General features: G+C 60.5%; 97 protein-coding genes and 3 pseudogenes (2 of these 100 only partly in view). 53 read left to right on the top strand and 47 right to left on the bottom strand.

Annotated features, from left to right (window positions below; genetic code table 11):
- The 3 genes from hisA to CKW32_RS23730 all read left to right on the top strand — a co-directional run.
- Positions 1–200: the 3' end of a 1-(5-phosphoribosyl)-5-[(5-phosphoribosylamino)methylideneamino]imidazole-4-carboxamide isomerase gene (gene hisA / locus CKW32_RS23740; protein WP_003187784.1), read on the top strand. Its footprint begins 538 nt before the window's first position; the window shows 200 of its 738 coding nt (coding positions 539–738); its start codon lies beyond the left edge, outside the window; it ends in the stop codon at positions 198–200.
- A 9-nt stretch (positions 201–209) separates the two neighbouring features.
- Positions 210–980, top strand: coding sequence for an imidazole glycerol phosphate synthase subunit HisF (gene hisF, locus CKW32_RS23735; RefSeq protein WP_003171107.1), 771 nt, complete (start codon positions 210–212; stop codon positions 978–980).
- A 66-nt stretch (positions 981–1,046) separates the two neighbouring features.
- Complete coding sequence (locus CKW32_RS23730) at positions 1,047–1,802, top strand: ABC transporter substrate-binding protein (protein ID WP_032890125.1); 756 nt, start codon at positions 1,047–1,049, stop codon at positions 1,800–1,802.
- 61 nt (positions 1,803–1,863) lie between these two features.
- Here the strand turns inward: CKW32_RS23730 and CKW32_RS23725 are convergent, their stop codons facing one another.
- From CKW32_RS23725 to gpmI, 4 genes are all read right to left on the bottom strand, one after another.
- The gene (locus CKW32_RS23725; RefSeq protein ID WP_095186154.1) at positions 1,864–2,637 is read right to left on the bottom strand and encodes a divergent polysaccharide deacetylase family protein; all 774 of its coding nucleotides are present in this window, start codon (positions 2,635–2,637) and stop codon (positions 1,864–1,866) included.
- A 1-nt stretch (position 2,638) separates the two neighbouring features.
- Positions 2,639–3,955, bottom strand: a complete 1,317-nt coding sequence (locus CKW32_RS23720) for a S41 family peptidase (RefSeq protein WP_027605074.1) — start codon at positions 3,953–3,955, stop codon at positions 2,639–2,641.
- A gap of 30 nt (positions 3,956–3,985) precedes the next feature.
- Complete coding sequence (locus CKW32_RS23715) at positions 3,986–5,281, bottom strand: murein hydrolase activator EnvC (RefSeq protein WP_095186153.1); 1,296 nt, start codon at positions 5,279–5,281, stop codon at positions 3,986–3,988.
- Between the two features lie 256 nt (positions 5,282–5,537).
- A complete protein-coding gene (gene gpmI, locus CKW32_RS23710; RefSeq protein ID WP_095186152.1) occupies positions 5,538–7,064 on the bottom strand; it encodes a 2,3-bisphosphoglycerate-independent phosphoglycerate mutase in 1,527 nt (508 codons plus the stop codon).
- A gap of 151 nt (positions 7,065–7,215) precedes the next feature.
- Between gpmI and CKW32_RS23705 the strand changes: the two genes are divergently transcribed.
- Genes CKW32_RS23705 through secB form a run of 3 tightly spaced genes read left to right on the top strand, consistent with a single transcriptional unit; the run spans position 7,216 to position 8,407 of the window.
- Positions 7,216–7,629: a rhodanese-like domain-containing protein gene (locus CKW32_RS23705; RefSeq protein ID WP_032890134.1), complete on the top strand. Its 414-nt coding sequence runs from the start codon at positions 7,216–7,218 to the stop codon at positions 7,627–7,629.
- A 1-nt stretch (position 7,630) separates the two neighbouring features.
- Positions 7,631–7,885: a glutaredoxin 3 gene (gene grxC, locus CKW32_RS23700; RefSeq protein WP_032890136.1), complete on the top strand. Its 255-nt coding sequence runs from the start codon at positions 7,631–7,633 to the stop codon at positions 7,883–7,885.
- A gap of 42 nt (positions 7,886–7,927) precedes the next feature.
- Positions 7,928–8,407, top strand: a complete 480-nt coding sequence (secB, locus tag CKW32_RS23695) for a protein-export chaperone SecB (RefSeq protein WP_090401027.1) — start codon at positions 7,928–7,930, stop codon at positions 8,405–8,407.
- Between the two features lie 127 nt (positions 8,408–8,534).
- On the opposite strand, the gene CKW32_RS23690 is transcribed toward secB, so the two are convergent.
- Positions 8,535–8,990, bottom strand: coding sequence for a tRNA (cytidine(34)-2'-O)-methyltransferase (locus tag CKW32_RS23690; RefSeq protein ID WP_010563141.1), 456 nt, complete (start codon positions 8,988–8,990; stop codon positions 8,535–8,537).
- On the opposite strand from CKW32_RS23690, the gene CKW32_RS23685 reads away from it, so the two are divergent.
- The gene (locus CKW32_RS23685; RefSeq protein ID WP_095186151.1) at positions 8,989–9,429 is read left to right on the top strand and encodes a hypothetical protein; all 441 of its coding nucleotides are present in this window, start codon (positions 8,989–8,991) and stop codon (positions 9,427–9,429) included. The genes CKW32_RS23690 and CKW32_RS23685 overlap by 2 nt on opposite strands.
- A gap of 617 nt (positions 9,430–10,046) precedes the next feature.
- Here CKW32_RS23685 and ntrC read toward each other — a convergent pair.
- The 4 genes from ntrC to glnA all read right to left on the bottom strand — a co-directional run bounded on the left by ntrC (position 10,047) and on the right by glnA (position 15,026).
- Positions 10,047–11,483, bottom strand: coding sequence for a nitrogen regulation protein NR(I) (ntrC, locus tag CKW32_RS23675; RefSeq protein ID WP_032890139.1), 1,437 nt, complete (start codon positions 11,481–11,483; stop codon positions 10,047–10,049).
- A complete protein-coding gene (gene glnL / locus CKW32_RS23670) occupies positions 11,480–12,565 on the bottom strand; it encodes a nitrogen regulation protein NR(II) (RefSeq protein WP_032890142.1) in 1,086 nt (361 codons plus the stop codon). Before glnL ends, ntrC begins: the two co-directional genes overlap by 4 nt.
- Before the next feature lie 311 nt (positions 12,566–12,876).
- Complete coding sequence (locus CKW32_RS23665) at positions 12,877–13,413, bottom strand: chorismate mutase (RefSeq protein ID WP_095186150.1); 537 nt, start codon at positions 13,411–13,413, stop codon at positions 12,877–12,879.
- 206 nt (positions 13,414–13,619) lie between these two features.
- Positions 13,620–15,026 carry a type I glutamate--ammonia ligase gene (glnA, locus tag CKW32_RS23660; protein ID WP_032890148.1) on the bottom strand — a complete coding sequence of 469 codons (1,407 nt, stop codon included), beginning with the start codon at positions 15,024–15,026 and terminating at the stop codon, positions 13,620–13,622.
- A 334-nt stretch (positions 15,027–15,360) separates the two neighbouring features.
- On the opposite strand from glnA, the gene thiI reads away from it, so the two are divergent.
- Together thiI and typA are read left to right on the top strand one after the other, a co-directional pair.
- Positions 15,361–16,815: a tRNA uracil 4-sulfurtransferase ThiI gene (gene thiI / locus CKW32_RS23650; RefSeq protein ID WP_095186149.1), complete on the top strand. Its 1,455-nt coding sequence runs from the start codon at positions 15,361–15,363 to the stop codon at positions 16,813–16,815.
- Positions 16,816–16,954: 139 nt separating this feature from the next.
- On the top strand, positions 16,955–18,775 hold the full coding sequence (typA, locus tag CKW32_RS23645) for a translational GTPase TypA (protein WP_032890153.1): 1,821 nt from the start codon (positions 16,955–16,957) through the stop codon (positions 18,773–18,775).
- 203 nt (positions 18,776–18,978) lie between these two features.
- Here the strand turns inward: typA and CKW32_RS23640 are convergent, their stop codons facing one another.
- A complete protein-coding gene (locus CKW32_RS23640) occupies positions 18,979–19,413 on the bottom strand; it encodes a YkgJ family cysteine cluster protein (protein WP_003187815.1) in 435 nt (144 codons plus the stop codon).
- A 239-nt stretch (positions 19,414–19,652) separates the two neighbouring features.
- On the opposite strand from CKW32_RS23640, the gene CKW32_RS23635 reads away from it, so the two are divergent.
- The 6 genes from CKW32_RS23635 (at position 19,653) to CKW32_RS23610 (ending at position 29,279) form a co-directional block, all read left to right on the top strand.
- Entirely contained in the window at positions 19,653–22,103 is a 2,451-nt protein-coding gene (locus CKW32_RS23635) for a glycogen/starch/alpha-glucan phosphorylase (protein WP_095186148.1), read from the top strand.
- A 157-nt stretch (positions 22,104–22,260) separates the two neighbouring features.
- A complete protein-coding gene (locus CKW32_RS23630; RefSeq protein WP_095186147.1) occupies positions 22,261–25,776 on the top strand; it encodes a DUF2339 domain-containing protein in 3,516 nt (1,171 codons plus the stop codon).
- A complete protein-coding gene (locus CKW32_RS23625) occupies positions 25,776–27,128 on the top strand; it encodes a DUF3999 domain-containing protein (RefSeq protein WP_095186171.1) in 1,353 nt (450 codons plus the stop codon). Before CKW32_RS23630 ends, CKW32_RS23625 begins: the two co-directional genes overlap by 1 nt.
- 109 nt (positions 27,129–27,237) lie before the next feature.
- Positions 27,238–28,248, top strand: coding sequence for a class 1 fructose-bisphosphatase (locus CKW32_RS23620; protein ID WP_003237460.1), 1,011 nt, complete (start codon positions 27,238–27,240; stop codon positions 28,246–28,248).
- A 176-nt stretch (positions 28,249–28,424) separates the two neighbouring features.
- Complete coding sequence (locus CKW32_RS23615) at positions 28,425–28,679, top strand: lipoprotein (protein WP_032890159.1); 255 nt, start codon at positions 28,425–28,427, stop codon at positions 28,677–28,679.
- 30 nt (positions 28,680–28,709) lie between these two features.
- On the top strand, positions 28,710–29,279 hold the full coding sequence (locus CKW32_RS23610) for a lipocalin family protein (protein ID WP_032890161.1): 570 nt from the start codon (positions 28,710–28,712) through the stop codon (positions 29,277–29,279).
- Between the two features lie 114 nt (positions 29,280–29,393).
- Here the strand turns inward: CKW32_RS23610 and CKW32_RS23605 are convergent, their stop codons facing one another.
- Positions 29,394–30,758, bottom strand: a complete 1,365-nt coding sequence (locus CKW32_RS23605) for a formimidoylglutamate deiminase (RefSeq protein ID WP_095186146.1) — start codon at positions 30,756–30,758, stop codon at positions 29,394–29,396.
- Between the two features lie 147 nt (positions 30,759–30,905).
- Between CKW32_RS23605 and hutC the strand changes: the two genes are divergently transcribed.
- The 20 genes from hutC to CKW32_RS23505 all read left to right on the top strand — a co-directional run bounded on the left by hutC (position 30,906) and on the right by CKW32_RS23505 (position 55,572).
- Positions 30,906–31,616: a histidine utilization repressor gene (gene hutC / locus CKW32_RS23600; RefSeq protein ID WP_241089512.1), complete on the top strand. Its 711-nt coding sequence runs from the start codon at positions 30,906–30,908 to the stop codon at positions 31,614–31,616.
- Positions 31,613–32,170 (top strand): HutD family protein, encoded by a 558-nt coding sequence (locus CKW32_RS23595; protein ID WP_032890165.1) that lies wholly within the window; start codon positions 31,613–31,615, stop codon positions 32,168–32,170. Before hutC ends, CKW32_RS23595 begins: the two co-directional genes overlap by 4 nt.
- Before the next feature lie 405 nt (positions 32,171–32,575).
- Positions 32,576–34,246: a urocanate hydratase gene (hutU, locus tag CKW32_RS23590; RefSeq protein ID WP_032890167.1), complete on the top strand. Its 1,671-nt coding sequence runs from the start codon at positions 32,576–32,578 to the stop codon at positions 34,244–34,246.
- A 142-nt stretch (positions 34,247–34,388) separates the two neighbouring features.
- Positions 34,389–35,861, top strand: coding sequence for a cytosine permease (locus CKW32_RS23585; RefSeq protein ID WP_095186145.1), 1,473 nt, complete (start codon positions 34,389–34,391; stop codon positions 35,859–35,861).
- A gap of 68 nt (positions 35,862–35,929) precedes the next feature.
- On the top strand, positions 35,930–36,895 hold the full coding sequence (locus tag CKW32_RS23580; protein WP_032890172.1) for an ABC transporter substrate-binding protein: 966 nt from the start codon (positions 35,930–35,932) through the stop codon (positions 36,893–36,895).
- Positions 36,896–36,966: 71 nt separating this feature from the next.
- Complete coding sequence (locus CKW32_RS23575) at positions 36,967–37,818, top strand: proline/glycine betaine ABC transporter permease (RefSeq protein WP_032890174.1); 852 nt, start codon at positions 36,967–36,969, stop codon at positions 37,816–37,818.
- The gene (locus tag CKW32_RS23570; RefSeq protein WP_050442867.1) at positions 37,815–38,639 is read left to right on the top strand and encodes a glycine betaine/L-proline ABC transporter ATP-binding protein; all 825 of its coding nucleotides are present in this window, start codon (positions 37,815–37,817) and stop codon (positions 38,637–38,639) included. The genes CKW32_RS23575 and CKW32_RS23570 overlap by 4 nt, the downstream gene beginning before the upstream one ends.
- A 141-nt stretch (positions 38,640–38,780) precedes the next feature.
- Positions 38,781–40,289: a histidine ammonia-lyase gene (gene hutH, locus CKW32_RS23565; RefSeq protein WP_095186144.1), complete on the top strand. Its 1,509-nt coding sequence runs from the start codon at positions 38,781–38,783 to the stop codon at positions 40,287–40,289.
- Between the two features lie 45 nt (positions 40,290–40,334).
- Positions 40,335–41,873 (top strand): histidine ammonia-lyase, encoded by a 1,539-nt coding sequence (hutH, locus tag CKW32_RS23560; protein ID WP_095186143.1) that lies wholly within the window; start codon positions 40,335–40,337, stop codon positions 41,871–41,873.
- Positions 41,874–42,088: 215 nt separating this feature from the next.
- Positions 42,089–43,498, top strand: a complete 1,410-nt coding sequence (locus CKW32_RS23555; RefSeq protein WP_095186142.1) for an amino acid permease — start codon at positions 42,089–42,091, stop codon at positions 43,496–43,498.
- A gap of 15 nt (positions 43,499–43,513) precedes the next feature.
- Complete coding sequence (gene hutI, locus CKW32_RS23550; RefSeq protein ID WP_095186141.1) at positions 43,514–44,719, top strand: imidazolonepropionase; 1,206 nt, start codon at positions 43,514–43,516, stop codon at positions 44,717–44,719.
- 11 nt (positions 44,720–44,730) lie between these two features.
- Positions 44,731–45,531, top strand: coding sequence for an N-formylglutamate deformylase (gene hutG, locus CKW32_RS23545; RefSeq protein ID WP_095186140.1), 801 nt, complete (start codon positions 44,731–44,733; stop codon positions 45,529–45,531).
- Between the two features lie 197 nt (positions 45,532–45,728).
- Positions 45,729–46,700 carry a prolyl aminopeptidase gene (pip, locus tag CKW32_RS23540; RefSeq protein WP_032890191.1) on the top strand — a complete coding sequence of 324 codons (972 nt, stop codon included), beginning with the start codon at positions 45,729–45,731 and terminating at the stop codon, positions 46,698–46,700.
- Positions 46,697–47,134 carry a D-aminoacyl-tRNA deacylase gene (gene dtd, locus CKW32_RS23535; RefSeq protein ID WP_095186139.1) on the top strand — a complete coding sequence of 146 codons (438 nt, stop codon included), beginning with the start codon at positions 46,697–46,699 and terminating at the stop codon, positions 47,132–47,134. Before pip ends, dtd begins: the two co-directional genes overlap by 4 nt.
- A gap of 267 nt (positions 47,135–47,401) precedes the next feature.
- Positions 47,402–49,138 (top strand): glucan biosynthesis protein G, encoded by a 1,737-nt coding sequence (locus tag CKW32_RS23530; protein ID WP_032890634.1) that lies wholly within the window; start codon positions 47,402–47,404, stop codon positions 49,136–49,138.
- Positions 49,131–51,701 carry a glucans biosynthesis glucosyltransferase MdoH gene (gene mdoH, locus CKW32_RS23525; RefSeq protein WP_032890196.1) on the top strand — a complete coding sequence of 857 codons (2,571 nt, stop codon included), beginning with the start codon at positions 49,131–49,133 and terminating at the stop codon, positions 51,699–51,701. The genes CKW32_RS23530 and mdoH overlap by 8 nt, the downstream gene beginning before the upstream one ends.
- 184 nt (positions 51,702–51,885) lie before the next feature.
- Positions 51,886–52,686, top strand: a complete 801-nt coding sequence (locus tag CKW32_RS23520; RefSeq protein WP_032890197.1) for a transporter substrate-binding domain-containing protein — start codon at positions 51,886–51,888, stop codon at positions 52,684–52,686.
- A 220-nt stretch (positions 52,687–52,906) separates the two neighbouring features.
- Complete coding sequence (locus CKW32_RS23515; RefSeq protein WP_032890199.1) at positions 52,907–53,704, top strand: transporter substrate-binding domain-containing protein; 798 nt, start codon at positions 52,907–52,909, stop codon at positions 53,702–53,704.
- A 181-nt stretch (positions 53,705–53,885) separates the two neighbouring features.
- A complete protein-coding gene (locus tag CKW32_RS23510; protein ID WP_032890201.1) occupies positions 53,886–54,845 on the top strand; it encodes an amino acid ABC transporter permease in 960 nt (319 codons plus the stop codon).
- Positions 54,838–55,572 (top strand): amino acid ABC transporter ATP-binding protein, encoded by a 735-nt coding sequence (locus CKW32_RS23505; RefSeq protein ID WP_032890203.1) that lies wholly within the window; start codon positions 54,838–54,840, stop codon positions 55,570–55,572. Before CKW32_RS23510 ends, CKW32_RS23505 begins: the two co-directional genes overlap by 8 nt.
- A 26-nt stretch (positions 55,573–55,598) precedes the next feature.
- Here CKW32_RS23505 and CKW32_RS23500 read toward each other — a convergent pair whose 3' ends face one another.
- The 12 genes and pseudogenes from CKW32_RS23500 to ubiE all read right to left on the bottom strand — a co-directional run bounded on the left by CKW32_RS23500 (position 55,599) and on the right by ubiE (position 65,735).
- A complete protein-coding gene (locus tag CKW32_RS23500) occupies positions 55,599–57,506 on the bottom strand; it encodes a methyl-accepting chemotaxis protein (RefSeq protein ID WP_163033285.1) in 1,908 nt (635 codons plus the stop codon).
- A gap of 144 nt (positions 57,507–57,650) precedes the next feature.
- On the bottom strand, positions 57,651–58,364 hold the full coding sequence (locus tag CKW32_RS28935) for a methyl-accepting chemotaxis protein (RefSeq protein ID WP_371854030.1): 714 nt from the start codon (positions 58,362–58,364) through the stop codon (positions 57,651–57,653).
- Between the two features lie 144 nt (positions 58,365–58,508).
- Positions 58,509–59,477 (bottom strand): annotated as a pseudogene (locus tag CKW32_RS28930) (methyl-accepting chemotaxis protein); the annotation flags it as partial.
- 276 nt (positions 59,478–59,753) lie between these two features.
- Positions 59,754–60,461: a 16S rRNA (uracil(1498)-N(3))-methyltransferase gene (locus CKW32_RS23490; protein WP_095186136.1), complete on the bottom strand. Its 708-nt coding sequence runs from the start codon at positions 60,459–60,461 to the stop codon at positions 59,754–59,756.
- Positions 60,458–61,249, bottom strand: coding sequence for a twin-arginine translocase subunit TatC (tatC, locus tag CKW32_RS23485; protein WP_032890209.1), 792 nt, complete (start codon positions 61,247–61,249; stop codon positions 60,458–60,460). The genes CKW32_RS23490 and tatC overlap by 4 nt, the downstream gene beginning before the upstream one ends.
- Positions 61,246–61,656, bottom strand: a complete 411-nt coding sequence (tatB, locus tag CKW32_RS23480) for a Sec-independent protein translocase protein TatB (protein WP_095186135.1) — start codon at positions 61,654–61,656, stop codon at positions 61,246–61,248. The genes tatC and tatB overlap by 4 nt, the downstream gene beginning before the upstream one ends.
- Before the next feature lie 10 nt (positions 61,657–61,666).
- Positions 61,667–61,945, bottom strand: coding sequence for a twin-arginine translocase TatA/TatE family subunit (locus CKW32_RS23475; protein WP_032890214.1), 279 nt, complete (start codon positions 61,943–61,945; stop codon positions 61,667–61,669).
- A 26-nt stretch (positions 61,946–61,971) separates the two neighbouring features.
- On the bottom strand, positions 61,972–62,304 hold the full coding sequence (locus tag CKW32_RS23470) for a phosphoribosyl-ATP diphosphatase (RefSeq protein WP_003209299.1): 333 nt from the start codon (positions 62,302–62,304) through the stop codon (positions 61,972–61,974).
- Between the two features lie 2 nt (positions 62,305–62,306).
- The gene (hisI, locus tag CKW32_RS23465) at positions 62,307–62,699 is read right to left on the bottom strand and encodes a phosphoribosyl-AMP cyclohydrolase (protein WP_032890216.1); all 393 of its coding nucleotides are present in this window, start codon (positions 62,697–62,699) and stop codon (positions 62,307–62,309) included.
- Between the two features lie 41 nt (positions 62,700–62,740).
- A complete protein-coding gene (ubiB, locus tag CKW32_RS23460) occupies positions 62,741–64,345 on the bottom strand; it encodes a ubiquinone biosynthesis regulatory protein kinase UbiB (RefSeq protein WP_032890218.1) in 1,605 nt (534 codons plus the stop codon).
- Positions 64,342–64,965, bottom strand: coding sequence for an SCP2 domain-containing protein (locus CKW32_RS23455; RefSeq protein ID WP_095186134.1), 624 nt, complete (start codon positions 64,963–64,965; stop codon positions 64,342–64,344). Before CKW32_RS23455 ends, ubiB begins: the two co-directional genes overlap by 4 nt.
- Positions 64,965–65,735 (bottom strand): bifunctional demethylmenaquinone methyltransferase/2-methoxy-6-polyprenyl-1,4-benzoquinol methylase UbiE, encoded by a 771-nt coding sequence (gene ubiE, locus CKW32_RS23450; protein ID WP_003171186.1) that lies wholly within the window; start codon positions 65,733–65,735, stop codon positions 64,965–64,967. The genes CKW32_RS23455 and ubiE overlap by 1 nt, the downstream gene beginning before the upstream one ends.
- Before the next feature lie 144 nt (positions 65,736–65,879).
- Between ubiE and CKW32_RS23445 the strand changes: the two genes are divergently transcribed.
- From CKW32_RS23445 to CKW32_RS28740, 4 genes and pseudogenes are all read left to right on the top strand, one after another.
- Positions 65,880–66,155 carry a polyhydroxyalkanoic acid system family protein gene (locus CKW32_RS23445; RefSeq protein WP_053140503.1) on the top strand — a complete coding sequence of 92 codons (276 nt, stop codon included), beginning with the start codon at positions 65,880–65,882 and terminating at the stop codon, positions 66,153–66,155.
- A 104-nt stretch (positions 66,156–66,259) separates the two neighbouring features.
- On the top strand, positions 66,260–66,682 hold the full coding sequence (locus CKW32_RS23440; protein WP_032890224.1) for a phasin family protein: 423 nt from the start codon (positions 66,260–66,262) through the stop codon (positions 66,680–66,682).
- 12 nt (positions 66,683–66,694) lie between these two features.
- Positions 66,695–67,642: a phasin family protein gene (locus CKW32_RS23435; protein WP_095186133.1), complete on the top strand. Its 948-nt coding sequence runs from the start codon at positions 66,695–66,697 to the stop codon at positions 67,640–67,642.
- 477 nt (positions 67,643–68,119) lie between these two features.
- Positions 68,120–68,450, top strand: a pseudogene (locus tag CKW32_RS28740) (LuxR C-terminal-related transcriptional regulator); the annotation flags it as partial.
- A gap of 7 nt (positions 68,451–68,457) precedes the next feature.
- On the opposite strand, the gene CKW32_RS23425 reads toward CKW32_RS28740, so the two are convergent.
- The 10 genes from CKW32_RS23425 to CKW32_RS23380 form a co-directional block, all read right to left on the bottom strand.
- Complete coding sequence (locus CKW32_RS23425; protein WP_032890239.1) at positions 68,458–69,078, bottom strand: TetR/AcrR family transcriptional regulator; 621 nt, start codon at positions 69,076–69,078, stop codon at positions 68,458–68,460.
- Positions 69,079–69,105: 27 nt separating this feature from the next.
- The gene (gene phaC / locus CKW32_RS23420) at positions 69,106–70,788 is read right to left on the bottom strand and encodes a class II poly(R)-hydroxyalkanoic acid synthase (RefSeq protein WP_032890241.1); all 1,683 of its coding nucleotides are present in this window, start codon (positions 70,786–70,788) and stop codon (positions 69,106–69,108) included.
- 88 nt (positions 70,789–70,876) lie between these two features.
- The gene (gene phaZ / locus CKW32_RS23415) at positions 70,877–71,722 is read right to left on the bottom strand and encodes a poly(3-hydroxyalkanoate) depolymerase (RefSeq protein WP_032890243.1); all 846 of its coding nucleotides are present in this window, start codon (positions 71,720–71,722) and stop codon (positions 70,877–70,879) included.
- Positions 71,723–71,866: 144 nt separating this feature from the next.
- Positions 71,867–73,546, bottom strand: coding sequence for a class II poly(R)-hydroxyalkanoic acid synthase (gene phaC, locus CKW32_RS23410; protein ID WP_095186132.1), 1,680 nt, complete (start codon positions 73,544–73,546; stop codon positions 71,867–71,869).
- Positions 73,547–73,795: 249 nt separating this feature from the next.
- A complete protein-coding gene (locus tag CKW32_RS23405; protein WP_095186131.1) occupies positions 73,796–74,173 on the bottom strand; it encodes a gamma-butyrobetaine hydroxylase-like domain-containing protein in 378 nt (125 codons plus the stop codon).
- Between the two features lie 149 nt (positions 74,174–74,322).
- Positions 74,323–75,660: an ATP-dependent protease ATPase subunit HslU gene (hslU, locus tag CKW32_RS23400; protein WP_032890250.1), complete on the bottom strand. Its 1,338-nt coding sequence runs from the start codon at positions 75,658–75,660 to the stop codon at positions 74,323–74,325.
- A gap of 37 nt (positions 75,661–75,697) precedes the next feature.
- Entirely contained in the window at positions 75,698–76,228 is a 531-nt protein-coding gene (hslV, locus tag CKW32_RS23395) for an ATP-dependent protease subunit HslV (protein WP_010563201.1), read from the bottom strand.
- A 258-nt stretch (positions 76,229–76,486) separates the two neighbouring features.
- Positions 76,487–77,188: an SPOR domain-containing protein gene (locus tag CKW32_RS23390; protein ID WP_027605014.1), complete on the bottom strand. Its 702-nt coding sequence runs from the start codon at positions 77,186–77,188 to the stop codon at positions 76,487–76,489.
- Position 77,189: 1 nt separating this feature from the next.
- Positions 77,190–78,926: an arginine--tRNA ligase gene (argS, locus tag CKW32_RS23385; RefSeq protein WP_095186130.1), complete on the bottom strand. Its 1,737-nt coding sequence runs from the start codon at positions 78,924–78,926 to the stop codon at positions 77,190–77,192.
- A gap of 110 nt (positions 78,927–79,036) precedes the next feature.
- Positions 79,037–81,256, bottom strand: a complete 2,220-nt coding sequence (locus CKW32_RS23380) for a primosomal protein N' (RefSeq protein ID WP_095186129.1) — start codon at positions 81,254–81,256, stop codon at positions 79,037–79,039.
- 222 nt (positions 81,257–81,478) lie between these two features.
- Between CKW32_RS23380 and rpmE the strand changes: the two genes are divergently transcribed.
- The 3 genes from rpmE to CKW32_RS23365 all read left to right on the top strand — a co-directional run bounded on the left by rpmE (position 81,479) and on the right by CKW32_RS23365 (position 83,980).
- Positions 81,479–81,709 carry a 50S ribosomal protein L31 gene (gene rpmE, locus CKW32_RS23375; RefSeq protein ID WP_049710411.1) on the top strand — a complete coding sequence of 77 codons (231 nt, stop codon included), beginning with the start codon at positions 81,479–81,481 and terminating at the stop codon, positions 81,707–81,709.
- A gap of 14 nt (positions 81,710–81,723) precedes the next feature.
- Entirely contained in the window at positions 81,724–82,530 is an 807-nt protein-coding gene (locus tag CKW32_RS23370; protein ID WP_095186128.1) for a thermonuclease family protein, read from the top strand.
- 181 nt (positions 82,531–82,711) lie between these two features.
- On the top strand, positions 82,712–83,980 hold the full coding sequence (locus tag CKW32_RS23365; protein ID WP_032890259.1) for a malic enzyme-like NAD(P)-binding protein: 1,269 nt from the start codon (positions 82,712–82,714) through the stop codon (positions 83,978–83,980).
- 211 nt (positions 83,981–84,191) lie between these two features.
- Here the strand turns inward: CKW32_RS23365 and CKW32_RS23360 are convergent, their stop codons facing one another.
- Positions 84,192–86,651, bottom strand: coding sequence for a penicillin-binding protein 1A (locus CKW32_RS23360; RefSeq protein ID WP_371854028.1), 2,460 nt, complete (start codon positions 86,649–86,651; stop codon positions 84,192–84,194).
- Positions 86,652–86,872: 221 nt separating this feature from the next.
- Here CKW32_RS23360 and pilM point away from each other — a divergent pair, with 221 nt between their 5' ends.
- The 10 genes and pseudogenes from pilM to hemE all read left to right on the top strand — a co-directional run bounded on the left by pilM (position 86,873) and on the right by hemE (position 101,321).
- A complete protein-coding gene (gene pilM / locus CKW32_RS23355) occupies positions 86,873–87,529 on the top strand; it encodes a type IV pilus biogenesis protein PilM (protein WP_095186170.1) in 657 nt (218 codons plus the stop codon).
- Positions 87,526–88,077, top strand: a complete 552-nt coding sequence (locus CKW32_RS23350; protein WP_095186126.1) for a PilN domain-containing protein — start codon at positions 87,526–87,528, stop codon at positions 88,075–88,077. The genes pilM and CKW32_RS23350 overlap by 4 nt, the downstream gene beginning before the upstream one ends.
- A complete protein-coding gene (locus tag CKW32_RS23345) occupies positions 88,074–89,045 on the top strand; it encodes a pilus assembly protein PilP (protein ID WP_095186125.1) in 972 nt (323 codons plus the stop codon). Before CKW32_RS23350 ends, CKW32_RS23345 begins: the two co-directional genes overlap by 4 nt.
- Before the next feature lie 138 nt (positions 89,046–89,183).
- Positions 89,184–90,440 (top strand): annotated as a pseudogene (locus CKW32_RS23340) (type IV pilus secretin PilQ); the annotation flags it as partial.
- 4 nt (positions 90,441–90,444) lie between these two features.
- Entirely contained in the window at positions 90,445–90,963 is a 519-nt protein-coding gene (aroK, locus tag CKW32_RS23335) for a shikimate kinase AroK (protein ID WP_010213757.1), read from the top strand.
- 125 nt (positions 90,964–91,088) lie between these two features.
- On the top strand, positions 91,089–92,189 hold the full coding sequence (gene aroB, locus CKW32_RS23330) for a 3-dehydroquinate synthase (protein WP_095186124.1): 1,101 nt from the start codon (positions 91,089–91,091) through the stop codon (positions 92,187–92,189).
- 10 nt (positions 92,190–92,199) lie between these two features.
- Complete coding sequence (locus CKW32_RS23325; protein WP_095186123.1) at positions 92,200–93,762, top strand: SPOR domain-containing protein; 1,563 nt, start codon at positions 92,200–92,202, stop codon at positions 93,760–93,762.
- 353 nt (positions 93,763–94,115) lie between these two features.
- Positions 94,116–98,561 carry a glutamate synthase large subunit gene (gene gltB, locus CKW32_RS23315; RefSeq protein ID WP_095186122.1) on the top strand — a complete coding sequence of 1,482 codons (4,446 nt, stop codon included), beginning with the start codon at positions 94,116–94,118 and terminating at the stop codon, positions 98,559–98,561.
- Positions 98,562–98,593: 32 nt separating this feature from the next.
- Positions 98,594–100,012, top strand: coding sequence for an FAD-dependent oxidoreductase (locus tag CKW32_RS23310; protein WP_003187920.1), 1,419 nt, complete (start codon positions 98,594–98,596; stop codon positions 100,010–100,012).
- A gap of 241 nt (positions 100,013–100,253) precedes the next feature.
- Positions 100,254–101,321 (top strand): uroporphyrinogen decarboxylase, encoded by a 1,068-nt coding sequence (gene hemE / locus CKW32_RS23305; protein WP_095186121.1) that lies wholly within the window; start codon positions 100,254–100,256, stop codon positions 101,319–101,321.
- Positions 101,322–101,485: 164 nt separating this feature from the next.
- Here hemE and CKW32_RS23300 read toward each other — a convergent pair whose 3' ends face one another.
- Positions 101,486–102,694 carry an MFS transporter gene (locus CKW32_RS23300; protein WP_032890295.1) on the bottom strand — a complete coding sequence of 403 codons (1,209 nt, stop codon included), beginning with the start codon at positions 102,692–102,694 and terminating at the stop codon, positions 101,486–101,488.
- A gap of 184 nt (positions 102,695–102,878) precedes the next feature.
- Between CKW32_RS23300 and CKW32_RS23295 the strand changes: the two genes are divergently transcribed.
- On the top strand, positions 102,879–103,772 hold the full coding sequence (locus CKW32_RS23295; RefSeq protein WP_032890297.1) for a LysR family transcriptional regulator: 894 nt from the start codon (positions 102,879–102,881) through the stop codon (positions 103,770–103,772).
- Positions 103,773–104,042: 270 nt separating this feature from the next.
- Here CKW32_RS23295 and CKW32_RS23290 read toward each other — a convergent pair whose 3' ends face one another.
- The 12 genes in view from CKW32_RS23290 to hutH (CKW32_RS23235) are tightly spaced (at most 33 nt apart) and all read right to left on the bottom strand, a layout consistent with a single transcriptional unit that may run on beyond the window.
- Positions 104,043–104,489, bottom strand: coding sequence for a hypothetical protein (locus CKW32_RS23290; RefSeq protein ID WP_032890299.1), 447 nt, complete (start codon positions 104,487–104,489; stop codon positions 104,043–104,045).
- 26 nt (positions 104,490–104,515) lie between these two features.
- Entirely contained in the window at positions 104,516–105,742 is a 1,227-nt protein-coding gene (locus CKW32_RS23285) for a beta-ketoacyl-ACP synthase (RefSeq protein WP_095186120.1), read from the bottom strand.
- Entirely contained in the window at positions 105,742–106,470 is a 729-nt protein-coding gene (gene fabG / locus CKW32_RS23280; protein ID WP_095186119.1) for a 3-oxoacyl-ACP reductase FabG, read from the bottom strand. Before fabG ends, CKW32_RS23285 begins: the two co-directional genes overlap by 1 nt.
- Positions 106,467–106,928: a hotdog family protein gene (locus tag CKW32_RS23275; protein WP_032890304.1), complete on the bottom strand. Its 462-nt coding sequence runs from the start codon at positions 106,926–106,928 to the stop codon at positions 106,467–106,469. The genes fabG and CKW32_RS23275 overlap by 4 nt, the downstream gene beginning before the upstream one ends.
- Positions 106,925–108,091 (bottom strand): beta-ketoacyl-[acyl-carrier-protein] synthase family protein, encoded by a 1,167-nt coding sequence (locus CKW32_RS23270; protein ID WP_095186118.1) that lies wholly within the window; start codon positions 108,089–108,091, stop codon positions 106,925–106,927. Before CKW32_RS23270 ends, CKW32_RS23275 begins: the two co-directional genes overlap by 4 nt.
- Entirely contained in the window at positions 108,088–108,570 is a 483-nt protein-coding gene (locus CKW32_RS23265) for a hypothetical protein (RefSeq protein WP_095186117.1), read from the bottom strand. The genes CKW32_RS23270 and CKW32_RS23265 overlap by 4 nt, the downstream gene beginning before the upstream one ends.
- Entirely contained in the window at positions 108,567–109,301 is a 735-nt protein-coding gene (locus CKW32_RS23260; RefSeq protein WP_032890309.1) for a class I SAM-dependent methyltransferase, read from the bottom strand. The genes CKW32_RS23265 and CKW32_RS23260 overlap by 4 nt, the downstream gene beginning before the upstream one ends.
- Positions 109,298–110,545, bottom strand: coding sequence for an NAD(P)/FAD-dependent oxidoreductase (locus tag CKW32_RS23255; RefSeq protein WP_095186116.1), 1,248 nt, complete (start codon positions 110,543–110,545; stop codon positions 109,298–109,300). Before CKW32_RS23255 ends, CKW32_RS23260 begins: the two co-directional genes overlap by 4 nt.
- Before the next feature lie 33 nt (positions 110,546–110,578).
- Positions 110,579–112,891, bottom strand: coding sequence for an MMPL family transporter (locus tag CKW32_RS23250; RefSeq protein ID WP_095186115.1), 2,313 nt, complete (start codon positions 112,889–112,891; stop codon positions 110,579–110,581).
- Entirely contained in the window at positions 112,881–113,471 is a 591-nt protein-coding gene (locus tag CKW32_RS23245; protein WP_095186114.1) for an outer membrane lipoprotein carrier protein LolA, read from the bottom strand. Before CKW32_RS23245 ends, CKW32_RS23250 begins: the two co-directional genes overlap by 11 nt.
- Positions 113,468–113,893: a thioesterase family protein gene (locus CKW32_RS23240; protein ID WP_032890316.1), complete on the bottom strand. Its 426-nt coding sequence runs from the start codon at positions 113,891–113,893 to the stop codon at positions 113,468–113,470. The genes CKW32_RS23245 and CKW32_RS23240 overlap by 4 nt, the downstream gene beginning before the upstream one ends.
- Positions 113,886–115,343, bottom strand: the 3' portion of a protein-coding gene (gene hutH, locus CKW32_RS23235) for a histidine ammonia-lyase (RefSeq protein WP_095186113.1). It continues 84 nt past the right edge of the window; the window shows 1,458 of its 1,542 coding nt (coding positions 85–1,542); the start codon falls outside the window, past its right edge; the stop codon is at positions 113,886–113,888. The genes CKW32_RS23240 and hutH (CKW32_RS23235) overlap by 8 nt, the downstream gene beginning before the upstream one ends.

The following is a 115,343-nucleotide window of genomic DNA, read 5'->3' as shown; positions in this document are numbered from 1 at the left end:
TACCGTTCACGGCCGCGCTGGCTGCGGCGACGAAGATCCCGGTGATTGCTTCCGGCGGTATTCACAACCTGGGCGATATCAAGTCGCTGTTGGACGCCAAGGCGCCAGGGATCATCGGCGCCATCACCGGCCGCGCGATCTATGAAGGTACTCTGGACGTCGCCGAAGCCCAGGCTTACTGCGATGCCTACAACGGCTGAGGACTGACCATGGCGCTGGCCAAACGCATCATCCCTTGCCTGGACGTCGACAATGGTCGCGTGGTCAAGGGCGTCAAGTTCGAGAACATCCGTGATGCCGGCGATCCGGTGGAAATTGCCCGTCGCTACGATGAGCAAGGTGCCGATGAGATTACTTTTCTCGACATCACCGCCAGCGTTGATGGCCGCGACACCACGCTGCACACCGTCGAGCGCATGGCCAGCCAGGTGTTTATCCCGCTGACCGTGGGCGGCGGCGTGCGCACCGTGCAAGACATCCGCAACCTGCTCAATGCTGGCGCGGACAAGGTCTCGATCAACACCGCAGCGGTGTTCAACCCGGAGTTCGTCGGCGAAGCCGCGCAACATTTCGGCTCGCAATGCATCGTAGTGGCTATCGACGCCAAGAAAGTCTCCGGCCCGGGCGAAACCCCGCGCTGGGAGATCTTCACCCACGGCGGTCGCAAGCCGACTGGCCTGGATGCGGTGGAATGGGCGATGAAGATGGAAGGCCTGGGCGCTGGTGAGATCCTGCTGACCAGCATGGACCAGGACGGTATGAAAAACGGCTTCGACCTGGGCGTGACCCGTGCCATCAGCGACGCGCTGGGCATTCCGGTGATCGCTTCCGGCGGCGTCGGCAACCTGCAGCATCTGGCCGACGGCGTGATCGAAGGCCACGCCAGCGCAGTGCTGGCGGCGAGTATTTTCCACTTTGGCGAATACACCGTTCCTGAGGCCAAGGCCTATATGGCGGCGCGCGGTATCGTCGTTCGTTAAACGTTGCTGGACACCATGGCGGGCGCGCGGCACTCTCTGCGCTTGCCATGGATTCCGGTAGCCTTCATGTTCAAGACCCTCTTACTTGCCCTCGCCAGTTCGTCCCTGTTGTTAGTCGGTTCGGCCCATGCCGAGGAACCGTCCGACGCCTCCCTGGTGTTGCTGACGGAAAACTTCCCGCCGTACAACATGGCGAAAAACGGCAAGAACTTCGCCAAGGAAGAAAACATCGAAGGCATCGCCGTGGATATCGTGCGCGAAACCTTCAAGCGTGCGGGCATTTCCTACAACCTCACCCTGCGTTTTCCTTGGGAGCGAATCTACAAGCTCGCCCTGGAAAAACCCGGCTATGGCGTATTCGTAATGGCACGTTTGCCGGCTCGCGAAGCGCTGTTCAAGTGGGTCGGCCCCATTGGCCCGGATGATTGGGTGCTGCTGGCCAAGTCGGACAGCAAGATCCAGCTTGCCGAACTTGAGCAAGCGCGGCGCTACAAGATCGGCGCCTATAAAGGCGATGCCATCGCCGAGACCCTGGAGAAACAGGGCCTCAACCCGATCGTAGTGCTGCGTGACCAGGACAATGCGCAAAAGCTCGTGGATGGCCAGATCGACTTGTGGGCTACCGGCGACCCGGCCGGGCGTTACCTGGCACGCCAAGTTGGGGTGACCGGGCTCAAGACCGTGCTGCGATTCAACAGCGCCCAGCTCTACCTCGCGTTGAACAAGGATGTGCCGGACGACTTGGTAGCCAAGCTTCAGGCCGCGCTGGACCAGTTGCGTAAAGACGGCGTCGTCGACGAGATCACGGCGAAGTATCTGTAAAAGACCCGAAATTCTGTAGGCGCTGGCTTGCCAGCTCTTACTGGGGATCGTTGCGGAGTTTCTAGCGGTAAACCCCGTCCTTCCCGTGTCCAGCCATGGCTTGATTGCTGCGCACGCTGATCATCAGCTTAATATCAATCCACTCGATGCCCTGTGCCTTGAGCTTGGGCAGCTCGCGCTCCAGCACTGCCAGGGTTTGTGGGTAAGGGTGGCCGATCATCACGGCCGAGCCTTGTTTGTGGGCCAGCTTGATTGCGGTTTGCAACTGTGTGGTGATCGCCGCTTCGGTGCGTTCATCGTCCAGGAACACGTCCCGCGAAACACTCGCCAGACCGATCTTCTGTGCCTCGGCGGCTGCCACGGTCTGCGCGCTGGTACGGCTGTCGACAAAGAACTTGTTGCGCCGCTGCAGCTCGGCCATCAACCAGGCCATTGCCGCAGGTTGAGCCGTCATGCGGCTGCCCATATGGTTGTTGATGCCGGCGGTGTAGGGCACGGCGTCGAACGCGGCGTCCAGGCGTTTGGCGAGTTCTTCGATAGGCAGCTCAGGGTGCCAGGCGAACGGGCCGGTGGCCGGGTCCATGGGCATGTGCAGGATCACGATCTTGCCGGCCTTGTGGGCTTCGCGGGCGAATTCTGCAGCGTGGGGGGTGTCGGGCATGATCGCGGTGGTCACCGGCCCAGGCAGGGCCAGCACGCGGCGATCCCGAGGCAGGTTTTGCCCCAGGTCGTCGATGATCAGTGTCAGATAGGCTTTGTGAGGTTCGCCTGTGGGAGTCGCTTGGGCGACTCCCACCAGGCTGCACAGCAGAGCAAGGATCAGGGCAAATCGCATATCAACGGCTGCGCGTGATGCTCAGCCCCTTGAGCAGGCTCAGCGCCTGAGCCAGTTGATAGTCGTCGTCCTGTGGCATCGGCTTGGCTTTCTTGCTGCTGCCGGTCGGCTGGTCGGCACCGCCGTTGCCATTGCCCAGGTGACCTTGCAGGTCTGCCTCTTTGTAGTACTCGCTGTCGATCTCGTTAGTGATCTTGGCCTTGCGCACTTCGATGTCCGGTACGATGCCCTGGGCCTGGATGGAGCGGCCGTTCGGCGTGTAGTACAGCGCAGTGGTGATCTTCAATGCGCGATCGTTGTTCAGCGGTAACACGGTCTGCACCGAGCCTTTGCCGAAGCTGGTGGTGCCCATCAGCACGCCGCGTTTCTGGTCCTGCAGGGCGCCGGCGACGATTTCCGAAGCCGAGGCGCTGCCGCCGTTGATCAGCACGGCCAGTGGCACGTTCTCGCTGAGGTCGTTGCCGGTGGCCGAGAAGCGCAGCTCGGAGTTGGCGATACGGCCCTTGGTGTAGACGATCAGACCTTTGGTAATGAAGTGGTCGACCACTTCCACCGCCGACTGCAGCACGCCGCCTGGGTTGTTGCGCAGGTCGAGCACGATGCCGCTGAGTTTCTTGCCGTTGTCCTTGCGCAACTTGGCCAGTGCCTTGGCCACTTCGTCGCCGGTCTTGACCTGGAATTGGGTGATGCGGATGTAACCGTAGCCCGACTCCAGCAGCTGACTCTTCACGCTCTTGACCACGATGGTCGCGCGGGTGAGTGTCACGTCGAACGGGTTGCCACCGTCGCGTACCAGGGTCAGGGTGATTTTCTGGCCGATCTTGCCGCGCATCTTGTCCACGGCTTCGGTCATGGTCTGGCCACGGGTCGGCTGGCCGTTGATCTTGACGATAAAGTCACCCGCCTGGATGCCGGCCTTGGACGCCGGGGTGTCGTCGATTGGCGACACCACCTTGATGTTGCCGTCTTCGGCGCCGACTTCAATGCCCAGTCCACCGAATTCACCGCTGGTGCTTTCCTGCAGTTCGGCGAAATCTTCAGGGCCCAGATAGGCGGAGTGCGGGTCGAGGTTGCTGAGCATGCCCTTGATGGCATTCTCCAGCAGAGTCTTGTCGTCTACGGGTTCGACATAGGCTGCCTTGATGCGGTCCATGACCTCGGCAAAGGTGCGCAACTCGTCCAGCGGCAACGGGGCCTTGGTGGTCGCGGCCGTGGCAGCAGGTGCAGCCGGAGCGGCCTGGTCGGCGAAAGCCAGAGGCGCGCCGATCACCAAGGCGATCGTCAGGGCCAGCGAAGTGAGGCGGGACAAATGCAGCATGTCGAACGAACTCCTAATGTAGATGCGGCCCTATCCTTGGGAACGGCACCATTGTGCGGGATCGCTCGGGCGACCCTGCTGACGAATAGCGAAGTACAGCGCCGGGGTGTCCTGGCCACCACTGTTACCGACAGTGGAGATGGATTCACCGGCTTTTACAACATCACCTGCCGACTTGAGTAACGTCTGATTGTGGCCGTAAAGGCTCAAATAGCCATTACCGTGGTCAAGAATCACCAACAAACCGGCGCCCCGCAGCCAATCGGCAAACACCACGCGCCCGCCGTGAACGGCGTGGACCTGGCTGCCGGCGGAGGCGCTGATCATCACCCCATCCCACTTGGCGCGGGTGTCGTCGCCACGGGTTTCACCGAAGCGTGCCAGTAGTCGACCATCAACAGGCCATGGAAGTTTTCCTCGTGCTGAAGCAAAAGGGCCGCCGAAGGACTCGCCGGCACTGGAAACCAACGGGCCAGGCGCTGCATGTGCCGGTTTACGTGGCGCCGGAGCGTCAGTGGTGGCTGCCAGTTCGGCCTCACGCTGGCGCTTTTTTTCGGCTTCCTGCTGGGCGATCAGCGCTTTCTGGCGCGCTTCTTCGGCCTCACGTGCCTGGCGCGCCAGGGTTTCTTCGATGGTCTTGAGCACTTTGGCCAGGTCGGCTTGGTCTTGCTCGCGGGCCTGGAGCTTGGCGTCGCGGGCTTTCACGTCGTCATTGAGCTTGGCCAGGGCCAGCTGGCGCTCCTTGCGGACCTTGTCCAGCTCATCGCGCTGGGTGTCGAGGGCGCTTTTCTGGTCTTCCAACTGCGACTGCTGGTTGGCGATTTCCTGTTCGACGTTGACCAACTGGCGCAGAGTCTCGTTGAAGCTTTTCAATTGCTCCAGGCGGGCTTTGCTCAGGTAGTCGTAGTAGGTCAGGGTGCGCGCGAATTTCTCAGGGTTCTGCTGGTTGAGCAGCAGCTTGAGGTATTCCTGGCGGCCACTCTGGTAGGCGGCGCGGGCCTGGATCGCGATCAGGCGTTGCTGTTCAACGCGTGCGCTCTGGAGTTTTTTTTTCTCAGCGTCGAGTCGCTCCAGTTCCGACTCGCTCTTCTTTAATTCTTTTTGCAGCTCCTGGACTTGCTTCTCTAGCTTGCCCATTTCGGTTTCCGTGCCGCGCAGGTCTTTCTGCACCCCGGATTTTTCTTCCTGGAGCTTGCCGAGCAGTTTTTTCAGCTCGGTAATGTCCTGACGCGTAGCGTCCAACTGTTGTTGGGTTTGTGCGCGCTCATCGGCAAACGCCGGTTGGAGCAGGCAGACAAAAGCAAGGGTAATCAAGGCGCGAAGCATAGAGGCGGGCGACACCAGGGAAAGGGACGGCCTAGTATGCCCGCCAAGCGCTGCAAAAAAAACGCCCAATTGGGGCTGGCGGGCAAGATAGGCGCCGAGTGGCGGTGGTATGGCAAAAAGACATCTTCCAAACACGGGAGATCCAATGTGGGAAGGGTTTGCCCCCGATTGCAGTGTGTCAGCTGAATATGTGTTGGCTGACCCACTGCTATCTGGGGCAAGCCCCCTCCCACACTGTTCAGTGGTGTGGTTGAAATCAAACCAGAATCGAGGTCCCGGTCATCTCCGTTGGCTTCTCCAACCCCATCAGCATCAGCATGGTTGGCGCCACATCCGCCAACACCCCGCCGTCACGCACTTTGAAGTCGCGCTTGCCCACGTAGATGAACGGCACTGGCTCAGTGGTGTGAGCGGTGTGTGCCTGGCCGGTGGACTCGTCGGACATCTGCTCGCAATTGCCGTGGTCGGCCGTGATCAGCGCTTCGCCGCCGACTTTTTCCAGGGCGTCGACGATGCGGCCGACACACAAGTCCAGGCATTCCACGGCCTTGGTCGCGGCTTCCAGGTTGCCGCTGTGGCCAACCATGTCGCCGTTGGCGTAGTTGACCACGATCACGTCGTAACGCTGGTGGTCGATGGCGTCGACGATTTTGTCGGTGACTTCCGGCGCGCTCATTTCCGGCTGCAGGTCGTAGGTGGCGACTTTTGGCGACGGGATCAGGATGCGCTCTTCGCCTGGGAACGGTTCTTCACGGCCGCCGGAGAAGAAGAAGGTCACGTGGGCGTATTTTTCAGTTTCGGCAATGCGCAGTTGGGTCTTGCCGTTTTTCGCCAGGTAATCGCCGAGCACGTTGTCCAGGCTGCCCGGAGCAAAGGCGGCGGGGGCCGGGATGCTCGCGGCGTATTGGGTCAGGCCGACGTAGTGCACTTTTGGCTGGCGGGCTCGTTCGAACTCGCTGAAGCCGTCTTCGACGAACACGCGGCTCAGCTCGCGGGCACGGTCGGCGCGGAAGTTCATGAACACCACGGCGTCGCCGTCTTCGACTTTTACCGGCTCGCCGATGGTGGTGGCCTTGACGAACTCATCGCTTTCGCCACGGGCGTAGGCGGCTTCCAGGCCTTCTTGGGCGGTGGCGGCGTTGAATTCGGCCTGACCGTCGACGATGAGGTTGTAGGCTTGGGACACTCGGTCCCAGCGGTTGTCACGATCCATGGCGAAGTAACGGCCCACGATGCTTGCAATGCGGCCCTTGCCCAGGGCGGCGAATGTGGCGTCCAGGAGCTCGATGGACGATTGCGCGCTTTTTGGAGGAGTGTCGCGACCGTCGAGGAAGGCGTGCAGGTAGATCTTCTCGGCGCCGCGCTTGAAGGCCAGTTCGGCCATGGCAACCAGATGGTCTTGGTGGCTGTGTACACCGCCGTCGGATAATAGGCCCATGAAGTGCACGGCCTTGCCGTCGGCTACTGCTTTATCTACCGCTGCGCAGATGGTCGGGTTCTCGAAGAACTCGCCGTCGCGGATCGCTTTGGTCACTCGTGTGAAGTCTTGATATACCACTCGTCCGGCGCCGAGGTTCATATGGCCGACTTCCGAGTTGCCCATCTGCCCGTCGGGCAGGCCCACGTCCATGCCCGAACCGGAGATCAGGCCGTTGGGGACGCTGGCGGTCAAACGGTCCAGTACAGGCTTCTTGGCCGCGTATACCGCGTTGTCGTGGTGGCTTTCACTGTGTCCGAAGCCATCGAGAATTATCAGGACCAAAGGTTTAGGCGTAGTAGTCATAGATCCTCTCGCGGCGGTAATAAAGGAAGGCAATTGAAAAGGGAGTGGCAGTTTAAAGCGAAGTTCCGACCACGTCACCGCTTTACGGGGGTTGGCCCCCCCTGACGGCTGTGTATACTTACCGCCATTTTAACGCCCTGGAACCTCCTTGATGGTTGATCACCTGATTGCATTTGCCACTGCCCACTATCTGCTCGTGGGTGCCTTCGTCATCCTGCTGGCGCTGCTGATCGCTCACGAATTGAGCCGTGGTGGGCGCAGCCTGAGCACGTCGGAGCTGACCGCGCTGGTCAACAAGGATGAGGCCATTGTGGTGGATATCCGCCCAGCCAAGGAATTCGCTGCCGGCCATATCGTCGGTGCACTGAACATTCCACAGGACAAGCTGATCGCGCGCCTGGCCGAGCTGGAAAAACACAAGGCCAAGACCATCATCCTGGTCGACGCCCAAGGCCAGCACGCTGGCACTCACGCCCGCGAAATGCTCAAGACCGGTTTCACCGCGGCCAAGCTGTCCGGTGGCATCAGCAGCTGGCGCGCCGATAACCTGCCGCTGGTGAAGTGATATGAGCCAGGTTGTCGTCTACTCCAGCGATTATTGCCCTTATTGCATGCGAGCCAAGGCTCTGCTGGATAAGAAGGGCGTTGCATTCGAAGAGATCAAGGTCGACGGCAAGCCCCAGGTGCGCGCCGAAATGGCCCAGAAGGCGGGACGCACGTCTGTGCCGCAGATCTGGATCGGCGCCAAACACATCGGTGGCTGCGACGACCTGTTTGCCCTGGAGCGCGCCGGTAAACTCGATGCGCTGCTGCTCGTCTGACTCCTAAACCCTAAAAGACCCCAAGATCAAGAAGGATCTGCGATGACTGACCAACAGAACACCGAAGCAGCAGAAGCTCAAGGCCCACAGTTCTCGCTGCAGCGTATCTACGTGCGTGACCTGTCGTTCGAAGCGCCGAAAAGCCCGGCCATCTTCCGCCAGGAGTGGACCCCAAGCGTTGCGCTGGACCTGAACACCCGTCAAAAGGCACTGGAAGGCGACTTCCACGAAGTTGTGCTGACCCTGTCGGTCACCGTCAAGAACGGTGAAGAAGTGGCCTTCATTGCTGAAGTGCAACAGGCCGGTATCTTCCTGATCCAGGGCCTGGACGAAGCGTCCATGAGCCACACCCTGGGCGCGTTCTGCCCGAACATCCTGTTCCCGTATGCCCGTGAGACCCTGGACAGCCTGGTCACCCGTGGTTCGTTCCCTGCGCTGATGCTGGCTCCGGTGAACTTCGATGCCCTGTACGCTCAAGAGCTGCAGCGCATGCAACAGGAAGGCACACCGACGGTTCAGTAATCTCGAACCCGACGCAGAACCCAATGTGGGAGGGGGCTTGCTCCCGATAGCGGTGGATCAGTCAGATAGATGTCGACTGACACTCCGCCATCGGGGGCAAGCCCCCTCCCACATTTTGTTTGGTGTGTTATTTGAAACCGAGTTGGCGCCAACCTTCGTACACGGCAACGGCTACGGTGTTGGACAGGTTCAGGCTGCGGCAGCCTTCGCGCATTGGCAGGCGAAGGCGATGCCCATCGGGCAGGGCGTCGAGCACTTCGGCCGGCAGGCCGCGGCTCTCCGGGCCGAACAGGAAGGCATCGCCCTCAGCAAAACTGGCATCATGGAACGGTCGCGAACCCTTGGTGGTGAACGCGAACAAGCGCGGATGCCCCAGGCTTTCCAGGCAGCTGGCCAAGTCGGCGTGGCGCTGGAGCGTGGCGTACTCGTGGTAGTCCAGCCCGGCACGGCGCAGACGCTTGTCGTCCATGTCGAAGCCCAGGGGCTCGATCAAATGCAGGTGGCAGCCACTGTTGGCGCACAGCCTGATAACGTTGCCGGTATTCGGCGGAATTTCTGGTTGAAAAAGGATGACGTGAAACATGCACGGCTCCGAAGGCAAAGATGCGCTGCATTCTACCCCTGAAGAAGACCCAAGACCGAAGCTATTGCCAAGGGTCATGGGCTCGCTGGCGATTGTCGGCTTGATGGTGGGCCTGATGATTGGCCGGCTGACCACAGCGGACCCGGTCGAACTGCAACAGGTAGAGACGACCACGGATGGCGTAGTGGTGTGGTTCAACAGCGAACCCAAGCTGCACGGCGAGCATATCGATGGCACCGTGGCGTTGCTGTTTGATGCCCAAGGCAAGGCCAGCACCGGGCAACTTAAGGTCAACGACAAGGACGTGAACTGGCGCGTGCGCAAGACCGATGGCGGCCTGCTGCTGAACCTGGTCGCGGCTCGGCCGTTGCGCGGGGAGTGGAAGGGAGAAGAGGTCGATGACCGCTGGCGGTTGGAGATCCATCTCCAGGAGCAATAAAAGAGGGAATCCCCGGCCTGCCTGTACCAAGGTCCCCAAAACGGGCTGGGGCTATGGGCGCTGTGCCACATAAGCCCCGGTGTAAAGAAGGGAGTTCCCGGCCTGCCTGTACCAGGGCTCCCAAAACGGGGTGAAGCCATCAAGGCTTCGGTGTTAAAGAGGGAGTCCCCGGCCTGCCTGTACCGAGGTTCCCCAAAGCGGTGTGGAGCGCGACGCGGTTCGCATCAAGCACCCCGGGTGTAAAGAGGGGATTCTCGGCCTGCCTGTACCAAGGTCCCCGAAACTGGGTTGTACTTGGGTTATTGCAGGGCGCGTGCCAGAGTGGCTAAGTTGTGCCAAAAAAATTCTTCAAAAAGCGCAAAGCCCCGGATTGCGGGGCTTTGGTGTTTTCGGAATTCAGCATTCTCTTAACAAAACGGTTGGTTCGGGCGTGGAACGTGTGCGCGATGCTAGAACAGGGTGCATTGAAGCGGTGCACGGTTCTGAGTCCGTGTGGAGGTCTAAATGTGGGAGGGGGCTTGCTCCCGATGGCGGTGTATCAGGCACAGATGTTGTGACTGACCTACTGCTATCGGGAGCAAGCCCCCTCCCACATTAGACCTTAGTGGATTCGAGATTCAGGCGTCGTCGCCCTCATCGTCGTCACCACCGTCCACTTTCATGCCCAGCTCCTTGATCTTGCGCGTCAGGGTATTGCGACCCCAGCCCAGCAACACCGCAGCATCGCGCCGGCGGCCGGCGGTGTGCTTGAGGGCGGTCTCGATCATGATCCGCTCGAACGCTGGTACGGCGCTGTCCAGCAGGTTCGACTGGCCCCGTGCCAGTGCCTGGTCGGCCCATTGACGCAGCGCCTGCTCCCAGTTGGTCACTGGTGCCGAATCCTGCGGCAGGCTCAAAAGCTCCGGCGGCAGGTCGCCGATATGCACTTCGCGCCCGGACGCCATCACCGTGATCCAGCGGCAGGTGTTCTCCAGCTGGCGCACGTTGCCTGGCCATGGCAGGTTCTTCAGGTATTCCTCGGTCTCGCTTTTCAAAAGCTTCGGCTCGACCGCCAGCTCCAGGGCGGCGCGGCTGAGGAAGTGGCGGGCGAGGGTGGGGATATCTTCGCGGCGGTCCGACATGCGGGGGATGTGGATGCGAATCACGTTGAGGCGGTGGAACAAGTCCTCACGGAACTTGCCCGCATGCACCAGGGTTTCCAGGTTCTGGTGAGTCGCGGCGATGATGCGCACATCAACCTTGACCGGTGTGTGACCGCCAACGCGGTAGAACTCGCCGTCCGCCAGTACGCGCAGCAGGCGAGTCTGGGTGTCGGCCGGCATATCGCCGATCTCATCGAGGAACAGCGTGCCACCATCCGCCTGTTCAAAGCGTCCGCGACGCAGGTTGGCGGCGCCGGTGAACGCGCCTTTCTCATGGCCGAACAGCTCGGATTCCATCAAGTCCTTGGGGATCGCTGCCATGTTCAGTGCGATAAACGGCGACGCTGCCCGTGGGCTGTGACGGTGCAGAGCGTGGGCTACCAGCTCTTTACCGGTACCCGACTCGCCGTTGATCAGCACGGTGATGTTGGAGTGGCTCAAGCGCCCGATGGCGCGAAACACTTCCTGCATCGCCGGCGCTTCACCGATGATTTCCGGGGTGCGGGTCAGGGCCGGCGGGGCTTCCTGATTCTGTTGTTCCTGGGCGTGCTGGTTGGCGCGCTTGACCAGCGCCACAGCCTCGTCCACGTCAAACGGCTTGGGCAGGTATTCGAATGCGCCGCCCTGGTAAGACGCGACAGCGCTGTCCAGGTCGGAGTGCGCAGTCATGATGATCACCGGCAGGCGCGGGTGCTGCTCGCGGATGCGTGCCAGCAGGTCCAGGCCACTGGCGCCTGGCATGCGGATGTCAGAAATAATCACGTCGGGCTGCTGGCGTGCCAGGCGGCTCATCACCCCGTCGGCGCTGTCGAAGCTCTGGGTGGTCATGCCTTCCTGTTGCAAGGCTTTCTCAAGGACCCAGCGGATAGAACGGTCGTCATCGACGATCCAGACAGTTTCACTACGGCTCATGTCGATGGGGCTCCTTGTTCCAGAGGCAGAAAGATCGAGAACGTGGTGTGGCCGGGATGGCTCTCACATTCGATCAGACCCTGGTGCTGGCTGATGATGTTCTGGGTGATGGCCAGGCCCAGCCCGGTACCGTCCGGGCGGCCGCTGACCATGGGAAAGAAGATAGTTTCCTGAAGTTCCGCAGGAATGCCTGGGCCGTTGTCGATGATCTCGACCTTGGTCACCAGGCGATGGCGCACGTGGCCGATGGTGAACTGGCGCAGTGCGCGGGTGCGCAGGCTGATGCGGCCCAGGCGCAATTCGTTCTGGCTGCTGATGGCCTGCATGGCGTTGCGCACGATGTTGAGCACCGCTTGGATCATCTGTTCGCGGTCGATCAACACGTCGGGAATGCTCGGGTCGTAGTCGCGCACCAAGGTGATGCAGCCCTGGCTTTCGGCCTCTACCAGATGACAGACGCGCTCAAGTACTTCATGCACGTTGGTCATCGCAAGGGACGGCAGCTTGTTGGAGCCGAGCATGCGGTCCACCAGGTTACGCAGGCGGTCGGCTTCTTCGATGATGACGTTGGTGTAGTCCTTGAGGTTCTCGTCCGGTAACTCGCGGGCCAGCAACTGCGCCGCACCACGGATGCCGCCCAACGGGTTCTTGATCTCATGGGCGAGGCCACGTACCAGCATCTTGCTGGTTTCTTGCTTGGACAACTGCGCTTCTTCTTTGGTGATGCGCAGCAGGCGGTCACGGGGATGTACTTCAAGCAGCAGCAGGGTCGCGCCGTTGCTCAGGATCGGGGTCACAGCGTAGTCGACGGTCAATGTCTGCCCGGTAAGGGCCGTGAGCATCGCTTCACGCTTGGTGAATGGATGCGCCTGCTCCACCGCCTGGCGTAACGAGCTCAAGGCTTCGGCCGACTCGGTGAACAGCTCGCTGATGAACTGCCCATGGCTGCGCTGGCCACTGATGGCCAGAAGCATCTCCGCCGCCGGGTTCATGTACTCAAGACGCAAGTCGTCATTGAGCAGGATGGTCGCGGTGGTCAGGTTGTCGAGTAGCAAACGGTGCAGTGCATCGCTGATGGTCATCAGGACCTCTTTTGGAGCAAGGCGCGGGCTTGAGGCACACGCTGATACAAGGAAAATGCAAAAACCAAACCAAGGCTCCGAAAAGAAGCGCGAAAGCCCTGAAATGGGGGGTTAGGGCCCGAAACTGTGGCGTTCTGCCAGCTTGAACGGGAAGTTTCGAACCAAAATGGTGTTAGTCGTTGGGGTGGGTGCAGGATGTCGCACCAATATAGTGCGGTTTTGTGAAGGTTGTTCAGGAAGTGCCGAAATCATATAAATCAAATGTGGGAGGGGTTGCCCCTCTCCCACATTTTTGGATCGGGGTTACAGTTTTAGTCTTTGTAGATACACAGCTCGGCCGTAGCGCGGATCATCGCCAATTGCCGCAGTGGGTCGTTCAGCGGCTCATGTACCGCTTCGGCCAGCCATTGAGGGCACTGCGGGTCGGTACGTTGTGGAGTGAAGTCCGCCAGTTGTTGCAGCAGGCGTTTTTGCAATTGATCCAGTTGCGGGCGAATCTGCTTTACCAGGTCCGGGCGCGGGTCGTCGGGTGCCTTGCCCTGGAACTGCCAGTCGGACAGGTGGGTGTACTGCACCAGCTTGTTTGCCTCGATCTGCGCCGAGAAAAATTGCTCGGCGGCGGCGGGCTCCAGTTTGTAGCTCGGTGCCTGGGCAATGACGCTGGCGAGCACATCTTGCTCGCGCTTTTTGTCTTCTACCGGTTTTTTGCTGTCCCATTTGCTCAGGGCCACCTGGTCGGCAATGGTCAGGCGTTCGGCGATGCTGTTGAGCAATGGCTCCAGTGTCGGCGGTGCAGCGAATGCACTGGCGCTGGCGAATAACAGAGCGAACACAAGTCGACGTTTCAATACTGATCTCCTTGTGGGAGGGGGCTTGCCCCCGATAGCAGAGTGTCAGTCAGCACCTGTATCAGCTAACCCACCGCTATCGGGAGCAAGCTCCCTCCCACCTTTTTGATTAGGTTTGCAGGTGTGGAACTGTGTAATTCACGGGCAAAAAAAGACCTCCCGAAGGAGGTCTTTTTTGTCACGCCACTTTAAGCAGCGCTACCGGATCAGCAGCTGTAGTACAGCTCGTATTCCAGTGGGTGTACGAAGGTACGAACCTTGATTTCTTCTTCGCTTTTCAGGCCGATGTAAGCGTCGATGAAGTCGTCGCTGAACACGCCGCCTTTGGTCAGGAACGCACGGCCCTTGTCCAGCTCTTCCAGGGCTTCTTTCAGGCTGCCGCACACTTGTGGGATCTCTTTGGCCTCTTCAGGCGGCAGGTCGTACAAGTTTTTGTCGGCAGCGTCGCCAGGGTGGATCTTGTTCTGGATACCGTCCAGGCCGGCCATAACCAGAGCAGCGAAGGCCAGGTAAGGGTTGGCTGCTGGATCCGGGAAGCGAGCTTCGATACGGCGAGCGCGTGGGCTGGAGACGTAAGGAATACGGATCGAAGCGGAACGGTTGCGCGCCGAGTAGGCCAGCATTACCGGAGCTTCGAAACCTGGGACCAGACGCTTGTAGGAGTTGGTCGAAGGGTTGGTGAAGCCGTTCAGGGCCTTACCGTGCTTGATGATGCCGCCGATGAAGTACAGGGCGGTATCGGACAGGCCGGCATAACCTTCGCCAGCGAAAGTGTTCTTGCCATCTTTGGCGATGGACAGGTGAACGTGCATACCCGAACCGTTATCGCCGTACAGAGGCTTAGGCATGAAGGTCGCGGTACGGCCGTAGGCAACGGCAGTGTTGTGTACGCAGTACTTCAGGGTCTGAACTTCGTCAGCCTTGGCAACCAGGGTGTTGAACTTCACACCGATTTCGTTCTGGCCGGCAGTCGCCACTTCGTGGTGGTGAACTTCGATGACCAGGCCCATGTCTTCCATGGCGTTGCACATGGAGGTACGGATTTCGTGGTCGTGGTCGAACGGCGGAACTGGGAAGTAACCACCTTTGATGCCTGGACGGTGGCCATGGTTGCCGCCTTCCACGTCCTGATCGGACATCCACGAACCTTGTTCAGAGTAGATCTTGAACATGGAGCCGGAGATGTCGGACTTGAACTTCACTTGGTCAAAGATGAAGAATTCTGGCTCTGGGCCTACGAATACGGTGTCACCGATACCGGTCGACTTCAGGTATTCCTCGGCACGCTTGGCGATCGCACGTGGGTCGCGGTCGTAGCCTTGCATGGTCGAAGGCTCGATCACGTCGCACACCAGGATCAGGGTGGCTTCTTCGGTGAACGGGTCCAGCACGGCAGTGCTGTCGTCCGGCATCAGGATCATGTCGGAGGCTTCGATGCCTTTCCAGCCAGCGATGGAGGAACCGTCGAACATTTTGCCTTCTTCGAAGAACGCATCATCCAGCGCATCGCGAGCCGGCATGGTCACGTGGTGCTGAGTGCCTTTGGTGTCCGTGAAGCGCAGATCAATCCATTTAACGTCATGATCTTTGATGAGTTGAACCGACTTCGACATAGTGTCCTCCGGGTGGCTTCGGGCTGGGGTAGTGGAGTTAGCCCTTAGAATGTGGGTGATGCCGGCGCGGATAGTCCGCCATGGCAACCTGCCTCACAAGAGAGCAAATTGCATGCCAGTGCGCCAACATGGGTTTTTTGCTCCAAAAACGCCCCTATAAAGGTGCATTGCGACAAAAGCGCGAAATTCGCGCACTGCAATGTGGCGCTGATGCGTGCAAATGCACTGCTTTAGTGCGAGTCGAGTGATGTGCATATTAACTGGTTAAACCTTGAGCGATTTCCGCTATAATCCGCGCCCCCCTTTTTCGGCAGGCCCTGCGCGCGCTGTTTCCATGAAATTAATCGTTAAAGTCTTCCCCGAGATCACCATCAAGAGCCGACCGGTACGGATGCGTTTCATCCGTCAGTTGGCCAAGAACATCCGTGCCGTGCTCCGCGATCTGGACCCGGCTGTGGTGGTGAACGGTGTGTGGGACAACCTCGAACTGGAAACCCGCCTCACCGACGCCAAAGCCTTGAAGGACATGACCGAGCGCCTGAGCTGCATGCCGGGTATCGCGCATTTCCTGCAGGTGGATGAGTACCCGCTGGGCGACTTCGACGACATCACCGAAAAATGCAAACGGCACTTCGGTGACAGCCTTGAAGGCAAGATTTTTTCGGTACGCTGCAAGCGTGCCGGCAAGCACCCATTCAGCTCCATGGACGTCGAGAAATACGTCGGCAGCAAGCTGCGTCGCGAGTGCGGCGCCGCCGGAATTTCCTTAAAAGCGCCACAAATTGAAGTGCGCATGGAAATTCGCGACCAACGGTTGTTTGTGATTCACAGCCAGCACGACAGCATCGGCGGCTACCCGTTGGGCGCCCTGGAACAGACCCTGGTATTGATGTCCGGCGGTTTCGATTCCACGGTCGCGGCCTACCAGATCATGCGCCGCGGCCTGATGAGCCACTTCTGCTTCTTTAATCTGGGTGGGCGTGCACACGAATTGGGCGTGATGGAAGTCGCGCACTTTATCTGGAAGAAGTACGGCAGCTCCCAACGCGTGCTATTTGTGAGCGTACCGTTTGAGGAAGTGCTGGGCGAAATTCTCGGTAAAGTCGATAACAGTCATATGGGCGTAGTATTGAAGCGTATGATGTTGCGCGCTGCGTCTCGGATTGCCGATCAGTTGCAGATCGACGCCCTGGTGACCGGCGAAGCGATTTCCCAGGTTTCCAGCCAGACGCTGCCGAACCTGTCGCTGATCGACTGCGTGACCGAGAAGCTGGTGTTGCGCCCACTGATCGCCAGCCACAAGCAGGACATCATCGATTTGGCAGAAGAAATCGGCACCGCCGACTTCGCCAAGCATATGCCTGAATACTGCGGGGTCATCTCGGTGAATCCCAAGACCCACGCCAAGCGCAACCGCGTGGAGTACGAAGAACAACAGTTTGATATGGCGATTCTGGAGCGTGCGCTTCAGAACGCCAAGCTGGTCCCGATCGATCGTGTTATCGACGAACTGGGCCAGGATGTGCAGATCGAAGAAGTCAGTGAAGCCCTGGCCGGCCAGATTGTTGTCGACATCCGTCACCCGGATGCCGCTGAAGATGAGCCGCTGGAAATTCCTGGCATCGACGTACAAACGCTGCCGTTCTACGCATTGAACGCGCGTTTCAAGGAACTGGATGACAGCCGTCAGTACCTGCTGTATTGCGACAAAGGCGTGATGAGTCGCCTGCATGCCCACCATTTGCTCAGTGAGGGGCATGCCAATGTGCGCGTTTATCGACCGAGCTAAGAGCCCGGGGCTGTTTGCCTGTGGCCTGCGTCACCGGCCCCCCGACTCTGCCGTCAAGCTGTAACGGCAAGGCCTGACTCTACTGTAAATCGCTGCCACGACCTGTCAGCACACCGAATCCTCTGATCGAGATACACAAGTGATCGAAAATCTACGTAACATCGCCATCATTGCTCACGTTGACCATGGTAAAACCACCCTGGTAGACAAACTCCTGCGTCAATCCGGCACCCTGGAGCGCAACGAGCTCAACGACGAGCGCGTGATGGACTCCAACGACCAGGAAAAAGAGCGCGGTATTACCATCCTGGCAAAAAACACCGCTATCAACTGGAACGGCTACCACATCAACATCGTGGACACCCCGGGCCACGCCGACTTCGGCGGTGAAGTTGAACGTGTGATGTCGATGGTTGACTCCGTTCTGCTGCTGGTTGATGCCCAAGACGGCCCTATGCCGCAAACCCGTTTCGTGACCAAGAAGGCTTTCGAAGCCGGCCTGCGTCCGATCGTGTGCATCAACAAGGTTGACCGTCCAGGCGCGCGTCCGGACTGGGTTCTGGACCAGATCTTCGACCTGTTCGACAACCTGGGTGCTACCGAAGAACAGCTGGACTTCAAAGTCGTGTACGCCTCGGCCCTGAACGGCATTGCCGGTCTGGAACACACCGACATGGCTGAAGACATGACCCCGCTGTACCAGTCGATCGTCGACAACGTACCTGCTCCAAAAGTTGACCGTGACGGCCCGTTCCAGATGCAAATCTCGGCACTGGACTACAACAGCTTCCTGGGTGTTATCGGCGTTGGCCGTATCGCTCGTGGTAGCGTCAAGCCGAACACCCCGGTTGTTGCTATCGGCGCCGACGGCAAGAAGCGTAACGGTCGTATCCTGAAGCTGATGGGTCACCACGGTCTGCACCGTATCGACGTTGAAGAAGCTTTCGCTGGCGACATCGTATGCGTGAGCGGTATGGACTCCCTGTTCATCTCCGACACCCTGTGCCAGCCGGACAACGTCGAGGCGATGAAGCCTCTGACCGTTGACGAACCAACCGTTTCCATGACCTTCCAGGTAAACGACTCGCCTTTCTGCGGTAAAGAAGGCAAGTTCGTGACTTCCCGTAACATCAAGGAACGTCTGGACAAAGAGCTGCTGTACAACGTTGCACTGCGCGTTGAAGAAGGCGACTCGGCTGACAAGTTCAAGGTTTCCGGCCGTGGTGAGCTGCACCTCTCGGTACTGATCGAAACCATGCGTCGCGAAGGCTTCGAAATGGGCGTTGGTCGTCCAGAAGTGATCATCCGTCAAGTTGACGGCGTGAAGCAGGAACCGTTCGAAAACGTAACCATCGACACCCCTGAAGAATCCCAGGGCAAGGTCATGGAAGAGATGGGCCTGCGTAAAGGCGACCTGACCAACATGGTGCCGGATGGCAAAGGCCGTGTGCGTCTGGAATACAACATCCCTGCTCGTGGTCTGATCGGTTTCCGTAACCAGTTCCTGACCCTGACCAACGGCGCTGGCATCCTGACCTCGATCTTCGATCGCTACGACACCATGAAGTCCGGCGACATGTCCGGCCGTCAGAACGGTGTTCTGGTATCGGTTGAGACTGGCAAGGCACTGACCTACTCCCTGGAAACCCTCCAGGCGCGTGGCAAGCTGTTCGTTGAACACGGTCAAGAGATCTACAACGGCCAGATCGTTGGTCTGAACAGCCGTGACAACGACATGGGCGTAAACCCAACCAAAGGCAAGAAGCTCGACAACATGCGTGCTTCGGGCAAAGACGAAACCATCGCTCTGGTCCCACCTGTTCGCTTCACTCTGGAACAGGCCCTGGAATTCATCCAGGACGACGAGCTGTGCGAAGTTACGCCTAAGTCGATCCGCCTGCGTAAGAAGATCCTGGACGAAGGCGAGCGTACCCGCGCTGCCAAGAAAGCCAAGAACTGAGTTAACTCAGGCTGAATGAAAAACGCCCCCGGTCGAAAGGCCGGGGGCGTTTTTTTATGCCTGCTGGTTTTGTGGTGGCTGTACCGGCCTCATCGGGGGCAAGCCCCCTCCCACATTTGATCGAGTACAGCCATTTGGAATGCGGTCAGTGTGGGAGGGGGCTTGCCCCCGATAGAGCCCTTGAGCCCCCTGCAAAACCCAGATCAGAACTTGTCGAGGGTCTTGAAATTGGTCTCGCGCACCACTTCCTTCGGCTTGTACGCGCAATACCCCGGCCGCGGTCCGATCTTCGGGTGATTGCGGCAGGTATCCGGGCGCTTGTCATAAATAGTGCAGAAGCGCGTCTTACGATCCAGGTACAGGCAATCGTTGTTGCTCATGCGCTGCAGCGTAAAAATCTCGGATTTGTTGTTGTAGCGCTCGACGATGCCTTCCTTCTGCAACCGCTTGGCGATGTTCTTCGGCGGATCGCCGCGTTCGAACTCATCGACGATGCCAATGCGGATCAGGTCCTTGATCTTCACTTCGACCGGCAGCGTGCAGCAGCTGGACACGCAGCCACCGCACATGTGGGCGGAATATTTCTGCCAGGTCTCAAGACGGTCGAGTTCCGCGGCGGCGATCAGTTGAGGCTTCATCAAGGTTCCAAAAGGTGGGGCTGTATCCGGGCGCGCGATCATACCGGGATTGGTGGTTTTTTGAACAATATTTTGCGTATTTCATCCCGAACGGTGCGATGGGCGAAAGCAGGCACGGCCAATGCATCAAAACCCGCTAAAGGTAAATGCGTTAAAAAACTGCCGAACCAGAGCGTCTACCGTCTGTCAGACCGTCTAGGCTCTAGCAACTCCTTCTATCTCGCCCGAGGTCGCAATTGATGTCTCAGGAACCACTTGCACGAGAAGCAGAGGTAGCCGCATTTCGCGATGCCGTCTTGACCAAACTCACCTACGCGGTGGGCAAGGACCCGGATCACGCCTTCGACCACGACTGGTTCGAAGCCATTGCTCTGGCCGCACGCGACCAGATGGTCGATCACTGGATGGACCACACGCGGCGTATTTACCGCAAGGGCCAGAAGCGTGTGTATTACCTGTCCCTCGAATTCCTCATCGGCCGTTTGCTCTACGACAGTCTGAGTAACCTTGGTGTGTTGGAGATTGCCCGCGAAGCGCTCAGCGAACTTGGCGTCGACCTTGAGCGTATCCGCCTGCTGGAGCCTGACGCGGCGCTCGGCAACGGTGGCCTGGGCCGCCTGGCCGCATGCTTCATGGAAAGCATGTCGACCTTGGGCATTGCCGGTCACGGTTATGGCATCCGTTATGAACATGGCCTGTTCCGCCAGGCGATTGTCGATGGCTGGCAACAGGAGCAGACCGAACGCTGGCTGGATTTCGGCAACCCGTGGGAGTTCGAGCGCGCTGAAGTGATCTACCCGATCGGCTTTGGCGGCAGCGTGGAAACCCTGCCGGACGCCGCCGGCAAGCTGATCCAAGAGTGGACGCCCAGCGAGACCGTGCGCGCCGTGGCCTATGACACGCCGGTGGTCGGTTGGCGCGGTGCAAGCGTCAACACCCTGCGCCTGTGGCGTGCACGGGCGGTGGAAGACTTGCACCTGGAGCGCTTCAACGCCGGTGACCACCTGGGCGCCGTTGCCGAAGTGGCCCGCGCTGAAAGCATCTCCCGGGTGCTTTACCCGGCGGATAGCACCGAAGCAGGGCAGGAGCTGCGCCTGCGTCAGGAATACTTCTTCGTCTCTGCCTCTCTGCAAGACCTGCTGCGCCGCCACAAAAACATGCATGGCTCGGTATTGAGCCTGGGCGAACACGCGGCGATCCAGCTCAACGACACCCACCCGTCCATCGCCGTGGCCGAGTTGATGCGCCAACTGGTGGATTTGCACGACATCGCTTGGGACGCCGCTTGGCAGGTCACGGTCGAAACCTTGTCCTACACCAACCACACCTTGCTGCCCGAGGCGTTGGAAACCTGGCCGGTAGGTCTGATGGAACGCATGTTGCCTCGGCACATGCAGATCATCTACCTGATCAATGCCCAGCACATCGACTCGCTGCGCGCCAAAGGTATCCACGATTTTGACGTGCTGCGCGCTGTGTCGCTGATCGAAGAAGACAATGGTCGCCGCGTGCGCATGGGTAACCTGGCGTTCCTCGGCTCCCACAGCGTCAATGGCGTGTCGGGCTTGCACACCCAACTGATGCGCAGCACGGTGTTCTCCGAACTGCACAAGCTCTACCCAGACCGCATCAACAACAAAACCAACGGCATTACCTTCCGCCGCTGGCTGTACCAGGCCAACCCCAAGCTCACCGAGATGCTGGTGGAAGCCCTGGGTCCGGACATTCTCGACACCATGGAAACCCGCTTGGGCGAATTGGAAACCTTCGCCGAGAAACAGACCTTCCGCAAAGCCTTCGCCGACCAGCGCCTGCACAGTAAGCGTGCACTGGCCGAGATCATCCACGAGCGCCTGGGCATTTCTGTGAACCCGGCGGCGATGTTCGACGTGCAGGTCAAACGTATCCACGAGTACAAGCGCCAACTGCTCAACCTGCTGCACACCGTGGCGCTGTACCAGGCGATCCGTGCCGAGCCGGGCACCGACTGGGTGCCGAGGGTGAAGATCTTCTCCGGCAAGGCGGCGGCCAGTTATCACCAGGCCAAGTTGATCATCAAGTTGACCAACGACATCGCCCGCACCGTCAACAACGATCCGACTGTGCGCGGTTTGCTCAAAGTGGTGTTCCTGCCCAACTACAACGTCAGCCTGGCAGAAAGCATCATCCCGGCGGCGGACTTGTCGGAGCAGATATCCACGGCCGGCTTTGAAGCGTCGGGCACCAGCAACATGAAGTTCGGCCTCAACGGCGCGCTGACCATCGGCACCATGGACGGCGCCAACGTGGAGATGCACGAGCGCGTGGGCGCCGATCACATGTTTATCTTCGGCCTCAGTGCACAGCAGGTGGAAGCCCGAAAACACGCTGGCGAGTTCAACGCCGGGCCTGATATTGCTGCGTCCCATCGCCTCAACGATGTGCTGCAAGCGATCCGTGGCGGGGTGTTCTCGCCGGATGATCCGGGCCGCTATGTGGGCTTGATCGACGGGTTGATCGACTACGACCGCTTCCTGGTGTGTGCCGACTTCGACTCCTACTGGGATGCCCAGGCGCGGGTCGAAGCGCATTGGCATGACTCCAAGGCATGGTGGCGGTCGGCGGTGCTCAATACCGCGCGCATGGGCTGGTTCTCGTCGGACCGGACGATCCGCGAGTACGCCACGGAGATCTGGAAAGCGCTCGACTAAGCACCCTGGATCCAAATATGGGAGGGGGCTTGCTCCCGATAGTGGATGGTCAGTTGACGAATATGTCGACTGACACGCCGCTATCGGGGGCAAGCCCCCTCCCACATTGGTTGCGCGTCGATATACTGAGCGCCGGTTTGCTTAGGGAATATCGACCATGCAATGGATTTTCATGCTGATTGGCCTGGTTGTCGGCTGGACGCTCGATGAGTCGTTCTATGACGCAGGCATCGGCGCACTGCTGGGGTTGGGCATTGGCCAAGCGATTGGCCTGTCGAAGCTTGCGGCCCAGGTGCGACAGCAGGCGCGTCAGTTGGAAACCTCGCAGAAGTCGGTGATCGCCCTCGGCGAGCGGCTGCGGCAATTGGAAGTGCCCGCGCCGGCCAGCCCCGCGGTGGTCGAACCCTCCATCCCTGAACCGACACCCATCACCAAGGCCCCCGAACTGGTTTGGGAGCTGCCGGCCGAATTGGCGCCCGTCGCCATGGTCGCCGAACCAAGCCCTGCATTGCCCGAAGACGCCTGGAAGCCTGCTCCGGCTCCGCGCCCTCCTGAAGAACCTGCTATCCCCCGTGGCCCCAACCTGGTCGAACGTGCCCTCGCTGGTGCACGCAATTGGCTGTTTGGTGGCAACACCGTCCTGCGCGTCGGCGTGGTGCTGTTGTTTCTCGGCCTGGCGTTCCTGCTGCGTTATGCCACCGAAGGCATGGTGGTGCCGATCGAGTTGCGTTACGCCGGTGTGGCTGCTGCCGCTGTCGGCCTGCTGGGCCTGGGCTGGTGGCTGAGACTGCGCAACAGCAACTACGGGCTGATGCTACAAGGCACCGGGATTGCGGTGCTGTACCTGACGGTGTTTGCCGCGATGCGCCTGCATCCGTTGATCGACCCGAGCGCGGCGCTGGGCCTGCTGGTTGCGGTCACGGTGTTCTCGGCGATCCTGGCGGTCACCCAGGACGCATTGGGCCTGGCCTGCGCGGCAGCACTCGGCGGTTTTGCGGCACCGATCCTTACGTCCACCGGTGCCGGTAACCATGTTGCGCTGTTCAGTTATTTTGCCCTGCTCAACGCCGGTATTCTCGCCATCGCCTGGTTCAAGGCCTGGCGCTTGCTCAACCTGATCGGGTTCGTCGGTACCTTCGGCATCGGCTTCGCCTGGGGAATGCGTTCCTACACGCCGGAATTGCTGTGGAGCACCGAGCCATTCCTGATCCTGTTCTTCCTAATGTATCTGGCCATCGGCCTGTTGTTCGCCCGACGCAAATTGCTGGAGCTGGGCGACGCGCCCGAAGGCCGTGATGCGTTGTTGCGCTGGTCGGCTGCCAAGGGTGATTACGTTGACGGCGGCATGCTGTTCGGCCCGCCGCTGGTGGGCTTTGGCTTGCAGTTCGCATTGGTACAGCATATGGAATTCGCCGCGGCGTTCAGTGCGTTGGGCCTGGGCATTATCTACATGGGCCTGGCGCGGTTACTCAGTGGCGGACGCGCGTTGCTGCTGGCGGAAACGTGCCTGGCCCTGGGCGTGATCTTTGCCAGCCTGGCGATTCCTCTGGGCCTTGATGCACGTTGGACGGCTGCGGCGTGGGCGGTGGAAGGCGCCGGGATCTTCTGGCTCGGTTTGCGCCAGCAGCGGCCGTTGGCGCGTGCGTTCGGCTTGTTGCTGCAATTGGGCTCAGCGCTGGCCTTCCTCAGCGAACTGCGCATTGGCGAACACAGCCTGCTCGACGGTGCGCCGCTGGGTGCGTTGTTGCTCGGCGCCGCGTTGCTGTTCAGCTTCGATCAGCTGCGCAAGGCATCGGCGGAGCACGCGGCAGAGTGGGAGCGCAAAGGGCTGCCGGTCCTTGCGTCTCTGGGCTTGAGCTTTTTGTACCTGCTGGCGCCCTTGCTGTTGCTGACCCAAGGCACCGCCATCAGTTGGGCCATCGCCGGTCTGGCGACCCTGTTTATCGGCCTGCGCATTGGCTCGCGCACTTTCCTGTTCACTGCGTTCGCGGTGCAATTGCTGGGTGGCGCGTTATTCCTGGTGCGCTTGCAGGGCGGGGAGGGCGCGGCGGTATTCAATGCGGGCTGGAGTGGTTTGCTCACGGCCTCCCTGATCGGCCTGGCCTTGATTGGCGGCATGCTGCTGGCGGCACGCGACGACATGGTGCGCAGCGATGTGCGGCTGTTACGTGGGTTGTCGGTGGTGCTGCTCGCCGGTCTGGTGTTGATCAATCTGGCGGTGCTGTTCGTGCTGCCATGGGAAAGCGCCAGCGGCGTATGGGCTGCCAGTGGGTTGTTGATCATCTGGCTGAGCTTGTACCTGCAACAACGCGTCAGTTTTGTATTTGGGTTGCTGCTGCAACTGGTCGGCGGTGGTTCGTTCCTGCTGGCGGTGCCGCAATTGCTCGGGCCGTTGACCGGCGAAGGCCTGCGTCCGCTGGCGCACAGTGGTTTCTGGACGCCGATGGTGTTGGGCCTGGCCGCCTTGATCGGCGCCTGGCGCTTGCAACGTGAGCCCCATGCGCCGGTGTTTGCGGTGCTGAAGCTGCAACGCTTGTCCGACCTTTTGCTGGTGTGGGGTGCGGCGTGGTGGACATTGGCGCTGGGCGGCGAAGTGTTGCGCTTTGTTCCGCAAGCGTTGCTTGGTTCTTTCCTGCTGGGGCTTGCCGCAGCGAGCGTGGCGATCTGGGCGTTGCTCGCGGCGCGACTGCGCTGGGCATCCCTGGGTGTGCTGTGCACCTTGCTGATGCCGGCGGCGGGCGTGGCGTTGCTGGTATCTGCCCACAGCTACTATCACCCGGCGGCGCAGTACGGATGGCTGGCCTGGTTGGCGGTGTTTGTGGTGCATTTCATCTCGCTGCGCCGCTTGGCGCCGGTGGTTCCGGCCAGGATGCTGAGTATTGCCCATGTCCTCGGTTGCTGGATGCTGATCGGCGTGCTGGCACTGGAATTGCGCTATGGACTGTTGCGCCTGTCGGCTGAATACAACGCCTGGCGCTGGTTGGGCTGGGCCATCCTGCCAAGCCTGTACCTGGTGCTGGCCGCTGCACCGCGCACCTGGCCGTGGCCAGTGTCGGCGTACCCAAGGGAGTACCGAGTCCTGGCCGCGCTGCCATTGGCTGTGCTGATGCTCGGCTGGTTCTGGCTGGCGAATACCTTCAGCGATGGCACCGCCAATCCGTTGCCTTACGTGCCTCTGCTCAACCCTCTGGAACTGGGCCTGCTCTTAGCGCTGCTGGGTGTTTACCTGTGGTCCCGAAGCGTGGCGCCACAACGCGGGCCGCGTGCCGAATTGGCCGCACAAGGGATCGCGGGTCTCTCGCTGTTTGCGTTCTTCACGGCACTGGTCATGCGCACTGCGCACCACTGGGGCGGCGTGCCGTTCCATCTGGATGCGTTGCTGGAGTCGATGCTGGTGCAAGCCGGCCTGTCGATTGTGTGGACTCTGATCGCCCTCGGCCTGATGATCGGCGGCCACCTGCGCCATCGTCGCGAAGTGTGGTTGATCGGCGCCGCGTTGATTGCGGTGGTGGTGGCCAAACTGTTCTTTGTCGAACTGAGTAACCGTGGCGGCCTGGCGCGGATCGTGTCGTTTATCGGCGTGGGCGGGCTGTTGCTGGTGGTGGGTTATTTCGCACCGCTGCCACCTAAGCGGGCCGAACCTGTGATGGAAACTGAAGGAGCATCCTCTTGATCGGTAAGTTGAGCGTGGCCATGGTGGGCATGTGTGCGGCGCTGGCGGCGTCGGCCCAGGAAGCCCCGGCTGATTTCACCCACCATGTGCCGCTGAGTGTGAGCGGCAATGGCCCCTGGTATCGCCTTGAATTGCCGTTGGCTGTGCAACTCAACGCGCGCCAGGCCGACCTCAGTGACGTTCGCGTGTTTAACGCCGCCGGTGAGCCCCAGGCCTATGCGCTGTCGCGACAATCTTCCCAGCGCACCGAAAGTCGCAACGTCGCTGATGTGAAGTGGTTCCCGCTATACGCCGCCGACACTCAGGAAAGCCTGCCCGGCGTGGTGATGAAAACCACCACCGAAGGCACCCTGGTGGAAATCAAACCGTCTTCTGCCGCCAAGCCCGGTAAGCAGGTATTGCGCGGCTGGGTGCTGGACGCCAGCGCGATCAAGGCACCGTTGCAGCAACTGAGCCTGGACTGGAGCCGTGAGCAAGAGGGCTTCCAGCGTTTCAGCATTGAAGCCAGTGATGACTTGCAGCGTTGGGAGCCTTGGGGCGAGGGGCAGGTGGCACGCTTGTCGTTCGCCGACGAACGGGTCGAACAGCATGACGTCAGCCTGCCAGGACGCTCAGCGCGTTACCTGCGTCTGGTATGGAAGGGGCAGGCGGCGCCGCTGCTGACCTCGGCCAAGCTGGTGAGTGCTACGCGCAGCAGTCTGCCAATGCCGTTGGTGTGGTCGCAGCCATTGGCGGGAACGCGACTCAAGGCTGGGGAGTACAGCTGGCAGTTGCCGACTGGGCTGAGTGTCGAGCGTTTGCGCATTGAGTTGAAGCAGCCCAACACGCTGGCACCGGTGACATTGGCGGGACGCAGCGATGCCAAACAACTGTGGCAGCCATTGAACAATGGCTTGCTGTACCGCCTGACGCAAAACGGCCAGGACGTGGTGCAGGATGAATTGCAGTTGCCGGGTCAGGTCGTGACCGAACTCAAGTTGCAGGTGGACGAGCGCGGTGGCGGTTTGGGCGCTGATGCGCCGGCGCTGCGCTTTGCGGTGCGCGCTACCCAGTTGGTGTTCCTGGCGCGGGGTGAGCCGCCGTTCAGCCTGGCGTTGGGCAATGCGTCGGTGAAAGCCGCAAGCCTGCCACTGTCGACCCTGATCCCCGATTACAGTGCCGAGCGCCTCAATACGCTGGGACAGGCCAAGGTTGTCGGGGACGTTGCGGTCGCGTCGCCGGTGGTCGTAGCCGCTGTGGAGGACGGGCCGAACTGGAAAAAACTCGGACTCTGGGCCGTCTTGCTGCTCGGCGTGGCGGCACTGGGCGCCATGGCCTACAGTTTGCTGCGCAAGCCACCGGCGGCGCGTTAAATAAAGTCCATGAACTCTATTGGGTTTAAATCCTCTGATAGGAGGAAATACGCCCCGACTCGCGTTAAACTGCGCGGGTTTTCAAGCCCCCCATTCTCCGGAGCCTTACATGTCCCGCGTTACCTTGAGTCGCTATTTGATTGAGCAGACCCGCAGCAACAACACGCCTGCCGATCTGCGCTTCCTTATCGAAGTGGTCGCGCGTGCTTGCAAGGAAATCAGCCATGCCGTGTCCAAAGGCGCACTGGGTGGTGTCCTGGGCAGCATGGGCACTGAAAACGTGCAGGGCGAAGTACAGAAGAAGCTCGACGTAATCTCCAACGAGATCCTGCTTGAAGCCAACGAATGGGGCGGTCACCTGGCCGGCATGGCGTCCGAAGAAATGGACAATGCCTACCAGATCCCGGGTAAATACCCGAAAGGTGCCTACCTGCTGGTGTTCGACCCACTGGACGGTTCGTCCAACATCGACATCAACGCACCGGTCGGCACTATCTTCTCCGTGCTGCGCTGCCCGAACGAATACCTGAGCCAGAACGAAGCCCTGAACGAAAAGGCTTTCCTGCAGCCAGGCACCGAGCAGGTCGCTGCCGGTTACGCGATCTACGGTCCACAGACCATGCTGGTGCTGACCCTGGGTGACGGCGTTAAAGGTTTCACCCTGGACCGCGAAATGGGCAGCTTCGTACTGACCCACGAAGACATCACCATTCCTGCGTCCACCCAGGAATTCGCGATCAATATGTCCAACCAGCGTCACTGGGAAGAACCGGTTACCCGCTACGTGGGCGAGTTGATGGCCGGTGAAGAAGGCCCGCTGAAGAAAAACTTCAACATGCGTTGGGTCGCGGCGATGGTAGCCGACGTGCACCGCATCCTGACCCGTGGTGGCTTGTTCATGTACCCACGTGACAGCCGCGAGCCATCCAAGCCGGGCAAACTGCGCCTGATGTATGAAGCCAACCCGATGTCGTTCCTGGTTGAACAAGCGGGCGGCGCGTCCACTGACGGCCACCAGCGCATCCTCGACATCCAGCCGGAAGGCCTGCACCAGCGTGTAGCGGTGTTCCTGGGTTCGAAGGAAGAAGTTGAGCGCGTGACGGCCTATCACAAGAAGTAAGCTGCGGCGATAAGTGATCGGCGTTGTTGTGAGCCGGTTCACCCTTAAAGAAGCCCCGAAACGTTTCAGCGTTTTCGGGGCTTTTTTGTTTTTACTCGTCGGGAACCAGACACCTGTTTTCCCTTCTAAGCTTCTGGCAGATACCCACGCTGCCTTGTCCCTCCAGGAGTTATTCCATGTCGTTACGCCGTCTCGCTTTGCTGGCTTTTTGCGTGCTGTTGGCCGCTTGCAGCAAGATCAACCAGGAAAATTACGCGAAGTTGTCGGCCGGCATGCCGAAGGCCGAGGTGGAGTCGTTGTTGGGTAAGCCGACCGATTGTTCCGGCGCACTGGGCATGTCCAGCTGCACGTGGGGCGATAAAACCAGCTTTATCAGCGTTCAATATGCCGGTGACAAAGTTCTCATGTTTTCCGGGCAAGGCCTGAAGTAAACCGGGGCGAGAGCCTGCGGGAGAAGAAGAATGATGCGTTTTGTTTTGTTTCTTTGTGCCAGCCTGTTTTTGGCGGGCTGTGCCAGCCATTCTGGCGATGATCTGCAACCCAAGACTGCCGGCAGCGTCAACCTCAAGCGTTACCAGGGCACCTGGTATGAGTTGGCCCGATTGCCGATGTACTTTCAGCGCAACTGCGCGCAGTCCGAAGCACGCTACACCTTGTTGCCCGATGGCGACATGTCGGTGTTTAACCGCTGCCTGACCACCGAATGGAAGTGGGAAGAAGCCAAGGGCACCGCCACCCCGCAAGTGCCTGGCAAGACTGACAAGCTCTGGGTGGAATTCAACAACTGGTTCACGTCACTGCTGCCGGGCGTCGCCAAGGGCGATTACTGGGTGCTGTACGTCAGCGATGACTACAAGACCGCCATCGTCGGCAGCCCGAGCCGGCGCTATATGTGGATCCTGTCGCGCACGCCAACGGTCAGTGCCGATACTCGCGAAGACCTGCTGAGCAGGGCGCGACAGCAGGGGTATGACACCACGCGGTTGATCTTCCGGACATCGGATAAGCAGATGGCCAAGACTTCGCAATAACCTGAGAGCCCCTCAATCCAATGTGGGAGGGGGCTTGCCCGCGATAGCGGTGTGTCAGTATCTGATTTGCTGGCTGACGCTCTGCAATCGGGGGTAAGCCCCCTCCCATATGTTTTAACCGAGTAAGTCCCTTAGCACCTGCGTAAATGCCCGGCCGCTTTCTTCTTCGCCTGCATGACGCCCGTCGCGCACCACCCATTTCCCGTTGACCAGCACATCACGCACCTGGCGATCACCGCCGGCAAACAGCCAGCGATTGAGAATGCCATCCTCTGTTGCTGTCGCCAGGTAAGGGTCATTACCGTCCAGCACGATCCAATCCGCACGCTTGCCCACTTCCAGTCGACCAATTGGCTGCCCCAGTGCCTGTGCGCCACCGTCCAGCGCAGCATCGAACAGCGTACGGCCAACCATCGGTTGGTCACTGCGATACAAGCGGTTGCGCCGTTGATCGCGCAGGCGCTGGCCGTATTCCAGCCAGCGCAATTCCTCCACTACGCTCAATGACACATGGCTGTCGGAACCGATGCCCATGCGCCCGCCCTGGGCGAGAAAATCCACTGCCGGGAAAATCCCGTCGCCCAGGTTGGCTTCGGTGGTCAGGCACAATCCGGCAATCGCCCGGCTCGTTGCCATGCGCGTCACTTCTTCCGGGTTGGCGTGAGTCGCGTGCACCAGGCACCAGCGTTCATCCACCTCGACATTGTCATACAGCCATTGCAACGGACGCTTGCCGCTCCAGGCCAGGCAGTCGTCGACTTCTTTTTGTTGTTCGGCAATATGGATATGCACCGGGCACGTCTTGTCGCTGGCGGCCAGGACTTCATTGATTTGTTGTGGCGTAACAGCGCGCAGGGAATGGAAGCACAAGCCCAGTTGCTGCGCCGGTTGCGCCGCGAGGATCGGTTTGAGGCGCGCCTGCAGGTCCAAGTAGTTTTCGGTGCTGTTGATAAACCGTCGCTGGCCTTCGTTGGGCGCCTGCCCGCCAAAACCCGAGTGGGTGTAGAGCACGGGCACCAAGGTCAGGCCAATACCGCTGCTGGCGGCCGCGTGGCTGATCTGCCGCGACAGTTCCGTACGGTCGGCGTACGGCTGGCCGCTGATATCATGATGCACGTAGTGAAATTCGGCCACCGAGGTGTAACCGGCCTTGAGCATCTCGATGTACAGCTGGCGCGCGATCACCTGCAGTTGCTCCGGACTGATCTTGCCGACCATGCGGTACATCAGCTCGCGCCAGGTCCAGAAGCTGTCATTCGGATTGCCGGCGACTTCGGCCAAACCCGCCATGGCGCGTTGGAATGCGTGGGAGTGCAGGTTGGGCATGCCCGCCAATACCGGGCCTTTGAGCCGCTCGGCACCGTCTGCACTGGCATTGGCCGCAATCTGTGTCAGCAGTCCATCGGCGCTGACTTCAAGACGTACATCGTTGGCCCATCCATTAGGCAGCAGTGCGCGTTCGGCAAAAAAAGCGGACATGTTCAGAGCACTCCGGTCGTGTGTTTATTTGTATATACATATACAGACGTTTGCCTGCTCGGTAAACTCCGGCAATCTATGCATCTTTTCCCCCTGCAAGGATTCCCTGTGCCGACTCCGCCCGCCAAGTCTTCACTGGCTGCCCACATGGACGAAAGTCCGGCGCCCTTGTATGCCCGCGTCAAACAGATGATCAGCCAGCAGATCCTCAACGGCAACTGGCCACCCCATTATCGCGTGCCGTCGGAGAGTGAACTGGTCAGCCAACTGGGCTTCAGCCGAATGACCATCAATCGCGCCCTGCGCGAACTCACCGCCGAAGGGTTGCTGGTTCGCATGCAAGGCGTCGGTACTTTTGTCGCCGAGCCCAAAAGCCAGTCGGCGCTGTTTGAAGTGCACAACATTGCTGATGAGATCGCTTCCCGCGGTCATCGGCATACCTGCCAGGTCATCACCCTGGGCGAAGAGGCCGCCGGTTCCGAACGTGCCGTCGCTCTGGAAATGCGCGAAGGCGGGCGGGTGTTCCACTCACTGATCGTGCATTACGAAAACGATATTCCCGTGCAAATCGAAGACCGTTTCGTCAACGCCTTGGTCGCGCCGGAATACCTGCAGCAGGATTTCACCCAGCAAACGCCCTATGCCTATCTCAACCAGGTTGCGCCGCTGACGGAAGGCGAGCATGTCGTGGAAGCGATCCTCGCCGACGCCGACGAGTGCAAGCTGCTGCAAATCGAGCCCACCGAACCGTGCCTGTTGATTCGCCGACGCACCTGGTCCGGACGCCAGCCGGTGACCGCCGCGCGGTTGATCCACCCTGGTTCCCGTCACAGCCTCGAAGGACGCTTCAGTAAATGAGTTTGAAAGTCTGGCGCGCCGCCGATTACGTCCGCATGCCGTGGAAAAACGGCGGTGGCAGTACCGAAGAAATCTCCCGTGATGCCGGCGATGGCCTGGATGGCTTTGGCTGGCGCTTGTCGATTGCCGATATCGCCGAGTCGGGCGGCTTTTCCACCTTCGCCGGTTACCAGCGTGTGATCACGGTAATCAAGGGCGCAGGCATGGTGCTGACCGTGGATGGCGAGGAGCAGCGCGGACTGTTACCGCTGCAACCGTTCGCGTTCAAGGGTGACAGTCAGGTGTCGTGCCGATTGATCACTGGGCCGATTCGCGATTTCAACCTGATTTATTCGCCCGAGCGCTACCACGCGCGGTTGCAGTGGATGGATGGTGTGCAGCGGTTTTTCAGTACGGCGCAGACGGTGCTGGTGTTCAGCGTGGCGGATGAAGTGAAGGTGCTGGACCAGGTACTGGGCCATCACGATTGCCTGCAAGTGGACGGTAACGCTGGCTTGCTGGACATCTCTATCACTGGCCGTAGCTGCATCATCGAACTGACTCAGCGCGGTTAAAAAATGTGGGAGGGGGCTTGCCCCCGATTGCGGTGTGTCAGTACCAGATGGGCTGACTGATCCACCGCTATCGGGGGCAAGCCCCCTCCCGCATTTGTTTCCCGCTGTTGTTGCGATCTGTTTCCAACCCCTGCACCAATTTGTTACCGAATGCCCCAGCGTGGCGCAAAGCCGCGCTGTCGTGACAAGCCTCTCTGGTCGTAAAACTCCCACGTAAGAAATTTCATCGTCCCTCGAAGCCTTAATTTCCAAGGCTCCCACGCGCTTTGCAAAAAAATTCCAACACCTCGCTCAAAAAGTTGGCCGCTTGATTGCATATGCTTGTACATACAAGTAAAGATGTGTGCGTAAGACTCTCCTTCGCACCATCCATGTTCGCGCATCGATCGCCGAGGAGTCCTAGCAGTGACCAAGCCTACAAAATACCGTGACGTCGAAATCCGCGCCGCCCGCGGTAACAAGCTCACCGCCAAAAGCTGGCTGACTGAAGCACCGCTGCGCATGCTGATGAATAACCTCGACCCGCAAGTGGCCGAGAACCCGAAAGAGTTGGTGGTGTACGGCGGCATTGGCCGCGCCGCACGTAATTGGGAGTGCTACGACCAGATCGTCGAGAGCCTCACCAATCTGAACGACGACGAAACCCTGCTGGTGCAATCCGGCAAACCGGTCGGCGTGTTCAAGACCCATAGCAACGCCCCGCGCGTGTTGATCGCCAACTCTAATCTGGTTCCGCACTGGGCCAGTTGGGAACACTTCAACGAACTGGATGCCAAGGGCCTGGCTATGTACGGCCAGATGACTGCCGGCAGCTGGATCTACATCGGCAGCCAGGGCATCGTCCAAGGTACTTACGAAACCTTCGTTGAAGCCGGTCGCCAGCATTACGACAGCAATTTGAAAGGCCGTTGGGTCCTCACCGCCGGTCTCGGCGGCATGGGCGGCGCACAGCCGCTGGCCGCGACATTGGCCGGCGCGTGCTCGCTGAACATCGAGTGCCAGCAGGTCAGCATCGATTTCCGCCTGGCCAGCCGTTATGTCGATGAGCAAGCCACCGACCTCGACGACGCGTTGGCCCGTATCGCCAAATACACGAAAGAAGGCAAAGCCATTTCCATCGCGCTGCTGGGTAACGCGGCTGAGATACTGCCGGAACTGGTCAAGCGCGGTGTGCGCCCGGACATGGTCACCGACCAGACCAGTGCCCATGACCCGCTCAATGGCTACCTGCCCGCCGGCTGGACCTGGGACGAATACCGCGCCCGCGCCAAGACCGAGCCGGCTGCCGTGATCAAGGCCGCCAAGCAGTCCATGGCAGTCCACGTCAAAGCCATGCTGGAATTCCAGAAGCAAGGCATCCCGACCTTCGACTACGGCAATAACATCCGCCAAATGGCACAGGAAGAAGGCGTGGAAAACGCTTTCGACTTCCCAGGTTTCGTTCCGGCGTACATCCGTCCACTGTTCTGCCGTGGCATCGGCCCGTTCCGCTGGGCTGCGCTCTCGGGCGACCCGCAAGATATCTACAAGACCGACGCCAAAGTCAAAGAGCTGATCCCCGACGACGCCCACCTGCATAACTGGTTGGACATGGCTCGCGAACGCATCAGCTTCCAGGGCCTGCCAGCGCGTATCTGCTGGGTCGGTCTGGGCCAGCGCGCCAAGCTCGGCCTGGCATTCAACGAAATGGTGCGCAGCGGCGAGCTGTCGGCGCCGGTGGTGATTGGTCGTGACCACCTCGACTCCGGCTCGGTAGCAAGCCCGAACCGCGAAACAGAATCCATGCAGGACGGTTCCGACGCCGTATCTGACTGGCCGCTGCTCAATGCCTTGCTCAATACCGCCAGCGGTGCGACGTGGGTCTCGCTGCACCACGGTGGCGGCGTCGGCATGGGCTTCTCCCAGCACTCCGGCATGGTGATCGTCTGCGACGGCACCGACGAAGCGGCCGAGCGGATTGCCCGTGTGCTGCACAACGACCCAGCGACAGGGGTGATGCGTCACGCCGATGCGGGTTACCAGATCGCGATCGATTGCGCCAAAGAGCAGGGTCTCAATCTTCCAATGATCAAGTAACCCATGTGGGGCGGGGCTTGCTCCCGATGGCGGTGTATCAGCCAATAGGTCTGGTGACTGACCCACTGCTATCGGGAGCAAGCCCCCTCCCACAGTTGAGCGGCTGCGACCCCCAAAACAATCCATCAGAGGTTGAACACCCATGGCTGCAAATGACGCGCGTGCAAGCACCACCCCGTTGATCGAGAAACGTTCGATCGACTACATCCCGGAAGCGGAAAGACACGGTCGTCTATTGAGCCAATTCACCCTGTGGCTGGGTGCCAACCTGCAAATTACGGCCATTGTCACCGGGGCCTTGGCCGTGGTGCTGGGCGGTGATGTGTTCTGGTCGTTGATCGGTCTGTTGATCGGTCAACTGATCGGCGGCGGCGTCATGGCGTTGCATGCGGCGCAAGGGCCCAAGCTCGGCTTGCCGCAGATGATCTCCAGCCGCGTGCAGTTCGGCGTATATGGCGCGGCCATTCCGATCGTCTTGGTGTGCCTGATGTACCTGGGTTTCACCGCAACCGGTACGGTGCTTTCCGGCCAGGCGCTGGGCCAGTTGTTTGGTGTCAGCAGCAGCGTCGGTATCCTGATCTTCGCCAGCGTCATTGTGCTGGTCACGGTGCTTGGTTATCGGGTGATCCACTTCATAGGGCGCGTTGCCAGCGTCATTGGTGTGATTGCCTTCGTTTACCTGTTCAGTCGCCTGATGGGCCAGGCTGACATTGGCGCATTGCTGCAAATCCGCCATTTCAGCTGGAGCAGTTTCTTGCTCGCGGTGTCCCTCGCCGCCTCCTGGCAGATCGCGTTTGGGCCGTATGTGGCGGACTACTCGCGCTACTTGCCGAGCAGCACGTCGTCGGTGAAAACCTTTCTCGCTGCGGGCGCCGGTTCAGTGATTGGCGCACAAGTGGCGATGATTCTCGGCGTGTTCGCCGCCGCCATGGCCAACGGGCAATTCGCCGGTCATGAAGTGGCCTACATCGTTGGTTTGAGTGGTACGGGCGCCACCGCTGCGCTGCTGTATTTCAGCATCGCGTTCGGCAAGGTCACCATCTCCACACTGAACTCCTACGGCAGCTTCATGTGCATCGCGACCATCATCAGCGGCTTTCGTGGTCGCCTGGAGGTGACGCGTCTGCAGCGTCTGGTGTTCGTGCTGCTTATCGTCGGTACGGCGACCCTGATCGCATTGCTCGGCCAGCATTCGTTCCTCGGTGCGTTCAAGTCTTTCATTCTGTTCTTGCTGGCGTTCTTCACGCCCTGGAGCGCGATCAACCTAGTGGACTACTACTTCATCACCCGCGAGCGCTATGACGTGCCGGCGCTTGCCGATCCAAACGGGCGGTACGGTCGTTGGAACCCTCTGGGTATCAGCGTCTATGTCTTCGGGGTGTTGGTGCAGATGCCGTTCATCGCTACCAAGTTCTACACCGGTCCGCTGGTGAGCGCGCTTGGGGGTGTGGATATCTCCTGGATTATCGGCCTGGTGCTGCCCGCTGCTCTGTATTACCTGTGTGCGAAAAAATGGCACGGCAGCGTGCCCGATCAACTGATTCTGCCGATCGAGCAGGACAGTGTTGTACCCACTAAAAAAAGCGGGGCCAGTCGCGCTGCGGCGCGGGCCTGACAGGACGTGGACAAGGCAGGACGCCTTTTGACTGCCGTAATCCATTTCATGATTGGGAGCGTCACACAATGAAAATGCATAAGACCCTGCTGACCACGTTGTTCTCTGCAGGCTTGCTGGCCAGCGCTGGCGCCCAGGCGGCCGGTTGGTGCGAGTCCGGTAAACCGGTGAAATTCGCCGGGCTGAACTGGGAAAGCGGCATGTTGCTCACCGACATCCTGCAAACCGTGCTGGAAAAAGGCTACGACTGCAAAACCGACAGCCTGCCGGGCAACTCCATCACCATGGAAAACGCCCTGAGCAGTAACGACATTCAAGTGTTCGCCGAAGAATGGGTCGGCCGCAGCGAAGTCTGGAACAAGGCTGAGAAGGCCGGCAAAGTCGTCGGCGTTGGTGCGCCTGTGGTGGGCGCAATCGAAGGCTGGTACGTGCCGCGCTACGTGATCGAAGGCGACGCCAAGCGCAAGCTGGAAGCCAAGGCGCCGGACCTGAAAACCATCGCCGACCTGGCCAAGTACGCCTCGGTGTTCAAGGACCAGGAAGAACCATCCAAGGGCCGCTTCTACAACTGCCCGGCCGGCTGGACCTGCGAGCTGGACAACAGCGAAATGCTGAAAAGCTACGGCCTGGAAAGCACCTACACCAACTTCCGCCCAGGCACCGGCCCGGCGCTGGATGCGGCGGTGCTGTCGAGCTACAAGCGTGGCGAGCCGATCCTGTTCTACTACTGGTCGCCGACGCCGCTGATGGGTCAGGTCGACCTGGTCAAGCTTGAAGAAAAACCTGGTGTGGATAAAACCGTGACCATCAAGGTCGGCCTGTCCAAGACCTTCCACGAACAAGCCCCTGAACTGGTGGCCGTGCTGGAAAAGGTCAACCTGCCCATCGACCTGCTGAACCAGAACCTGGGACGCATGGCCAAGGAGCGCATTGAGTCGCCGAAACTGGCGAAGATCTTCCTCAAGGAACATCCTGAAGTCTGGCACGCCTGGGTGAGCGAAGACGCAGCCAAGAAAATCGACGCGGCCTTGTAGGTCAAGTGTGCACGGCTACCCTGAGGGGTGGCCGGGCGCCCGGCCACAACCCATTGGATCGAGAGCACGCTATGTTTCCTGAGAGTTTTACGTTTTCCATTGCCGACTGGGTTAACGGTTGGGTGGATTCACTGGTCACCAACTACGGCGATGTGTTCCGGCAGATCTCCGACACGCTGCTGTGGGCCATCGTCAACCTGGAAGGCCTGCTGCGCGCCGCCCCTTGGTGGCTGATGCTGGCCATCGTCGGCGGCGTGGCCTGGCACGCTACCCGCAAAGTAGTCACTACGGCGGTGATCGTCGGTTTGCTGTTCTTGGTAGGCGCGGTTGGCCTATGGGACAAGCTGATGCAGACCCTGGCCTTGATGATGGTTGCCACGGTGATTTCGGTGTTGATCGGCATTCCGTTGGGCATCCTCTCGGCGCGCAGTAATCGCCTGCGTTCGGTGTTGATGCCGCTGCTCGACATCATGCAAACCATGCCCAGCTTCGTGTACCTGATCCCGGTGCTGATGCTGTTCGGCCTGGGCAAGGTGCCGGCGATTTTTGCCACGGTGATCTACGCCGCGCCGCCGTTGATTCGCCTCACCGATTTGGGCATCCGCCAAGTGGATGGCGAAGTAATGGAGGCCATCAACGCCTTCGGTGCCAACCGCTGGCAGCAACTGTTTGGCGTGCAACTGCCGTTGGCGCTGCCGAGCATCATGGCCGGCATCAACCAGACCACCATGATGGCGTTGTCGATGGTGGTGATCGCCTCGATGATCGGCGCCCGTGGCTTGGGTGAAGACGTGCTCGTCGGCATCCAGACCCTCAACGTTGGCCGTGGCCTTGAAGCCGGGCTGGCGATCGTGATTCTTGCAGTGGTCATCGACCGCATTACCCAGGCCTATGGCCGCCCACGGCATGAGGCGAGCAAATGACGACTGTGAGCAAAATCGAAGTCAGAAACGTCTTCAAGATCTTTGGCGCGCGTTCCAAGGAAGCGCTGGCGATGATCGGGCAGGGCAAGACCAAGGACCAAGTGTTGGCCGAGACCGGTTGCGTGGTCGGCGTCAACGACCTGTCCCTGAGCATCGGTACTGGTGAGATCTTCGTGATCATGGGCCTGTCGGGTTCCGGTAAATCTACATTGGTGCGTCACTTCAATCGCCTGATCGATCCCACCAGCGGCGCGATCCTTGTGGACGGCGAAGACATCCTGCAACTGGACATGGACGCCCTGCGCCAATTCCGTCGGCACAAGATCAGCATGGTGTTCCAGAGCTTCGGTCTGTTGCCCCACAAGAGCGTGCTCGATAACGTCGCTTACGGCCTCAAGGTGCGTGGCGAAACCAAGCAGGTGTGCGCCGAACGCGCGCTGCACTGGATCGAAACCGTGGGCCTCAAAGGCTACGAAAACAAATACCCGCACCAGCTCTCCGGCGGCATGCGCCAGCGCGTCGGCCTGGCCCGTGCGTTGGCTGCCGACACGGACATCATCCTGATGGACGAAGCCTTCAGCGCCCTTGACCCGTTGATTCGCGCCGAGATGCAGGACCAATTGCTGGAGCTGCAAAAGACCCTGCACAAGACCATCGTCTTCATCACCCACGACCTCGACGAGGCCGTGCGCATTGGTAACCGCATTGCGATCCTCAAGGACGGCAAGTTGATCCAGGTCGGCACACCTCGGGAGATCCTCCATTCACCGGCGGATGAGTACGTGGACCGGTTTGTTCAGCGGCGGGCGGCGGTGGTCTGATCCAGATTCTGTGGTGAGGCTGCTGGCCCTATCGGGAGCAAGTCCCCTCCCACCTTTGAAGATGTTCACCGTTCAACATGTGGGAGGGGGCTTGCCCCCGATGAGGCCGGCAAAGCGGTAGAGAATATGAAGAGGTCAACCATGTCCCAGGCAGCAAAAATCATCATCGCCGACACCCCCCTGCGCTGGCAGGACGTGGTCGCCGTGGCCCGCCACGGCGCGGTGCTGGAACTCTCGGGCCAAGCCTGGGCCCGCATCGACAATGCCCAAGCCATCGTGCAGCGCATCGTCACCAGCGGCGAACGCGCGTATGGCGTGAACACCGGCCTGGGCGCGCTGTGCAACGTGTCGCTTGCGGGCGAGCAACTCAGCCAGCTGTCGCGCAATACCCTGTTGAGTCACGCCTGTGGCGTCGGCCCGGTACTGAGCGATGAGCAGACCCGGGCGATTATCTGCGCCGCGGTCATCAATTACAGTCACGGAAAATCCGGCCTGCATCCGCAGGTCGTACGTTCGTTGCTGTCGCTGCTTAACCACGGCATCACGCCACAGGTGCCGTCCCAAGGTTCGGTGGGTTACCTGACTCACATGGCCCACGTCGGTGTCGCTTTGTTGGGTGTCGGCACGGTGAGTTATCGCGGCCAGATCGTGACGGCGCAGGAAGCCTTGCAGGCAGAAGGTTTGCAGCCCGTGGTACTCGGCGCCAAAGACGGCCTGTGCCTGGTCAACGGCACGCCGTGCATGACCGGTTTGAGCTGCCTGGCCTTGGCCGACGCCCATCACTTGCTGCAGTGGGCCGACGTGATCGGCGCCATGAGTTTCGAAGCCCAGCGCGGCCAGATCGATGCCTTTGATGAAGAAATCATCGCCCTCAAGCCGCACCCCGGCATGCAGCACGTTGGCATCAACCTGCGTGCCTTGCTCGACGGCAGTGAAGTGATCGCCAGCAGCAAAGGCCTCCGCACACAGGACGCCCTGAGCATCCGCTCGATCCCGCAGATCCACGGCGCGGCGCGCGACCAGGTGGAGCACGCCACCCGCCAGATCGAGACTGAACTCAACAGCGCCACTGACAACCCGTTGGTGCTTGGCACGCCGGACGAGTACCGCGTAGTGTCCCAGGCCAATCCGCACGGCCAGTCCGTCGCCCTGGCTGCCGATATGCTCGCCATCGCCATGGCCGAAATCGGCTCGGTTGCCGAACGCCGCCTGGACCGTTTGATCAACCCGCACGTCAGTGGCTTGCCGGCATTCCTGGTGAGCAACCCAGGGGTCAACTCCGGAATGATGATCGTGCAATACGTCGCTGCATCACTGTGCGGGCAAAACCGCCAGCTGGCGCAACCGGCGGTGCTCGATAATTTCGTCACTTCGGGACTGCAGGAAGACCACTTGAGCATGGGCACCAATGCCGCGCTGAAGCTGCATCAACTGCTGGCCAACGTCACCCAGATTCTTGCCATCGAGTACTTGCTGGCGGCCCAGGCCTTTGAATTTTTGAAGGCCCAGCGTTTCGGCGCGGGTACCGACCGCGCTTGGCGATTGTTACGTGAAGTGGTCCCCGCATACGAGCAGGACCGCTGGCTGGCGCCGGACATTGCAGCTGCCGCCAAGCTGCTCAAAGACACCGCATTACCCGATGTGCACTGAACCCTTATTCAACAGAAATATTCGAAAGAACAATTCACAAGGAGTATGAATGTGACTGCGTTAAATCTGATTCCAGGCCAACTGAGCCTTGCCCAACTGCGGGCCATCTACCAGCAGCCGGTGACCCTCAGTCTGGATGACAGCGCTTCAGCCCAGATCGAAGCCAGCGTTGCCTGCGTGGAGCAGATTCTCGCTGAGAACCGCACTGCCTACGGCATCAACACCGGTTTCGGCCTGCTGGCCTCGACCCGTATCGCCAGCGAAGACCTGGAAAACCTCCAGCGTTCCCTGGTGCTGTCCCATGCCGCCGGCGTCGGTGAGCCGATCAGCGATGCGCTGGTGCGGCTGGTCATGGTGCTCAAGGTCAACAGCCTGAGCCGTGGGTTCTCCGGGATTCGTCGGCAAGTGATCGACGCGCTGATCGCGCTGATCAACGCCGAGGTTTACCCGCATATTCCGTTGAAAGGCTCGGTCGGTGCGTCCGGTGACTTGGCGCCGCTGGCCCATATGTCCCTGGTGCTGCTGGGCGAAGGCAAGGCGCGCTACAAAGGTGAATGGCTGGAAGCGACTGACGCGCTGAAAGTCGCCGGCCTCACGCCGCTGACCCTCGCGGCTAAAGAAGGCCTGGCGTTGCTCAACGGTACCCAGGTGTCCACTGCTTATGCCCTGCGCGGCCTGTTCGAAGGCGAAGACCTGTTCGCTGGCGCCCTGGCCTGTGGCGGCCTTACCGTTGAAGCAGTGCTGGGCTCGCGCTCGCCGTTCGACGCGCGTATTCATGCCGCGCGCGGCCAGCGTGGGCAAATCGATTCGGCTGCCGCTTACCGCGACCTGCTCGGCGAAAGCAGCGAGGTCTCCCAGTCGCACCAGAACTGCGACAAAGTGCAAGACCCGTACTCCCTGCGCTGCCAGCCTCAGGTCATGGGCGCGTGCCTGACCCAGTTCCGCCAGGCCGCTGAAGTGCTGGTGGTCGAAGCCAACGCCGTATCGGATAACCCGCTGGTGTTCGCCGCCGAAGGCGATGTGATTTCCGGCGGTAACTTCCACGCCGAACCAGTGGCTATGGCCGCTGACAACATGGCGCTGGCCATCGCCGAAATCGGTTCCCTCAGTGAGCGTCGTATCTCGTTGATGATGGACAAACACATGTCGCAATTGCCGCCGTTCCTGGTGGGCAATGGCGGGGTGAACTCCGGTTTCATGATCGCCCAGGTGACCGCCGCCGCGCTCGCCAGCGAGAACAAGGCGCTGGCCCATCCCCATAGTGTCGACAGCATTCCGACTTCAGCCAACCAGGAAGACCATGTGTCGATGGCACCTGCTGCCGGCAAGCGCCTGTGGGAAATGGCCGAGAACACCCGTGGCATCCTCGCCGTGGAATGGCTGGCCGCGTGCCAGGGTCTGGACTTGCGGGAAGGCCTGAAAACCTCGCCGAAACTGGAAAAAGCCCGTGGCGTCCTGCGCGCCAAAGTGGGGTTCTACGACAAGGATCGCTTCTTCGCCCCGGACATCATCGCCGCGAGCGAACTGCTCGCCAGCCGCTGCCTGAATGACCTGGTGCCGGCGAAGTTGCTGCCGAGCCTGTAAGCGACACTCGCTCTCTGTAGTGAGCGAGCTTGCCCCGCGCTGGGCTCCGTAGCAGCCCCTCCTACAGTCACCGCATTTCTCCAAGTGAAATGCGGTAGCCGGATTTGGGGTTGCTTCGCACAACAGCGCGGGGCAAGCCCGCTCACCACAAAAAAAGTAGTTGTCATGAGCGCGGCTTTTAATTTTCTCAGGATAAAAATAATTAAGGACGAGAAATGCACCAGCAAGAAAAGGGTTTGAAACGTGGCCTAAGTGCCCGACATATTCGCTTCATGGCACTGGGGTCGGCCATCGGCACCGGGCTGTTCTATGGCTCCGCCTCGGCTATCCAGATGGCCGGCCCTGCCGTGCTGCTGGCCTACCTGATCGGCGGCGCCGCGGTTTTCATGGTGATGCGCGCCCTCGGTGAAATGGCCGTGCACAACCCGGTGTCCGGTTCCTTCGGCCAGTACGCCAGCACCTATCTGGGCCCCATGGCCGGGTTTATTCTCGGCTGGACCTACGCGTTTGAAATGATCATCGTCTGCCTCGCCGACGTCACCGCGTTCGGCATCTATATGGGCTTCTGGTTTCCCGACGTCGCGCGCTGGGTCTGGGTGCTCGGCATTGTGTTTCTGATCGGCGGCCTGAACCTGTGCAACGTCAAAGTGTTTGGCGAGATGGAGTTCTGGCTGTCGCTGCTCAAGGTCGGCGCGATTGTCGCGATGATCCTCGGCGGCTTCGGCATCATGCTGTTCGGTATCCATTCGGCGGGCGAGACCCAGGCCAGCGGCCTGAGCAACCTGTGGGCCCACGGCGGCTTTATGCCTAACGATGTTGGCGGCCTGATCGCCTCGTTCGCGGTGGTGATGTTCGCCTTCGGCGGTATCGAAATCATCGGCATTACCGCTGGCGAAGCCAAAGACCCGCAGCGCGTAATTCCCAAGGCGATCAACGCCGTGCCGCTGCGCATCCTATTGTTCTACGTGCTGACCCTGTTTGTGCTGATGGCTATCTACCCATGGCCCCAGATCGGCAGCCAGGGCAGCCCGTTCGTGCAGATATTCAGTAACCTCGGCATAGGCTCGGCGGCGACCATTCTCAATATTGTGGTGATCTCGGCGGCAGTCTCGGCGATCAACAGCGACATCTTCGGTGCCGGGCGCATGATGTACGGCCTCGCCCAGCAAGGGCAGGCGCCCAAGGGTTTTGCCCAGTTGTCCAAACAGGGCGTGCCATGGATGACCGTGGTGGTGATGGGCGCAGCGTTGCTCGGCGGCGTGCTGCTCAACTACCTGATCCCGGAAAACGTGTTCCTGGTGATTGCCTCGATTGCCACCTTCGCCACCGTGTGGGTATGGCTGATGATTCTGTTCACCCAGGTCGCCATGCGTCGCTCGATGACTAAAGAACAGGTCGCTGAGCTGAAATTCCCGGTGCCGTTCTGGCCCTATGCGCCGGCGGCGGCCATCGTATTCATGCTGTTTGTGTTTGGTGTGCTGGGTTACTTCCCGGACACCCAGGCGGCCTTGCTGGTCGGCGCCGTGTGGATCGTGCTGCTGGTCGTTGCCTACCTGCTGTGGGTCAAACCCGCCGCCGGGCATACGGCCAACGTCCAATACGACCCGGCTGTGTCTCATCGATAACTTAGGGAGGCGTTGATGAAAACCCTTTGGCAACACTGCCACGTTGCAACCATGGCTCAAGGTAACTACTCGATCATCGAGGATGCTGCCATGGTCACTGCCGGCTCACTCATCGAGTGGATCGGCCCGCGCAGCCAAGTGCCGACGGCGGACTACGCCCAGGTGCATGACCTGCAAGGCGCGTGGGTCACTCCCGGGCTGATCGACTGCCACACCCACACGGTGTTTGGTGGCAATCGCAGTGGCGAATTCGAGCAGCGCCTTGAGGGCGTTAGCTATGCCGAGATCGCGGCCAAGGGCGGCGGTATCGCCAGCACCGTGCGCGCCACCCGCGCCGCCAGCGAGGATGAACTGTTCGACAGCGCCCGCAAGCGCTTGCGCAGTCTGCTGCGCGACGGCGTGACAACGGTGGAGATCAAATCCGGCTACGGCCTGGACCTGGCCAACGAACGCAAGATGTTGCGCGTGGCCCGGCGTCTCGGCGATGAGCTGCCGGTCAGCGTGCGCGCCACCTGCCTGGCGGCCCATGCGTTACCGCCGGAGTACAAGGACCGCGCCGACGACTACATCGAGCATATCTGCAGCGAGATGCTACCGGCCCTGGCGGCGGAAGGGCTGGTGGACGCTGTGGATGCCTTCTGCGAATACCTGGCGTTTTCCACTGAGCAAGTGGAGCGCGTGTTCAAGGTCGCCCAGCAGTTGGGCCTGCCGGTAAAACTGCACGCCGAGCAACTCTCGTCTTTGCACGGCTCCAGCCTGGCGGCGCGTTATCACGCGTTGTCGGCGGACCACCTGGAATTCATGACCGAAGAAGACGCCATTGCCATGGCTGCATCCGGCACCGTCGCCGTGCTGCTGCCAGGGGCGTTCTACTTCCTGCGCGAAACCCAGTTGCCACCGATGGAGGCCCTGCGCAAACACGGCGTGAAAATCGCCATCGCCAGTGACCTCAACCCCGGCACCTCGCCGGCACTGTCGGTGCGCCTGATGCTCAACATGGCCTGCACTCTGTTCCGCATGACCCCGGAAGAGGCCCTGGCCGGCGTCACGCAACATGCGGCCACCGCATTGGGCATGGGCGCTACCCATGGCTCACTGGAAGTGGGCAAAGTGGCGGATTTTGTAGCGTGGCAGATTGATCGTCCCGCCGACCTCGCCTACTGGCTGGGCGGCGAGCTGGATAAACGCGTCGTGCGCCATGGCGTCGATGTCACTGTTTAAGGAGTGCTGTTGTGGATAAGGTTCTGAATTTCAAACAAGGCCGCACCCCGCTGCTGATCAGCATGCCCCACGCCGGCGTGCGTTTGACACCTGCGGTCGAGGCCGGGTTGATCCCCGAGGCGCAAAGCCTGCCGGACACCGATTGGCATATCCCCACGCTGTATGACGTTGCCGAAGAGCTCGGCGCCAGCACCCTCTCGGCGGAGTACTCGCGCTTTGTCATCGACCTCAACCGGCCGTCCGACGACAAGCCGCTGTACGCCGGCGCCACCACCGGCTTGTACCCGGCCACGCTATTTGAGGGTGTGCCGCTGTTTCGTGAAGGCCTGGAGCCCAGCGAGGCAGAACGCGCTACTTACCTGCAAAAGATCTGGGGCCCGTATCACCGCGCGCTGCAAGAGGAACTGGCGCGGCTCAAGGCCGAGTTCGGCTACGCGCTGCTGTTCGACGCCCACTCGATCCGCTCGGTGATCCCGCACCTGTTCGACGGCAAACTGCCGGACTTCAACCTCGGCACCTTTAACGGGGCCGCCTGCGATCCCGAACTGGCCAGCCAGCTGGAAGCCATCTGCGCCGCCCATCCGCAGTACACCCATGTGCTGAACGGGCGCTTCAAGGGCGGCCATATCACCCGGCATTACGGCGACCCGGCGCAGGATATTCATGCGGTGCAGTTGGAGTTGTGCCAGAGCACTTATATGGAGGAGTTCGAGCCGTTCCGTTATCGCGCGGATTTGGCTGGGCCGACGCGGGAGGTGTTGAAGCAGTTGCTTGAAGGTTTGTTGGCTTGGGGGCAAGTGCGCTATCGGTGAGTCTAGGTGTTGCTGAAACAGCTATCGGAAGCAAGCCCTTCCCACATTTGATCTCCAGGTGGCGTGGAGGGGCGAAGGGCTGACACAGGTCTAAGCGCTCAAGGACATGCTCATTGCACAATTCGGGTTTATAGTGCCAGACGGCAAAATAAAAGACGTCCCCTCAGGGATGAACCCGACCCCCTACGGAGCGCGCAATGCAGACTTGGTACCCGCAGATCAAACCCTACGCCCGGCACGATCTGGCAGTCGATGACACCCACACCCTGTATGTCGATGAAAGTGGCTCCCCCGAAGGCTTGCCTGTCGTCTTTATCCACGGGGGCCCTGGTTCCGGTTGCGACGCCCAGAGTCGCTGCTATTTCGATCCTAATCTGTACCGCATTGTCACCTTCGACCAGCGTGGTTGCGGGCGCTCCACGCCCCGCGCCAGTCTGGAAAACAACACCACCTGGGACTTGGTCGCCGACCTTGAGCGTATCCGCGAGCACTTGGGCATCGACAAATGGGTGTTGTTCGGCGGCTCTTGGGGCTCGACCCTGGCTCTGGCCTACGCGCAAACCCACCCTGAGCGCGTGCATGGCCTGATCGTGCGCGGCATTTTCCTGGCCCGCCCGCAGGACATCGAATGGTTCTACCAAACCGGCGCCAGCCGCTTGTTCCCGGATTACTGGCAGGACTACCTCGCGCCGATTCCTGCGGACGAGCGTCACGATATGATTGCCGCCTACCACAAGCGCCTGACCGGTAACGACCAGATCGCCCAGATGCACGCGGCCAAAGCCTGGTCCGGCTGGGAAGGTCGCATGCTGGGCCTGTGCCCAAGCCCACAGCATGTGGAGCGTTTTTCCGAGCCGCAGCGCGCGCTGTCCATCGCGCGGATTGAATGCCACTACTTCACCAATAACTCCTTTCTGGAACCCAACCAGCTGATTCGCGATATGCACAAGATCGCCCATCTGCCTGGCGTAATCATCCACGGCCGCTACGATATGATCTGTCCGCTGGATAACGCGTGGGAGCTGCATCAGGCTTGGCCGAACAGCGAACTGCAGGTGATCCGCGAGGCGGGCCATGCGGCGTCCGAGCCCGGCATTACCGATGCATTGGTGCGCGCGACCGGTGAGATGGCACGGCGCCTGCTTGATCTACCGCCAGAAGAAGCATGAAGGGCCTGTTGCAACGGGTGCGTGGCGCCCGTGTCGAGGTCGAGGGTGAAGTCGTCGGTGCCATCGACCAGGGATTGCTGGTACTGGTGGCCGTTGAGCCTTCAGATACGCCGGAGAGCGCCGATAAGTTGCTGCACAAATTGCTCAACTACCGTGTGTTCAGCGACGACGAGGGCAAGATGAACCTGTCGCTCAAGGACATCGGCGGTGGTTTGCTGCTGGTGTCGCAGTTTACGTTGGCGGCGGATACCAAGAGCGGGCTGCGGCCAAGCTTCTCCACAGCGGCCCCGCCGGCCCTGGGAGCGGCGCTTTTTGATCACCTGCTGGTACAAGCGCAACAATTGCATGGCAAGGTGGCGTCGGGGCGTTTTGGTGCCGATATGCAGGTGCATTTGGTCAATGATGGCCCTGTGACCTTTCTGTTACAGACCTGAATGTATTAAAAACGACTTTTAATGCCTAAAAACGCAGGATTTCGCTACAAATACTTCGCTGCCCCTGATGCGTTGTCTCGCGGGCTACTAGATAATCGCGCGCTACGGGGATCAGCGTTGTTTGGTCCATTTTTGATTTAGGTAGAGACTTGTCCGACATCCATTGGGGAATCATTTTGACCCAGGGGAGTCGGAACAATGCTCGCCAACCTGGCATATAGATAGCTGGCCGTTGGTTTTTTGATCTGTTTTCGGCGAGGGTTGCTCGTGATTGTTAGTCCCTGTAATGCACCAAAATTGTCTGCCAAACGGTTACGAAACGCACTGGTAACGGGCTCAGCCCTGTTTTGCCTGTTCGGCGCGGGTCAGCTGTGGGCATTCAGTCTGGATGATGTGTCGGCCAAGGCAAAAGAGCTGGCTGGGCAGAAATACGAAGCTCCGCGCAGCAATCTGCCGAACGAATTTCGCGAAATGAAGTTCGCGGACTACCAGAAGATTCGTTTCCGCAACGAAAAAGCGGAATGGGCCGATCAGAACACCCCGTTCAAGCTGTCCTTCTATCACCAGGGTATGCATTTCGATACACCGGTGAAAATCAACGAAGTCACCGCTGACAGCGTGCAGGAAATCAAATACGACCCGTCGCGTTTCGATTTCGGCGATGTGAAGTTTGATCCGAAAGCAACCGAACAACTGGGTTATGCCGGTTTCCGTGTCTTGTTCCCGATCAATAAGAGCGACAAGCAAGACGAAATCATGACCATGCTCGGCGCGAGCTATTTCCGTGTCGTCGGCAAGGACCAGGTGTATGGCCTGTCCGCCCGTGGCATGGCGATCGATACTGCGCTGCCGTCTGGTGAAGAGTTCCCGCGTTTTACCGAGTTTTGGATCGAACGTCCAAAACCGGGTGACAAGCACCTGGTGATCTTTGCCCTGCTCGATTCCCCTCGTGCGACCGGCGCCTATCGCCTGATCCTGCGTCCGGGCACCGACACCGTTGTCGATGTGAAATCCCAGATGTTCCTGCGCGACAACGTCAGCAAGTTGGGCGTTGCACCGCTGACGAGCATGTTCCTGTTCGGCGCAAACCAGCCGTCCAAGGTGCTCAACTACCGTCGCGAACTGCACGACTCCAGCGGTCTGTCGATCCATGCCGGTAACGGTGAGTGGATCTGGCGCCCACTGAACAATCCTAAACACCTGTCGGTCAGCAACTTCACCGTAGAGAACCCGCGTGGTTTCGGCCTGCTGCAACGCGGCCGCAACTTCAGCCACTACGAAGACCTGGACGACAACTACGACAAGCGCCCAAGCGCCTGGATCGAGCCTGAAGGAGATTGGGGCAAGGGTTCCGTCGATCTGGTCGAGATCCCGACCGCCGACGAAACCAACGACAACATCGTTGCCTTCTGGAGCCCGGCTGTACTGCCGAAAGTCGGCGAGCCGCTGGAAGTCGCCTACCGCCTGCACTGGACTCTGGACGACGCCGCGTTCCACTCGCCGGACAGCGCTTGGGTCAAGCAGACCCTGCGTTCCACGGGTGATGTGAAACAGTCCAACCTGATCCGTCAGCCTGATGGCAGCGTCGCCTACCTGGTGGACTTTGAAGGCCCGTCCCTGAAGAAACTCCTGCCGGACGCCCCGGTGCGCAGCCAGGTGAGCGTGGGTGACAACGCTGAAGTGGTAGAAAACAGCGTGCGTTACAACGAACACACCAAAGGCTGGCGTTTGACCCTGCGCATGAAGATCAAAGACGCAGGCAAACCGACCGAAATGCGTGCTGCCCTGGTTCAGGATATCCCGCAGCCAGAGCCGGAGAAGGTTTCGACCCAGGTGCTCAAGGCTGACAAGGTCCTGGCCAAGCAACACGAGAAACAGGCCAAGAAAGACGCGAAAGACAAGGAAGCCAAGCAGCCAGAAGCTGCCCCAGCCACACCGGAGCCGATCAAGACCGAGCAAGTCCTGACCGAAACCTGGAGCTATCAGTTGCCTGCCGATGAGTAATTCTCAAGTCCAGCCAGAAACTCTGTCCGAGTATCTGGCGCATCTCCCGATGACCGCTGAGCAGCGCGCCGAACTGGCGGGCTGCACATCCTTCACCGAGTTGCACGAGCGTTTGTCGTCCGCAACCTTTGACGCGCCCGTCGACGCCGCCCAGGCGTCGGTTGGCCGCCGCTTGACCCTTAGCACCGCCGAGGAGCTGCAAGACGCCGAAATGCTGGCGCTCGACGCCAGCGGTCGCGTGTGCCTCAAGGCCACGCCACCGATTCGGCGCACCCGTGTGGTGCCGGAGCCTTGGCGTACCAATATCCTGGTGCGCGGCTGGCGCCGCCTCACCGGCCGCAGCAATCCGCCGGCACCGCCGAAAGATGAGCGCGTATTGCCGGCCGCGCGCTGGCGTACCGTGGGTTCGATCCGTCGCTACATCCTGCTGGTGCTGATGCTTGGTCAGACCATCGTTGCCGGCTGGTACATGAAAGGCATCATGCCGTACCAGGGCTGGTCGCTGGTTGACTTCGACGAGATCCGCAACCAGACCCTGCTGCAAACCGCTACTCAGGTGCTGCCTTACGCGCTGCAAACCAGCATCCTGATCATGTTCGGGATCTTGTTCTGCTGGGTGTCGGCCGGTTTCTGGACCGCCTTGATGGGCTTTCTGGAACTGCTTACCGGACACGATAAATATCGTATCTCCGGTAAAAGTGCCGGCGACGAGCCGATTCCGAAAGACGCCCGTACCGCGCTGGTGATGCCGATTTGCAACGAAGACGTGCCGCGTGTATTCGCCGGTTTGCGTGCGACGTTTGAGTCTGTGGCCGCTACCGGTGACCTGGACCGCTTCGACTTTTTCGTGCTCAGTGACAGTAATGACGCCGACATCTGCATCGCCGAACAGCAAGCCTGGCTCGACGTGTGCCGCGAGGCCGGTGGTTTCGGCAAGATCTTCTATCGCCGCCGTCGCCGTCGCGTAAAGCGCAAGAGCGGCAACCTCGACGACTTCTGCCGTCGCTGGGGCGGTGACTATAAGTACATGGTCGTGCTCGACGCCGACTCCGTGATGAGCGGCGAATGCCTGACCAGCCTGGTGCGCTTGATGGAAGCCACGCCGGATGCCGGGATTATCCAGACCGCGCCCCGTGCGTCGGGCATGGACACCCTGTATGCGCGCATGCAGCAATTCGCCACTCGTGTGTACGGCCCGCTGTTTACCGCCGGCCTGCACTTCTGGCAGTTGGGCGAATCCCACTACTGGGGTCACAACGCGATCATCCGCATGAAGCCGTTCATCGAGCACTGCGCCCTGGCGCCGTTGCCGGGTAAAGGCGCGTTCGCCGGCTCCATCCTGTCCCACGACTTCGTTGAAGCTGCGCTGATGCGCCGTGCCGGCTGGGGCGTGTGGATTGCCTACGACCTGCCTGGCAGCTACGAAGAACTGCCGCCGAACCTGCTGGACGAACTCAAGCGTGACCGTCGCTGGTGCCACGGTAACCTGATGAACTTCCGCCTGTTCCTGGTTAAAGGCATGCACCCGGTGCACCGCGCGGTGTTCCTGACCGGCGTGATGTCCTACCTGTCGGCACCGTTGTGGTTTCTGTTCCTGGTGTTGTCCACAGCCTTGCTGGCGGTGAACACGCTGATGGAGCCGCAGTACTTCATGGCTCCCCGCCAGCTGTACCCACTGTGGCCGCAATGGCATCCGGACAAGGCGGTGGCGCTGTTCTCCACCACCATCGTGTTGCTGTTCCTGCCTAAGTTGCTGAGCATCATCCTGATCTGGGCCAAGGGCGCGAAAGAGTTCGGTGGCAAGTTCAAGGTGACCTTGTCGATGCTGCTGGAGATGCTGTTTTCCATGCTGCTGGCGCCTGTGCGCATGATCTTCCACACCCGTTTCGTTCTTGCCGCGTTCCTCGGCTGGGCCGCGACCTGGAACTCGCCACAGCGTGACGACGATTCCACGCCGTGGAGTGAAGCGGTCAAGCGGCACGGTCCGCAAACCGTGCTGGGCTTCCTGTGGGCGCTGCTGGTGGTGTGGCTGAACCCAAGCTTCCTGTGGTGGCTGGTGCCGATCGTGGGTTCGCTGATGCTGTCGATCCCGGTGTCGGTGATCTCCAGCCGGGTCAAGCTGGGCCTCAAGTCCCGTGACGAGAGCCTGTTCCTGATTCCTGAGGAGTACAACCCGCCGCAAGCCCTGCTGTCGACGGAGAAGTACACCCATGAAAACCGTTGGCACGCCCTCAATGACGGGTTCGTGCGTTCGGTGGTTGATCCTCAGCAGAACGCCCTGGCCTGCGCCCTGGCGACCTCGCGTCACCGTGAGGCTGAGCCTATCGAGTACCTGCGTATCGAACGTGTGCGTCACGCTTTGAAAGTCGGCCCGGCCGGCCTCAACAACGGTGAGCGTCTGGCTTTGCTCAGTGATCCGGTGGCCCTTGCCCGCCTGCACGAGCAGGTCTGGAGCGAAGGACATGCCGAGTGGCTCGCCGCTTGGCGTGATTCGATCAAGGCCGACCCGCACGCGCCGTTGCTACCGCTGCAACCGCTGTCCTCCCAGGCCCAACCGGCCTGATTCAGACACCCCCGAGGGCTCACCTCGGGGGTGTTCGAAGTGCTGGTCCTACAGCGTTTCCCGCCTCTTCTTTGTCTTCCTGACGCCCTGTTATTTCGAAACAAAAGACCCTCGTCCGAGGCGTATTTGCGTGCCCGCGACTAGGTTAGGATCGCCCCCCAATTTTCTTGGCTGCGAGGGATTCATGCTCAAAAGGTATTGTTCGGCATTGCTTATCAGCGCTGCTGCATTGATTCAAATCAGCCAGGTGCACGCGGGTGCGATTGACGACGCCGTCCGGCGTGGTGTGCTCAAGGTTGGCACCACCCCCACCTATATCCCTTTCGAAATGACCGATAAACAGGGGCGCATTGTCGGCTTTGAAATTGACCTGCTCAACGTGATGAGCCAGGCGCTGGGGGTGGAACTTGAACTGGTCGTGATGCCCTACACCGAACTGTTGCCGGGCTTGCTGGCGAAAAAATTCGACTTGATCGGCAGTGGTATGACTGTCACTCAGGAGCGCAACTTAAGGCTGAACTTCAGTGACGCTTTCATCGTGGTGGGCCAGAGTGTACTGCTGCACCCCCGTCTGGCGGGCAAGGTCAGCAGTATTGAAGACCTGGACGATGCCGGTTACAGAATCGCTGTCACTGAGGGCACCACCGGCAAAGCAGCGGCTCAACGGTTTTTGGGGGCGGCCCGACTGAGTAGTTTTGCCACGCCGGAGGAAGGGGTTCGCCAGGTCGTGGCGGGGGAGGCCGATGCCTTTATCCATGACGCACCCTACAACCTGATCGCGGTGAACCGGGCGGAGAACGGCACGCTGCTGGCGCTGGAGCAACCGTTTACATTCGAACCCTTGGCGTTTGGCGTAAAAAAGGGCGATTTCGACAGCATTAACTGGATCAACCATTTCTTGAACCAGGTGGCTCAGGATGGGACCTATGATCGGCTGCATGACAAGTGGTTCAAGGACACCACCTGGCTGGCAGAACTCGACTGAAAGTCATAACTGCTTACATATCAACCCATTGCCGTGTCAGGTTGCGCAAGTGTCTACCCCTGCGGTTGACCGCAGCGTCGTGGGTCTTTTCCTACATACCCTGATAACAATTGCCCGTGAAACCTTTGTGACGGGCAACGAGTGGGTTAGGATCGCACCCCGAAATGGTGCAGCCCTTTTTGCGCGCCGACCTTATAAGAATCGTTCAGGGGACTTGATGATGAAAAAGTATCTTTCGATGCTGCTGCTTGGCGTCACCGCGCTGGTCGCGGCCAATGCGGCCCAGGCTGGCGCCATCGACGATGCGGTCAAGCGCGGCACGCTGAAAGTCGGCATGGATCCGACCTACATGCCGTTCGAGATGACAGACAAGCGCGGTGAGATCATCGGCTTCGAAGTTGACATCCTCAAGGCCATGGCCAAGTCCATGGGCGTCAAGCTGGAGCTGGTTTCCACGGGTTATGACGGCATCATCCCCGCGTTCCTCACCGGCAAATTCGACATGATCGGCAGCGGCATGACCCTGACCCAGGAGCGCAACCTGCGGCTGAACTTCAGCGAACCCTTCATCGTGGTCGGCCAGACCCTGCTGATTCGCAAGGACCTGGAAGGCACCATCAAGTCCTACAAAGACCTGAACGACGAGAAATACCGCCTGACCTCCAAGCTTGGCACCACCGGTGAAATGGTCGCCAAGAAGCTGATCTCCAAAGCCAAGTACCACGGCTATGACAACGAGCAGGAAGGCGTGCTGGACGTAGTCAACGGCAAGGCCGATGCCTTTGTGTATGACGCACCGTACAACGTGGTTGCCGAGAAGAAAGTCGGCAACGGCAAGCTGGTGTTCCTGGACGAACCCTTCACCTTCGAGCCATTGGCGTTTGGCCTGAAGAAAGGTGATTACGACAGCATCAACTTCATCAACAACTTCCTGCACCAGATCAAGAACGACGGCACCTACGATCGCATTCATGACAAGTGGTTCAAGAGCTCAGAGTGGCTCAAGGACATGGAATAAAGGCTGTCCTGTAGTGAGCGGGCTTGCCCCGCGTTGGGGGGCGAAGCCGCCCTAAATCCAGACGCAGCGGTGTTTCAGAAATACCGAGGCGCATGATTTTGGGGCGGCTTGCCTCCCAGCGCTGGTCAAATCCGCTCACTACACAAAGGCGCATGCCTTCGAATTTTTTGGATGTCGAGTAATGAAACAGAAAAAAGCCCAATGGCCCTGGCACCTGCTAACCGTGGTCGTGCTGGTCGGCCTGGCCGGCGCCTTGTACTACGCTACCTCGCTGATGTCCTACGAATGGCGCTGGAACCGCGTGCCGCAATACTTCGCCTACCAGGCCGAAGAAGCACAGCGTGCAGCGGACATCTCCACTGTCATTGAGCTGGTTCGTAACGGCGACGTCGCCGAAGTGACCCTGCGCAACGACGCTGGCAACGAGCAAAAGGTGACGGTTGCCGACAACAGTCTGCAAGTGGCGCGCGGTGATGACGTGGCCGAAGGCGATGTCATTGGTGTGAATCGTCATTGGGCGTTGGGCCCGCTGATGTGGGGGTTGTGGACCACGCTGTGGCTGTCGGTGGTTTCCGGGATTTTGGGCCTGGCGATTGGCCTTGCCACCGGTTTGTGCCGGCTTTCCAATAACCCGACCTTGCGTGATCTGTCGACGATCTACGTCGAACTGGTACGTGGCACCCCGCTGCTGGTGCAAATCTTCATTTTCTATTTCTTCATTGGCACGGTGCTCAACCTGTCACGGGAATTTGCCGGGATCGCCGCGCTGTCGCTGTTCACCGGCGCCTATGTGGCCGAAATCGTTCGCGCCGGCGTGCAGTCCATCACCCGCGGGCAGAACGAAGCCGCGCGCTCCTTGGGCCTGAGTGCCAGCCAGTCGATGCGCCATGTGGTGCTGCCGCAAGCCTTCAAGCGCGTACTGCCGCCCTTGGCAGGGCAATTCATCAGCTTGGTGAAAGACACGTCCCTGGTCTCGGTGATCGCCATTACCGAACTGCTCAAGAGCGGTCGCGAAGTCATCACGACCTCGTTCTCGCCGTTTGAAATCCTGTTCTGCGTCGCAGGCCTGTACCTGCTGATCAACCTGCCGCTGTCGAAAATGGCCAGCCGGCTTGAGCGGAGGCTCGCCCAAAGTGATTGAAGTCCGCGATCTGGTAAAAGTCTTCGACACCCGTGGCCATGTAGTGCGTGCGGTAGACCATGTGACCACCCAGGTGGCCAAGGGCGAAGTGCTGGTGGTGATCGGCCCGTCCGGCTCCGGCAAGTCGACTTTCCTGCGTTGCCTCAATGGCCTGGAAGAGTTCGACTCGGGCTCGGTGAGCATCGACGGCCTGCAACTGGCCGACCCGAAAACCGACGTGAACGCCTATCGTCGTGAAGTCGGCATGGTGTTCCAGCACTTCAACCTGTTCCCCCACATGACTGTGTTGGAGAACCTGTGCCTGGCGCAAAAAGTCGTGCGCAAGCGCGGCAAGCAAGAGCGCGAAGCCAAGGCCTTGGCCCTGCTGGAAAAGGTCGGCATTGCACAGAAGGCCAACGAGTTCCCATCACGCCTGTCCGGCGGCCAGCAACAACGGGTGGCGATCGCCCGGGCGCTGGCGATGGAGCCCAAGGTGATGCTGTTCGACGAGCCCACCTCGGCCCTCGACCCGGAAATGGTCGGCGAAGTGCTGGACGTGATGAAGACCTTGGCCCTGGAAGGCATGACGATGGTCTGCGTTACCCACGAAATGGGCTTCGCCCGCGAAGTGGCGGACCGTGTGTTGTTCTTCGATCACGGCAAGTTGTTGGAAGATGCGGCACCGGCCGAGTTTTTTGATTCGCCAAAAGACCCGCGTGCCCAAGCGTTCCTGCGTCAGGTTCTGTAAGCCCAAGGCCACTGAAACCGGGAGGTTCATATCTTGAACCTCCCTACGCATTGCTGCAGATCCGTTCCCAGTCGCGCCAACTCGATACTCGCCGCCGCCGTCTGTTCGCTGGCGGCAGCGGTTTGCTCCGAGGCATCGCGGACCTTCAAGACGCTACGATTGATCTCTTCGGCCACCGCGCTTTGCTCCTCGGCCGCTGCGGCAATCTGCGGGTTCATTTCCTGGATGATGGCCACGGTGCGGGCGATCTCCGTCAGGGCGTCCCCGGCGTTGCGAGTCAGGCCGACGCTGTTGTCGGTCAGGGTGCGGCTGTAGTCCATGATATCGGCCGCCTGTTGGGTGCCCCTGTGCAGGCCACCAATCAATTCTTCGATTTCTTCAGCGGACTGCTGTGTCCGCCGGGCGAGGCTGCGCACTTCATCGGCGACCACGGCGAAGCCTTGGCCTGCCTCACCGGCCCGTGCGGCTTCAATCGCGGCATTGAGCGCCAGCAGGTTGGTCTGCTGCGACACGGACTTGATTACGTCCAGCACGCTGCCGATTTTCTGGCTTTCCCGTTGCAGCCCCAACATGGCTTCGCTTGATCGAGCCATCTCATGGGCCAGGTGTTCAATTTGTGCCACGGCATCCGTGACCACCTGATCGCCCAGTTCAGCCTGCTGATTGGCCTGGCCGGCGGCAATCGATGCTTGCTCGGCGTGGCGCGCCACTTCCTGGGCGGTGGCCAGCATCTGGTTCATGGCCGTCGCCACCTGCTCGGTTTCATCGCGCTGATTATTCACCCCGGCGCGGGTTTGCTCAGTGACGGCAGAGAGCTCTTCGGCGGCGCTGGCGATTTGCCGTGCGTTGTCGCTGATGTTGCCAACCAACCCCCGTAGGTTCAGCGTCATTTGGCTCATGCTGCGTTGCAACTGGCCCAGCTCATCGCGGCGCTGTGACTGCACTTCGTTGCTCAGATCACCCTCGGCAATGCGGTTGGCCACCATGAGCGCCTTGCGCAGCGGGTGCACGATTTGTCCGGCAATCACCCAGGCGGCCAAGGCGCCGAAGAGCACCGCGGCAGCCGCAATACCCAAGGTCTGAATGCGGGCTTGGTCGGCTTCTCTGTCGCGTCGTTGGGTCTGATCCTGGCTCAAGAGGTCACTCTGCGCGAGCAACTGATCCAACTGCTGCTCCAACTGGTTATGGCTACTTTCGGTCGTGAGTTGGGTGTCTTTAAGGCGGGTCAGCTGGGTGCGGATACTGAGCACGGCGTTTTTCATCGCGTCACTGTCGACCGCCAGTTTGGCCACTTCAGCCTGGGCGAGTTCGAGGCTGCGTTCTGCGTCAACCACGGCTTGTCCATACGCATCGAGCGAACTTGAAGCCCAAGCCGGGCTCTTGGCACGGTCCTCGGCCTGTTCCATGGCCTGGCGCAGGTTTTCGACGGCATCCAGGGCTTTTTCATCTTCCTGATCAGGCAAGTCGCTAGCCAGTTGTGCCAGAACATCGCCGGCCCGCGTGGTGCTCTGTGTCAGCTGTTCCCGGGCACTTTCGCGTTTTTCCACCAGCGCGGGCACGCCCTTGAGTGTGGATTTGAACGTGGCAGACATCCGCGTCATCTCCTGCAGATATTGAATGGCTTTCGGCACCTTAAGTCTGTTGGACAGCTCCGCCAGGGCCTTGTCGACTTTCTCCATGCTCGCGCTCAATCGACTGAGGCTTTCGGCGTCGTCCAGGGTGCGATAGAGGATTCTGTCGGTGCGCAGTTCTTCGCCGGCCACCGCCAGTTGTGCCAGCACGCTCAGCGTTTGTGATCGGTAAAGGGACGCCGCTAATGCTTGCCAGCCGGTCACGGCAATGACAAGGCTCAGGGCCAGTACCAGGGCAAAGCCCAGGGCCAATTTGAGGGTGACACTGGCGTTACCCAGCAGGTGAGTCATTCGACGAAGCATGATTAACCTCCGACAAGTGCGTGAGCACACTGAACTGACCTGAACGCTAGTGTCTTTGAAGATCGGGAGGGGCTGATAAACGTGTAGGAAGTTTCATAGATTGCAGGCGGCGACCCAGGACAGGTCGCCGCGCGGGGAGGGAGGTCAGACTCGGAAGCGACCCACCAGTGCTTGCAGATGCGTGCCCAGGCGCGCCAGTTCGGTGCTCGACGCGGCGGTTTCTTCACTGGCCGCAGCCGTCTGCTCCGAGACATCGCGCACGTTCAGCACGCTGCGGTTGATCTCTTCCGCCACAGCGCTTTGCTGTTCGGCGGCGGTGGCGATCTGGGAGTTCATCGTCTGGATAGTCGAGACCGTGCGGGTGATGTTCTCCAATGCGCTGCCGGCACGGCGGGTCAGCTCGACGCTGCTGTCGGTGAGGCTGCGACTGTTGTCCATGATGGTCGCCACCTGTTGGGTGCCGCTCTGCAGGCCGGCAATCAGCTCTTCGATCTCTTCGGTGGACTTCTGCGTGCGCTGGGCCAGGCTACGCACTTCATCGGCCACCACCGCGAAGCCACGTCCGGCTTCACCGGCGCGGGCGGCTTCGATTGCGGCGTTGAGGGCCAGCAGGTTGGTTTGCTGGGCCACGGATTTGATCACGTCGAGCACGCTGCCGATCTTGTCGCTTTCCCGTTTAAGGTCGCCCATGGCGACTGTGGAATTGCCGACCTCAGTGGCCAGGCGCTCGATCTGGGCGATGGCTTCACCGACCACCTTGTCGCCTTCGCGGGCCTGCTGGTCAGCCGCTGCGGCGGCCTCAGAGGCTTCTTCGGCGTTGCGCGCGACTTCCTGCACGGTCGCGGCCATCTCGTTCATGGCGGTGGCTACTTGGTCGGTCTCGACCTTCTGGCTGTTGACCCCGGCGCTGGTCTGTTCGGTGACAGCCGACAGTTGCTCAGCAGCGCTGGCGATCTGGGTCACGCCCTCGCTGATGCCGCCGATCAACTCGCGCAAGCCCACGGTCATGCTCTGCATAGCCCTCTGCAACTGCCCCAGCTCGTCCTGGCGCAAAGACGTCAGGTTGTGGCTCAGGTCACCCGAGGCGACGCGCTCGGCGACCTTGAGCGTTTGGTCCAGCGGGATAATGATTTGGCGGGTGATCGCCCAGGCCGCCACCAGGCCAAAGATCAACGCCAGCACAGTTGCCAGCAGCAACAGGGACTTGGCTTGCGCGGCATCGGTGTCGCGCACCACGGTTTGGGAGAGGGTCAGTTTGTCGCTGTGGCCGAGCAACAGATCGCCTTGATCGCTCATGGTTTTAAGGGCCGCAGCGCTGGCCACCTGCGAGTCGCGGTACTGGCTGACAGCGGCGCGGTAGGCTTGCAGCGAGACGCTGGCCTGTTGCAGGTTGGTCGAATATTGCTCAGGCAGTTGGCCGTTGAGGCTGGTGATTTTCTTCAGGGCATTGTCGATGGCATCCAGTGCGGGTTGCTCGGCTTCGACCTTGCCGCTGTAGGTATAGCCGCGCACTTGGAAGCGCGCCTGCTGTATCAGTTTGCTCGCTTCCACCACAGTGTTGAACTGGGTGACGCTGTCGCCTTGCAGCAGGGCCTTCTCGATCTCATTGATCTTGAGCACCGCGTTGTCAGCGGTATCCCCCAGCTTGCTGCGGGCGTTTTCACGGTTGGCGCTGGCTTGCACCATGTCGCCGAATGCGCGCTTGTACCGGTCCACGGCGGCCAACTGTTCATCGACCAGGGCCGCGTCGGCGGGTTGTTCAATTAGGTTGCGGGCTTTATTCAGGCCGCTATTGAGCTTGTCCAGCAATTCGCTGACCGCGCCTGGGCCTTGTTCGCCATGGCGCAATTCATAGTCCCGGCGAGCCAGGCGCAGGTCCTTGGTCAATCCATTGAGGCTGGAGATAAAGCCCAGCTTGTCACCGCGACTGATCACATCGCCCAGGCCGGTCCAGCCGGTGAAGGTGATCATCAGTGTGAGTAGTAACACTAGGCCGAAACCTACGCCCAACTTGGTTTTGACGCTGACATTCCCCAGCTTTTCGGCTAACCAACGATACATGCTGCGAACTCCCCTGGAACAAGGCTTGGACTTATTCAGGGGTTATCGGCCTGCGCCCGGGATTCTGTAGCGAGGCAGCTCTAATGGCGGGGGCTTGCGCCCGATAGGGGGGATCGGTCGATATATTTATCAGCTGACAAACCGTCATCGGGGGCGAGCCCCTCTCACAAGGGGACAGCGCCGTTGTTAGAAGAGGCGGGCGAGCAGGGCGGTGACGGCGGTTTCAACCCGTAGGATCCGTGCGCCGAGTTGTACCGGCTGCAAGCCAGCCTTGGCCAATAGGTCCACTTCGTAGGGGATCCAGCCGCCTTCCGGGCCGATTGCCAGGGTAACCGGCTCATCCAGCCCACGGGGGCAAGCTGGGTAATCGCCTGGATGGCCGATCAGGCAAAGGGTGCCTTCGGTCATGGCCGGCAGGCGGTCTTCGACGAATGGCTTGAAGCGCTTTTCGATGATGATCTCGGGCAGCACCGTGTCCCGAGCCTGTTCCAGGCCAAGGATCAGTTGCTCGCGTATCGCCTCGGGCTCCAGGAACGGGGTCTGCCAGAAGCTCTTTTCCACTCGGTAACTATTGACCAGCACCACCTTCGGCACGCCCATGGCAGCAACGGTTTGCAGCACCCGGCGCAGCATTTTCGGGCGGGGAAGGGCCAGTATCAGGGTCAGGGGCAGCTTGGCTGGAGGCGGTTGGTCGAAGCTCACTTGCAGCTCGGCTTCGCTGGCTTCCAGGCGCAACAATTGCGCTGCGCCCATCAACCCGCCGATGCGCCCCACGCGCAGGCTGTCGCCTACGGCGGCGCGGTGGACCTCCTGCATATGCACCAGGCGTCGATCGCGCAGGATCACCCGGTCGGCCGCAATAAAGTCGGCCTCTTCAAGCAGCAGCAGGTTCACGGCTGGGTCGCTGGCGGCTGTTCGTCGTCGACGGGTTGGTCATCCGGGTGATCGCCACGCTTGCTGATCAAACCGCTGAACAGGATGCCGATCTCGAACAGCATCCACATCGGCACGGCCAGCAGGGTCTGGGAGAAGATGTCCGGCGGCGTCAGGATCATGCCGACCACGAAGCAACCGATGATCACGTACGGGCGGATCTTCTTCAGGTAGGCCACGTTGACCACGCCGATCCACACCAGCAGCACCACGGCCACCGGGATTTCGAAGGCCACGCCAAAGGCGAAGAACAGCGTCATCACGAAGTCGAGGTAGCTGGTGATGTCGGTCATCATCTCCACGCCGGCCGGAGTGGCAGCGGCGAAGAACTTGAAGATCAACGGGAATACCAGGAAGTACGCGAACGCCATGCCGGTGTAGAACAGCAGGATGCTCGATACCAGCAACGGCACCGCGATGCGCTTCTCGTGCTTGTACAGGCCCGGCGCGATAAAGCCCCAGATCTGATGCAGGATCACCGGGATCGCCAGGAACAGCGAAACCATCATCGTCAGTTTCAACGGCGTGAGGAACGGCGATGAAACGTCAGTGGCGATCATCGTCGCGCCGGCCGGCAGGTACTGGCGCAGCGGCGTGGAAACGAAGGTATAGATCTGCTGGGTAAAGGCGAACAGCCCGGCAAAGATGATGAAGATGGCCGCTACGCAACGCAGCAGGCGCGTACGCAGCTCGGTGAGGTGCGAGACCAGCGGCATGTGCTGGTCGTTTTCCGGTTTATCAGCGCTCATGGGGCTCGCGGCGGCAATGTAGGGTCATGGGGCGCGGGCGACGCAACGGGCGTCGGCGCAGGCTCGGTTGGCGCGGTAGGCGTCGGGGCGGCGGGCGTAGGCTCAACCGCTGGCGCAATGCTGTGCTCGGCCACAGGCTCCACCGGCTTGGCGGGCTCCTGGACAGGGGACAAAATCTTCCGTGCTTCCTGCTCCAACGACAGAATGTGCTCGTTGTGCAGTTGGCGGCGGATCTCGTCGGCGCCGATTTCCCGTTCAACTTCCTGTTTGATCGCGTTGAAACTGCGTTTCAGGCGCCCGATCCACAGGCCGGCCGTGCGCGCGGCACCGGGCAGGCGTTCCGGCCCCAGTACCAACAGGGCCACGAGGCCGACGAGCAGCAGTTCAGAGAAGCTGATACCAAACATTATTCAGTGCTCACGAGTCTTTGCGGGTCGGCTCTTCGACTTTCTCAGCCTGCACGTCGAAGGTGCGACGCTCGGTGATCGGCTGGGCGGCCTGCGGGTGCACAGGCTGGACCGGCGGTACGGGATTGGCGGCGGGGTCGGCAGGCTTTTCGTCGTCGTTCATGGCTTTACGAAAGCCCTTGATCGACTCGCCCACGTCGGTGCCCAGGTTCTTGAGTTTCTTGGTGCCGAACACCAGTACCACGACCACCAGAATGACGATCCAGTGTTTCCAGTCAAAAATGCCCATGCTGCAAATCCTCTAGTCTTAGTTATTCAAGCGGACGGGCGCGAGGCCTTTTCGGCATGCCCGGACAAGCCGAAGCGACGGTCCAGTTCATCCAGCACTGCCTGTGGATGCTGCCCCAGTTGGGCGAGCATGACCAGGCTATGGAACCACAAGTCGGCGGTCTCATAGATGACATCGCTGCAGTCGCCGCTGATTTGCGCATCCTTGGCGGCGATGATGGTCTCGACGGATTCTTCGCCGAGCTTTTCCAGAATTTTGTTCAGGCCCTTGTGGTACAGGCTGGCGACGTAGGAGCTGTCGGCGTCCGCACCTTTGCGGTCTTCCAGCACCTGGGCCACGCGGTTCAGGGTATCGCTCATGGTCAGTGTCCTGCGGAATAAATGGCGTGCGGGTCTTTGAGCACCGGTTCGACGGTTTTCCACTCGCCGTTCTCGAACACGCGATAGAAGCAACTGTGACGGCCGGTGTGGCAGGCGATATCGCCGATCTGCTCGACCTTGAGGATCACCACGTCGGCGTCGCAGTCGATGCGCATCTCGTGCAGGGTCTGCACGTGCCCGGACTCTTCGCCCTTGCGCCACAGTTTGCCACGGGAACGTGACCAGTAAATGGCACGCTGCTCAGTGGCAGTGAGGCTCAGGGCCTCGCGGTTCATCCAGGCCATCATCAGCACGCGCCCGGTCTTGTAGTCCTGGGCAATGGCCGGCACCAGGCCGTCACTGTCCCACTTGATCTCGTCCAGCCAGTCTTTCATGTTCGGCTCCGGCAATTTGCGACAGTGTATAACCGGATTGGCTATCGACGCACGATCAGATAAACACCCACGGCGACCATGATCCCCGCAGGCCAGTGGCCCAGTTGATTCAACGGCCCACCAATGGCCAGCATCACACCGCCCACCAGGTGCGCGGCGCCGAGCAGGCGCAGGAACCAGTCATCCTTGCGCTTGCGCCACGGCGGTTCCGGATCCTTGGCGTGGGGCTGGGACATGCGCTCAAGCAAGTCGCGAGTCATGTTGGCCAGGTGCGGCAGTTGTTCCATTTGGCTGTGCAGGTTACCCAACACGGTTTTCGGGCTCATGCGCTCGCGCATCCAGCGTTCGAGGAACGGCTGGGCGGTGTTCCACAGGTCGAGGTCCGGGTACAACTGACGGCCCAGGCCTTCGATGTTGAGCAAGGTTTTTTGCAGCAGTACCAACTGCGGCTGCACTTCCATATTGAAGCGCCGCGCGGTCTGGAACAGGCGCATCAACACCTGACCAAATGAGATGTCTTTTAACGGTTTCTCAAAGATCGGTTCGCACACGGTGCGGATCGCTGCTTCGAATTCGTTGAGTTTGGTTTCCGCCGGCACCCAGCCTGAGTCGATGTGCAACTGCGCCACGCGGCGGTAGTCACGCTTGAAGAAGGCGAACAGGTTGCGCGCCAGGTAGTCCTGGTCTTCCGGGGTAAGGCTGCCGACGATGCCGCAGTCGATCGCGATGTACTGCGGGCTCCACGGGTTGACGGTGCTGACGAAGATGTTGCCCGGGTGCATGTCGGCGTGGAAGAAGCTATCGCGGAACACTTGGGTGAAGAAGATCTCCACACCGCGTTCGGCGAGCATCTTCATATCGGTGCGCTGGTCGGCCAGGGTGGCGAGGTCGGTGACCTGCACGCCGTAGATGCGCTCCATCACCAGCACTTTCGGGCGGCACCAGTCCCAATACACTTGCGGCACGTACAGCAGCTGCGAGCCCTCGAAGTTGCGCTTGAGTTGGCTGGCGTTGGCGGCTTCGCGCAGCAGGTCGAGTTCGTCGTAGATGGTTTTTTCGTAGTCGGCGACCACGTCCACCGGGTGCAGCAGGCGCGCATCGGCAGAGAAACGTTCGGCAGCGCGGGCGAGGATGAACAACCACGCGAGGTCCTGACCGATGATCGGCTTCAGGCCTGGGCGAATGACCTTCACGACCACTTCTTCGCCAGTCTTGAGCTGCGCCGCGTGGACTTGTGCCACGGAGGCCGAGGCCAGCGGCTCGACGTCGAAGCGGGTGAAGACCTCGCTGATCTTCTTGCCCAACTGTTCTTCGATCAGTTTCATCGACTGCTGTGAATCGAACGGCGGTACGCGGTCCTGCAACAGCATCAATTCGTCGGCGATGTCTTCGGGCAGCAGATCGCGGCGCGTCGAGAGGATCTGCCCGAACTTGATGAAGATCGGCCCCAAATCCTGAAGCGCCAGACGCAGACGCGCACCGCGGTTCAGCTCCAGTTGCTTGCGCGGAAACCAGCGCCACGGCAGCACATAGCGCACCGCCAGCAGAAACCACGGCAAGGGTAGGGCGAACAGCAAGTCATCGAGGCGGTAGCGGATTACGACGCGCTGGATACGAAACAAACGGCGGACGGCGAGCAGCTTCATGCGTTATCGCTTGGATCAAGGGAACGGCTCAGGCGCTCGAAGCGCGCCTCAAGGCGTTCCAGGTCGATTTTGGCCTTGTCGAGTTCGCGAAAGCGCGCTTGCGCTTCCTGCTGCCCGACCAGGGTGCGCGATTCTTCGCTCAGGTATTCGGCGAGGTTCTGGTTGAGGCTGGCAAACCCTTGCTGGTACCAGCGCGTGCGGCTGCGCAGGTGCCCGCTTATCAACTGGGTGGCCACGGGGCCGATCCAGCGGGACAGCTCGTATTCCCAGTCCAGCTCCAGGTCTTGCAGCACGGCGGCCAAGTCCATCAGCACCGCGCTGTCGCCTTCCAGCGCCACTTCAGGGCTGTGCAGGATGGCGGTCTTGTTGCGGCTCAGGGCCAGGTGCAACAGGCTCGACGCCGGCGCGCGCAGAGTGCAGTCGGCTTCGGCGGCCCATTGGCTGGCCAGCAGCAGGCCTTCGTCGCTGGGCAGGATAAAAAGCTGCAAGGCGGGGCTGGTGCAGTCGACGGCAATGACCTTGCCCTCTAAATGCGCGAGCCGCGCCAAGGCGGTACTGTCCAGGCGCAGCACACGGTTGAGGCCGTGTTCGACGCTGGCGAGCAGGCCTGCGAGCAGCATCAGGGCTTGATGCCGCGGTGCAGGGCGACGATACCCGAGGTCATGTTGTGGTAGGTCACACGGTCGAAACCGGCTTCTACCATCATCGACTTCAGGGTTTCCTGGTCAGGGTGCATGCGGATCGATTCGGCCAGGTAGCGGTAGCTTTCGGCGTCATTGGTGATCAGCTTGCCCATCAATGGCATGAAGGCGAAGGAGTAGGTGTCGTAGACCTTGGACATCAGCGCATTGGTCGGCTTGGAAAACTCCAGCACCAACAGGCGGCCGCCCGGTTTGAGGACGCGCAGCATCGAGCGGATCGCGTCTTCCTTGTGGGTCACGTTGCGCAGGCCGAAGGCGATGGTCACGCAGTCGAAATGGTTGTCGGGGAACGGCAGCTTTTCAGCGTCGGCCTGGACGAATTCGATATTGCCGGCCACACCCTTGTCGAGCAGGCGGTCACGGCCAACCTTGAGCATCGAACCGTTGATGTCTGCCAGCACGACCTGACCGGTCGGCCCGACGAGCTTGGAGAACTTGGCGGCCAGGTCGCCGGTGCCACCGGCGATGTCCAGCACACGGTTGCCGGTGCGCACACCCGACAACTCGATGGTGAAGCGCTTCCACAGGCGGTGCATACCGCCGGAGAGCACGTCGTTCATCAGGTCGTACTTGGCGGCGACGGAGTGGAACACCTCAGCGACTTTTTCCGCTTTTTGGCTTTCCGGAACGTTCTTGAAGCCGAAGTGAGTGGTGGGTTCGGCATCGCTGCCTTTGCGCTGATCAGTCATATCGCTGTCACCAAAAGAGAATGCGGGACATGATAATCCCCAAGGCTTGCTTTGTCTTGGCAAGGCTGCAGGTAAGATAGGTGGTCACCGAGGCCTTTTGCCGCAGCGAAGGTATTCAAATCCCTATAAAGAGGAGTCATTGCAATGGCCCGTATAACCGTTGAGCGTGCACATTCCCTGGGTAAAGAAGGCGCACGGGCAAAGGCCGAGAAGTTGGCGCACAAACTCAAGGAGCAATATGGGCTTGAGCCGTCGTGGTCCGGCGATACCTTGAACCTCAAGCGCTCCGGGGTTAAAGGAACAGTATTAGTGGCGGATGATTCGCTGCGTATTGATGTGGAGTTGGGGCTGTTGATGTCGGCCATGAGTGGCACGATCAAGTCTGAAATCGAGAAAGCCTTGGATAAAGCATTGGCCTGATCGATTGTTCTTAGGGTGCCGATTCTAATTTTTCCTCCTACTTTGTGCCCAAGCCCTCAACTCCTGCGGGCCGTTCCTCCACCCTATTCTGCGTGAGGTGCACCATGGCCAAAGTTATCTTGAAGAAAAAAATCGACGTACAGACCGGCGCCCTGACTGACGTTAAAACCTACGCCCGCAAGATCTGGCTTGCAGGACTCGGTGCTTATGCCAAGGTCGGCAGCGAGGGCAGCGAGTACTTCAAAGAGCTCGTAAAGAGCGGTCAACATGTTGAAAGTAAAGGTAAAAAAGTTGCAGTTGAACAACTTGATGCCGCCAACAGTCAGATTGACCAAGTAAAGAGCAATGTCTCCGCTGTCAAAGGTCTGGTAGAAGTTCAGCTGGATAAAGTTGAAAAAGCTTTTGACACTCGTGTTGCAAGTGCCTTGAATCGAATCGGCATTGCGTCTAAACATGACGTGGAGACACTCTCTGCTAAGCTCGAAGAGCTGACGGCATTGCTCGAACGTGTCGCGCGTAAACACTAAGGAGACATCGGGATGGCTGTTAAAAAGACTACTCAGAAAGAAGGCAGCTCGTGGGTCGGGAAAGTTGAAGAATATTCCCGCAAAATCTGGCTCGCTGGTTTAGGTGTGTACTCGAAGATCGACAGTGACGGCAGCAAACTCTTCGAGACCCTGGTTAAAGACGGCGAGAAGGCCGAGAAGTTGACCAAGAGCACCGTTGGCAAACAAGTTAATGCCGCTAAGGCGACTGCCGGTTCGCGCATCAGTGATGCGAAGAAGCAGGTGCTGGGCACCTGGAGTGAACTTGAAGGGGCGCTGGATACACGTCTTAACAAGGCGATTTCGCGACTGGGCGTGCCGAGCCGTACTGAAGTCAAGGCACTGCACACCAAGGTCGATACCCTGACCCGGCAGATCGAGAAACTCACCGGCGCCAAAGTAGCTCCGGTGAAAACCGCAGCCGCGAAACCGGCTGCCAAGCCAGCGGCTAAAACCGCTGCTGCCAAACCGGCCGCGAAAAGCGCTGCCAAGCCGCTGGTTAAAGCCGCCGCCAAACCTGCTGCCAAGGCGCCAGCAAAAGCTACCGCAAAAACGGCTGCCAAACCTGCCGCCAAAACCGCCGCCGCCAAACCAGCCGCTAAACCAGTGGCCGCCAAAGCCGCTGCCAAGCCAGCAGCGAAAGCAGCCGCCAAACCGGCCGCCAAGGCCGCTGCCAAACCTGCGACCAAGCCAGCGGCTAAAACCGCTGCGGCCAAACCCGCAGCCAAGCCTGTTGCGGCAAAAACAGCGGCCAAACCTGCTGCGGCGAAGAAGCCCGCCGCTGCCAAAAAACCAGCAGCGACCAAGCCAGCCGTTGCGGCCAAGCCTGCTACCGCGACGACCCCTACCGCTTCATCAGCCAACTCGGTTGCTGCACCGACGCCCGCTGCCGTGAGCCCGACTGCAACGCCGGTTACCCCGACGCCATCCAGTCAGTCCTGATTTTTCCGGGACACATAAAAATGCCCGGCCTGAGAAGGTCGGGTTTTTTTTGCGTGTTTGGCGTTACGACACCAACGCTAGGCCTGCGCCGATCAGTTGTAAGTGATCGAAGCGGTAATGGCTGAGGCCAGAGTGCTTTGGGTAACGGCTGCGCCGTTTTGTGGTCCGCAGCGCCGAGCGGCAGGACTGCTCGGTTGCCGTAAACCGTCACTGTGCGGGCATCATCGGCCACAATGGGGATGATGTTCTGGACACCGTCACATCGCGCGCAGTGCCTGTATTGGCGAGCAGGCAGTCGTTGCCGGGCGCTGGCGTGCCGGAAACCGAAAGGTCACATTGGATGCGTTGGTGCAGGTGACTTTAGTCGACGTATACGACTAGGAAGCCTACGCGGGTTTTGCTAGGCCTGCTTCTATGCTCACTACGTACACCGTCAGGCTTTTAGATGACCATAAAAAGGTTCGGCAGGGAATTGAGCTGGGCAAAACCCAAAACCTGACCGAGCTGGTGACGGCCATTCGAACGGTCGCTCAAGGCCGGATTTACTTGAAACCCTGTAGGTGTCCTAAATATGAAATCGAGAGTGGAGCTTTCAACTCTGTTGCAAATGAACGCTTGTCCAGCACCCAAGGAGCAGGAAGTGTTGCGGTGTTTTCTCGATGGTATGACGGTAAATTCAATTGCTGCGAAGTTTTCGCGTAGTGCAAGTACCATCAGCACGCAGAAGCAATCGGCGTATCGCAAGTTGGGCATTAGCAGTGACAGCGAACTCTTCAAGTTCAGTTACCAGTTCGGCGAGCCGGGATGACGGCCCGTCAAACGGGCTCATCCAAATAACGCAGCGCCAACCGCTCCGTCGTCAGCCGTGTCGGCAATAGCAGGTGCGGCGCTACCAGCATCATGATCTGGTACACCACGACCCGTATCTCGCCTTCGCGATCAAGTATCCGCTGGTAATCCAGGGAAAACAGCAAGGTCATGGTGATCTGTTCCACCAATTGCCCCAGTGCCTGCGTGTCACTGACCACTTGCCCCGCTGCCTTCAATCGCGCCAGCAATGATGCCAGGGTACGTTTGAGCGCTGTAAGCAGGTTGCGAATGCCTTTGGCAAGCTTCGGTAGGCGTCCGGCCAAGTTGGACAAGTCCTGGAACAGAAACCGGTAGTGGGCCATTCGCTCGACAATCAGGTGCAGGAACAGCCAGTAATCCTCAGCCTTCAATTGTGCGTCTGCGGGCGGATCGAGCAACGGCGCCAGCTCACCTTGAAAACGCTCAAAAAGCCCAATGATCAGCGGCTCCTTGCCATGGAAGTGGTAGTAGAGGTTGCCGGGACTGATCCCCATTTCATTGGCCACCTCCATGGTTGATACATTCGGCTCGCCCTTTTGGTTGAACAACTGCAGGGCGCATTCAAGGATACGGTCGCGGGTCTTCATCCAGTCTTCTTAATGTGATCGTTGAGCTCAGCGCACTCGCACATAGGTGCCCGGCGCCGCTTCCATCGGTGGGTAATTCTGGTTGCCCAGAGCCGTGAGGGTTTCGCGTTGCACGCCCGAGCGCTGCTGGATCCACTCCAGCCATTGCGGCCACCAACTGCCTTCGACATGGTTGGCGTCGTAGTACCAGGCGCGTGGGTCGCTGCTCAGTTTCTGGTTCTCGACGTAGTTGGCCTTGGGGTTGCCCGGAGGGTTGAGGATGCTCTGGATATGCCCGCTGTTGGACAGCACGAAGCGCCGCTCGCCGCCCAGCAATTGTGTGGAGCGATACACCGCGTCCCACGGCGTAATGTGGTCGTTGATGCCGGCCACGCTGAAGCTGTCCACGGTGACCTTTTGCAAGTCAATGGGCGTGCCGCATACCTCCAGGCCGCCGGGATGGCTCAGTGGGTTGTGCTTGAAGAAGTCCAGCAGGTCGCCATGCAGCGCGGCGGGCAGGCGCGTGTTGTCGTTGTTCCAGTACAGGATGTCGAAGGCCGGCGGTTCCTTGCCCAACAGGTAGTTGTTGATCCAGTAATTCCAGATCAGGTCATTGGGGCGCATCCAGGCGAAGACCTTGGCCATGTCGCGCCCATCCAGCACTCCCTCTTGATAGGAGCGGCGTTTGGCGGCTTCCAGGGTTTGCTCGTCGGCGAACAGGGTGGCGGGGCTGTCGATCTGGCTGTCCAGCAGGCTCACCAGGTAGCTGGCGCTGGAGATGCGGCGTAGCTGACGCTTGGCCTGCAAGTGGCCTTGCAAGGCGGCGATGGTCAGGCCGCCGGCGCAGGCACCCATCAGGTTGACTTCTCGGGCGCCGGTGATTGCCCGGCATACGTTAAGCGCTTCCTCCAGCGCCGCAACGTAGGTGGACAGGCCCCACTCGCGGTGGCGCACATCCGGGTTGCGCCAGCTGACCATAAAGGTCTGCAGTCCGTTTTTGAGCGCGTACTGCACAAAGCTGTTGGCCGGGCTCAAGTCGAAAATGTAGTACTTGTTGATCTGCGGCGGCACGATCAGCAGTGGCTTGGCGTACTGTTTTTCGCTCATGGGCTTGTACTGGATCAGCTCCAGCAGCTCATTGCGAAACACCACCGAGCCAGGGGTGGTGGCAACCGTCTTGCCAACTTCGAACGCGTGCTTGCTCACTTGGCGTGGCAAACCGTTGTTGTGCAGCAGGTCTTCGAACAAATTGGCCACACCGCGCACCACGCTGTTGCCGCCGGAGTTGAGCAACTCTTTGACGGCCAGCGGGTTGAGCAGGGTGTTGGAGGGGGAGACGGCATCGTTGAGCAGGGAGAAGGCGAAGTGTGCGCGGGCCCGGTCATCGGCGCTCAGGGCGCTGTCGTCGATCCAGTGACGTGTCTGCTTCTGCCAGCTCAAATAGGCTTGCAGACTTCGACGGTAGAGCGGGTTGAGCTTCCAGGTGGGATCGCTGAAGCGGCTGTCATGGGGGTTGGGCTCGTGCACGGTCTCGCCCAACAGCACCCGACCCAACTGGCCGCTCAAGGCCCAGGCATGCCGGGCGGTGTGCACCGGGTTGCGCAAGCTGTGAGCGGCGACGCTGCGCAAGGTCGAGAGCAAGTCCCTGCCCCTGAGGCCGGTGATCGCATTTTGCGCATTGATGAACGCAGCAGGGGTAGGCGCCGGGTTCGTCACGGGTCTTTCTCGCATGAGCCAACACTCCTTCGTCTAGCCATCAAACAGGCACGCCAATTCAGAACCATAGTCGGTTCCTGGCAAGTTGCGCGGCGTTGCGTCCTTACACCGCCGGGCGTGGATGAATCACTGCACGCATTCGCTCCTCTTCCAAGAACTTCATGATGATCGGCGCCACGGCTTCGGCCCGGGTGATCAAGAACAGGTGGCCGTCATCGATGATGTGCAATTGCGCATTGGGGATGCGCCAAGCCAGCATGCGCATATTGATCAAGGGGATCAGCGGGTCGTCGTCCCCCGCCAGCACCAGGGTGGGCTGGCGGATCTTGTGCAGCCAATGGATGCTGGTCCAGCCCAGCCCGGCGAACAGCTGCCAGTAGTAACCGAGTTTGCCGGCAGATCGCACCTTGCTCGCATGTTCGGCGGCGAGGTTCGAGTCGCGGCGGAAAGAACCGCCATAAATCATCGGCGCGATACGCACCACATGGGACGGTTGGATGTAGCGGCGTGGGCTTGCCATCAGCCACAAAACCTTGGGCTTGCCCGGCACCATCACTGCGCCAGCCGCCGTAGCTGCCAGAATCAGTTTCTTGCAGCGCTCCGGGTAGTCGTAGGCAAACTGTTGCGCCAGTGCACCACCCCAGGACACGCCTACGGCGTTGACCTGGCCGTAGTCGAGATAGTCGAGCATGCGCGCGGTGAGCTTGGCCAGGCCGGGAAAACGATAGGGCCGCTTGGGGGTAGATGAGCCGCCGACGCCTGGCACATCGAATGCAATCACCTCCAGGTCCGGGTCCAGGGCCTGGACGAACGGAAACACCAACTCAAGGTTGGCGCCGATGCCGTTGAAGATCAGCAGCGGCGTCAAGTGAGGCTTGCCCGGGCGCACCGCCGTGCGGATGGTCTGGCCATCCAGGTCGATGGTGCGGAAGATGAACGGTTGCGGCATGCTCAAGCCCTGTGAGGTAGTCCGGTAGGTATTGGGTCAACGTGGGAGGGGGCTTGCTCCCGATAGCATCAACGCGGTGTAGCAGGCGCTCCGTGTCGCCTGCATCGGGAGCAAGCCCCCTCCCACATTTGATCCCATTTCAATCTAACGCTCATGTACGTAGGTTCCAGGTGCCGCTTCGGCTGCGGCGTAGGTTTTGTTGCCTAATGTCGTCGGCGCCTTCTTCAGCTTCCCGGCGCGCTCTGCCTGCCATACCTGCCAGTGCAGCCACCAGGAATCGGTGTGCTTGGTTGCGTTCTCCTGCCATTCCAGAGGCTTGCCCGCGAGGCTGTCGCTGGTCTGGTAGCGCGCCTTGGGGTTGCCCGGTGGGTTGAGAATGCTCTGGATATGCCCGCTGCTGGACAGCACAAATTCCACTTTGCCGCCAAACAACTGCGCCGACTTGTAGCAAGACTGCCAGGGTGTGATGTGATCGTTGGTACCGGCCAGTGAATAAATATCCGCCGTGACCTGCTTGAGGTCGATGGGCGTGCCGCACACTTCCAGTGCGTTGGCGCGTACCAGCGGGTTGTTTTTGAACAGTTCGATCAGGTCGCCATGGAAGGCGGCCGGCAAACGTGTGGTGTCGTTGTTCCAGAACAGGATGTCGAACACCGGCGGCTCGTTGCCCAGCAGGTAGTTATTGACCCAGTAGTTCCAGATCAGGTCGTTGGGGCGCATCCAGGCGAATACCTTGGCCATGTCGCGGCCTTCCAGCACGCCGGCCTGGTAGGAATGGCGCTTGGCCGCTTCCAGGGTCTGCTCATCCACAAACAGCGCCACCTGGGTGTCCAGGGTGGTGTCCAGCACACTCACCAGCAAGGTCAGGGCGTTGACCTTCTTCTCACCCAGCGCCGCGTAGTGGCCGAGCAGAGCGGTGCAGGTAATGCCTCCGGAGCAGGCGCCGAGCATGTTGATGTCTTTGCTGCCGGTGATCGCCGTGACCACATCGACCGCTTCCTTGAGCGCCTCGATATAGGTCGACAGGCCCCATTCACGCTGGGCCTTGGTCGGGTTTCGCCAACTGACGATAAAGGTTTGCTGGCCGTTGCGCAGGCAGAAGCGCGCCAGGCTCTTTTCCGGGCTCAGGTCGAATACGTAGAATTTGTTGATCTGCGGCGGTACGACCAGCAGCGGGCGCTCATGCACCTGCTCGGTGATTGGCTTGTACTGGATCAGCTCCAGCACGTCGTTGCGAAACACCACCGCGCCTTCAGTGGTGCCAAGGGACTTGCCCACTTCAAAGGCGCCCATGTTGACCTGGCTCGGCATGCCGCCGTTGTGCACCATGTCCTTGGCCAAATGTGACAGGCCGTCGAGCAGGCTTTTACCGCCGGTTTCAAAGAAGCGTTTGACTGCCGCCGGGTTGGCTGCGCTGTTGGTGGGGGCCATGGCTTCGGTCATCAGGTTGATTACGAAGTGGCCGCGGCTGATGTCCTGGTCCGACAGGTTGCTGTCGCCAATCCAGTCATGCAGTTCCTTGCGCCACGCCAGGTAGGTTTGCAGGTAGCGCTTGTAGAGCGGGTTCTGGCTCCAGGCCGGGTCGTGGAAGCGACGGTCGTCGCTCTCTGGCACCAGCTCCGATTTGCCGAACATCACATTCTTCAATTCAACGCCAAAGTGGGCGACGTGCTTGACGCTGTGCAACGGTTGCTTGATGGCTTGAGTCAGCACCATCTTGGCCGAGGCCAGTAAATCCTTTTTGCGTAACGCGATGATCGGGTTGAGCCCCAGGGTGTTTTCCGAGGCCTGGCGTTTCAAGTCATCGTTGTTCTTGTTACTCATCTACGACGCTCCATTGTCCGAAAGACGAGTACCGGGTACCGCCGTGCACCAAGTTTCGATACACAACACAAGCCTGGTACTGCGACTCGGGTGACCGTTGATACCGCATCGTCAAATGCAGGGAACTTGCCAGTTCCATTGGTTACCCGAGTTTAATTTTTTTCGCAAGCGGGCCAATCGTTGACCACGCGACAGGGCATTCAAACAGATGAAATTAGAAAATGCCCTCTAATGAGCGAGAAGCCTGGACTAGAGCATCAGCCGCACGACCGACTGACTCGGGTCGCGGGTTTTGCCGGCGGCTTTGAGCTCGGCGAGATAATCGGTCCACAACGCGTCCTGACGCACGGCCAATTGATAGAGGTAGTCCCAAGTGAACAGTCCGCTGTCATGCCCATCGTCGAAGGTCAATTTCAGTGCGTACTGACCGGCCGGTTCTACTTTGATCAACTTAACGTTGAGCTTGCCGAATTGCAGGATGGGTTTGCCGTGGCCCTGGACCTCGGCGGAAGGCGAGTGGGTGCGCAGCAGTTCGGCGGGAAGTTGGTATGCCTCGTCGGGCCCGTAGGTGAGGCCGAGGGTGTTTGAGGTTTTGTGCAGGTTTACAGCAGTAGGAAACTTGGCCATATGAGGTGCTCTTGAATAAACCGGCTTAAAAATGTGGGAGGGGGCTTGCCCCCGATAGCGGTGGATCAGTCAGCTTATCTATAGCTGACCCACTGCAATCGGGGGCAAGCCCCCTCCCACATTTGAAGCAAAGCAGTTCTGTGTGAGGCTTACAGAATATACCGCGACAAGTCTTCGTTCTGTGCCAATTCGCCCAAGTGGCTGTTGACGTATTCGGCGTCGATCTTGATCGCCTCGCCATTCTGCGCACCGGCCATGTCGCCGGCGCTGAAAGACACTTCCTCAAGCAAGCGCTCAAGCAACGTGTGCAGGCGACGTGCGCCGATGTTTTCGGTCTTCTCGTTGACCTGCCACGCGATCTCAGCCAAGCGCTTGATACCGTCCGGCAGGAACTCAATGCCCAGGCCTTCGGTTTTCAACAGCTCGCGATACTGCTCAGTGAGCGACGCATGCGGTTCGCTGAGGATGCGTTCGAAGTCGCCAGGGGTCAGTGCCTTCAGCTCTACGCGAATCGGCAGACGACCTTGCAACTCCGGCACCAGGTCGCTTGGCTTGCTCAGGTGGAACGCACCGGAAGCGATAAACAGGATGTGGTCGGTCTTGACCATGCCCAGCTTGGTGTTCACGGTGCAGCCTTCTATCAGCGGCAGCAGGTCGCGCTGTACGCCTTCGCGGGACACATCGACGCCGCCGGAATTGCCGCGCTTGGCCACCTTGTCGATCTCGTCGATAAACACGATGCCATGCTGCTCGACAGCTTCCAGGGCTTTGGCCTTGAGCTCTTCCTCATTCACCAGGCGCCCGGCTTCTTCGTCGCGTACCAGCTTGAGCGCCTCTTTCACCTTGAGCTTGCGGCTTTTCTTCTTGCCCTTGCCCATGTTGGCGAACAGGTTCTGCAACTGGCTGGTCATTTCTTCCATGCCAGGCGGTGCGGAAATATCGACGCCGGAGACCTCGGCGACTTCAATCTCGATTTCCTTGTCATCCAACTGGCCTTCGCGCAGGCGTTTGCGGAACAGTTGGCGGGTGTTGGAATCGGACGACGGCGCTGCGTCTTCGTTGAAACCCATGCGTGCCGGTGGCAACAGGGCATCGAGGATGCGTTCTTCGGCGGCGTCTTCGGCGCGGTGGCTGACCTTGGTCACTTCCTGTTCGCGCAGCATCTTCAGGGCGGCGTCGGCCAGATCACGGATGATCGACTCGACGTCACGGCCCACATAGCCGACTTCGGTGAACTTGGTCGCTTCGACCTTGATGAACGGAGCATTGGCCAACTTGGCCAGGCGCCGGGCGATTTCGGTTTTACCGACACCGGTCGGGCCGATCATCAGGATGTTCTTCGGTGTTACTTCAACGCGTAATTCTTCGGGCAGTTGCATCCGGCGCCAGCGGTTACGCAGCGCGATGGCAACGGCGCGCTTGGCATCGTCCTGGCCGATGATATGACGGTTGAGTTCATGGACGATTTCGCGGGGAGTCATGGACATAGTTTTTGGCGGCCTCAAGCGGGAATAAGCCTACGGCTTACTCGGCGAGGTCCTGCTCCTCAATGGTGAAGTTGTGGTTGGTGAACACGCAAATGTCGCCGGCGATACCCAGGGCGGTTTCGACGATTTCGCGGGCCGACAGGTCGGTTTTCTTCAACAGTGCGCTCGCCGCGGCCTGGGCGTAACCGCCACCGGAGCCCATGGCGATCAAGCCGTGCTCGGGTTCAACCACATCGCCGTTGCCGGTGATGATCAGCGAAGCGTCTTTGTTTGCTACAGCCAGCATGGCTTCCAGGCGGCTGAGGGAGCGGTCGGTGCGCCATTCTTTAGCGAGCTCCACAGCGGCGCGCACAAGGTGGCCCTGATGTTTCTCAAGCTGGCCTTCGAAACGCTCGAAGAGGGTAAAAGCGTCGGCGGTAGCGCCAGCAAAGCCGGCGAGCACCTGGCCGTGGTACAGGCGACGGACTTTCTTCGCGTTGCCTTTCATCACGGTATTACCCAGGGAAACCTGGCCGTCGCCGCCCATGACGACTTTGCCGTGGCGACGTACTGAAACGATGGTGGTCAAGGGGAGAGTCTCCACGCAGCGGGGCGAAAATGCCCTGATGGAAACTCATATGGGGGTGGCGGGGGGGATTTCAACCGTAGGGGGTTATGGCGGACGAGTGGTGTTTATCGGTCTGACACACATTTCAGAGCGCTGCAAAACCAAATGTGGGAGGGAGCTTGCCCCCGATGGCGGAGTGTCAGTCAATGAATCTGGTGACTGATACACCGCCATCGGGGGCAAGCCCCCTCCCACATTAATGCTGTTGTGTCTTCGAAATCAGCGGCTCTGGCGTTGTTGTAACAACAGGTTGCTAAACCCTGCGCCGGCCAATTGTTTCTGTGCCACGGTCAGCTGTTCGCGGTTGCTGAACGGCCCCACCAGGACGCGATACCAGGTCGCGTCCTTTACAGTGCCCGACTCCACCGTCACCGTCTGGCCCAGCAGAATAATCTGCGCACGCACACGATCCGCATCCGCCTGTTTCGGGAACGAGCCCGCTTGCAGGAAGAACTTGGTCACCGGCGCCGCTTTGGTCTCCGCAACCGGTGGTGCGGGCGGCGGAGTAATCCCGGCCAGCGCTGCCTGGGCCCGCGCAGTGTCGATTTTCGCGGCTTCCGCTGGGGTCACCGGGGTGGTCGGCACTTGTGGCGTCGGCAGGGTTTTCTCCGGCACGGCGTCAGGCGGCACGATCACTTCCGATTCCGGCAGCAACGTGTAGAAGTCGTATTTCGGCTTTACCGGTGCCGTTGGGCTCGGTGCAGTCTTGTTAGCTTCAGCCATTTTCGTGGCCTTTTGCTGTTCCTGCTTGACGCGTTTGACGTCATCGCCCTGGCCTGGGTCCAGCTTCATCAGGAACACGATAAACGCGCCAACCGTGAGGCCGATGGCCATCCACAACCAGCCCGGAATCGGCTTCTTCGCCGGGGCCTGGTAGCGGCTGGCGCCGCGCTTGGGTGCAGGTTTTTTCTTGGCAGCCAACTTACATACGCTCCAGAGTTTCCAGGCCCAACAGTTCCAGGCCTTGCTTGAGGGTCCGTCCAGCCAGTGCGGCGAGGCGCAGGCGGCTTTGCTTCTGGGCTTCGTCGTCGGCGGTGAGGATCGGGCAGTTCTCGTAGAAGCTGGAGAACAATCCGGCGACTTCATACAGGTAGGTGCAGAGGATATGCGGCGTGCCTTTCTCGCCGACACTGTTCAGCACTTCGCCGAATTGCGCCAGTTTGGCGGCCAGTTCCTGCTCATGAGGCGCGTCCAGCACGATCTGGCCTTCGACTTCGCTGAAGTCCTTGCCCAGCTTGCGGAACACACCGGCCACGCGGGTGTAGGCGTACAGCAGGTACGGCGCAGTGTTGCCTTCGAAGTTGAGCATCAGTTCGAAGTTGAAGCTGTAGTCGCTGGTGCGGTGCTTGGACAGGTCGGCGTATTTCACCGCGCCAATCCCCACTACGCGGGCGATGTTGCGCAGGTCGGCTTCGGCCAGTTCCGGGTTCTTTTCCTTCACCAGGTTGTAGGCACGCTCTTGGGCTTCGTTCAGCAGGTCGATCAGCTTCACGGTGCCGCCGTCGCGGGTCTTGAACGGACGGCCATCGGCGCCGTTCATGGTGCCGAAGCCCATGTGTTCCATGTGCATCGGGTGGGTGATGAAGCCCGCACGGCGCGCCACTTCGAACACCTGCTGGAAGTGCAGGGCTTGGCGCTGGTCGACGAAATACAGCGCGCGATCCGCCTTGAGCACGCCGCTGCGGTAGCGCACGGCGGCCAAGTCGGTGGTGGCGTAGAGGTAGCCACCATCGGCCTTGACGATGATCACCGGCAGCGGCTCGCCGTCGGCGGTCTTGAATTCTTCGAGGAACACGCACTGCGCGCCGTTGCTCTCGACCAGCAGGCCCTTGGCCTTGAGGTCGTTGACCACATTGATCAGGTCGTCGTTGTAGGCGCTTTCACCCATCACGTCGGCCATAGTCAACTTGACGTTGAGCAGCTCGTAGATTTCCTGGCAGTGGGACAGCGAGATATCACGGAAGCGGCCCCACAGCTCCAGGCATTCCTTGTCGCCGGCCTGCAGTTTCACCACCAGGCCACGGGCCCGGTCGGCGAACTCTTCGGATTCATCGAAACGCTTTTTGGCGGCGCGGTAGAAGTTCTCCAGGTCCGACAGCTCGTTGCTGGTGATCGGGTTTTCCTGCAGATAGGCCATCAGCATGCCGAACTGGGTGCCCCAGTCGCCCACGTGGTTCTGGCGGATCACGGTGTCGCCCAGGAACTCCAGCACCCGCGCCACGCCATCGCCAATGATGGTCGAGCGCAGGTGGCCGACGTGCATCTCTTTGGCGAGGTTAGGTGCCGACAGGTCAATGGCCACGCGCTGAGCCGGGCCGGCCTTACGTACGCCGATCTTGGCATCGGCGAGGGCTGCATCCAGGCGCGAAGCCAGGGCCTGGGTGTTTTGGAAGAAGTTGATAAAGCCAGGGCCGGCGATTTCGGCCTTGGTCACACTCTCATCAGCCGGCAGCGCGGCGATAATTTTTTCCGCCAGGTCGCGCGGCTTCATGCCAGCCGGTTTGGACAGCATCATCGCGATGTTGCTGGCGAAGTCGCCGTGGGTCTTGTCTCGGGTGTTTTCCACCTGGATCGCCGGCGTCAGGCCTTCAGGCAACACACCTTCGTTGACGAGTTGGGTGAGGGCTTGTTGGATCAGCTGGCGAATGGTGTCTTTCATGGTGTTCTCTTTCGACCGCAAGCGGCGGCGCGCGATGCGCAGGTGGAAAAACTGGGCATTATCCGTGGCGAGGGCGGGCTTGCCAACCTTCGTGGGACCTGTGGCCTGGGTTAATACAAATCTACCGGGTCTACATCCAACGACCATCGCACTTGTCGGCCGCTGGGCATTTGCTCCAGGGCAAGCAGCCAGCTACTTAAAAGTCGATGCAGCGGTGCGCGTGAGGTTGCCTGCAAGAGTAGCTGAGCGCGATAGCGTCCGGCGCGGCGCTCCATGGGCGCGGGCACCGGGCCGAGCAGTTCGATGCCGGTCAGGCTCAGTTCGCCCAGTAAACTTTCGGCGACGCTGCATGCTTCATCAAGAAAACCTTCGGCCTGGCCGGGCTTGTGCGCTTCTGCTCGCAGCAATGCCAGGTGCGCAAACGGCGGCAGGCCGGCGGAACGGCGTTCGCTCAGTGCTTGTTCGGCGAAGGCAAAATAGCCTTGTTCGGTCAGTTGGATCAGCAAAGGATGGTCAGCGAGGTGCGTCTGAATAATCACCTTGCCCGGTTCCTCCGCGCGCCCGGCACGACCCGCGACCTGCACGATCAACTGCGCCATGCGCTCGCTGGCGCGGAAGTCCCCGGAGAACAAACCACCGTCGGCATCCAGGATCGACACCAGTGTCACCCGTGGAAAGTGGTGCCCTTTGGCGAGCATCTGCGTGCCCACCAGGATGCACGGCTGGCCTTTCTGAATAGTGGCGAACAGCTGATTCATCGCGTCTTTGCGCGACGTGCTATCGCGGTCGACTCGCAGTACCGGGTAATCCGGAAACAGAATGCCCAAGCGCTCTTCGGCACGTTCGGTGCCCGCGCCCACCGGACGCAGGTCCACCTTGCCGCACTGTGGGCAATGCCGAGGCACACGTTCCACATGGCCGCAGTGGTGGCAGCGCAGCTCGCCGTGGCGTTGGTGCACGGTCATGCGCGCATCGCAGCGCTCGCACTCAGACATCCAGCCGCAGTCATGGCACAGCAGTGTCGGCGCAAAGCCGCGGCGGTTGAGAAACACCAATACTTGCTGACCAGCGGCAAGGGTCTGGCCGATGGCTTGCTGCATCGGCCCGGAAATGCCGCTGTCCAACGGACGGCTTTTGACGTCCAGGCGCATGAAGCGAGGCTGCTTGGCGCCGCCGGCGCGCTCATTCAAGCGTAGGAGCCCATAACGGCCGGTGTAGGCGTTGTGCAGGCTTTCCAGGGATGGGGTGGCCGAACCGAGCACAATCGGAATGTCTTCCTGGCGCGCGCGCACCAGTGCGAGGTCGCGGGCGTGGTAACGCAGGCCTTCCTGCTGTTTATAGGAGCCGTCGTGCTCCTCGTCGATGATGATCAGGCCGGGGTTTTTCATCGGCGTAAACAGCGCCGAACGGGTGCCGATAATAATGTCAGCTTCGCCATCTCGCGCGGCCAGCCACGACTCGAGACGTTCACGGTCGTTGACCGCCGAGTGCACCAGTGCGATGCGAGCGTTGAAGCGCTGTTCGAAACGCGCCAGGGTTTGCGGGCCGAGGTTGATCTCAGGGATCAACACCAGTGCCTGCCTGCCGGCCTGCAGGGTTTCGCGGATCAACTGCAAATAGACTTCGGTCTTGCCGCTGCCGGTGACGCCGGCCAGCAGGAACGCATGGAAACTGTCGAAACCTGCGCGAATCGCTTCATACGCCGCGCGTTGCTCGGGGTTCAGCGGTAATTCCGGCTGGGCCAGCCAATGTTCGTGGCGCGGGTCGGGGGCGTGCTTGCGGATTTCCACCTGCACCAGGCCTTTGGCTAGCAGCAGGTCGAGGCTGTCCTTGCTCAGCATCAGCTTGCTCAATAGCTGATGCGCTACGCCGTGTGGATGTTGGGCCAGGGTTGCCAGGGCTTCACGCTGGCGCGGGGCACGGGCGATGCGCGGGTCATCGAGACGGGCACCGGGCACCGTCGACCAGAAACGTTCCTGGCGTGCTTCGGCCAACTCGCCCTGACGCAACAGCACCGGCAGTGCCCAGCTCAAGGTGTCGCCCAGGCTGTGCTGGTAATACTGGGCGGTCCATAGGCACAGCTTGAACAGTGCTGGCGGCAATGGTGCGGTGGCGTCCAGGATGGCCAGGGCCGGTTTGAGCTTTTCGGCCGGGACTTCGCTGTGATCGGCGACTTCTATCAGAACGCCGATCATTTCCCGTCGGCCAAAGGGTACGCGCACGCGCATGCCTGGCTGCAATTGCGCTCGCAGCACGCCGGCCGGGGCCCGGTAGTCGAACAGGCGGCGCAGGGGCGAGGGCAGGGCTAGGCGCAAAATGGCGTCGGGCACGCGGGGTTCCATATAAGGAGGGTGATGAGGAAGGGCGGGAGCCTAGCAGACAGGGCAAGGCTTGGGTATGCCATGGTTTTCTGATGAAAGGAGCTTTTATGTTGGGAATCGGCCGCAAGGGCCGCTTGCGCGTTTAAAAAGGTCTGGTAGAATCCGCGGCCTAATTACGTGCGGTATTCGACAATAGTGTCGAGTGGCGGCACGCTAGCCCGAGGAAGTGCCATGAAAGCCGATATCCATCCAGCGTACGAAACCATCGAAGTAACCTGCAGCTGCGGCAACAAGTTCGAAACTCGCTCGAACCTGTGCAAGCCACTGGGTACTGACGTATGCAACGAGTGCCACCCGTTCTACACCGGTAAGCAGAAGACTCTGGACACCGGCGGCCGCGTACAGCGCTTCGCAGATCGCTTTGGTGCTTTCGGCAAGAAGCCTGCTACTCCAGCAGAGTAAGGCTCAAAGGCCTTATGGGCTTTTGCCAGCTGTTGAAAAAGGCGTCCCTTGCGGGCGCCTTTTTTGTGCCTGGGATTTGGCTGTCGGCTGTTCAGGCCGAGGTGTTTTGCCCTGCACCGACGTCCGTGTCCCAGGTCGAGGTGCAGCGTGTGGTTGATGGCGATACCGTACGTCTCAAGGATGGCCGCAGCGTGCGGATGATCGGCCTCAATGCGCCGGAGACCGGCAAAAAGGGCCGAACCGATGAGCCCTATTCTGTCGCCGCTCGCCAGCGTTTGCAGGCGTTGGTGGCGGCCAGCGGCGGTCGCGTCGGCCTGGTGCCGGGGCGCGAGCCTAAAGATCATTACGGTCGTACCCTGGCCCACCTTTACGGTGGCAATGGCGAGAACCTGGAGGCGCAATTGCTGGCTGAGGGCCTTGGATTCCAGGTGGGCGTCGCGCCCAATGTGGATCTCGTCGCCTGCCAGCAAGCTGCTGAAAACCGCGCCCGTCAGGCAAGTCTGGGCCTCTGGCGGCAATCACCAATACAGCCCGTGGCGCAGCTCAAGCAATCCGGCTTTGCCTTGGTCAGCGGCCGCGTAAGCAAGATCGAACGCAATCGAGGTGGCATCTGGATAGAATTGGAGCGTTCACTGGTATTACGCATTGCACCCGATCTGGCCCACACATTCGATGTCGGTCTGCTTAATGGTCTGCAAGGTAAGGTAGTCGAGGCTCGGGGTTGGGTGCAGGATCGCTCCAAGCGCGGCGGCCTGAAACACGATCATGCGCGTTGGCTGTTGCCGCTGACCGACTCCAGCATGATCAAATTGACGTTTTAATAAAAAATTGTAGACATTTTTTATGTCGATTGTGAACAGTCTAGCCCTTGTATACCGTGGCTTTAGACTAAAGTACGTCGTTTCGGGGCCTTGACACCTGTGACTGCCCAGTCTTGTAGGGGCTTTACGACACGAGTATCCTCGGCGGTCCGTCGACCAACAGTAAAAGCGGAATGCCGATATGTCTGATTTGAAAACTGCCGCTCTCGAATATCATGCCCATCCTCGTCCAGGAAAGCTGAGTGTAGAGCTCACCAAAGCCACTGCCACTGCCCGCGATCTGTCGTTGGCCTACAGCCCCGGCGTGGCTGAGCCCGTACGTGAAATCGCTCGTGATCCCGAGCTGGCGTACAAGTACACAGGCAAGGGCAACCTGGTTGCAGTGATTTCCGATGGCACCGCGATTCTTGGCCTGGGCAACCTTGGCCCATTGGCTTCCAAGCCAGTCATGGAAGGTAAAGGCGTGCTGTTCAAGCGCTTCGCCGGCATCGACGTTTTCGACATCGAAGTCGATTCCGAGAGCCCGCAGGCCTTCATCGACACCGTCAAGCGTATCTCCATCACCTTCGGTGGCATCAACCTGGAAGACATCAAGGCACCTGAGTGCTTCGAGATCGAAAAGGCCCTGATCGAACAGTGCGACATTCCGGTATTCCACGATGACCAGCACGGTACCGCGATCGTTACCGCGGCCGGCATGATCAACGCCCTGGAAATCGCTGGTAAAACCCTGTCCGACGCCAAAATCGTCTGCCTGGGCGCCGGTGCTGCGGCTATCTCCTGCATGAAGCTGATCGTGAGCATGGGCGCCAAGCTGGAAAACATTTACATGGTCGACAGCAAAGGCGTGATCCAGTCCGAGCGTACCGATCTGAACCAGTACAAGGCGATGTTTGCCCACCCGTCCTCCAAGCGCACCCTGGCTGACGCCCTTGACGGTGCAGACGTGTTCGTCGGCCTGTCCGGCCCGAACCTGCTGAGCGCCGAAGGTCTGAAGTCCATGGCGGCCAACCCGATCGTATTCGCCTGCTCCAACCCGGACCCAGAGATCTCGCCGGAACTGGCTCACGCCACTCGTAACGACGTGATCATGGCCACCGGTCGTTCGGACTACCCGAACCAGGTCAACAACGTTCTGGGTTTCCCGTTCATCTTCCGTGGTGCCCTGGACGTTCGCGCCAAGCGCATTAACGAAGAGATGAAAGTAGCTGCCGCCAATGCCCTGCGTGAACTGGCCAAGCTGCCGGTGCCTCAGGACGTGTGCGATGCCTACGGTGGTGCCAAGCTGGAATTCGGTCGTGAGTACATCATTCCGAAACCAATGGATAAGCGCCTGATCACCCTGATCTCCGATGCCGTGGCCAAAGCCGCCATCGAGACCGGTGTGGCCACCCTGCCGTATCCGAAGAACTACCCGCTGCAAAGCGTGGATGATGTGTTCAACGGCTAAGCCGTTGTAGCGCACCAACAAAAAGCCCCGGCTCTCGCGAGTCGGGGCTTTTTGCTGTGTGGCTATAAAAACCACGGCCTGCGCAGAACCAAAGGTGGGAGGGGGCTTGCTCCCGATGGCGGTGTGTCAGTCACTTGATGAGTTGGCTGCTCCACTGGTATCGGGGGCAAGCGCCCTCCCACATTGAATCTGTGTTCAAACACAGACTCCGTTAGAACAGGTCGATCGGCGCCGCCTCATCTGCCGGCAGCGGGCTGCCCGGTGCAACGCCGTTACCCAGTTCATTGACCGACGGCGGCGTGTCTTCGCTCTTGAACAGTTCGAAGTACGCATTCGGCGTGCTTGGCGATGCCGCACGGCCACTCACCGGGTCGATCCGCAGGCTAAGGATGCCTTCCGGCTCCGGCTGTGTATGCAGCGGTTTGTCTTTCAAGGCTGCGCCCATGTAGCTCATCCAGATCGGCAGTGCGACGGTGCCACCGAACTCTCGACGACCGAGGCTTTCGGGCTGGTCATAGCCGGTCCACACGGTAGTCACGTAGTCGGCGTTATAGCCGGAGAACCAGGCGTCCTTGGATTCGTTGGTGGTACCGGTCTTGCCCGCGATGTCCGCACGGCCCAAGGCCAGTGCGCGGCGTCCGGTGCCTTTCTTGATCACGTCTTCGAGGATGCTGTTGAGGATATACGTCGTGCGGCCGTCCACGATGCGCTCGGCCACAGCAGGTGCCTGTGGTTCGGTTGCAGCGGTGTTTACGGCTGGCGAGGCGCCTGGTGTCGGCTCGATGGTAATACCGCCGTTGCTCGGCGCTGCCAACCCGTCAGTGGCCGCCACGCCGTTGACCACATCACCCGGCACGCGCGGTGGGTTGGCGGTGAACAGGGTGTCGCCATTGCGGCTTTCGATCTTGTCGATCAGGTACGGCGCGATTTTGTAGCCGCCGTTGGCAAACGTGCTCCAGCCGGTGGCAATTTCCATCGGCGTGAGGGTTGCCGTGCCGAGCGCCAGGGACAGGTTAGGAGGCAGGTCTGACTTGCTGAAGCCAAAACGCGTCATGTAATCGATGGTCTTGCCGACGCCCATCGCCTGCAGCAAGCGGATCGACACCAGGTTGCGCGACTTGTACAACGCCTCGCGGATACGGATAGGGCCAAGGAACGTGTTGGTGTCGTTTTTCGGGCGCCATACCTTGTCCAGGTACTCGTCGACAAACACGATCGGTGCATCGTTGACCAGACTGGCGGCGGTGTAGCCGTTATCCAGTGCGGCACTATAGATAAACGGCTTGAAGCTTGAGCCCGGCTGGCGCTTGGCCTGGGTGGCACGGTTGTAGTTGCTCTGCTCAAAGGCGAAGCCACCCACCAGGGCGCGGATTGCACCGTTCTGCGGGTCCAACGAGACCAGCGCACCTTGGGCCAGCGGTACTTGGCTGAATTTAAGACTGTCGTCTTTCTGACGTAGCACGCGGATCAGGTCGCCCACTTGCGCGACGTCTGACGGCTGCTTGGGCATCGGGCCCATGCTGTTGGTGTTCAGGAACGGGCGTGCCCACTTCATGCTGTCCCAGGCTACGTGGGCTTCGCCGGTGCGTGTCAGTACCTGCAGGCCATCTTTCTTCACCTGGGTGACGATGGCCGGCTCCAGCCCGCTGATCGCGCGCTGTTTACCCAGTTCGGTCGTCCAGGCGCTCAGGGTTTTGCCCGGCAAGCGCGATTCAGGGCCTCGGTAGCCGTGGCGCTGGTCGTAAGTGATCAGGCCGGAATGCACTGCATCATTGGCGATGTCCTGCAAGTTGCTCGGAACCGTCGTCGTCACGCGGAAGCCTTCCGTGTAGGCCTCGCTGCCATAACGGCCGACCATCTCCGCACGTGCCATTTCAGCGATATAAGGTGCGTTCACTTCCGGCGTCGGTACGTGATAGCTGGCGTTCAGTGGTTCGGCTATCGCGCTTTCATAAGCGGCTTGGTCGATCTTGCCCAGTTTGTACATGCGCCCAAGGATCCAGTCACGGCGCTCTTTACTGCGCGCCGGGTTGGCCAGTGGGTTGAAGCGCGAAGGCGCCTTTGGAAGGCCGGCAATCATCGCCATCTGCGCCAGGCTGGCGTCGCGAATGGACTTGCCGTAGTACACCTGGGACGCGGCTTCGATGCCGTAGGCGCGGTTGCCCAAGTAGATCTTGTTAACGTAAAGCTCAAGGATCTCGTCCTTGGTCAGCTGACGCTCGATCTGCAATGCCAGCAGGATCTCGGTGGCTTTACGCGAAAAGCTGCGTTCGCTTGTGAGGAAGAAGTTCTTCGCCACCTGCATGGTGATGGTGCTGCCGCCGGATTGAATGTGTCCGCTTTTTACCAATTGTGTGGCGGCGCGAACCAGGCTGCTGGGGTCGACGCCATAGTGGTTGGCAAAATTATCATCTTCGGCTGACAGCAGGGCGCTGATGAAATTGGGCGGAATGTCGGCAAAACGGATCGGTGTGCGGCGCATTTCGCCGAACTCCGCGATCAGTTTTTCATCGCTGCTGTAGACCCGCAAAGGAATCTGCAACTGGATACTTCTGAGTGCCTCTACGGAGGGTAAACCCGGACTAAGGTAGAGGTAGGCCCCGCTGAGTACGAGCAGTAGCCCGCAGACGATCGCGACAATGGAGTACCCGAAAAACTTCAGCAGACGAATCAAGGCTTTTGGATTTCCAGAGAAAAGAATGAGTTAGGCGTCGGGGCATGCATGGCAAACGATGGATCGACCCGGGCAGCAGAGAAAAAGCGGGAAAAAACGCTGGGCATTAAAGCATTTTTCGGGTTGGGGCGTCATTCGCGCCACTTCAACATGCCGACCGAATGCGCGGCGCCCAGCCGCAATCAGGCGTTATGACAGGGAAAGTTTTGGGGAGTTTTATGGAAAAGGGATTTTTCAGGCGAAAAGACGACACCGTCCTGGGCGTCGACATCAATGAAGCGGGGATCAAGCTGGTTGAAATCAGTCGTTCAGCCAGCGGTTACACCGTGCAAAGCTACGCCACACAGGCGCTGTCTGCCCATTCGGTAGTCGATGGCACCCTGCTGGACCTGGAAGGTATTGGGCAGGCGCTTTACATCGCGCTGTCTCGGCTTGGCGCGTCGGCCAAGCGGGCGGCTGTTGCCGTGGCGGGGCCTTCGGTGATTACTCGGGTAATTGAAATGCCTGCAGGGCTGAGTGATGACGAAATGGCCTGGAGGATTCAGATGGAAGCAGATCAATACATTCCTTATCCGCTGGATGAAGTGGCACTGGATTTTCAGGTTCAGGGCATTTCGGCGCAGGGGGCAGCGCGGGTCGAGGTATTGCTGGCAGCCTGTCTCAAGGAGCACGTCGAGGCCCGTGAAGCCGTTTTGGCGCTGGCTGGGTTGGCGACCAGTGTCGTGGACATCGAAGAGTTTGCATTGGCGCACGCTTGCAGTCAGGATTTCGCCAGCTTCACACTTGGCCATCGAGTTGATGGTACACAGTGGGTCGTCGATGCCCCTGGGATGGGAGTCGCTTGCGGGTTGGCCCTGAGGAGTTTCGCTGGATGACACGAATCAATTTTTTGCCTTGGCGCCAGGCGCTGGCGGAGCGGCGGCGTAAATATTTCCTGATGCTGCTGGCGGCGTTTGCCTGCGTGGCGCTTGCGGCGGTGTGGCTGGCGGATCAGGTGATCGACCAGGCGATCGACCGGCAGGTGACGCGCAATAATCATGCGAGCAAGGACGTCGCCGTGCTGGACTCGCGTATCAAGACCATTGATGACCTTCAGGTGCAAAGCCAGCAACTGGCGGAACGCATGAAGGTCGTACAAGACTTGCACGATAATCGCTCCGCCGGCGCACAACTGCTCGATCAGTTGGCCCGTGCGGTCCCTGATGGCGTGCATTTGCATGAGGTCGTCGCCAAAGGCGATACGGTGAGTATCAGTGGCAGCGCTGAATCCAGCCAGGACATTGCCCAGTTGATGCGCCGCCTGGAAGCCTCCGAAGGTGCACACTCTACGCGCCTGCAACATGTGCGAGCCGACGGCGCTCGCGGCACCAACGAATTCCAGTTGATGGTACGCCAGGGAGAATCCTCCGAGGCCCAGCCATGAGCCTGCCCAGGCTCGAATTTTCCGCGCTGACTCACAACGCTGCAAAATGGCCCTTACCTGGCAAAGTCCTGCTGGGCTGTGCGCTGGCCGGCATAGTGCTGGTGGTGGGTGACCTTCTATACCTGAGCTCATCACGGGAGCGATTGCGACAGGTCGAGGTTCAAGGTGTTGCCCTGCAGCAGCAACGCGCGGAAAAAACTGACGTGGCCGCGGATCTTGAAGACCAGGCTCGCCAGTTACAACTGATGCAGGAAAAGGTCAGCGGCCTTCTTCAGCAATTGCCTGGTGAGTCCGAGATGCCCGGCTTGCTGGAGGACATCGCTCGGTTAGCACTGGCTAATAGGTTGGTGATAGAGAGCGTCACGCCGTTGGATGAGCTGTCTCGGCCACTCTATAACGAACAGCCTGTCCAGGTCGGCGTCACCGGCGCCTATCACGACCTGGCGACGTTTGTGAGTGCCCTGGGTGGCCTCTCGCGCATCGCTACGGTGCATGACGTTGCTCTCCGAAGTGATGGCAAGCTACTGCGGCTTGATCTGCTGGCCAAGAGCTATTGGCGTAGCCAGAAAGGCGTTAAACGGGGCGCGCCAGCCCTGCAAGAACAACCCTTTGTCTACGACGCCTCCGGTCTACGTGATCCGTTCCAGCTCCTTGCCTTGCACGTCGATCACTCGCGTGGACGGGCGGCTGTTGCCCCAGACCTGGCTCGTTCGCGTGGAGCCTTGGAAGGTCTCTCTGTGGATCAGTTCGACATGGTCGGCACGTTGTCCCGCGGGGCGCAGACTTTCGTCCTGCTGCGCCAGGCCTCTACGTTGCATCGCCTGGCGGTCGGCGATTACCTCGGGCCGGATCATGGTCGAATCACAGCGATTCATGACGGCCATATCGAGCTGGTCGAGTTGTTTCCCGATGAACAGGGCGCATGGCTGGAGCGCCCGCGAACCCTCGTATTAAACCTCCACTCATAACGGAATCAAACAATGAAAAGGACTTTCTCGTCCTTCGGTGTGGCGCTATGGATAGCGTTCACGGCACCGATGGCTGTTGCTGTGCCCAATCGTGTGGATCTTATCCAGCTACCGCCTCCCGGGAATGCGGTGTCGGGCGCCTATACAGGTGAAAAGCTGAGCCTCAACTTCCAGGATATTGGTCTGCGCGCCGTATTGCAGCAAATCGCCGATGTGGCCGGCCTCAACTTGGTGGTCAGCGACGATGTGCAGGGCTCCATCACCCTACGCCTCAAGCATGTGCCCTGGGATCAAGCGCTGGATCTTGTGCTGCAAACTAAAGGTTTGGATAAACGGATAAAGGCCGGAGTGCTACTGGTGGCGCCCGCCGAGGAGTTGGCCGCTCGTGAATTGCTCACGCTGGAATCGCGCAAGCAGATGGCCGACCTGGCGCCCCTGCGGCGTGAATTATTGCAGGTCAACTACGCTAAGGCGGCGGACCTGGCCAAGCTGTTCCAGTCGGTGAACGGCTTTGAAGGAACGACGGATGAGCGCGGTTCGGTGGCCGTAGATGACCGCACCAACAACATCATTGCCTACCAGACCGGCGAGCGTTTGGAAGAGCTGCGCCGGATCGTGGCGCAGTTGGATATCCCGGTGCGCCAGGTGATGATCGAGGCGCGGATTGTCGAGGCCAACGTCGACTACGACAAAAGCCTGGGTGCGCGCTGGGGAGGTCGCCTCAATCGAGGGAATTGGGCCGCCGGAGGTATTCAGAAGCCTCAGTCGGACGGTGCCCAAACTCCTGAAAATGCACCCAGCTCGCCGTTCGTAGATCTGGGTTCGCTTACTGGTACCTCCGGCCTGGGCATTGCGTATATCACCGACAACCTGCTGCTCGACCTGGAACTGACCGCCATGGAGAAAACCGGCAATGGAGAAATCGTCTCACAGCCCAAGGTGGTCACCTCCGACAAGGAAACCGCGCGCATTCTGAAGGGCACGGAAATTCCCTACCAGGAATCCACCTCCCAAGGTGCGACGTCGGTGTCGTTCAAGGAGGCCTCCCTTTCATTGGAGGTTACCCCGCAAATCACCCCCGATGACCATGTGATCATGGTGGTCAAAGTCACCAAGGATGAGCCCGACTACCTCAATAAACTCAACGACGTACCGCCGATCAAGAAAAACGAGGTCAACGCCAAGGTGTTGGTCAAGGATGGAGAGACGATCGTCATTGGCGGTGTTTTCTCCAATACCCAAAGCAAAGTGGTAGATAAAGTGCCATTTTTGGGCGATGTGCCGTATCTTGGCCGCCTTTTCCGGCGCGATGTGGTGGCGGATAAAAAATCCGAGCTGCTGGTATTCCTGACTCCGCGTATTATGAATAACCAGGCGATTGCTGTGAGTCGTTGATTCTGTGCGAAATTTGATTCTTGTAGGACCGATGGGGGCTGGAAAAAGCACCATCGGCCGTTTGCTGGCCAAAGAGCTGCGCCTGCCATTCAAAGATTCCGACAAGGAAATTGAATTGCGCACGGGTGCCAATATCCCATGGATCTTCGATAAAGAAGGCGAGCTGGGCTTTCGTGACCGCGAGCAGGCGATGATCGCTGAGCTGTGCGGCTGCGACGGCGTGGTATTGGCCACCGGCGGTGGCGCGGTGATGCGCGATGAAAATCGTCGGGCGCTGCATGCCGGTGGTCGGGTGGTCTATTTGCATGCGTCGGTCGAGCAGCAGGTAGGCCGCACCGCCCGTGATCGTAATCGCCCGTTGCTGCGCACGGCCAACCCGGAAAAAACCTTGCGGGACCTACTCACGCTGCGCGATCCGCTGTATCGGGAAATCGCCGATCTGGTGGTGGAAACCGATGAGCGGCCGCCTCGCATGGTGGTCCTCGACATTCTTGAGCGCCTGCAACGGCTGCCACCCCGTTAAAGCCAGGCCCGAAATGCGCTATTCTCGGCGGCGCGCTATCACCCTGCAGGGTGTGGCGTAGAGCCATCAGGCGACGTCGGGTCTCGACGTTGCCGGTCGTCAACACATCTTCAACGCGGGGACACATGCAGACACTTAAGGTCGATCTAGGCGAGCGCAGCTACCCGATCCATATTGGCGAAGGTCTGTTGGACCAGCCCGAGTTGCTCGCACCGCATATTGCCGGGCGGCAAGTGGCGATCATCTCCAACGAAACGGTCGCGCCGCTGTATCTTGAGCGTCTGAGCCGCAGCCTGGCGGCGTACTCAGTGATTTCCGTGATTTTGCCCGACGGCGAAGCCCACAAGAACTGGGAAACCCTGCAACTGATCTTTGATGGCCTGCTGACCGCGCGCCATGACCGTCGCACCACCGTGATTGCCTTGGGCGGCGGTGTGATCGGCGACATGGCCGGCTTTGCGGCGGCCTGCTACCAGCGTGGCGTGGACTTTATTCAGGTGCCGACCACCCTGCTGTCCCAGGTCGATTCGTCGGTGGGCGGCAAGACAGGTATCAACCATCCGCTTGGCAAGAACATGGTCGGCGCGTTTTATCAGCCCCAAGCCGTGCTGATCGATACCGCGACCCTCAACACCCTGCCACCACGCGAGCTGTCGGCGGGCCTGGCGGAAGTCATCAAGTACGGGCTGATTTGCGACGAGCCGTTCCTGACCTGGCTGGAAGAACACGTGGACGCCTTGCGCGCCCTCGACCAGGTGGCGCTCACCGAAGCGATTTCCCGCTCCTGTGCCGCGAAGGCGCTGGTGGTGAATGCCGACGAACGGGAATCCGGTGTACGGGCCACTTTGAACCTCGGCCACACCTTCGGCCATGCGATCGAAACGCACATGGGCTATGGTGTGTGGTTGCACGGGGAGGCTGTAGCGGCTGGCACGGTGATGGCACTTGAGATGTCGCAACGCCTGGGTTGGATCAGCGCCCAGGAGCGTGATCGCGGTATCCGCCTGTTCCAGCGCGCCGGTTTGCCGGTCATTCCGCCTGAGGAGATGACCGAGGCCGACTTTCTCGAACACATGGCGATAGATAAGAAAGTGATCGACGGTCGACTACGACTGGTGCTGCTGCGCCGCATGGGCGAAGCGTTAGTGACCGACGATTATCCGAAAGAGATTTTACAGGCCACGCTGGGAGCGGATTACCGCGCCCTGGCCCAGCTTAAAGGTTAATAAGATCCCGATGACTAGTTTGCATGCCGACGAGGCGTTCCTCGGCCATTACCAGTTAAGCCACGACCCTTTTGCTCCACGGGTGCCTGGTTTCAAATTTTTCCCGGCCCAGCGCAAGCCGGTGCTCGGGCAGTTGCACCACTTGGCGCGCTACAGCCAGCTACTGCTGGTCGTGACCGGTCCGTTGGGCAGCGGCAAGACTTTGCTGCGCCAGGCCCTGGTTGCCAGCACCAACAAACAATCGGTACAGAGCGTGGTGGTGTCTGCCCGTGGTGCCGGTGATGCGGCCGGCGTGCTGCGCCAGGTTGCCCAGGCCCTGGACGTATCCACTGCTGAGCCGAGCGCGATTCTCAAACAAATCGTGCAACTTGGCCTGACCGGCCAGGAAGTCTACCTGCTGGTGGATGACGCCGAGCAGCTCGACGAATCCGCACTGGAAGCGCTGTTGGCGCTGGCGGCGGGTACGCCGGAAGGTCGTCCCCATGTGTTCCTGTTCGGTGAGTCGTCGCTGATCGCCGATCTGGAGCAGATCAGCGGTGATCAGGAGCTGTTCCACGTCATCGAACTGCAGCCGTACGAAGAGGAAGAAACCCGTGAATACCTGGCTCAACGCCTCGAAGGCGCCGGGGCCGGTATCGAACTTTTCACGGCAAATCAGATCTCTGATATTCACGAAAGCTCCGACGGCTGGCCTGGCACCATCAACCAGGTTGCCCGCGATGCAATGATCGAAGCCATGATTGCCAGCCGCTCTGCGGTCAAGCGTCCAAAGATGGGGTTCACTATGCCTAAGAAGCACGTACTGGCGATTTCTGCCGTTGTCGTGGTCGCTGTTGCCGCCGCCTGGTTGATCCCGGGTCGCAACAAGGCGCCGACCACCGCCAGCGCGCCAACCGAACAGGCGCAGTTGCCACTGGGTAAACCCACGCCGAATGTCGAGTTCGCCAATTCCGGCCAACCGACCAACCTGCCAATGGTTGGTCAGCCTGTGATGCGCGGCCCACTCGCCGAAGAAGCCGGTGGCATCTCCGAAGGCGACGACGGCGTGCCCGTAGAGGGCTCCAGCGCTACACCGCCGACCGTGACTACCACCGCGCCACCTGCGGGCGTGCCAGCGGGTCAGCCGGCCGCCAAGCCAGCCGCAGTGCCGACGCCAGCGCCAACTATCGCGACTGCCAAGCCTGCACCTGTCACCAAGCCCGTAGCGCCTGCTCCAGCAGCCAAACCCGCGCCGGTGACCAAGCCTGCGGAAAAACCTGCCACTGTCGCCAAAGCAGGCGCCGCCGGCAGCAGCTGGTACGCCAGCCAGCCGACCGGTAACTTCGTGGTGCAGATCCTCGGCACCAGCTCCGAAGCCAACGCTCAGGCCTTCGTGAAAGAGCAGGGCGGCGAGTACCGTTATTTCAAGAAAGTGCTCAACGGCAAGCCTCTTTACGTGATCACCTACGGCAACTTCTCCAGCCGTGCAGCAGCTGATTCTGCGATCAAATCCTTGCCAGCGAAGGTTCAGGCTGGTAAACCTTGGCCTCGCACTGTTGCCAGCGTTCAACAAGAACTGGCAGCAACTCGCTGAAGATCCGGCGGCTTTACCCAAGCCGCCCTCCCGGCACCTCAAAAAAATCCTCAAGTGCGTGCAGCTTCCCAGAAGCCGCGCGCTTTGTGGTGTCTGCGTCACAGTAGCTTTTGAGTCGTAGCGGTCAGAATTAAAAAAGTTTTGACTAGCACAGCATATCGCTTTAAACCTTTCATAAATGCGACATAGATTTGCGACATTTCGTCGCTAAATTTGTGAGCGTCTGTGTCGGTGTGTACAATGACCTCCCTTTTGCCCCCGCTAAGCCGGCGTACGTTCGGCGTGGAAGGTAACCGGTTGAATTGAAAAGAAATTTGCCTCGGTATAAGAGGCAGCCTGGTGAGAAAGTGTCTATGAAAGCAGGTCTGTACCAACCCGATGAATTCAAGGATAACTGCGGTTTCGGCCTGATAGCCCATATGCAGGGCGAGCCCAGTCATACCCTTTTGCAAACGGCCATCGAGGCCCTGACCTGCATGACCCACCGCGGTGGGATCAACGCCGACGGCAAGACCGGTGACGGTTGTGGCTTGCTGATTCAAAAGCCCGACCAATTCCTGCGCGCGGTCGCCAAAGAGCATTTCGCTGTCGACCTGCCCAAGCAGTACGCCGTGGGCATGGTGTTTTTCAACCAGGACCCGGTCAAAGCCGAAGCCGCTCGCGAGAACATGAACCGCGAGATCGTCGCTGCCGGCCTGCAACTGGTCGGCTGGCGCAAAGTGCCAATCGACACCAGCGTGCTCGGCCGCCTGGCCTTGGAGCGCCTGCCGCAGATCGAACAAGTGTTCATCGCCGGTGACGGCCTGAGCGACCAGGACATGGCAATCAAGCTGTTCACGTCCCGTCGTCGCTCGTCCGTGGCCAACGCCGCCGATGCCGACCACTACATCTGCAGCTTTTCCCACAAGACCATCATCTATAAAGGCCTGATGATGCCGGCGGACTTGACCGCCTTCTATCCAGACCTGAGCGATGAGCGCCTGCAAACCGCGATCTGCGTGTTCCACCAGCGCTTCTCCACCAACACCCTGCCGAAATGGCCGCTGGCCCAGCCATTCCGCTTCCTCGCCCATAACGGCGAGATCAACACCATCACCGGCAACCGCAACTGGGCCGTGGCCCGTCGCACCAAGTTCGCCAACGATCTGATGGACCTGGAAGAGCTCGGCCCGCTGGTTAACCGCGTCGGTTCCGACTCCTCCAGCATGGACAACATGCTCGAACTGATGGTCACCGGTGGCATCGACCTGTTCCGCGGCGTGCGCATGATCATTCCGCCTGCGTGGCAGAACGTCGAGACCATGGACCCGGACCTGCGTGCATTCTACGAGTACAACTCGATGCACATGGAGCCGTGGGACGGCCCGGCTGGCGTGGTCATGACCGACGGCCGCTATGCGGTGTGCCTGCTCGACCGTAACGGTCTGCGCCCGGCGCGCTGGGTCACCACCACCAACGGTTTCATCACCCTCGCGTCGGAAATCGGCGTGTGGAACTACAAGCCTGAAGACGTCATCGCCAAAGGTCGCGTTGGCCCTGGCCAGATCCTGGCCGTGGACACCGAAACCGGGCAGATCCTCGACACCGACGCCATCGACAACCGCTTGAAGTCCCGTCACCCGTACAAGCAATGGCTGCGCAAGAACGCCCTGCGCATCCAGGCGACCATGGAAGACAACGACCACGGTTCGGCTTTCTATGACGTTGACCAGCTCAAGCAGTACATGAAGATGTACCAGGTCACGTTCGAGGAGCGCGACCAAGTGCTGCGTCCGCTCGGCGAGCAAGGTTACGAGGCCGTCGGCTCCATGGGCGATGACACGCCGATGGCTGTACTGTCCCAGCGCGTGCGCACGCCGTACGACTATTTCCGCCAGCAGTTCGCCCAGGTGACCAACCCACCGATCGACCCGCTGCGCGAAGCCATCGTGATGTCCCTGGAAGTGTGCCTCGGTGCCGAGCGCAACATCTTCCAGGAATCGCCTGAGCACGCTTCCCGCGTGATCCTCAGCTCGCCGGTTATTTCCCCGGCCAAGTGGCGTTCGTTGATGACCCTGGAGCGTCCAGGTTTCGACCGCCAGATCATTGACCTGAACTACGACGAGAGCCTCGGCCTTGAGGCCGCTGTGCGCAACGTCGCCGACCAGGCCGAAGAAGCTGTGCGCGCCGGTCGTACCCAGATCGTGCTGACCGACCGCCATATTGCCCCAGGCAAGCTGCCGATCCACGCTTCGCTCGCCACCGGCGCGGTGCACCACCGCCTGACCGAAAAAGGCCTGCGCTGCGACTCCAACATCCTTGTCGAAACCGCCACCGCCCGCGACCCACATCACTTCGCGGTGTTGATCGGCTTCGGCGCCTCGGCGGTGTACCCGTTCCTCGCGTACGAAGTGCTGGGCGACCTGATCCGTACCGGTGAAGTGCTGGGCGACCTCTATGAGGTGTTCAAGAACTACCGTAAAGGCATCACCAAAGGCCTGTTGAAGATCCTGTCCAAGATGGGCATCTCCACCGTCACGTCTTATCGCGGTGCTCAATTGTTCGAAGCCATCGGCCTGTCCGAAGAAGTCTGCGACCTGAGCTTCCGTGGTGTGCCGAGCCGTATCAAAGGCGCGCGTTTCGTCGACATCGAAGCCGAACAGAAAGCCTTGGCCGCCGAAGCCTGGAGCGCGCGCAAGCCGATCCAGCAAGGCGGCCTGCTCAAGTTCGTGCACGGTGGCGAATACCACGCGTACAACCCGGACGTGGTGAGCACTCTGCAAGCCGCCGTGCAGCAGGGCGACTACGCCAAGTTCAAGGAATACACCTCGCTGGTGGATAACCGCCCGGTGTCCATGATCCGCGACCTGTTCAAGGTGAAGACCTTGGACACGCCGATGAACATCAGCGAAGTTGAGCCACTGGAGTCGATCCTCAAGCGCTTCGACTCTGCCGGTATTTCCCTGGGCGCTCTGTCGCCTGAGGCCCACGAAGCCCTGGCCGAAGCCATGAACCGCCTGGGTGCGCGTTCCAACTCCGGTGAAGGCGGTGAAGACCCGGCGCGCTACGGCACCATCAAGAGCTCGAAAATCAAGCAGGTTGCCACTGGCCGTTTCGGCGTGACCCCGGAATACCTGGTCAATGCCGAAGTGCTGCAGATCAAGGTTGCCCAGGGCGCCAAGCCCGGTGAAGGCGGCCAGCTGCCAGGCGGCAAGGTCAACGGCCTGATCGCCAAGCTGCGTTATGCAGTGCCTGGCGTGACCCTGATTTCGCCACCGCCGCACCACGACATCTACTCGATTGAAGACTTGTCGCAGCTGATTTTCGACCTGAAACAAGTCAATCCGCAGGCGCTGGTCTCGGTGAAACTGGTAGCGGAAGCGGGCGTGGGCACCATTGCCGCCGGTGTGGCTAAGGCCTATGCCGACCTGATCACCATCTCCGGCTACGACGGCGGTACCGGTGCATCCCCGCTGACCTCCATCAAGTACGCCGGCGCACCTTGGGAACTCGGCCTGGCCGAAACTCACCAGACCCTGCGCGGCAACGACCTGCGCGGCAAGGTCCGTGTGCAGACTGACGGCGGCCTGAAAACCGGCCTCGACGTGATCAAGGCCGCGATCCTCGGCGCCGAGAGTTTCGGTTTCGGCACCGCGCCGATGATCGCCCTGGGCTGCAAATACCTGCGCATTTGCCACCTGAACAACTGCGCCACCGGCGTCGCCACTCAGAACGAGAAGCTGCGCAAGGATCACTACATCGGCACCGTCGACATGGTGGTGAACTTCTTCACCTATGTCGCCGAAGAAACCCGTGAGTGGCTGGCCAAGCTGGGCGTGCGTTCGCTGGAAGAGCTGATCGGTCGCACCGATCTGCTGGACATCCTCGAAGGCCAGACCGCCAAGCAACAGCACCTGGACCTGACGCCGTTGTTGGGGAGCGATCACATCCCGGCAGAAAAGCCACAATTCTGCCAGGTGGATCGCAACCCGCCGTTCGACAAAGGCCTGTTGGCCGAGAAGATGGTCGAAATGGCCGGTTCCTCGATCAATGACGCCAGCGGTGGCGAATTCGCCCTGGATATCTGCAACTGCGACCGTTCCATCGGCGCACGCATCTCCGGTGAAATCGCGCGCAAGCATGGCAACCAAGGGATGGCGAAAGCGCCAATCACCTTCCGCTTCAAGGGTACTGCTGGCCAGAGCTTTGGCGTGTGGAACGCCGGCGGCCTGCACATGTACCTGGAAGGCGACGCCAACGACTACGTGGGCAAGGGCATGACCGGCGGCAAGCTGGTGATCGTTCCGCCTAAAGGCAGCGTCTACAAGAGCCAGGAGAGTGCCATCATCGGTAACACCTGCCTGTACGGCGCTACCGGTGGCAAGCTGTTCGCCGCGGGTACCGCCGGTGAGCGTTTCGCCGTGCGTAACTCCGGTGCCCACACCGTGGTGGAAGGCACTGGCGATCACTGCTGCGAGTACATGACCGGGGGCTTTGTCGCGGTATTGGGCAAGACCGGTTACAACTTCGGTTCGGGCATGACTGGCGGTTTCGCCTACGTGCTCGACCAGGACAACACCTTCGTCGACAAGGTCAACCACGAGTTGGTCGAGATCCAGCGGATCAGCGGCGAAGCCATGGAATCCTACCGGAACCACTTGCAGCACGTGCTGGACGAGTACGTCGAGGAGACCGGCAGCGAATGGGGTCGTAACCTCGCCGAAAACCTCGATGATTACCTGCGTCGTTTCTGGCTGGTCAAGCCCAAGGCTGCCAACCTGAAATCGTTGCTTTCCAGCATCCGTGCCAACCCGCAGTGATATGCGCCTGAAGAGTTTGATGAGGTTTTAACATGGCTGAACGTCTGAATAACGACTTCCAGTTCATCGATGTCGGGCGCAAAGATCCGAAGAAGAAACTGTTGCGTCAACGCAAGAAAGAGTTCGTGGAAATCTACGAGCCTTTCAAACCCCAGCACTCGGCCGATCAGGCCCACCGCTGCCTGGGGTGCGGTAACCCGTATTGCGAATGGAAGTGCCCGGTGCACAACTTCATTCCCAACTGGCTGAAATTGGTGGCCGAGGGCAACATCCTCGCCGCCGCCGAGCTGTCGCACCAGACCAACACCCTGCCGGAAGTCTGCGGCCGGGTGTGCCCGCAGGACCGTCTGTGTGAGGGTGCCTGCACCCTGAACGACGGCTTCGGTGCGGTGACCATCGGTTCGGTGGAGAAGTACATCACCGACACCGCGTTCGCCATGGGCTGGCGTCCGGACATGTCCAAGGTCAAGCCGACCGGCAAGCGCGTGGCGATCATCGGTGCGGGCCCGGCGGGCCTTGGCTGTGCCGACGTGCTGGTGCGCGGCGGCGTGACCCCGGTGGTGTTCGACAAGAACCCGGAAATCGGTGGCCTGCTGACCTTCGGTATCCCCGAGTTCAAGCTGGAAAAAACCGTACTGAGCCACCGTCGTGAAGTGTTCACCGGCATGGGTATCGAGTTCCGCCTCAATACCGAAATCGGCAAAGACATCACCATGGAGCAACTGCTCGCCGAATACGATGCCGTGTTCATGGGCATGGGTACTTACACCTACATGAAGGGCGGCTTTGCCGGTGAGGACCTGCCTGGCGTGTATGACGCGCTCGACTTCCTGATCGCAAACGTCAACCGCAACCTGGGCTTTGAAAAGTCGCCGGAAGATTTCGTCGACATGAAAGGCAAGAAGGTCGTGGTACTCGGCGGTGGCGACACCGCGATGGACTGCAACCGTACCTCGATTCGTCAGGGCGCCAAGTCGGTGACCTGTGCGTATCGCCGTGACGAAGCCAACATGCCGGGTTCGCGCAAAGAGGTGAAGAACGCCAAGGAAGAAGGCGTGAAATTCCTCTATAACCGTCAGCCGATTGCGATCGTCGGTGAAGACCGTGTCGAAGGTGTGAAGGTGGTCGAGACCCGTCTCGGCGAACCGGACGCCCGTGGCCGTCGCAGCCCTGAGCCGATTCCAGGTTCCGAAGAGATCATCCCGGCCGATGCCGTGGTCATCGCCTTCGGTTTCCGCCCAAGCCCGGCGCCGTGGTTCGAGCAGTTCGAGATCCAAACCGACAGCCAGGGCCGTGTGGTAGCCCCGGAACAAGGCCAGTACAAGCACCAGACCAGCAACCCGAAAATCTTTGCCGGTGGCGACATGGTGCGCGGGTCTGACCTGGTGGTGACCGCGATCTTCGAAGGTCGCAATGCCGCCGAAGGGATCCTGGACTACCTGCAAGTCTGACCCTGGTCCCAGGTTGAAATGGGATCAAAATGTGGGAGGGGGCTTGCCCCCGATAGCGGTGGTTCAGTGACAGACACTGAGACTGACACACCGCTATCGGGAGCAAGCCCCCTCCCACATTGGTTTTGCAGCGCTTCCATGTCCGCGACAAATTGACCCGATAGACAAAAGGCACCGCTCTTGCCGTGCCTTTTGCGTCGCGCTCTGAGAAAATGCCCGCACTTTTTTTGCGGATGCCGACATGACTGCCCTCAAGAACGACCGTTTCCTTCGTGCCCTGCTCAAGCAACCCGTGGACGTCACCCCTGTGTGGATGATGCGTCAAGCCGGTCGCTACCTGCCGGAATACCGCGCCAGTCGCGCCCACGCCGGCGATTTCATGAGCCTGTGCATGAACCCGGAGTTCGCCTGCGAAGTCACCCTGCAGCCGCTGGACCGCTACCCTCAACTGGACGCGGCCATCCTCTTTTCCGACATCCTCACCATCCCTGATGCAATGGGCCAAGGCCTGTACTTCGAGACCGGCGAAGGCCCGCGTTTCAAGAAAGTCGTCAGCACCCTGGCCGATATCGAAGCCTTGCCGATCCCTGATCCGCACAAAGACCTCGGCTACGTGATGGACGCCGTCAGCACCATCCGCCGCGAGCTGAACGGCCGTGTGCCGCTGATCGGCTTCTCGGGCAGCCCTTGGACCCTGGCCACCTACATGGTCGAAGGCGGCTCGTCGAAAGACTTCCGCAAGACAAAGGCGATGCTCTACGACAACCCTCAAGCCATGCACCTGCTGCTGGACAAGCTGGCCCAGTCGGTCACGTCCTACCTCAACGGCCAGATCATGGCCGGTGCGCAAGCGGTACAGATTTTCGATACCTGGGGCGGCAACCTGTCGGCGGCGGCGTACCAGGAATTCTCCCTGGCCTACATGCGCAAGATCGTCAGCGGCCTGATCCGTGAGCACGAGGGCCGCAAAGTGCCGGTCATCATGTTCACCAAGGGCGGTGGCCTGTGGCTGGAAAGCATCGCCGACGCCGGCGCTGATGCGTTAGGCCTGGACTGGACGTGCGACATCGGTGAAGCCCGCCAGCGCGTGGGCAACCGCGTCGCGCTGCAAGGCAACATGGACCCGACCGTGCTGTACGCCAAGCCGGAAGCGATCCGCGCCGAAGTCGGCCGCATCCTGGCCAGCTATGGCAAGGGTACCGGGCACGTGTTTAACCTGGGTCATGGCATTACGCCGGAAGTGAACCCGGAACACGCTGGCGCTTTCCTGCAAGCGGTGCATGAGTTGTCCGCGCAATATCACGTGTAGTTTCCCTGTTTTACTTCATCACCTTCTTCCAATTAAGAGGGTGATGTTGTCGCTAACAACCTGAATGAACTGTGCATGGCTAGGCGGATTTTTTTATCGCTTGGCCATAGTGCGTTTAAATCTTTTTGTTATGTGGGAGTGTTGCTTCTTAAGTGTGGTGCTTATCAGGCCGAGGCCAGCGGCGGCAACTTCGCCAACTTCAACGCGACCAGCAACGCGCCGATCAACAGCGCCACGATGAATGCACCAATGCCGTTCCATCCGGCGAGGTGCCAGAAGAATCCACCTGTGGTGCCGGCGACGCTTGAGCCAGCGTAGTAGCAGAACAGGTACAACGACGACGCCTGCCCCTTGGCCTTGACTGCTCGGCGACCGATCCAGCTGCTGGCCACCGAGTGGGCGCCGAAGAAGCCGAAGGTGAAGATCAGCATGCCCGGCACCACCAGCCACAACGGGGAGAACAGGGTCAGCAGCATGCCGGCGAGCATCAGTACGATGGTGGCCCACAGCACACGGCGGCGGCCGAGGCGGTCGGCGAGGGAGCCGATTTTCGCCGAGCTGTAGATGCCCGAGAGGTAGACCAACGACAGCAGGCCGACCACGGCCTGGCTCAGGTCGTACGGGTCGGCCAGCAGGCGATAGCCGATGTAGTTGAACATCGTCACGAACGCGCCCATCAGCAGGAAGGCTTCAAGAAACAGCCACGGCAGGCCCGCGTCCTTGAAGTGCATGACAAAACCGTCCATCAGGCTGCGTGGCTTGAGGCTGCTGGCGCGGAAGTTGCGCGATTCCGGGAGGATTTTCCAGAACACCGTGGCCGCGATCAGCGCCAGGGCGCCGATGATCAGCATTGCGGTGTGCCAGCTGACGAAGTCGATCAACACGCCGATGATCAGGCGTCCGCTCATGCCGCCAATGGCATTGCCACCGATGTACAGGCCCATGGCCAGGCCGATGTGCTGGGGGTGGATCTCTTCGCTCAGGTAGGTCATTGCGACGGCGGCCACGCCGCTGAGTGACAGGCCCACCAGCGCACGCATCAGCAGGATCCCTTCCCAGGACGGCATCAGGCCGCTGGCAATCGTGGCCAGCGCCGCGCAGAACAGCGCGGCGACCATCACCGGCTTACGCCCCAGGGTGTCGGAAATCGGTCCGGTGATCAGCAAACCCAGCGCAAGCATCGCCGTGGACACCGAGAGAATCAGGCTGCTTTGCGCGGCATTGATGGAAAACTCGTGGGACAGTGCCGGCATCATCGGTTGCACGCAATACAGCAGGGCAAACGTAGCAAAACCGCCTGAGAACAGCGCCAGCACCGTGCGCATGAACATCGGCGTGCCTTTCTCGATGAACGCGTCATTGAGCTGAGCCACTACCTCATCGAGGGCGGTGGGCGGGACGTCTTGAGCGAGTGGAGCGACAGCAGATTTCACGGGGACCTCGGGGAGCAAAAGCCTGTCAGGGCTGGCAATGCAAAAAAGAATATAGCTGGCTAATGATTCTTTCCAATATATTGTTCGACCTGTTTGATAGCTTTAACGACCTAATGGGGTTTGCATGGAATTGCGTCATCTGCGGTACTTCATCGCTGTTGCCGAAGAGCTGCACTTTGGCCGGGCCGCGCAGGTGCTGGGCATCTCGCAACCGCCCCTGAGCCAGCAGATCCAGGCGCTGGAGCAGGAGGTGGGCGCGCGGTTATTTGAGCGTACCAATCGTCGGGTTGAGCTGAGCGAGGCGGGGCGCTTGTTCCTGCACGAAGCGCGGTTGGTGCTGGCCCAGGTGGACAAGGCGGCGGACGTCGCGCGGCGGGCGCAGTTGGGTGAGCTGGGGGAGTTGAAGATAGGCTTCACCTCGTCAGCGCCCTTCAACGCGAGCATTCCCCAGGCGATCTTCGCGTTTCGCCAGGCCTTCCCGGCGGTGCACTTGAACCTGCAGGAAATGAGCAGCACAGAAGTGGCCGAGTCGCTGGTGGATGAGTCGATTCAGGTGGGGTTGATGCGGCCCTTGCCATTGCCGGATTCGTTGAATGTGATCGAGCTGATGCGCGAACCCCTGGTTGCTGTCTTGAGTGCCGGTCACCCGTTGGTGGAAGGCAGTGAGCGTGGCTTGCACCTGGCCAAGTTAGCTGACGAGCCGTTTGTGTTTTTTCCACGCAGCTATGGGAGCGGCCTGTATGCCCAACTGCTCAGCCTGTGCCGCGACGCTGGCTTCAGCCCGCACTTCGCCCAGGAAGCGGGCGAGGCGATGACCATCATCGGCCTGGTGGCGGCGGGGTTGGGCGTGTCGGTGCTGCCGGCGTCTTACCAGCGCATCCGCATTGATGGGGTGGTGTATCGCACCTTACTGGACCCGGAGGCGGTGACCTCGGTATGGCTGGTACAGCGCAAGGGCGCGCAGACGCCGATGGCGAAGGCGTTTGTGGAGTTGTTGACGCTTAAGGCCACCCACTGAGTTGCAATGCTTCATCGAAAATGTGGTGAGGGAGCTTGTTCCCTTGACGGCCAAGCGTTGCCGGGCGTGCTCGGTTCAAGTGCGGGAGGAGGCTCGCTCCCGATAGGTATCTAAAACATAACCTGAGAAAACGAGAGACTCGTGGTGAGCGGGCTTGTACCGCGCTGGGCCGCGCAGCAGCCCCAAAATCAGACGTTGAGTTCTAACAGAAAAATACCCGCGTCTTTATTGGGCTGCCTCGCACCGCCCGCTCCCCACGGAGTCTCGGTTTTACTTGGTGGTCCCGGTTTGCTCAAACAACTGCGCCGCCGACCCTGCCTCACTACTCACACCATTGCTGCGCAAGCCCGCCATGATGTCGCTGTCCAAGTTGTTCACCCAGCGGTTGTAGTTGCGATGAATCTTGCCGTCCTTGTAGCCCAGCTCGCGGCTGTCGCGGTAGGTGATGGCGTAACTGTTGCGGGTGTAACGGATGTCGATGGCGGCGTAGTACTGGTTACGCACAGTGATCTCGGCCTGCACCAGTTGCGGGCTCAGGCGTTGCACGTTCCACTCGCGTTTTTGCAGGGCGTTGACGATAACCGTCTTCATTTTTTCTTCGCTGACCTGGGCGTTCGCCGGCAGGTCGTGCTGGGTGTTGAGGACCGGTTTGCTGGTGCAGCCGGCAGTGGTCAACAGCGCCAGGGTGATCAGGGTGACGCGTAGCAAGGAAGACATTCCGTATTCTCCAATCGTTTAAAAAGTCAGGACCAGCGGCGGAAGATCAGCGACGTATTCACGCCACCAAAGGCAAAGTTGTTGTTCATCACGTAGTCGTGGTGCATCTCGCGGAATTCACCTTGCAGGTAGTCCAGCTCCCCGCACTGCGGGTCGACGGAGTCCAGATTGAAGGTGTGCACGTATTGGTTGCGGTTCATCATCTCGATGCTGAACCACGACTCCAGCGCCCCGCACGCCCCGAGGGTGTGGCCGAGGAAGCTTTTCTGCGAGCTGATGGGCATGCGCTTGCCGAACAGGCTGCTGGTGGCCAGGGTCTCGGCGATGTCGCCTTGATCGGTGGCGGTGCCGTGTCCGTTCACGTAGCCAATCGCGTCTGGTGTGAGTCCGGCGTCTTCCAGGGCCAGTTCCATGGCGCGGCGCATGGTTTTCTGTTCCGGGCGGGTGGTGTGCTGGCCATCAGCGTTGCTGCCGAAGCCGACCAGTTCCGCATGAATATGTGCACCCCGCGCCAGGGCGTGTTCCAGCTCCTCAAGTACCAGCATGCCGCCGCCTTCGCCGATCACCAGGCCGTCGCGGCCGCTGTCGTAGGGGCGTGGGCTGGTTTGCGGGGCGTCGTTTTTCAGGCTGGTGGCGTAGAGCGCGTCGAACACCATAGCTTCGGTGGGGCACAGCTCCTCGGCGCCGCCGGCGAGCATCAAGGGCAGGCGGCCGAACTTGATCGCCTCATAGGCATAACCGATGCCCTGGCTGCCGCTGGTGCAGGCGCTGGACGTTGGGATCAACCGCCCAGTCAGGCCAAAAAAGATGCTGATATTCGCCGCCGTGGTGTGCGGCATCATCCGTACATAGGAGTTGGCGTTCAGCCCCTCGGCCACCGAATTGAGCAGCATATTGCCGAACGCCTTGATCTCATCGGTGCTGCCGGTGGACGAACCACACGCCACACCCATGCGCCCATCCTTGATCGACTCATCACCGAGCAACCCGGCGTCCTGCAATGCCTGCTCCGCCGCCCATACCGCCAGGCGCGAGACACGGCCCATGCTGCGCAGCTGCTTGCGGGTCCAATGGGCCGGCACGACGAAATCGTCGATAGGGCCGGCCAGGCGCGTGTTCAGTTCGGTAAAACGGTCCCACTCGTCCATGCGCCGAATGCCGCTGCGGTTGGCGCGAAAGTTGGCGGAGATGGTCGCCCAATCTCCGCCCAGGGAGGTCATGCCGGCCATGCCGGTGACGACTACACGTTTCATCAGCACAAGCCTCCATTGACGGCCAACACCTGGCGGGTGATATAGGCGGCTTCGGCCGACATCAGGAAATTCACCGCGCCGGCGACTTCTTCGGGAGTGCCCATGCGCTGTGCCGGGATCATTTTCATCAGCTCTTCCACCGGTACGTTTTCATCCAGCATCGCGGTGTCGATCAAGCCGGGGGCTACGCAGTTGACAGTGATCTTGCGCTTGCCCAGCTCGATGGCCAGGGCTTTTGCCGCGCCGATCAAGCCGGCTTTCGAGGCGCTGTAATTGACCTGGCCGCGATTGCCGATCAGCCCCGACACTGAGGTAATGCACACGATACGCCCGGCTGCGCGACGGCGAATCATTGGCATCATCACCGGGTGCAGCACGTTGTAGAAACCATCCAGGTTGGTGCGCATCACCACGTCCCAATCGTCTTCCGACAAGGCCGGGAACGCTCCGTCGCGGGTCAGCCCGGCATTGAGCACCACGCCGTAGTAGGCGCCATGTTGCTCGACGTCGGCCTCAAGGATTTCCTTGCAGGTCGCACGATCCGCCACATCGAATTGCAGCACCCGTGCCTTACGGCCAAGGGCTTCGATTTCGACTTGCACTGCATCGGCTTCGGCACGGCCGCTGCGGCAATGCAGCACGATGTCATGGCCGGCATGGGCCAGGCGCAGGGCAATGGCGCGGCCGATGCCACGGCTGGAGCCGGTGACCAGTACGGATTCAGTCATGGCGTTTCGTCCTTCGATTCTTCTAAATAATTGGCCGCCTGGGGCGGTCGAAATACGTTCAAGCGGGCGCTGGCCTGGATACCGTCGCCGGTCAGGTGGCATTCGAACACACCCATGCCGTTGTCGTCTTCCAGGGAGCGCAGGCCGTGGATGTTCAGCTCGGCGCCCACCGGGAAGTGTTCCACGTTGCATTCGAACTTACGTGTGCCGAGCAGGAAGCCCAGTTCCACCGCCTCGCCCCTTTGGCGTGCGCGGCAACCGGCGTAGGCGGCGACGCTCTGCGCCATCAACTCGATGCCGACCCAGGCCGGCAAGCTGCCGTCAGGGCGGTTGAACAGGCCGCCAGGCTTGACGGTGAGACGGGTGTGAATCTGCTCTTCGTCGAACGACAGCACGTGTTCGATCAGGATCATGTCGCCCGCGTGAGGCAGCAGCTCGGCGAGTGGCCAGTTGGTCATGGGGCCTCTCCGATAATCAGGCTGACGTTATTACCGCCGAAGGCAAACGAGTTGCTCATCAGGCAGGTTTTTCCCAAGGTTTCGTCGCTGCGTGCCCATTGCAAGGCGGGCAACGCGGGGTCGGCCTGGCCGTCCCATACGTGGGGTGGGACGCGGCCGTGAGTCAGGCTCAGCCAGCAGAAGGCCGCTTCCAGCGCACCGGCGGCGCCGAGGGTGTGGCCGCTCATGGGTTTGGTGGATGAGCAGGCTACGCCTTCGGGGAACAGGCTGGCGACGGCCAGGCTTTCCATGGCGTCGTTGTGCTGGGTGGCGGTGCCATGCAGGTTCAGGTAGCCGATCTGCTCCGGCGCCAGTTTTGCACTGGCCAAGGCCTTGCGCATCGCCTGCAACGCGCCTTTGCCGGTAGGTTCGGGCGCGGAGATATGGTGTGCGTCGCAGCTGGCGCCGCTGCCCAGCAAGGCAATCGGTGCCGGCGCTTTACTCATCACAAACAGCACCGCCGCTTCGCCGATATTGATGCCGTTGCGGTTCGCCGAAAAAGGGTTGCAACGCTCATTCGAGACGGCTTCCAGCGCGCTGAAACCATTGAGGGTCAGCTTGCACAAGCTGTCCACGCCGCCGCAGATCACCGCATCGCACACCCCCAGATCAAGCAAGCGCTGGGCGCTCATCAGGGCGCGGGCGCTGGAGGTGCACGCGGTAGAAATCACGTAGGCAGGGCCGCTCAGTTGCAGCCAGTCGGCGAGGAAGTTCGCCGGGGCGCTGAGTTCCTGTTGCTGGTAGTCGTAGTCGCAGGGGAAGTGCTTGTCGCGCAGGTACAGGGCGATGCCGCGGCTGGCTTCGTCGATGCCCGAGGTGCTGGTGCCCAGCACGACGCCAACGCGCGAGGCGCCGTAGGTGTGGATCGCCTGACGAATCTCGTTCTCGATCTGCAACGCCGCTTCCAGCAACAGTTGGTTATTGCGGCTGCTCTGTTGGCCGAGTTCCACCGGGATGGTTGCCAGCTCGCCGTGCACACTGCCGACCGGCAACACGCGCTCCGGCACCCAACCGCTTTCGGCGCGCATGCCTGAACAGTCACCGGCAAACAGGCTGCGGCTGACGTGCTCCTGACCGCGACCAAGGGCGCAAATCACGCCGAGGGCGTTGAGGTAGGCGGTCATTGGGCGGCACCGAGCGGTGTAATGCGGTAGCTCAAGGGTTGGCCGGTCATGGTCACACTGAAGACTTCTGAGGATTGGTAGACGATTTGCCAATGCCCCGGCAGGGTACGTGTGAGGCCCCTTGCCTGGGCGCTGGGGTAAAGCGCGCGCACGTCATCGGCTGAGGCCAGGGCAAACAGCAGGGCGGCGAACAGCTCCCGCGCCTGGGGATTGGGCGGCAGCAAGCCGTCGGCCTGCCAGGCGCCATCGATCAGTTTTTGCCGGGCCAGCGGGATGCCCAGCGGGTCCATCATCGACCATCGGATTGCGCTGCCTTCGCGCTGGATCACCAGGAACCAATCCTGGCTCTGTCCATCTGCATGGCGCTGCACATGCAGTTGCATCGGCAACGCCAGCGCGGGCGTTTTTTCCGGCAACGGCGGCTGGCTGGCGCAGGCGCTCAGCAATAGCAGGCAACCGATCAACAGGCTGCGCATCATGGTGCGCAACTCGCCAGAGGCTTGCGCGCCACACAGTTGACCAGGGTTTCTTCGCGCTGGCCCACCGGCGGCGGGTTGCGCAGGCCCCAGCGCTCCAGCAGGCCGAAGTCGCTGGAACGGCTCCACCACAGGTACGGGTAGGAAACGTTCTGCGGGCCGAATTCAAAGCCCTGCTCGCGGAGCATCTCCAGGTATTCTTCGGCGCTTTTCTGCACATGCATGGGGTGGCGGAACAGCCAGCGGATCACCCAAGTGTCGATATAGGCTTCGGTGGATTCGGCAAACAGCAGATAGCCTCCCGGCTTGAGCACTCGGTAAAACTCTTTGAGTGCGCGATGCTGTTCGACCAGATGATGGAAGGTCTGGTGGCAGAACAGGATATCGACGCTCTCGTCTGGCACATCGAGGGTGGCGCAGTCGCTGCCGATCAGCTCGATGGCCAGGCCCTGGCGCGTGGCTTCAGCCTTGCTCAATTCCAGGCTATGAGGGTCTGCGTCCAGCCCGATCAGGCGCTCGGGGGCGAACACCTGCTGCAAATACTGGAAGGATTTGCCCTGGCCGCAGCCGGCGTCGAGCAATACCGGCGCTTCGGGCAGTGGGTCGGTGAACAGGCTGCGCAGGTCGTTGATCGCCACGCGCAGCACATGGTGCTGCCAGGTGTGGCTGCGCAGGAACCACAAACCGAATTTGGTTTCTTCGACGTAGTTTTTACTCAGGTATTGAGAAGTCATGTCGGTTCACTCGCGCAAATCTCCGACAACATCCGCAACCGCCGCTTGGGCTCGCTGACAAACGGATTACGCTCGTCCCACGCGTAGCCTGCGAGGATCGCGCTGATCATGCGGCGAATCTCCGGCGAGCTTTCAGGGTGGAAAATCACATCCTGGAATGTCCCTGCGTACCAGCCTTCGACGTAGCAGCGAAAGGTGTCGACGCCGCGCTTCAACGGTGCGGCAAATTCGGTTTGCCAGTCCACGGTTTCGCCTTTGAGCTGACGGTCCAGCAGGGCGGCCGCCATGCTCGCTGAGCGCATGGCGATGGTCACACCGGAGGAGAACACTGGGTCGAGGAATTCCGCCGCATTGCCCAGCAGGGCAAAGCCCGGGCCGTGCAGGGTTTTGACGTTGGCCGAGTAGCCGCCGATGGTGCGCGCTGGCGTGTCCCACACCGCGTTGTTCAGCACGCCGGACAGGCTTGGAGTTTCGTCGATAAAGCCGCGCAGGCAGGCGTCGAGGTCAGCGTCGCGGCCGTCGAAATGCTCCTTGGCCGCGACCACGCCCACCGAGCACCGGCCATTGCTGAACGGAATGGTCCAGAACCAGATGTCGCGTTTGGTCGGGTGAGTGGTTACCAGGATCTTGGTACGGTCGAAACCTGGGTGTTGGATGCGGTCTTCAACATGAGTGAACACCGCCTGGCGTACCGGAAAATTCGACGGTGCTTCCAGATCCAACAGGCGCGGCAGCACGCGGCCATAGCCGCTGGCATCGAGCACGAACTTGGCTTTGATGTGGTACTCGCTGCCGTTTTCGCGGCGCACATGCAGGTAGCGGCTATCGCCCGCGAAATCCACGCCGACGATGGTTTCACCGTAGCGGATCTCCACGCCCTGCAATGCCGCCTGGTCGGCCAGCAACTTGTCGAACTCGCCTCGCTGCACCTGGAAGGTGGTCGGCTTGCCGTTGCTGAAGGTGTCGCTGAAGTCAAAGGCGCTGTAACGCTCGCCCCAGGCGAACGCTGCCCCGGTTTTTACCTGGAAGCCGGCGGCCTGCACGGCGTCGAGCATGCCAGCTTCTTCGATAAAGTCGATGCAGTGGGACAGCAGGCTTTCGCCGATCGAGAACCGTGGAAAATGCTGGCGCTCGATGATCAATACATCATGCCCTTTGCGCTTGAGCAGCGCGGCGGCGATGGCGCCGGACGGGCCGGCACCAATCACGACAACCTGGCGACGTTCCATTTCAACTGTGGGCACGAGGGCTCCTTGCCGCTATGGCGATAATCCGATTCATAAGGCGTGTTTCTGATGGCCAGCCCAGGGCGCCAGCATAAAGCTGAATGCCAGGCCCAGGCTGACCGATAAGCCGAAATTACTCACTGCGGGCGTGCTGGACACCGCCAGCAGGCCGAACGACAACCACGTTGTCAGCGCCGCAAGCAGTGTACCCAGCAGGCTCACGGCAGCACCGCCGATCTGCTCGCGCATCAGGATCGCGTAGTCGACGCTGATCGCCGTCACCAGCAGCAAGCCGAACAGGCTGAACAATGTCAGCGGCTGGCCCAGCCAACCGAGGCTGGCCAGGCTGCACAGTGCGGCGAGTAATGGCAGTGCAACGATGCGCAGGGCGCCGCCGAAACCAAACGGCAGGATCAGCAGCAACACGATCAGCACGCACGACATCAATTTCAGTTCCGCGGCGCTGATCTGGGTGGCGGCGAAGACGCGGTTCAGATCACCGAGGCGATCCACCAACTGCACGCCCGGCAAGTCCACGGCCTGCACCCGCAACAGCGCTGGGTTGTTCAGACCTTGCAGGCTGACCATCGCTGCAACACCGCCGTCCACCGGGCCGAGCCACAGTGTGCGCCAGGGTTCGGCCATCGGGCCTGCCAGTGCCGCGTCAATGTCTTCGGTGGGCAGCGCTTGCAACTGCGCAACTTCAGCTTGCAGGGCGCTGGCCGGCACGCCGAGGTCCAGCAGCGGCTGCCAATGCTGTGGCAGTGTGTTCAGTGCTTCGCGCAGTTGTTGCTGCTCGGCGGGCAGGTTGACCAGTTGATTGAGCGCCAGGTAACCCTGGAGCTTGTCCATATTCACCAATTGATCCAGGCGCTGGCCCAACGCGGCTAGGCGCTCCAGCAATTGCTGTTGATTCTCGGCGCGCACCAGGAAGAACTGGCTGGTGGGTTGGAAACCTGTGATGCGCGCCACGGCCTGGGCTTCTTGCAGCAGCTGCGGCGGCGCGCCGATCCACTGGCGGATATCGTTTTTGCTATTGAGCTGCCACAGGCCACCGGCGCAAAACAGCAACACCAGCGCCAGTAGCACCGGGCTCGGCACGCGCGTGAGCAACGCGGCGCGAATCTGCCACAGGCATTCGGCGATACGCAGCGGCCATTGCGCCGGACGCAGTTCGACGCCCTTGAGCAATGCCGGCAACAGGCACACGGCCGACAGATACGCACCGACCAGGCCCGCCGCGGAGAACACCGCGATCTGGGTCAGCGCCGGGAACGGCGTCCAGGCCAGCGCCAGGTAACCGATGCAACTGGTAGCCAGGCTCAGGCTCAACCCTGGCAGGGTCAGGCGCAACGCCGGCCAACTGCGCCAGGGCTTGAGGCTCCAGCTTTTTGACAGGTAGTGCAGCGGGTAATCCACCGCGACGCCAATCAAGCTGGAGCCAAGCACCAATGTCATCACATGCATATGGCCAAACAGCGCCACACACGCCACGGCGCCAAACAGCATGCCCACCAGTACCGGCACGAAAGCCAGTAATACCCGCCATCGGCGGAACGCCAGCAACAGCAACAGCAGGATGCCCACGGTCGCGCCGCCACCGACCCAGGTGATTTCCCGTGTGGCCTGCTGCTGACCATTGGCGGCGTATAACAAACCACTGGCCGCCAGCAGTTGCGCGCCTTGTTGGCCGGCCTGTTCACGGCTGGCCTGGAGCAAATCCGCTACTTGCAGCGGCAGTTTCATATCAAAGGCATTGCCGGTGGTGCGCGCGCGCAGCAACACCCAACTTTTGCCGTCGGCATCGGCGATCAACGCGCCGCTGCCGATATCCAACTGCACCGAGCCACGTTGCGGCTGGCTGTTCTGGATGCGTCCGGTCAGGCCCAGCCAGTCATCCTGGCTCGGCACCAGGCTGAAGCCGGTGAACGGGTCGAACAGCGCCTGCACGCGCTGCTGGATAAAGGCTTCGGGGTGTTCGATCAGTTGCTCGCGGTCCTTGGTCGAGAGCATCGCCAAACGGCCGCGCAGCAATTGCTCGCGCAGTGCCGGCAAGTCGGCTTGCAGGTTCCACTGCACCTTTTCAAACAGACCACTGGCCTGCCAGCGCTCGCCCAACTGTTGCGCCACAGCCACCGCTTGCTGGCGGTCGGCATGCCCCACCAGTACCAGCATCTCGCGGTTCAGCGGTTCCTGCATGCGCTGTTCGGCTTGCAGTTCCAAGGCGTTCGGCGTGCTGCCCGGCACCAGTTCCATCAGGTTGGCCGACAGCGGCGCACCGTGGCGCCACTGCCAGCCGGCCAGGGCCAGCACCGCCACCAGCAGGATAAGGAACAGGCGCGGTAACAGGCGCTCACTGGGCAAAGTCGTGTTGCTCCGCGTCGCTCAACGGTTGTTCGGCGGTGCTGTCCTGCATGCGCAGTACGGTACTGTCACCTTGGGTTTCCAGCAGTTCGATTTTTTGCACCAGCGCGCCGCCGTCGATATTGATCTGGGTGAACACTTGTTTCAGCAGCAGCGACCGAGGGATCAGCGTCAGCTTCCATTGCGTAGCCTCGCCTTGCAGTTGCAGCTCGAAATCCCGCTGCAAGCCGCTGCTGTCGCCCTGGAGTACGGCGAGGAACAACCGATTCTGCTCGGCACCGGCGCTCTTGTTTGGCAGTGTCTGCCAGCCATTGGCTTCACGCCGGGCGATGCCTTGGGCGCTGATGCGGTAGTCCTGTTGCAACGGGGTTTTGAGCAGCCATAGCAGGCCGTGGTCTTTGGCGAGGACGAAAGTACCCTTGCTGACCAAGGGCTGTGGCAGGGCGCGCAGGTGTTTTTCCTGGGTGAAGCTGCCGTGGATCACGGAAGGTTTTGCCAACTGATCGCTGAGTTGTTGCAGGTCGAAGGCGTGGGCGCTGACGCTCAGCAGCAGGCCCACAAACAGGATGATCGCTCTCATGCCAGGGCCCTCTCGACCGCATCTGTGAACACTTTGGGTGAGGCCAACTGCATCTCGCGGCTGGCCATCTCCACCGCCACTTGCACGGTAGTGGCGCGGGTCAAACGCTCGCCGCTGGCCAGGTCCGTAATCAGGTAATTGACCTTCAAGCGGTTCTCCCATTCCACCAGGCTGGCGCGCACGTTGATCGTCTGGCCGAACACCGCGCCGCGCACGTAGCGCAGTTGCATGTCGATGACCGGCCAGGCATAGCCGGCTTCGAGCATCGCCGTGTAGTTGTGGCCGATCTTGTCCAGCAGCGCGCAGCGCGCCACTTCCAGATACTTCACGTAGTGCCCGTGCCACACCACGTTCATGGTGTCGACGTCGAAAAATGGCACGAGGATTTCGGTGTCGCAGTGCAGTACGCCGGGGCTACGCATGCAGCCTCCAGTGTTGCTCGGCGATGCGTTGCAGGCACAGGCGCAGTTCGCCTTCCAGGGCGCGGTCTTCGATCACCGGCGGGAAGTCCTTGGCCATTTCCTCATGCATGGCGGCCAACGCCGGTGGCAGCGCCCGCGCATCCTCGGCCTGGGCGCGCAGCCACACACCTTGGTTGGCGGCGAGCAAGGTGGCGGCGGCAACCTGTTCGGTCAGCTCCAACACGCGAATTGCATCGCGGGCGGCGATGGTGCCCATGCTGACTTTGTCCTGGTTGTGGCACTCGGTGGAGCGCGAGAACACGCTGGCCGGCATGGTGTTTTTCAGCGCTTCGGCGGTCCAGGCGCTGGTGCCGATCTGCACGGCCTTGAAGCCATGGTTGATCATCGCGCGGTCGGCTGGCGCGCCAGACAGGTTGCTCGGCAGGCCGTGGTTGTAACGCACGTCAACCAGCAACGCGAGTTGGCGATCGAGTAGGTCAGCTACGTTGGCCACCAGGGTCTTGAGGCTGTCCATGGCAAAGGCGATATGACCGCCGTAGAAGTGCCCACCGTGCAGCACGCGTTCTTCTTCGGCGTCGATGATCGGGTTGTCGTTAGCGCTGTTCAGCTCGATCTCGATAAACGAACGCAGCCAGTTCAGGCTGTCCGCCAGCACGCCGAGGACGTGGGGCGCGCAGCGCAGCGAGTAGCGATCCTGCAGGCGGTGCAGCGGCGCGGTCGGCGCGTCGATCGCCAGGTCCTTGCGCAGCCAGGCGGCGACTTGCATCTGCCCAGGGTGCGGCTTGGCGGCGAACAGGCGCTCGTCGAAGTGTTCCGGGTTGCCTTGCAGCGCGACCACGTTGAGCGCGGTGATGCGTGTGGCGAGTTGCAGCAGGTAGTCGGCGCGGGCGAAGGCGAGGCAGGCGAGGCCGGTCATCACGGCGGTGCCGTTCATCAGGGCCAGGGCTTCTTTCGGACGTAAAACCAGCGGGTCCCAACCCAACTCGCGGTGCACGTCGGCGGCCTGGCGACGTTCGCCACGGAACATCACCTCGCGCTCGCCGGACAGGGTCGCGGCCACGTAGGACAGCGGCGTCAGATCACCGCTGGCACCCACCGAACCTTCTTCCGGGATCAACGGCAGCACGTCGTGTTCGAGGAACGCGTGCAGGCGCTCCAGCAACTCCACGCGCACGCCTGAAACGCCGTGGCACAACGACTGCAACCGCGCGGCCAGCACGGCACGGGTGGCTTGTGCATCGAGCAATTTACCCAGGCCGCAACCGTGGAAGGTGTACAGGTGACGGGGCAGGGCCTCGACGTGTTGCAACGGCACTGCGACCACGCACGAGTCGCCGTAGCCGGTAGTCACGCCGTAGATCACGCCTTCTTTGTCCAGCAGCGAGTCGAGGAACTGCGCGCCTTTGGCGATGCGCTGGCGATACGCGGCGTCGCTCTGCAACTGGGTGGG

This window comes from Pseudomonas sp. Irchel 3H9, assembly GCF_900187495.1.
In the GTDB taxonomy this organism is placed as follows: Bacteria; Pseudomonadota; Gammaproteobacteria; order Pseudomonadales; family Pseudomonadaceae; genus Aquipseudomonas; species Aquipseudomonas sivasensis.
This window is presented reverse-complemented; position numbering and strand designations above follow the sequence as displayed.

Excerpts from the sequence above, each read along its gene's own strand:
- CKW32_RS23575 (WP_032890174.1), top strand. The coding sequence starts at position 36,967 with ATGTTTCCTGAGAGTTTTACGTTTTCCATTGCCGACTGGGTTAACGGT.
- aroB (WP_095186124.1), top strand. The coding sequence starts at position 91,089 with ATGCAGACACTTAAGGTCGATCTAGGCGAGCGCAGCTACCCGATCCAT.
- CKW32_RS23510 (WP_032890201.1), top strand. The coding sequence starts at position 53,886 with ATGAAACAGAAAAAAGCCCAATGGCCCTGGCACCTGCTAACCGTGGTC.
- CKW32_RS23365 (WP_032890259.1), top strand. The coding sequence starts at position 82,712 with ATGTCTGATTTGAAAACTGCCGCTCTCGAATATCATGCCCATCCTCGT.
- glnA (WP_032890148.1), bottom strand. The coding sequence starts at position 15,026 with ATGTCGAAGTCGGTTCAACTCATCAAAGATCATGACGTTAAATGGATT.
- phaC (WP_032890241.1), bottom strand. The coding sequence starts at position 70,788 with ATGCGAGAAAGACCCGTGACGAACCCGGCGCCTACCCCTGCTGCGTTC.
- CKW32_RS23585 (WP_095186145.1), top strand. The coding sequence starts at position 34,389 with ATGGCTGCAAATGACGCGCGTGCAAGCACCACCCCGTTGATCGAGAAA.
- phaC (WP_095186132.1), bottom strand. The coding sequence starts at position 73,546 with ATGAGTAACAAGAACAACGATGACTTGAAACGCCAGGCCTCGGAAAAC.
- CKW32_RS23245 (WP_095186114.1), bottom strand. The coding sequence starts at position 113,471 with ATGAGAGCGATCATCCTGTTTGTGGGCCTGCTGCTGAGCGTCAGCGCC.
- hutI (WP_095186141.1), top strand. The coding sequence starts at position 43,514 with ATGAAAACCCTTTGGCAACACTGCCACGTTGCAACCATGGCTCAAGGT.
- hisI (WP_032890216.1), bottom strand. The coding sequence starts at position 62,699 with ATGAAAGACTGGCTGGACGAGATCAAGTGGGACAGTGACGGCCTGGTG.
- CKW32_RS23445 (WP_053140503.1), top strand. The coding sequence starts at position 65,880 with ATGGCCCGTATAACCGTTGAGCGTGCACATTCCCTGGGTAAAGAAGGC.
- CKW32_RS23705 (WP_032890134.1), top strand. The coding sequence starts at position 7,216 with ATGGTTGATCACCTGATTGCATTTGCCACTGCCCACTATCTGCTCGTG.
- CKW32_RS23370 (WP_095186128.1), top strand. The coding sequence starts at position 81,724 with ATGGGCTTTTGCCAGCTGTTGAAAAAGGCGTCCCTTGCGGGCGCCTTT.
- CKW32_RS23435 (WP_095186133.1), top strand. The coding sequence starts at position 66,695 with ATGGCTGTTAAAAAGACTACTCAGAAAGAAGGCAGCTCGTGGGTCGGG.
- CKW32_RS23240 (WP_032890316.1), bottom strand. The coding sequence starts at position 113,893 with ATGCGTAGCCCCGGCGTACTGCACTGCGACACCGAAATCCTCGTGCCA.
- CKW32_RS23605 (WP_095186146.1), bottom strand. The coding sequence starts at position 30,758 with ATGTCCGCTTTTTTTGCCGAACGCGCACTGCTGCCTAATGGATGGGCC.
- tatB (WP_095186135.1), bottom strand. The coding sequence starts at position 61,656 with ATGTTTGGTATCAGCTTCTCTGAACTGCTGCTCGTCGGCCTCGTGGCC.
- mdoH (WP_032890196.1), top strand. The coding sequence starts at position 49,131 with ATGAGTAATTCTCAAGTCCAGCCAGAAACTCTGTCCGAGTATCTGGCG.
- CKW32_RS23345 (WP_095186125.1), top strand. The coding sequence starts at position 88,074 with ATGAGCCTGCCCAGGCTCGAATTTTCCGCGCTGACTCACAACGCTGCA.
- hutH (WP_095186143.1), top strand. The coding sequence starts at position 40,335 with ATGAATGTGACTGCGTTAAATCTGATTCCAGGCCAACTGAGCCTTGCC.
- CKW32_RS23500 (WP_163033285.1), bottom strand. The coding sequence starts at position 57,506 with ATGCTTCGTCGAATGACTCACCTGCTGGGTAACGCCAGTGTCACCCTC.
- glnL (WP_032890142.1), bottom strand. The coding sequence starts at position 12,565 with ATGACCATCAGCGATGCACTGCACCGTTTGCTACTCGACAACCTGACC.
- CKW32_RS23580 (WP_032890172.1), top strand. The coding sequence starts at position 35,930 with ATGAAAATGCATAAGACCCTGCTGACCACGTTGTTCTCTGCAGGCTTG.
- hutC (WP_241089512.1), top strand. The coding sequence starts at position 30,906 with ATGGACGAAAGTCCGGCGCCCTTGTATGCCCGCGTCAAACAGATGATC.
- CKW32_RS23295 (WP_032890297.1), top strand. The coding sequence starts at position 102,879 with ATGGAATTGCGTCATCTGCGGTACTTCATCGCTGTTGCCGAAGAGCTG.
- CKW32_RS23730 (WP_032890125.1), top strand. The coding sequence starts at position 1,047 with ATGTTCAAGACCCTCTTACTTGCCCTCGCCAGTTCGTCCCTGTTGTTA.
- grxC (WP_032890136.1), top strand. The coding sequence starts at position 7,631 with ATGAGCCAGGTTGTCGTCTACTCCAGCGATTATTGCCCTTATTGCATG.
- CKW32_RS23260 (WP_032890309.1), bottom strand. The coding sequence starts at position 109,301 with ATGACTTCTCAATACCTGAGTAAAAACTACGTCGAAGAAACCAAATTC.
- CKW32_RS23350 (WP_095186126.1), top strand. The coding sequence starts at position 87,526 with ATGACACGAATCAATTTTTTGCCTTGGCGCCAGGCGCTGGCGGAGCGG.
- CKW32_RS23555 (WP_095186142.1), top strand. The coding sequence starts at position 42,089 with ATGCACCAGCAAGAAAAGGGTTTGAAACGTGGCCTAAGTGCCCGACAT.
- CKW32_RS23715 (WP_095186153.1), bottom strand. The coding sequence starts at position 5,281 with ATGCTTCGCGCCTTGATTACCCTTGCTTTTGTCTGCCTGCTCCAACCG.
- CKW32_RS23425 (WP_032890239.1), bottom strand. The coding sequence starts at position 69,078 with ATGAAGACCCGCGACCGTATCCTTGAATGCGCCCTGCAGTTGTTCAAC.
- fabG (WP_095186119.1), bottom strand. The coding sequence starts at position 106,470 with ATGACTGAATCCGTACTGGTCACCGGCTCCAGCCGTGGCATCGGCCGC.
- CKW32_RS28935 (WP_371854030.1), bottom strand. The coding sequence starts at position 58,364 with ATGAACGAGATGGCCGCGACCGTGCAGGAAGTCGCGCGCAACGCCGAA.
- pilM (WP_095186170.1), top strand. The coding sequence starts at position 86,873 with ATGGAAAAGGGATTTTTCAGGCGAAAAGACGACACCGTCCTGGGCGTC.
- secB (WP_090401027.1), top strand. The coding sequence starts at position 7,928 with ATGACTGACCAACAGAACACCGAAGCAGCAGAAGCTCAAGGCCCACAG.
- CKW32_RS23610 (WP_032890161.1), top strand. The coding sequence starts at position 28,710 with ATGATGCGTTTTGTTTTGTTTCTTTGTGCCAGCCTGTTTTTGGCGGGC.
- CKW32_RS23475 (WP_032890214.1), bottom strand. The coding sequence starts at position 61,945 with ATGGGCATTTTTGACTGGAAACACTGGATCGTCATTCTGGTGGTCGTG.
- CKW32_RS23325 (WP_095186123.1), top strand. The coding sequence starts at position 92,200 with ATGACTAGTTTGCATGCCGACGAGGCGTTCCTCGGCCATTACCAGTTA.
- argS (WP_095186130.1), bottom strand. The coding sequence starts at position 78,926 with ATGAAAGACACCATTCGCCAGCTGATCCAACAAGCCCTCACCCAACTC.
- CKW32_RS23720 (WP_027605074.1), bottom strand. The coding sequence starts at position 3,955 with ATGCTGCATTTGTCCCGCCTCACTTCGCTGGCCCTGACGATCGCCTTG.
- CKW32_RS23455 (WP_095186134.1), bottom strand. The coding sequence starts at position 64,965 with ATGCTGCTCGCAGGCCTGCTCGCCAGCGTCGAACACGGCCTCAACCGT.
- CKW32_RS23570 (WP_050442867.1), top strand. The coding sequence starts at position 37,815 with ATGACGACTGTGAGCAAAATCGAAGTCAGAAACGTCTTCAAGATCTTT.
- CKW32_RS23515 (WP_032890199.1), top strand. The coding sequence starts at position 52,907 with ATGAAAAAGTATCTTTCGATGCTGCTGCTTGGCGTCACCGCGCTGGTC.
- gpmI (WP_095186152.1), bottom strand. The coding sequence starts at position 7,064 with ATGACTACTACGCCTAAACCTTTGGTCCTGATAATTCTCGATGGCTTC.
- thiI (WP_095186149.1), top strand. The coding sequence starts at position 15,361 with ATGAAATTAATCGTTAAAGTCTTCCCCGAGATCACCATCAAGAGCCGA.
- CKW32_RS23520 (WP_032890197.1), top strand. The coding sequence starts at position 51,886 with ATGCTCAAAAGGTATTGTTCGGCATTGCTTATCAGCGCTGCTGCATTG.
- CKW32_RS23290 (WP_032890299.1), bottom strand. The coding sequence starts at position 104,489 with ATGTCTTCCTTGCTACGCGTCACCCTGATCACCCTGGCGCTGTTGACC.
- CKW32_RS23635 (WP_095186148.1), top strand. The coding sequence starts at position 19,653 with ATGTCTCAGGAACCACTTGCACGAGAAGCAGAGGTAGCCGCATTTCGC.
- hslU (WP_032890250.1), bottom strand. The coding sequence starts at position 75,660 with ATGTCCATGACTCCCCGCGAAATCGTCCATGAACTCAACCGTCATATC.
- dtd (WP_095186139.1), top strand. The coding sequence starts at position 46,697 with ATGAAGGGCCTGTTGCAACGGGTGCGTGGCGCCCGTGTCGAGGTCGAG.
- CKW32_RS23630 (WP_095186147.1), top strand. The coding sequence starts at position 22,261 with ATGCAATGGATTTTCATGCTGATTGGCCTGGTTGTCGGCTGGACGCTC.
- CKW32_RS23265 (WP_095186117.1), bottom strand. The coding sequence starts at position 108,570 with ATGATGCGCAGCCTGTTGATCGGTTGCCTGCTATTGCTGAGCGCCTGC.
- rpmE (WP_049710411.1), top strand. The coding sequence starts at position 81,479 with ATGAAAGCCGATATCCATCCAGCGTACGAAACCATCGAAGTAACCTGC.
- CKW32_RS23285 (WP_095186120.1), bottom strand. The coding sequence starts at position 105,742 with ATGAAACGTGTAGTCGTCACCGGCATGGCCGGCATGACCTCCCTGGGC.
- CKW32_RS23440 (WP_032890224.1), top strand. The coding sequence starts at position 66,260 with ATGGCCAAAGTTATCTTGAAGAAAAAAATCGACGTACAGACCGGCGCC.
- CKW32_RS23615 (WP_032890159.1), top strand. The coding sequence starts at position 28,425 with ATGTCGTTACGCCGTCTCGCTTTGCTGGCTTTTTGCGTGCTGTTGGCC.
- CKW32_RS23595 (WP_032890165.1), top strand. The coding sequence starts at position 31,613 with ATGAGTTTGAAAGTCTGGCGCGCCGCCGATTACGTCCGCATGCCGTGG.
- CKW32_RS23620 (WP_003237460.1), top strand. The coding sequence starts at position 27,238 with ATGTCCCGCGTTACCTTGAGTCGCTATTTGATTGAGCAGACCCGCAGC.
- hutH (WP_095186144.1), top strand. The coding sequence starts at position 38,781 with ATGTCCCAGGCAGCAAAAATCATCATCGCCGACACCCCCCTGCGCTGG.
- ubiE (WP_003171186.1), bottom strand. The coding sequence starts at position 65,735 with ATGACTGATCAGCGCAAAGGCAGCGATGCCGAACCCACCACTCACTTC.
- CKW32_RS23270 (WP_095186118.1), bottom strand. The coding sequence starts at position 108,091 with ATGACCGCCTACCTCAACGCCCTCGGCGTGATTTGCGCCCTTGGTCGC.
- phaZ (WP_032890243.1), bottom strand. The coding sequence starts at position 71,722 with ATGCCGCAACCGTTCATCTTCCGCACCATCGACCTGGATGGCCAGACC.
- tatC (WP_032890209.1), bottom strand. The coding sequence starts at position 61,249 with ATGAGCGCTGATAAACCGGAAAACGACCAGCACATGCCGCTGGTCTCG.
- CKW32_RS23310 (WP_003187920.1), top strand. The coding sequence starts at position 98,594 with ATGGCTGAACGTCTGAATAACGACTTCCAGTTCATCGATGTCGGGCGC.
- CKW32_RS23725 (WP_095186154.1), bottom strand. The coding sequence starts at position 2,637 with ATGCGATTTGCCCTGATCCTTGCTCTGCTGTGCAGCCTGGTGGGAGTC.
- gltB (WP_095186122.1), top strand. The coding sequence starts at position 94,116 with ATGAAAGCAGGTCTGTACCAACCCGATGAATTCAAGGATAACTGCGGT.
- hemE (WP_095186121.1), top strand. The coding sequence starts at position 100,254 with ATGACTGCCCTCAAGAACGACCGTTTCCTTCGTGCCCTGCTCAAGCAA.
- CKW32_RS23275 (WP_032890304.1), bottom strand. The coding sequence starts at position 106,928 with ATGACCAACTGGCCACTCGCCGAGCTGCTGCCTCACGCGGGCGACATG.
- CKW32_RS23690 (WP_010563141.1), bottom strand. The coding sequence starts at position 8,990 with ATGTTTCACGTCATCCTTTTTCAACCAGAAATTCCGCCGAATACCGGC.
- CKW32_RS23470 (WP_003209299.1), bottom strand. The coding sequence starts at position 62,304 with ATGAGCGATACCCTGAACCGCGTGGCCCAGGTGCTGGAAGACCGCAAA.
- CKW32_RS23405 (WP_095186131.1), bottom strand. The coding sequence starts at position 74,173 with ATGGCCAAGTTTCCTACTGCTGTAAACCTGCACAAAACCTCAAACACC.
- pip (WP_032890191.1), top strand. The coding sequence starts at position 45,729 with ATGCAGACTTGGTACCCGCAGATCAAACCCTACGCCCGGCACGATCTG.
- CKW32_RS23685 (WP_095186151.1), top strand. The coding sequence starts at position 8,989 with ATGCACGGCTCCGAAGGCAAAGATGCGCTGCATTCTACCCCTGAAGAA.
- ubiB (WP_032890218.1), bottom strand. The coding sequence starts at position 64,345 with ATGAAGCTGCTCGCCGTCCGCCGTTTGTTTCGTATCCAGCGCGTCGTA.
- hisF (WP_003171107.1), top strand. The coding sequence starts at position 210 with ATGGCGCTGGCCAAACGCATCATCCCTTGCCTGGACGTCGACAATGGT.
- CKW32_RS23640 (WP_003187815.1), bottom strand. The coding sequence starts at position 19,413 with ATGAAGCCTCAACTGATCGCCGCCGCGGAACTCGACCGTCTTGAGACC.
- ntrC (WP_032890139.1), bottom strand. The coding sequence starts at position 11,483 with ATGAGCCGTAGTGAAACTGTCTGGATCGTCGATGACGACCGTTCTATC.